Annotated in this window: 101 protein-coding genes, 1 tRNA gene and 2 pseudogenes (1 of these 104 only partly in view); 61 read left to right on the top strand and 43 right to left on the bottom strand. The window is 65.4% G+C overall.

The window, feature by feature from the left end; genetic code table 11:
- The 13 genes and pseudogenes from GPT34_RS04715 to GPT34_RS04655 all read left to right on the top strand — a co-directional run.
- Nucleotides 1-81, top strand: a pseudogene (locus tag GPT34_RS04715) (elongation factor Tu); the annotation flags it as partial.
- 11 nt (nucleotides 82-92) lie between these two features.
- On the top strand, nucleotides 93-407 hold the full coding sequence (gene rpsJ, locus GPT34_RS04710) for a 30S ribosomal protein S10 (RefSeq protein WP_291010095.1): 315 nt from the start codon (nucleotides 93-95) through the stop codon (nucleotides 405-407).
- A 229-nt stretch (nucleotides 408-636) separates the two neighbouring features.
- A complete protein-coding gene (gene rplC, locus GPT34_RS04705) occupies nucleotides 637-1,323 on the top strand; it encodes a 50S ribosomal protein L3 (RefSeq protein WP_291010101.1) in 687 nt (228 codons plus the stop codon).
- Nucleotides 1,323-1,943: a 50S ribosomal protein L4 gene (rplD, locus tag GPT34_RS04700; protein ID WP_291010094.1), complete on the top strand. Its 621-nt coding sequence runs from the start codon at nucleotides 1,323-1,325 to the stop codon at nucleotides 1,941-1,943. Before rplC ends, rplD begins: the two co-directional genes overlap by 1 nt.
- Complete coding sequence (gene rplW / locus GPT34_RS04695) at nucleotides 1,940-2,251, top strand: 50S ribosomal protein L23 (protein WP_291010093.1); 312 nt, start codon at nucleotides 1,940-1,942, stop codon at nucleotides 2,249-2,251. Before rplD ends, rplW begins: the two co-directional genes overlap by 4 nt.
- 2 nt (nucleotides 2,252-2,253) lie before the next feature.
- Nucleotides 2,254-3,078, top strand: coding sequence for a 50S ribosomal protein L2 (gene rplB / locus GPT34_RS04690; RefSeq protein ID WP_291010092.1), 825 nt, complete (start codon nucleotides 2,254-2,256; stop codon nucleotides 3,076-3,078).
- A gap of 12 nt (nucleotides 3,079-3,090) precedes the next feature.
- Nucleotides 3,091-3,366: a 30S ribosomal protein S19 gene (gene rpsS / locus GPT34_RS04685; RefSeq protein WP_291010091.1), complete on the top strand. Its 276-nt coding sequence runs from the start codon at nucleotides 3,091-3,093 to the stop codon at nucleotides 3,364-3,366.
- Nucleotides 3,367-3,375: 9 nt separating this feature from the next.
- Entirely contained in the window at nucleotides 3,376-3,711 is a 336-nt protein-coding gene (gene rplV, locus GPT34_RS04680) for a 50S ribosomal protein L22 (protein WP_291010090.1), read from the top strand.
- 14 nt (nucleotides 3,712-3,725) lie between these two features.
- Nucleotides 3,726-4,604, top strand: coding sequence for a 30S ribosomal protein S3 (gene rpsC, locus GPT34_RS04675; RefSeq protein ID WP_291010089.1), 879 nt, complete (start codon nucleotides 3,726-3,728; stop codon nucleotides 4,602-4,604).
- A gap of 2 nt (nucleotides 4,605-4,606) precedes the next feature.
- On the top strand, nucleotides 4,607-5,023 hold the full coding sequence (gene rplP / locus GPT34_RS04670; RefSeq protein WP_177137008.1) for a 50S ribosomal protein L16: 417 nt from the start codon (nucleotides 4,607-4,609) through the stop codon (nucleotides 5,021-5,023).
- Nucleotides 5,024-5,039: 16 nt separating this feature from the next.
- A complete protein-coding gene (gene rpmC, locus GPT34_RS04665; RefSeq protein ID WP_291010088.1) occupies nucleotides 5,040-5,246 on the top strand; it encodes a 50S ribosomal protein L29 in 207 nt (68 codons plus the stop codon).
- Between the two features lie 11 nt (nucleotides 5,247-5,257).
- Nucleotides 5,258-5,527 (top strand): 30S ribosomal protein S17, encoded by a 270-nt coding sequence (gene rpsQ, locus GPT34_RS04660; protein ID WP_291010087.1) that lies wholly within the window; start codon nucleotides 5,258-5,260, stop codon nucleotides 5,525-5,527.
- 159 nt (nucleotides 5,528-5,686) lie between these two features.
- The gene (locus tag GPT34_RS04655; RefSeq protein WP_291010086.1) at nucleotides 5,687-6,199 is read left to right on the top strand and encodes a peroxiredoxin; all 513 of its coding nucleotides are present in this window, start codon (nucleotides 5,687-5,689) and stop codon (nucleotides 6,197-6,199) included.
- A 90-nt stretch (nucleotides 6,200-6,289) separates the two neighbouring features.
- On the opposite strand, the gene GPT34_RS04650 is transcribed toward GPT34_RS04655, so the two are convergent.
- Both GPT34_RS04650 and GPT34_RS04645 read right to left on the bottom strand, forming a co-directional pair.
- A complete protein-coding gene (locus tag GPT34_RS04650; RefSeq protein WP_291010085.1) occupies nucleotides 6,290-6,787 on the bottom strand; it encodes a GNAT family N-acetyltransferase in 498 nt (165 codons plus the stop codon).
- Nucleotides 6,788-6,805: 18 nt separating this feature from the next.
- Nucleotides 6,806-7,480 (bottom strand): cytochrome b/b6 domain-containing protein, encoded by a 675-nt coding sequence (locus GPT34_RS04645; protein ID WP_291010084.1) that lies wholly within the window; start codon nucleotides 7,478-7,480, stop codon nucleotides 6,806-6,808.
- A gap of 165 nt (nucleotides 7,481-7,645) precedes the next feature.
- On the opposite strand from GPT34_RS04645, the gene GPT34_RS04640 reads away from it, so the two are divergent.
- On the top strand, nucleotides 7,646-8,098 hold the full coding sequence (locus GPT34_RS04640) for a cytochrome c (RefSeq protein WP_291010083.1): 453 nt from the start codon (nucleotides 7,646-7,648) through the stop codon (nucleotides 8,096-8,098).
- Between the two features lie 108 nt (nucleotides 8,099-8,206).
- On the opposite strand, the gene GPT34_RS04635 is transcribed toward GPT34_RS04640, so the two are convergent.
- Nucleotides 8,207-8,680, bottom strand: a complete 474-nt coding sequence (locus GPT34_RS04635) for a TlpA disulfide reductase family protein (protein WP_291010100.1) — start codon at nucleotides 8,678-8,680, stop codon at nucleotides 8,207-8,209.
- A gap of 133 nt (nucleotides 8,681-8,813) precedes the next feature.
- On the opposite strand from GPT34_RS04635, the gene GPT34_RS04630 reads away from it, so the two are divergent.
- On the top strand, nucleotides 8,814-9,518 hold the full coding sequence (locus tag GPT34_RS04630) for a DUF4197 domain-containing protein (protein ID WP_291010082.1): 705 nt from the start codon (nucleotides 8,814-8,816) through the stop codon (nucleotides 9,516-9,518).
- 38 nt (nucleotides 9,519-9,556) lie between these two features.
- Here the strand turns inward: GPT34_RS04630 and GPT34_RS04625 are convergent, their stop codons facing one another.
- Both GPT34_RS04625 and GPT34_RS04620 read right to left on the bottom strand, forming a co-directional pair.
- Nucleotides 9,557-9,976: a hypothetical protein gene (locus GPT34_RS04625; protein WP_291010081.1), complete on the bottom strand. Its 420-nt coding sequence runs from the start codon at nucleotides 9,974-9,976 to the stop codon at nucleotides 9,557-9,559.
- A 25-nt stretch (nucleotides 9,977-10,001) separates the two neighbouring features.
- A complete protein-coding gene (locus GPT34_RS04620) occupies nucleotides 10,002-11,267 on the bottom strand; it encodes a CaiB/BaiF CoA-transferase family protein (protein ID WP_291010080.1) in 1,266 nt (421 codons plus the stop codon).
- Between the two features lie 70 nt (nucleotides 11,268-11,337).
- Between GPT34_RS04620 and GPT34_RS04615 the strand changes: the two genes are divergently transcribed.
- The 5 genes from GPT34_RS04615 (at nucleotide 11,338) to ptsP (ending at nucleotide 15,729) form a co-directional block, all read left to right on the top strand.
- Complete coding sequence (locus GPT34_RS04615; protein ID WP_291010079.1) at nucleotides 11,338-11,883, top strand: hypothetical protein; 546 nt, start codon at nucleotides 11,338-11,340, stop codon at nucleotides 11,881-11,883.
- Nucleotides 11,880-13,139 (top strand): MFS transporter, encoded by a 1,260-nt coding sequence (locus GPT34_RS04610; RefSeq protein ID WP_291010078.1) that lies wholly within the window; start codon nucleotides 11,880-11,882, stop codon nucleotides 13,137-13,139. Before GPT34_RS04615 ends, GPT34_RS04610 begins: the two co-directional genes overlap by 4 nt.
- 9 nt (nucleotides 13,140-13,148) lie before the next feature.
- Nucleotides 13,149-13,595 carry a PTS fructose transporter subunit IIA gene (locus GPT34_RS04605; protein WP_291010077.1) on the top strand — a complete coding sequence of 149 codons (447 nt, stop codon included), beginning with the start codon at nucleotides 13,149-13,151 and terminating at the stop codon, nucleotides 13,593-13,595.
- Complete coding sequence (locus tag GPT34_RS04600; protein WP_291010076.1) at nucleotides 13,564-13,833, top strand: HPr family phosphocarrier protein; 270 nt, start codon at nucleotides 13,564-13,566, stop codon at nucleotides 13,831-13,833. Before GPT34_RS04605 ends, GPT34_RS04600 begins: the two co-directional genes overlap by 32 nt.
- 123 nt (nucleotides 13,834-13,956) lie before the next feature.
- Nucleotides 13,957-15,729 carry a phosphoenolpyruvate--protein phosphotransferase gene (ptsP, locus tag GPT34_RS04595; protein ID WP_291010075.1) on the top strand — a complete coding sequence of 591 codons (1,773 nt, stop codon included), beginning with the start codon at nucleotides 13,957-13,959 and terminating at the stop codon, nucleotides 15,727-15,729.
- 37 nt (nucleotides 15,730-15,766) lie between these two features.
- On the opposite strand, the gene GPT34_RS04590 is transcribed toward ptsP, so the two are convergent.
- The gene (locus GPT34_RS04590; RefSeq protein WP_291010074.1) at nucleotides 15,767-16,612 is read right to left on the bottom strand and encodes a DMT family transporter; all 846 of its coding nucleotides are present in this window, start codon (nucleotides 16,610-16,612) and stop codon (nucleotides 15,767-15,769) included.
- Between the two features lie 71 nt (nucleotides 16,613-16,683).
- Here GPT34_RS04590 and GPT34_RS04585 point away from each other — a divergent pair, with 71 nt between their 5' ends.
- The gene (locus GPT34_RS04585) at nucleotides 16,684-17,040 is read left to right on the top strand and encodes a carboxymuconolactone decarboxylase family protein (RefSeq protein ID WP_291010073.1); all 357 of its coding nucleotides are present in this window, start codon (nucleotides 16,684-16,686) and stop codon (nucleotides 17,038-17,040) included.
- Nucleotides 17,041-17,114: 74 nt separating this feature from the next.
- On the top strand, nucleotides 17,115-17,606 hold the full coding sequence (locus tag GPT34_RS04580; protein WP_291010072.1) for a DUF4124 domain-containing protein: 492 nt from the start codon (nucleotides 17,115-17,117) through the stop codon (nucleotides 17,604-17,606).
- A gap of 15 nt (nucleotides 17,607-17,621) precedes the next feature.
- Here GPT34_RS04580 and lipA read toward each other — a convergent pair whose 3' ends face one another.
- The 4 genes from lipA to GPT34_RS04560 form a co-directional block, all read right to left on the bottom strand.
- Nucleotides 17,622-18,641: a lipoyl synthase gene (gene lipA, locus GPT34_RS04575; RefSeq protein WP_291010071.1), complete on the bottom strand. Its 1,020-nt coding sequence runs from the start codon at nucleotides 18,639-18,641 to the stop codon at nucleotides 17,622-17,624.
- 27 nt (nucleotides 18,642-18,668) lie between these two features.
- Nucleotides 18,669-19,364, bottom strand: a complete 696-nt coding sequence (gene lipB, locus GPT34_RS04570) for a lipoyl(octanoyl) transferase LipB (RefSeq protein ID WP_291010070.1) — start codon at nucleotides 19,362-19,364, stop codon at nucleotides 18,669-18,671.
- A 169-nt stretch (nucleotides 19,365-19,533) separates the two neighbouring features.
- Entirely contained in the window at nucleotides 19,534-19,818 is a 285-nt protein-coding gene (locus GPT34_RS04565) for a DUF493 family protein (RefSeq protein ID WP_291010069.1), read from the bottom strand.
- A 10-nt stretch (nucleotides 19,819-19,828) separates the two neighbouring features.
- Entirely contained in the window at nucleotides 19,829-20,740 is a 912-nt protein-coding gene (locus tag GPT34_RS04560; protein WP_291010068.1) for a D-amino acid aminotransferase, read from the bottom strand.
- A 130-nt stretch (nucleotides 20,741-20,870) separates the two neighbouring features.
- Between GPT34_RS04560 and GPT34_RS04555 the strand changes: the two genes are divergently transcribed.
- The 10 genes from GPT34_RS04555 to GPT34_RS04510 all read left to right on the top strand — a co-directional run bounded on the left by GPT34_RS04555 (nucleotide 20,871) and on the right by GPT34_RS04510 (nucleotide 28,978).
- A complete protein-coding gene (locus GPT34_RS04555) occupies nucleotides 20,871-21,386 on the top strand; it encodes an ATP synthase subunit I (RefSeq protein WP_363356276.1) in 516 nt (171 codons plus the stop codon).
- A 15-nt stretch (nucleotides 21,387-21,401) separates the two neighbouring features.
- Nucleotides 21,402-22,271 carry a F0F1 ATP synthase subunit A gene (gene atpB / locus GPT34_RS04550; protein ID WP_291010067.1) on the top strand — a complete coding sequence of 290 codons (870 nt, stop codon included), beginning with the start codon at nucleotides 21,402-21,404 and terminating at the stop codon, nucleotides 22,269-22,271.
- 84 nt (nucleotides 22,272-22,355) lie between these two features.
- Nucleotides 22,356-22,601, top strand: coding sequence for a F0F1 ATP synthase subunit C (gene atpE, locus GPT34_RS04545; RefSeq protein WP_291010066.1), 246 nt, complete (start codon nucleotides 22,356-22,358; stop codon nucleotides 22,599-22,601).
- A 133-nt stretch (nucleotides 22,602-22,734) separates the two neighbouring features.
- Entirely contained in the window at nucleotides 22,735-23,205 is a 471-nt protein-coding gene (locus tag GPT34_RS04540) for a F0F1 ATP synthase subunit B (protein WP_291010065.1), read from the top strand.
- 46 nt (nucleotides 23,206-23,251) lie between these two features.
- On the top strand, nucleotides 23,252-23,782 hold the full coding sequence (locus GPT34_RS04535) for a F0F1 ATP synthase subunit delta (RefSeq protein WP_291010064.1): 531 nt from the start codon (nucleotides 23,252-23,254) through the stop codon (nucleotides 23,780-23,782).
- Between the two features lie 60 nt (nucleotides 23,783-23,842).
- The gene (gene atpA / locus GPT34_RS04530) at nucleotides 23,843-25,399 is read left to right on the top strand and encodes a F0F1 ATP synthase subunit alpha (RefSeq protein ID WP_291010063.1); all 1,557 of its coding nucleotides are present in this window, start codon (nucleotides 23,843-23,845) and stop codon (nucleotides 25,397-25,399) included.
- 26 nt (nucleotides 25,400-25,425) lie between these two features.
- Complete coding sequence (gene atpG / locus GPT34_RS04525; RefSeq protein ID WP_291010062.1) at nucleotides 25,426-26,292, top strand: F0F1 ATP synthase subunit gamma; 867 nt, start codon at nucleotides 25,426-25,428, stop codon at nucleotides 26,290-26,292.
- A 44-nt stretch (nucleotides 26,293-26,336) separates the two neighbouring features.
- Nucleotides 26,337-27,743, top strand: a complete 1,407-nt coding sequence (gene atpD, locus GPT34_RS04520; protein WP_291010061.1) for a F0F1 ATP synthase subunit beta — start codon at nucleotides 26,337-26,339, stop codon at nucleotides 27,741-27,743.
- A gap of 120 nt (nucleotides 27,744-27,863) precedes the next feature.
- A complete protein-coding gene (locus GPT34_RS04515) occupies nucleotides 27,864-28,280 on the top strand; it encodes a F0F1 ATP synthase subunit epsilon (RefSeq protein WP_291010060.1) in 417 nt (138 codons plus the stop codon).
- Between the two features lie 119 nt (nucleotides 28,281-28,399).
- A complete protein-coding gene (locus GPT34_RS04510) occupies nucleotides 28,400-28,978 on the top strand; it encodes a cyclic nucleotide-binding domain-containing protein (protein ID WP_291010059.1) in 579 nt (192 codons plus the stop codon).
- Between the two features lie 60 nt (nucleotides 28,979-29,038).
- Here the strand turns inward: GPT34_RS04510 and GPT34_RS04505 are convergent, their stop codons facing one another.
- Genes GPT34_RS04505 through GPT34_RS04495 form a run of 3 tightly spaced genes read right to left on the bottom strand, consistent with a single transcriptional unit; the run spans nucleotide 29,039 to nucleotide 31,093 of the window.
- Nucleotides 29,039-29,566, bottom strand: coding sequence for a TPM domain-containing protein (locus tag GPT34_RS04505; protein ID WP_291010058.1), 528 nt, complete (start codon nucleotides 29,564-29,566; stop codon nucleotides 29,039-29,041).
- Between the two features lie 13 nt (nucleotides 29,567-29,579).
- The gene (locus GPT34_RS04500) at nucleotides 29,580-30,488 is read right to left on the bottom strand and encodes a TPM domain-containing protein (protein ID WP_291010057.1); all 909 of its coding nucleotides are present in this window, start codon (nucleotides 30,486-30,488) and stop codon (nucleotides 29,580-29,582) included.
- Nucleotides 30,485-31,093, bottom strand: coding sequence for a LemA family protein (locus tag GPT34_RS04495; RefSeq protein ID WP_291010056.1), 609 nt, complete (start codon nucleotides 31,091-31,093; stop codon nucleotides 30,485-30,487). The genes GPT34_RS04500 and GPT34_RS04495 overlap by 4 nt, the downstream gene beginning before the upstream one ends.
- A 125-nt stretch (nucleotides 31,094-31,218) precedes the next feature.
- Between GPT34_RS04495 and GPT34_RS04490 the strand changes: the two genes are divergently transcribed.
- The 3 genes from GPT34_RS04490 to GPT34_RS04480 are packed head-to-tail and all read left to right on the top strand — an operon-like array spanning nucleotide 31,219 to nucleotide 33,286.
- Nucleotides 31,219-31,656, top strand: coding sequence for a nuclear transport factor 2 family protein (locus GPT34_RS04490; protein WP_291010055.1), 438 nt, complete (start codon nucleotides 31,219-31,221; stop codon nucleotides 31,654-31,656).
- Nucleotides 31,656-32,690 carry an alpha/beta fold hydrolase gene (locus GPT34_RS04485; RefSeq protein ID WP_291010054.1) on the top strand — a complete coding sequence of 345 codons (1,035 nt, stop codon included), beginning with the start codon at nucleotides 31,656-31,658 and terminating at the stop codon, nucleotides 32,688-32,690. Before GPT34_RS04490 ends, GPT34_RS04485 begins: the two co-directional genes overlap by 1 nt.
- Nucleotides 32,691-32,701: 11 nt before the next feature.
- A complete protein-coding gene (locus tag GPT34_RS04480) occupies nucleotides 32,702-33,286 on the top strand; it encodes a DUF2946 family protein (protein WP_291010053.1) in 585 nt (194 codons plus the stop codon).
- Between the two features lie 72 nt (nucleotides 33,287-33,358).
- Here GPT34_RS04480 and GPT34_RS04475 read toward each other — a convergent pair whose 3' ends face one another.
- Entirely contained in the window at nucleotides 33,359-34,231 is an 873-nt protein-coding gene (locus GPT34_RS04475) for a c-type cytochrome (protein WP_291010052.1), read from the bottom strand.
- Between the two features lie 334 nt (nucleotides 34,232-34,565).
- Between GPT34_RS04475 and GPT34_RS04470 the strand changes: the two genes are divergently transcribed.
- Nucleotides 34,566-34,641: transfer RNA gene (locus GPT34_RS04470), tRNA-Arg, on the top strand.
- Between the two features lie 210 nt (nucleotides 34,642-34,851).
- Nucleotides 34,852-35,862, top strand: coding sequence for a 3'-5' exonuclease (locus tag GPT34_RS04465; RefSeq protein ID WP_291010051.1), 1,011 nt, complete (start codon nucleotides 34,852-34,854; stop codon nucleotides 35,860-35,862).
- 27 nt (nucleotides 35,863-35,889) lie between these two features.
- Here the strand turns inward: GPT34_RS04465 and GPT34_RS04460 are convergent, their stop codons facing one another.
- Both GPT34_RS04460 and GPT34_RS04455 read right to left on the bottom strand, forming a co-directional pair.
- Nucleotides 35,890-36,765 carry a DUF6544 family protein gene (locus GPT34_RS04460; RefSeq protein WP_291010050.1) on the bottom strand — a complete coding sequence of 292 codons (876 nt, stop codon included), beginning with the start codon at nucleotides 36,763-36,765 and terminating at the stop codon, nucleotides 35,890-35,892.
- A 90-nt stretch (nucleotides 36,766-36,855) separates the two neighbouring features.
- Nucleotides 36,856-37,830: an alpha/beta hydrolase gene (locus GPT34_RS04455; RefSeq protein ID WP_291010049.1), complete on the bottom strand. Its 975-nt coding sequence runs from the start codon at nucleotides 37,828-37,830 to the stop codon at nucleotides 36,856-36,858.
- Nucleotides 37,831-38,311: 481 nt separating this feature from the next.
- Between GPT34_RS04455 and GPT34_RS04450 the strand changes: the two genes are divergently transcribed.
- Nucleotides 38,312-38,866 (top strand): DUF427 domain-containing protein, encoded by a 555-nt coding sequence (locus GPT34_RS04450; protein WP_291010048.1) that lies wholly within the window; start codon nucleotides 38,312-38,314, stop codon nucleotides 38,864-38,866.
- Here the strand turns inward: GPT34_RS04450 and GPT34_RS04445 are convergent.
- Complete coding sequence (locus GPT34_RS04445) at nucleotides 38,855-40,564, bottom strand: SulP family inorganic anion transporter (protein WP_291010047.1); 1,710 nt, start codon at nucleotides 40,562-40,564, stop codon at nucleotides 38,855-38,857. The genes GPT34_RS04450 and GPT34_RS04445 overlap by 12 nt on opposite strands.
- A 23-nt stretch (nucleotides 40,565-40,587) precedes the next feature.
- Nucleotides 40,588-41,547 carry a LysR family transcriptional regulator gene (locus tag GPT34_RS04440; protein ID WP_291010046.1) on the bottom strand — a complete coding sequence of 320 codons (960 nt, stop codon included), beginning with the start codon at nucleotides 41,545-41,547 and terminating at the stop codon, nucleotides 40,588-40,590.
- A 90-nt stretch (nucleotides 41,548-41,637) separates the two neighbouring features.
- Here GPT34_RS04440 and GPT34_RS04435 point away from each other — a divergent pair, with 90 nt between their 5' ends.
- From GPT34_RS04435 to GPT34_RS04415, 5 genes are all read left to right on the top strand, one after another.
- Entirely contained in the window at nucleotides 41,638-42,039 is a 402-nt protein-coding gene (locus tag GPT34_RS04435; protein WP_291010045.1) for a hypothetical protein, read from the top strand.
- The gene (locus tag GPT34_RS04430) at nucleotides 42,039-42,377 is read left to right on the top strand and encodes a hypothetical protein (protein ID WP_291010044.1); all 339 of its coding nucleotides are present in this window, start codon (nucleotides 42,039-42,041) and stop codon (nucleotides 42,375-42,377) included. The genes GPT34_RS04435 and GPT34_RS04430 overlap by 1 nt, the downstream gene beginning before the upstream one ends.
- Before the next feature lie 118 nt (nucleotides 42,378-42,495).
- On the top strand, nucleotides 42,496-44,427 hold the full coding sequence (locus GPT34_RS04425) for an SLC13 family permease (RefSeq protein ID WP_291010043.1): 1,932 nt from the start codon (nucleotides 42,496-42,498) through the stop codon (nucleotides 44,425-44,427).
- Nucleotides 44,424-46,076 carry a magnesium transporter gene (gene mgtE, locus GPT34_RS04420; RefSeq protein WP_291010042.1) on the top strand — a complete coding sequence of 551 codons (1,653 nt, stop codon included), beginning with the start codon at nucleotides 44,424-44,426 and terminating at the stop codon, nucleotides 46,074-46,076. Before GPT34_RS04425 ends, mgtE begins: the two co-directional genes overlap by 4 nt.
- Before the next feature lie 30 nt (nucleotides 46,077-46,106).
- A complete protein-coding gene (locus tag GPT34_RS04415) occupies nucleotides 46,107-46,994 on the top strand; it encodes a mechanosensitive ion channel domain-containing protein (protein WP_291010041.1) in 888 nt (295 codons plus the stop codon).
- Between the two features lie 5 nt (nucleotides 46,995-46,999).
- On the opposite strand, the gene GPT34_RS04410 is transcribed toward GPT34_RS04415, so the two are convergent.
- Both GPT34_RS04410 and GPT34_RS04405 read right to left on the bottom strand, forming a co-directional pair.
- Nucleotides 47,000-48,325, bottom strand: coding sequence for a sulfatase-like hydrolase/transferase (locus GPT34_RS04410; RefSeq protein ID WP_291010040.1), 1,326 nt, complete (start codon nucleotides 48,323-48,325; stop codon nucleotides 47,000-47,002).
- 14 nt (nucleotides 48,326-48,339) lie between these two features.
- The gene (locus GPT34_RS04405) at nucleotides 48,340-49,308 is read right to left on the bottom strand and encodes a tripartite tricarboxylate transporter substrate-binding protein (RefSeq protein ID WP_291010039.1); all 969 of its coding nucleotides are present in this window, start codon (nucleotides 49,306-49,308) and stop codon (nucleotides 48,340-48,342) included.
- Between the two features lie 113 nt (nucleotides 49,309-49,421).
- Here GPT34_RS04405 and GPT34_RS04400 point away from each other — a divergent pair, with 113 nt between their 5' ends.
- Nucleotides 49,422-49,898 (top strand): MarR family transcriptional regulator, encoded by a 477-nt coding sequence (locus GPT34_RS04400; protein ID WP_291010038.1) that lies wholly within the window; start codon nucleotides 49,422-49,424, stop codon nucleotides 49,896-49,898.
- Between the two features lie 13 nt (nucleotides 49,899-49,911).
- Here the strand turns inward: GPT34_RS04400 and GPT34_RS04395 are convergent, their stop codons facing one another.
- The 6 genes from GPT34_RS04395 to GPT34_RS04370 form a co-directional block, all read right to left on the bottom strand.
- A complete protein-coding gene (locus GPT34_RS04395) occupies nucleotides 49,912-50,988 on the bottom strand; it encodes a calcium/sodium antiporter (RefSeq protein WP_291010037.1) in 1,077 nt (358 codons plus the stop codon).
- A gap of 69 nt (nucleotides 50,989-51,057) precedes the next feature.
- On the bottom strand, nucleotides 51,058-52,029 hold the full coding sequence (locus tag GPT34_RS04390; protein ID WP_291010036.1) for an ornithine cyclodeaminase family protein: 972 nt from the start codon (nucleotides 52,027-52,029) through the stop codon (nucleotides 51,058-51,060).
- 35 nt (nucleotides 52,030-52,064) lie between these two features.
- Nucleotides 52,065-52,793: an ABC transporter ATP-binding protein gene (locus GPT34_RS04385; protein WP_291010035.1), complete on the bottom strand. Its 729-nt coding sequence runs from the start codon at nucleotides 52,791-52,793 to the stop codon at nucleotides 52,065-52,067.
- Between the two features lie 4 nt (nucleotides 52,794-52,797).
- Nucleotides 52,798-53,988: an ABC transporter permease gene (locus GPT34_RS04380; RefSeq protein ID WP_291010034.1), complete on the bottom strand. Its 1,191-nt coding sequence runs from the start codon at nucleotides 53,986-53,988 to the stop codon at nucleotides 52,798-52,800.
- Nucleotides 53,985-55,193: an efflux RND transporter periplasmic adaptor subunit gene (locus GPT34_RS04375; protein ID WP_291010033.1), complete on the bottom strand. Its 1,209-nt coding sequence runs from the start codon at nucleotides 55,191-55,193 to the stop codon at nucleotides 53,985-53,987. The genes GPT34_RS04380 and GPT34_RS04375 overlap by 4 nt, the downstream gene beginning before the upstream one ends.
- A 20-nt stretch (nucleotides 55,194-55,213) precedes the next feature.
- A complete protein-coding gene (locus tag GPT34_RS04370; protein ID WP_291010032.1) occupies nucleotides 55,214-55,822 on the bottom strand; it encodes a TetR/AcrR family transcriptional regulator in 609 nt (202 codons plus the stop codon).
- A gap of 253 nt (nucleotides 55,823-56,075) precedes the next feature.
- On the opposite strand from GPT34_RS04370, the gene GPT34_RS04365 reads away from it, so the two are divergent.
- The 3 genes from GPT34_RS04365 to GPT34_RS04355 all read left to right on the top strand — a co-directional run bounded on the left by GPT34_RS04365 (nucleotide 56,076) and on the right by GPT34_RS04355 (nucleotide 57,429).
- The gene (locus GPT34_RS04365) at nucleotides 56,076-56,219 is read left to right on the top strand and encodes a hypothetical protein (RefSeq protein WP_291010031.1); all 144 of its coding nucleotides are present in this window, start codon (nucleotides 56,076-56,078) and stop codon (nucleotides 56,217-56,219) included.
- A 196-nt stretch (nucleotides 56,220-56,415) separates the two neighbouring features.
- Nucleotides 56,416-56,796: a VOC family protein gene (locus GPT34_RS04360; protein WP_291010030.1), complete on the top strand. Its 381-nt coding sequence runs from the start codon at nucleotides 56,416-56,418 to the stop codon at nucleotides 56,794-56,796.
- Nucleotides 56,797-56,820: 24 nt separating this feature from the next.
- Nucleotides 56,821-57,429, top strand: a complete 609-nt coding sequence (locus GPT34_RS04355) for a class I SAM-dependent methyltransferase (RefSeq protein ID WP_291010029.1) — start codon at nucleotides 56,821-56,823, stop codon at nucleotides 57,427-57,429.
- Nucleotides 57,430-57,595: 166 nt separating this feature from the next.
- On the opposite strand, the gene GPT34_RS04350 is transcribed toward GPT34_RS04355, so the two are convergent.
- Nucleotides 57,596-58,864 (bottom strand): MFS transporter, encoded by a 1,269-nt coding sequence (locus tag GPT34_RS04350; protein ID WP_291010098.1) that lies wholly within the window; start codon nucleotides 58,862-58,864, stop codon nucleotides 57,596-57,598.
- Nucleotides 58,865-59,278: 414 nt separating this feature from the next.
- Between GPT34_RS04350 and GPT34_RS04345 the strand changes: the two genes are divergently transcribed.
- Both GPT34_RS04345 and GPT34_RS04340 read left to right on the top strand, forming a co-directional pair.
- Entirely contained in the window at nucleotides 59,279-59,662 is a 384-nt protein-coding gene (locus GPT34_RS04345) for a DUF4398 domain-containing protein (protein WP_291010028.1), read from the top strand.
- Nucleotides 59,663-59,790: 128 nt separating this feature from the next.
- The gene (locus GPT34_RS04340; protein ID WP_291010027.1) at nucleotides 59,791-60,726 is read left to right on the top strand and encodes an OmpA family protein; all 936 of its coding nucleotides are present in this window, start codon (nucleotides 59,791-59,793) and stop codon (nucleotides 60,724-60,726) included.
- Nucleotides 60,727-60,752: 26 nt separating this feature from the next.
- Here the strand turns inward: GPT34_RS04340 and GPT34_RS04335 are convergent, their stop codons facing one another.
- From GPT34_RS04335 to GPT34_RS04325, 3 genes are read right to left on the bottom strand one after another with little or no spacing between them, the layout of a single operon-like run.
- A complete protein-coding gene (locus tag GPT34_RS04335; protein WP_291010026.1) occupies nucleotides 60,753-61,685 on the bottom strand; it encodes an alpha/beta fold hydrolase in 933 nt (310 codons plus the stop codon).
- Nucleotides 61,685-63,133 (bottom strand): GntP family permease, encoded by a 1,449-nt coding sequence (locus GPT34_RS04330; protein ID WP_291010025.1) that lies wholly within the window; start codon nucleotides 63,131-63,133, stop codon nucleotides 61,685-61,687. The genes GPT34_RS04335 and GPT34_RS04330 overlap by 1 nt, the downstream gene beginning before the upstream one ends.
- The gene (locus tag GPT34_RS04325) at nucleotides 63,130-64,248 is read right to left on the bottom strand and encodes a patatin-like phospholipase family protein (RefSeq protein ID WP_291010024.1); all 1,119 of its coding nucleotides are present in this window, start codon (nucleotides 64,246-64,248) and stop codon (nucleotides 63,130-63,132) included. The genes GPT34_RS04330 and GPT34_RS04325 overlap by 4 nt, the downstream gene beginning before the upstream one ends.
- Before the next feature lie 121 nt (nucleotides 64,249-64,369).
- On the opposite strand from GPT34_RS04325, the gene dinG reads away from it, so the two are divergent.
- The 4 genes from dinG to GPT34_RS04305 all read left to right on the top strand — a co-directional run bounded on the left by dinG (nucleotide 64,370) and on the right by GPT34_RS04305 (nucleotide 69,123).
- A complete protein-coding gene (gene dinG, locus GPT34_RS04320) occupies nucleotides 64,370-66,724 on the top strand; it encodes an ATP-dependent DNA helicase DinG (protein ID WP_291010023.1) in 2,355 nt (784 codons plus the stop codon).
- A 100-nt stretch (nucleotides 66,725-66,824) separates the two neighbouring features.
- Nucleotides 66,825-67,295 carry a CopD family protein gene (locus GPT34_RS04315; protein ID WP_291010022.1) on the top strand — a complete coding sequence of 157 codons (471 nt, stop codon included), beginning with the start codon at nucleotides 66,825-66,827 and terminating at the stop codon, nucleotides 67,293-67,295.
- Between the two features lie 124 nt (nucleotides 67,296-67,419).
- Nucleotides 67,420-67,818: a response regulator gene (locus GPT34_RS04310; RefSeq protein ID WP_291010021.1), complete on the top strand. Its 399-nt coding sequence runs from the start codon at nucleotides 67,420-67,422 to the stop codon at nucleotides 67,816-67,818.
- Nucleotides 67,819-67,938: 120 nt separating this feature from the next.
- The gene (locus GPT34_RS04305; RefSeq protein WP_291010020.1) at nucleotides 67,939-69,123 is read left to right on the top strand and encodes an ATP-binding protein; all 1,185 of its coding nucleotides are present in this window, start codon (nucleotides 67,939-67,941) and stop codon (nucleotides 69,121-69,123) included.
- A 28-nt stretch (nucleotides 69,124-69,151) separates the two neighbouring features.
- On the opposite strand, the gene GPT34_RS04300 is transcribed toward GPT34_RS04305, so the two are convergent.
- The 6 genes from GPT34_RS04300 to GPT34_RS04275 form a co-directional block, all read right to left on the bottom strand.
- On the bottom strand, nucleotides 69,152-74,854 hold the full coding sequence (locus tag GPT34_RS04300) for a PAS domain S-box protein (protein WP_291010019.1): 5,703 nt from the start codon (nucleotides 74,852-74,854) through the stop codon (nucleotides 69,152-69,154).
- 268 nt (nucleotides 74,855-75,122) lie between these two features.
- Nucleotides 75,123-76,139 (bottom strand): metal-dependent hydrolase, encoded by a 1,017-nt coding sequence (locus GPT34_RS04295; protein ID WP_291010018.1) that lies wholly within the window; start codon nucleotides 76,137-76,139, stop codon nucleotides 75,123-75,125.
- Nucleotides 76,140-76,358: 219 nt separating this feature from the next.
- On the bottom strand, nucleotides 76,359-77,006 hold the full coding sequence (locus tag GPT34_RS04290) for a protocatechuate 3,4-dioxygenase (protein ID WP_291010017.1): 648 nt from the start codon (nucleotides 77,004-77,006) through the stop codon (nucleotides 76,359-76,361).
- Between the two features lie 34 nt (nucleotides 77,007-77,040).
- Nucleotides 77,041-79,713 carry a bifunctional acetate--CoA ligase family protein/GNAT family N-acetyltransferase gene (locus GPT34_RS04285; protein ID WP_291010016.1) on the bottom strand — a complete coding sequence of 891 codons (2,673 nt, stop codon included), beginning with the start codon at nucleotides 79,711-79,713 and terminating at the stop codon, nucleotides 77,041-77,043.
- Complete coding sequence (locus GPT34_RS04280; RefSeq protein WP_291010015.1) at nucleotides 79,710-80,309, bottom strand: DUF502 domain-containing protein; 600 nt, start codon at nucleotides 80,307-80,309, stop codon at nucleotides 79,710-79,712. The genes GPT34_RS04285 and GPT34_RS04280 overlap by 4 nt, the downstream gene beginning before the upstream one ends.
- A gap of 100 nt (nucleotides 80,310-80,409) precedes the next feature.
- A complete protein-coding gene (locus GPT34_RS04275; RefSeq protein WP_291010014.1) occupies nucleotides 80,410-81,069 on the bottom strand; it encodes a hypothetical protein in 660 nt (219 codons plus the stop codon).
- Between the two features lie 187 nt (nucleotides 81,070-81,256).
- Here GPT34_RS04275 and GPT34_RS04270 point away from each other — a divergent pair, with 187 nt between their 5' ends.
- Nucleotides 81,257-81,601 carry a hypothetical protein gene (locus GPT34_RS04270; RefSeq protein WP_291010013.1) on the top strand — a complete coding sequence of 115 codons (345 nt, stop codon included), beginning with the start codon at nucleotides 81,257-81,259 and terminating at the stop codon, nucleotides 81,599-81,601.
- 10 nt (nucleotides 81,602-81,611) lie between these two features.
- On the opposite strand, the gene rsmI is transcribed toward GPT34_RS04270, so the two are convergent.
- On the bottom strand, nucleotides 81,612-82,553 hold the full coding sequence (gene rsmI / locus GPT34_RS04265; RefSeq protein ID WP_291010012.1) for a 16S rRNA (cytidine(1402)-2'-O)-methyltransferase: 942 nt from the start codon (nucleotides 82,551-82,553) through the stop codon (nucleotides 81,612-81,614).
- A 128-nt stretch (nucleotides 82,554-82,681) separates the two neighbouring features.
- On the opposite strand from rsmI, the pseudogene GPT34_RS04260 reads away from it, so the two are divergent.
- The 3 genes and pseudogenes from GPT34_RS04260 to GPT34_RS04250 all read left to right on the top strand — a co-directional run.
- Nucleotides 82,682-82,903 (top strand): annotated as a pseudogene (locus GPT34_RS04260) (YraN family protein); the annotation flags it as partial.
- 138 nt (nucleotides 82,904-83,041) lie between these two features.
- The gene (locus GPT34_RS04255) at nucleotides 83,042-83,662 is read left to right on the top strand and encodes an SIS domain-containing protein (protein ID WP_291010097.1); all 621 of its coding nucleotides are present in this window, start codon (nucleotides 83,042-83,044) and stop codon (nucleotides 83,660-83,662) included.
- Nucleotides 83,659-84,360, top strand: a complete 702-nt coding sequence (locus tag GPT34_RS04250; protein ID WP_291010011.1) for a BON domain-containing protein — start codon at nucleotides 83,659-83,661, stop codon at nucleotides 84,358-84,360. The genes GPT34_RS04255 and GPT34_RS04250 overlap by 4 nt, the downstream gene beginning before the upstream one ends.
- Nucleotides 84,361-84,375: 15 nt before the next feature.
- On the opposite strand, the gene GPT34_RS04245 is transcribed toward GPT34_RS04250, so the two are convergent.
- From GPT34_RS04245 to GPT34_RS04235, 3 genes are all read right to left on the bottom strand, one after another.
- The gene (locus GPT34_RS04245; RefSeq protein ID WP_291010010.1) at nucleotides 84,376-85,278 is read right to left on the bottom strand and encodes an NAD(P)-dependent oxidoreductase; all 903 of its coding nucleotides are present in this window, start codon (nucleotides 85,276-85,278) and stop codon (nucleotides 84,376-84,378) included.
- 180 nt (nucleotides 85,279-85,458) lie between these two features.
- Nucleotides 85,459-86,595 (bottom strand): PilT/PilU family type 4a pilus ATPase, encoded by a 1,137-nt coding sequence (locus tag GPT34_RS04240; RefSeq protein WP_291010008.1) that lies wholly within the window; start codon nucleotides 86,593-86,595, stop codon nucleotides 85,459-85,461.
- Between the two features lie 141 nt (nucleotides 86,596-86,736).
- Nucleotides 86,737-87,780: a type IV pilus twitching motility protein PilT gene (locus GPT34_RS04235; protein WP_291010006.1), complete on the bottom strand. Its 1,044-nt coding sequence runs from the start codon at nucleotides 87,778-87,780 to the stop codon at nucleotides 86,737-86,739.
- Between the two features lie 39 nt (nucleotides 87,781-87,819).
- Here GPT34_RS04235 and GPT34_RS04230 point away from each other — a divergent pair, with 39 nt between their 5' ends.
- Nucleotides 87,820-88,527, top strand: a complete 708-nt coding sequence (locus GPT34_RS04230) for a YggS family pyridoxal phosphate-dependent enzyme (RefSeq protein ID WP_291010004.1) — start codon at nucleotides 87,820-87,822, stop codon at nucleotides 88,525-88,527.
- Nucleotides 88,528-88,531: 4 nt separating this feature from the next.
- Here GPT34_RS04230 and GPT34_RS04225 read toward each other — a convergent pair whose 3' ends face one another.
- Nucleotides 88,532-89,083: a DUF3617 domain-containing protein gene (locus tag GPT34_RS04225; RefSeq protein ID WP_291010002.1), complete on the bottom strand. Its 552-nt coding sequence runs from the start codon at nucleotides 89,081-89,083 to the stop codon at nucleotides 88,532-88,534.
- A gap of 103 nt (nucleotides 89,084-89,186) precedes the next feature.
- A complete protein-coding gene (locus GPT34_RS04220; protein WP_291010000.1) occupies nucleotides 89,187-89,660 on the bottom strand; it encodes an Lrp/AsnC ligand binding domain-containing protein in 474 nt (157 codons plus the stop codon).
- Between the two features lie 101 nt (nucleotides 89,661-89,761).
- Between GPT34_RS04220 and GPT34_RS04215 the strand changes: the two genes are divergently transcribed.
- Nucleotides 89,762-92,731: an L-glutamate gamma-semialdehyde dehydrogenase gene (locus GPT34_RS04215; protein WP_291009999.1), complete on the top strand. Its 2,970-nt coding sequence runs from the start codon at nucleotides 89,762-89,764 to the stop codon at nucleotides 92,729-92,731.
- A 126-nt stretch (nucleotides 92,732-92,857) separates the two neighbouring features.
- On the opposite strand, the gene GPT34_RS04210 is transcribed toward GPT34_RS04215, so the two are convergent.
- The gene (locus GPT34_RS04210; protein ID WP_291009997.1) at nucleotides 92,858-95,740 is read right to left on the bottom strand and encodes a bifunctional diguanylate cyclase/phosphodiesterase; all 2,883 of its coding nucleotides are present in this window, start codon (nucleotides 95,738-95,740) and stop codon (nucleotides 92,858-92,860) included.
- A 362-nt stretch (nucleotides 95,741-96,102) separates the two neighbouring features.
- Between GPT34_RS04210 and GPT34_RS04205 the strand changes: the two genes are divergently transcribed.
- Both GPT34_RS04205 and GPT34_RS04200 read left to right on the top strand, forming a co-directional pair.
- Nucleotides 96,103-96,408 carry an RNA-binding protein gene (locus GPT34_RS04205; RefSeq protein ID WP_291009995.1) on the top strand — a complete coding sequence of 102 codons (306 nt, stop codon included), beginning with the start codon at nucleotides 96,103-96,105 and terminating at the stop codon, nucleotides 96,406-96,408.
- Between the two features lie 85 nt (nucleotides 96,409-96,493).
- Nucleotides 96,494-97,736, top strand: the 5' portion of a protein-coding gene (locus GPT34_RS04200; RefSeq protein ID WP_363356298.1) for a carboxyl transferase domain-containing protein. It continues 596 nt past the right edge of the window; the window shows 1,243 of its 1,839 coding nt (coding positions 1-1,243); the start codon lies at nucleotides 96,494-96,496; its stop codon lies off the right edge, out of view.

Below are 97,736 nucleotides of genomic sequence, written 5' to 3'. Positions count from 1 at the left end.
ATGGAAGAAGGCCTGCGCTTTGCCATCCGCGAGGGCGGTCGCACCGTCGGCGCCGGCGTCGTGGCCAAGATCATTGCTTAAGGAGAAACCACATGTCTTCCAAGCAAAAGATCCGCATCCGCCTCAAGGCCTTTGACTACAAACTGATCGATACCTCGGCTGCCGAGATCGTCGAGACCGCCAAGCGCACCGGCGCGATCGTCAAGGGACCCGTGCCCCTGCCGACACGCATGAAGCGTTTTGACATCCTGCGCTCGCCGCACGTCAACAAGACCAGCCGCGACCAGCTCGAAATCCGCACGCACCAGCGCCTGATGGACATCGTGGATCCAACCGACAAGACGGTCGATGCCCTGATGAAGCTCGACCTGCCCGCGGGCGTGGACGTGGAAATCAAGCTGCAGTAAACCGCTGTGGCCCGGGTATCTCGCCCATTCAGGCGAGATGCTTGCAGAAAATCTGCCTGCTGGTTATACTGGCAGGCTTTTCTGGCTTCGGTCAGAAGGTTCGGCAATGCCGATGCGGCTCGCGAAAGCGGTGACCGTACCCCTAAACGCAGCGAACAAGCCTGGGCTTTCCAGGGAGAAGCGCTGCACCATCAGCCCCGGCCAATTGAAGTCGGGAACGGAGAAAACAATGAGTCTTAGCAACTCCCTCGGGTTGTTGGGTCGCAAGGTTGGCATGATGCGCTTGTTCACCGAAGATGGGGACGCAGTTCCTGTCACGGTGGTCGACGTGTCCAACAACCGTGTGACGCAAGTCAAAACTCAAGCCAACGATGGCTATGACGCGCTGCAGGTCACCTTCGGTGCCCGTCGCGCTTCCCGCGTCACCAAGCCCCAAGCGGGCCACCTGGCCAAGGCCGGTGTTGAAGCGGGTGAGATCATCCAAGAATTCCGCGTCGCCTCTGACGTTGCTGCCCAGTACCAGCCCGGTGCGATGGTGGCTGCCACTGCCGTGTTTGCAGCTGGCCAGAAGGTGGATGTGCAAGGTACCTCGATCGGTAAAGGCTTCGCCGGCACGATCAAGCGCCATAACTTTAAGTCCCAGCGCGCGTCTCACGGCAACAGCCGTTCGCACAACGTGCCGGGCTCGATCTCCATGGCCCAGGATCCGGGTCGCGTGTTTCCGGGCAAAAAAATGACCGGCCACATGGGCGATCAGACCAAGACCATCCAGAACCTGGACGTCTTCCGTATCGATGAAACCCGTCAGCTGCTGATGATCCGCGGTGCGGTGCCAGGCGCCAACGGCGGTTTCCTGACCGTGCGTCCCGCCGTCAAGGCCAAGTCTGCCGATGCAGCCACCCAGGGAGCAAACTGATGCAAGTTGAACTCCTGAATGACCAGGGCCAGGCAGCGTCCAATGTGGATGTGCCCGAGACCGTGTTTGGTCGCGACTACAACGAAGCGCTGATCCACCAGCTGGTGGTGGCCTACCAGGCCAATGCGCGCCAGGGTACGCGTGCTCAAAAAGACCGTCAGATGGTCAAGCACTCGACCAAGAAGCCCTTCAAGCAAAAAGGCACGGGCCGCGCCCGCGCCGGTATGACGTCTTCCCCCATCTGGCGTGGAGGCGGTCGCGCCTTCCCCAACAGCCCGGACGAAAACTTCACCCAGAAGATCAACAAGAAGATGTACCGCGCCGGCATGGCGTCGATCTTCTCGCAGCTGGTGCGTGAAGGCCGCTTGGCCGTGGTTGATTCGATCAAGGTCGATTCGCCGAAGACCAAGCAGTTGGCTGACAAGTTCAAGGCCATGAACCTGCAGTCCGTGCTGGTGATCGCCGAGGAAGTTGACGAGAACCTGTACCTGGCTTCGCGCAACCTGCCCAATGTGCTGGTGGTCGAGCCGCGTTACGCCGATCCGCTGTCGCTGGTGCACTACAAGAAGGTGATCGTCACCAAGGCGGCCATCGACCAGTTGAAGGAGATGTTCGCATGAGCGTCACAAAATACGACGAAGGTCGCCTGATGCAGGTCCTCGTGGCACCCATCGTGTCCGAGAAGGCCACACAGGCTGCCGAGCAGAGCAACGCTGTGCTGTTCAAGGTGCTGCGCGATGCGTCCAAGCCGGAGATCAAGGCCGCTGTTGAGCTGATGTTCAAGGTCCAGGTCAAAGGCGTGTCTGTGCTCAATCAGAAGGGCAAAGCCAAGCGCTTTGGCAAGACCATGGGTCGCCGTGACCACGTGCGCAAAGCGTACGTGACGCTGATGCCCGGTCAAGAACTGAACTTTGGCGGGGAGGCGTAATCATGGCAGTCATCAAGATGAAACCGACTTCACCAGGCCGTCGCGGCATGGTGAAGGTCACGCGTGATCACCTGCACAAGGGTGAGGGCTATGCACCGCTGCTGGAGCCCCAGTTCCAGAAAGCCGGCCGCAACAACAATGGCCACATCACCACCCGTCACAAGGGCGGTGGTCACAAGCATCACTACCGCGTGGTCGACTTCCTTCGCAACAAGGACAACATTCCGGCCAAAGTCGAGCGCATCGAGTACGACCCGAACCGCACGGCGCACATCGCGCTGCTGTGCTACGCCGACGGCGAGCGCCGCTACATCATTGCCCCGCGTGGCGTTGAAGCGGGTGCCACCCTGTTGTCTGGTTCGGAGTCGCCGATTCGCGTCGGCAATACCCTGCCGATCCGCAACATTCCGGTTGGTTCGACCATCCACTGTATCGAGCTGCAGGTCGGCAAAGGCGCACAAATCGCTCGCTCCGCCGGTGCCTCGGCTGTGCTGCTGGCCCGCGAAGGCATTTACGCCCAGGTCCGCATGCGCTCTGGCGAAGTGCGCAAGGTGCACGTGGATTGCCGCGCCACCATCGGCGAAGTGTCCAACCAGGAACACAGCCTGCGCCAGCTCGGCAAGGCCGGTGTCAAGCGCCACATGGGTATTCGCCCAACGGTTCGCGGTACCGCGATGAACCCGATCGACCACCCGCACGGTGGTGGTGAAGGCAAGACCGGCGAAGGCCGCGCTCCGGTGGATCCGTGGGGCAACCTGACCAAAGGCTACCGCACCCGCAACAACCGCCGCACGCAGTCGATGATCGTCTCGCGTCGCAAGAAGTAAAGGGTTGACAACATGACTCGTTCACTCAAAAAAGGCCCTTTCATTGACCATCACCTGATGGCCAAGGTGGAGAAGGCGCAGGCCAACAAGGACAAGAAGCCGGTCAAGACCTGGTCTCGCCGCTCCATGATCCTGCCCGAATTCATCGGACTGACGATCGCCGTGCACAACGGCAAGCAGCACGTGCCTGTCTACATCACCGATCAGATGGTGGGACACAAGCTCGGCGAGTTTTCGCTGACGCGCACGTTCAAAGGCCACCCGGCCGACAAAAAAGCGAAGAAGTAAGGACCCACCATGAGTACAGAAACCCGTGCTGTCGTCCGTGGCGTGCGCCTGTCGGTCGACAAGGGCCGCCTTGTGGCAGACCTGATTCGCGGCAAGAAGGTCGACCAGGCACTCAACATCCTGGCGTTTACCCAGAAAAAAGCCGCCGGTATCGTCAAGAAATGCCTGGAGTCGGCCATTGCCAACGCCGAGCACAACGACGGCGCCGACATCGACGAGCTGAAGGTCAAGACCATTTACGTCGAACAAGGCACCACGCTGAAGCGTTTCGCCGCCCGCGCCAAAGGGCGTGGCAACCGCATCAGCAAACCCACCTGTCACATCTACGTGACGGTTGGCAACTGAAGAAGGCTAGGACTATGGGACAAAAAATCAACCCCACCGGGTTCCGCCTTGCCATTTCGCGCAACTGGGCCAGCCGTTGGTACGCCAGCAACCGCGATTTCGCGGGCATGCTCGCCGAAGACATCAAGGTGCGTGAGTACCTCAAGGGCAAGCTGAAGAACGCCGCCGTATCGCGCGTTGTGATCGAGCGCCCCGCCAAGAACGCACGCATCACCATCTACTCGGCACGTCCGGGCGTGGTGATCGGCAAGAAGGGTGAGGACATCGAGCGCCTCAAGCGCGAATTGGCTACCAAGCTGGGCGTGCCGGTCGCAGTCAACATCGAAGAAGTGCGCAAGCCAGAAATCGATGCCAAGCTGATCGCCGACAGCATCACGCAGCAGCTCGAGAAGCGCATCATGTTCCGCCGTGCGATGAAGCGCGCCATGCAGAACGCCATGCGCTTGGGTGCCCAGGGCATCAAGATCATGTCGTCAGGCCGTCTGAACGGTATCGAGATCGCTCGTTGCGAGTGGTACCGCGAAGGTCGCGTGCCGCTTCACACCTTGCGCGCTGACATCGACTACGGCACGTCCGAAGCCAAGACCACCTACGGCGTTATCGGCGTCAAGGTCTGGGTCTACAAGGGCGACACGCTGGGCCGCAACGATGCACCCGTCGCCGAGACACCGCGCCCAGAAGAAGAGCGCCGTCCCCGCGGTCCGCGCCGTGAGCGTCCCGCTGGCCCGCCAGCGCGCGCCGCTGTACGCCGTCCTGGCGCCAACGCCGCACCGGCCGATGGCAGCGACAAGCCTGCTGAAGCCACCGCTGCAGCGACCGAACCCAAACCCGCCGTTAAGCGCGTTCGCAAAGACGCACCCGCAGGGGCACCTGCGGACGGCAAAGGAGAATAAACATGCTGCAACCTGCACGCCGCAAGTACCGTAAGGAGCAAAAAGGCCGCAACACGGGGGTCGCCACCAGTGGCGCTACCGTGGCCTTTGGCGACTTCGGTCTCAAGTCCACCGATCGCGGTCGCCTGACCGCACGCCAGATCGAGGCCGCACGCCGTGCGATCTCCCGCCACGTCAAGCGTGGCGGTCGTATCTGGATCCGCGTGTTCCCCGACAAGCCAATTTCCCAGAAGCCTGCCGAGGTCCGCATGGGCAACGGCAAAGGCTCGGTGGAGTACTACGTGGCTGAAATCCAGCCCGGCAAGGTGCTGTACGAAATCGTGGGTGTGCCTGAACAGCTCGCTCGCGAGGCGTTCACCCTGGCCGCCGCCAAACTTCCCCTGCGCACCACGTTCGTGACGCGCATGCTGGGTCAGTGATTCAGGAGAACACACAATGAAAACAACTGAATTGCGCCAGAAGGATGTTGCTGGTCTCGAAACCGAGGTGAAAGCGCTGCAGAAGGCCCATTTCGGCCTGCGCATGCAAAAAGCCACGCAACAACTCAACAACAACGCCACGCTGGGTGACACCCGTCGCGCCATTGCCCGCGCCAAGACCATCCTGGCCGAGAAGCAGCGCGCTGCGTCTGCGGCCAAATAAGGAGCGACCCCATGACGGAAGCCAAAACATCCCTCAAGCGCACCCTGGTCGGCAAGGTCGTCAGCGACAAGCGCACGAAAACCGTGACCGTGTTGGTCGAGCGCCGTGTCAAGCACGAGCTCTACGACAAGATCGTGGCCAAGTCAAGCAAGTACCACGCACATGACGAAAAGGGCGAATACAAGACGGGCGACGTGATCGAGATCACCGAAAGCCGTCCGCTGTCCAAGACCAAGAACTGGGTCGCTACGCGCCTGGTGCAAAAGGCCGCGCTGGTCTGATGCCATCAAAGGCCGCACTGGCCTGAGTTCTATGTGCGTGGTTTGCTGCGCGCCATCAGAAAGCGACCGACAATTCGGTCGCTTTTTTGTTTTTTCTTCCCCGGTGACGCCGGGGCCCATCCAAGGCCTGCGGGCCAATTCACGCGAGGAGCAAAACCCATGATCCAGATCGGCGACAAGATTCCGGCCACGACACTGATGGAGTACAGCGAGGTAGAAGGCAATGGCTGCAGCATCGGTCCCAACCCGGTTGATACCCACAAGGCCACCGCTGGCAAGACGGTTGTGATCTTCGCACTACCCGGCGCGTTCACCCCGACCTGCTCGGCCAAGCATGTTCCCGGCTTTGTGGAGCATGCCGAGGCCTTCAAGGCGGCCGGTGTCGATGAGATCTGGTGCCTCAGCGTGAACGACGCATTTGTCATGGGCGCCTGGGCGCGCGACCAGAAAACTGGCAACAAGGTACGAATGCTGGCCGACGGCGACGCCGCCTTTGCCAAGGCCACCGGCCTCACCCTGGATCTGAATGGCAAAGGCATGGGCCTGCGCAGCGCCCGCTATTCGATGCTGGTCCAGGACGGTGTGGTCAAGACGCTGAACATAGAAGGCCCCGGCAAGTTCGAAGTCAGCGACGCCGCCACCATCCTGGCGCAGGCCCAGAAAGCCGCCTAAGGCTGCCGGGGCGCTTGGCCCCAGCTCAAGGCCGCTGTGTGTTGGCACCGCGGCTTTTTCACGCCTGTTGCGGTCCTGATGGACCGCTGTTCAGAGTTGAGCCTTGAGGTAGTGCGCCCCCGGGATGGGATTGAGGTAATACGGCGCTACCTCGGAGAAACCCACCTCCTGATACAAGGCGCGTGCCGTTTCCATGTCGCTCAAGGTGTCGAGCAGCATGGTCGAGTAGCCCGCCATGCGCGCGCCGCTCATGAGGTGTTCGACCATTAGGCGCCCCAGGCCCATGCCTCGATAGGCCGGGCGCACAAAAAGCCGCTTCATCTCGCAGGCGTTGAGGTGATCACTGTGCGGCAGAGCCCGGAAAGCGCCGCAACCGGCCGGCGCACCATCCACCAGCGCGAGCAGTAGGTCACCACCCGGCTCGGTGTAGTCCCCTGGCAGCTCGGCCAGCTCGTCTGCAAAGCCCTGAAAGCAAAGATCAACCGTCAGGCTGGCCTGGTAGTCCAGAAACAAGCTGCGCACCAGCGTCAGAGCTTCGGCCTCGCTCGCTCGAAGCAGCTGGATCTGGGGCGGTGCAATGTGGCTCATGGCCAGCGGCGCAGGACCCTAATAGCCCGCAAAGGCGCCTAGGCTCACCACCCAGCGAACCACACCGGCGCAGATTCCCAACACGACCAGCGCCAGCAGACGCGAGCCTGTGCCGTCGCGCGCGCTCGGCGCCGCCACGCTCAGCTGCTTGTCGCCGACCACCATGGGCCGCACCAGGCTCTGCTTGCGCACCAGCTTGTAAAACAGGATGGCCAGCAGGTGCAGCACCACCAGCCCGATCACGATGAACTTGCCGACGTTCTTGTGGTAGGCGGTGGCGGACGAAATAGTGTCGCCGGAGACGAAGCGCACCAGCGGGCCCGTGAAGGCAATCTCATCGTCGCTGATCAGGCCGGTGCCCACCTGCAGCAGCATCACCGCCAGCAACGCAAACACCGACAAAGCACCCAATGGGTTGTGGCCCACGCCATGGGCGGCGTCACCCCGGCCCTTCAGGTACCGCCAGACCGTGCCCGGCGCATACAGAAAGCTGCCGAAGCGCGACCAGTGGCCGCCCACTAAGCCCCAGACCAGGCGGAACAGAAGCAGCGTCAGCACCGCGTAGCCCAAGCGCAGGTGCCAGTTCATCCAGTTGCCACCGATGTTGCCGGTAATGACAAGGCCGACGATGCAGGCGGCGAGTGTCCAGTGAAACAGACGGGTGGGCAGGTCCCAGACGCGGACGATGTGCATGGCTTGGGTGCGCAGGCGGTGAACAGGACAAAAATGTATCAGTCTTTGCCTGCGGCGTGGCCAGCGGAACCTCGCGACCGAAGATACACTGATCTCCAAGCGGCTGCGAGGTCGCTGGAAACGTTCCAAGTCTGTCCCAACCCGCTACCGTTCTGAGGAGTCCCCATGAAGTTGATCGCATCACTCGCTTTGGCCACCGCCTTCACCGCCGTCTCGGTTCCCGCCTTGGCCCAGTTCCAGAAACCGGAAGACGCGGTCAAGTACCGCAAGGCGGCGTTTTCCGTGATGGGCACACACTTTGGTCGCATCGGCGCCATGGCCAACGGCCGCGTGCCGTTTGACGCCAAGATGGTGGCGGAGAACGCCGCCATTGTCGAAACCATGAGCAAACTGCCCTGGGCCGGCTTTGGCGAAGGCACCGACAAGGGTGACACGCGCGCCAAGCCTGAAATCTGGACCGAGCAGGCCAAGTTCAAGGAAGGTTCCGACAAGATGCAGGCCGAGGTGGTCAAGCTCGCCGCCGCCGCCAAGACGGGCAATCTGGATAACGTAAAGGCCGCTTTTGGCGCCGTGGGCCAGACCTGCAAGGCCTGCCACGACGCTTACCGCAAAGAGTGAGTCATGGCCACCGGGCAGCGCGCGCTGGCTCTGAAACAAGCGACAGGGCTGTCCGGTTTGAGCCGCCAGCCCTGAGTCGTTTGGCCCAGCGGCCGGCGCCGAGCCTTGTCAGGCCTGGGCGAGTAGCTCTTCGATCAACTTGTGCAGAGCCGCCATGTCAGGCTCACCCACGTACCGTTTGACGATACGCCCCTGTTTGTCCACCAGGTAGGTGGTGGGCGTGAGCTTCACGTCGCCCCAGGCTTTGGCGATTTCGCCGGTGTTGTCGAGCGCAACCTTGAACGGCAACTGGCGCGTCTGCGCAAAATTCAGCACCCAGGCTGGCGGGTCGTACTCCATCGCCACTGCCAGGGTTTCGAAGCCTTGGGGTTGGTACTTCTTGTAGGTCGCCACGAGTGCCGGCATTTCCTTCACGCACGACACGCAGGTCGTTGCCCAGAAATTCACCAGCGTAACTTTGCCCTTGAGGTCGGCGGTGGTCGCCTTACTGCCATCAATGAGCACGAACGTGGACTGCGGCGCCGCTTCCCGCGCGCCACAGCCAGCCAGGGTGAGCGTGAACGCGACGCCCAGTGCGGCCATCGTGGAAAAGAGCACACGCCGGGCTGGCGAAGCGGGGGGGGCGGAGGGTGTCATTGTGCTTTCTCGGGGTCGGCCCTACAGTGGGCGATGCGGGTCAAAGGTTTCCGACCCATCGACTGCCCAGGAGTTCACCATGCAACGACGCCAGTTTAATCAATCCCTGACCAGCGCAGTGGCCTTGCTGGTTCTCGCCGCCCATCAGCAAGCGCTGGCCCTGTCGCTCGCCGACCTGACCGACCAGGACGCCAGCAGAGGGCTCAAAACCGCGCTGGAGAAGGGCGCGCTCGCTGCGGTGGCGCTCCTGGGCAGGCCCGATGGGTTTCTGGGCAATCCCAAGGTGCGCATCCCGCTGCCCGGTTTTCTGGAAGATGCCTCCCAGCTGCTGAAGCTGACCGGTCAGGGCAAGCGGGTCGACGAACTCATTACCAGCATGAACCGCGCGGCTGAAACCGCGGTGCCCATGGGCAAGGACTTGCTGGTGGGCGCGGTCAAAAGCATGTCGGTGACCGACGCCAAGAACATCCTCAGCGGCGGCGACAACTCGGTGACCCAGTTTTTTGCCGAAAAGACCCGTGCGCCGCTGGGGGAAAAGTTTTTGCCGGTGGTGACCAAGGCCACAGAAAAAGTGGGTCTGGCCGACAAGTACAACAGGGTCGCTGGAAAAATCGCCAACTTCGGACTGGTGAAAAAGGAAGAGGCCAACATCCAGCAGTACGTGACAGGCAAGTCGCTCGATGGCCTCTACACCATCATCGGTGAAGAAGAGCGCAAGATCCGACAGGACCCGGTGGGTACCGGCAGCGCCATCCTCAAAAAGGTGTTTGGTGCTCTGAAGTGAGTGATCGCCAACGCTGGTTGCGTTGGCTTCAGAGGCACTTACTTCAGCTTGGCACGCGACTGCACGAGCCGGGCTTCAAGGTATTCACCGTAGAAGTCGGGCACGGCCATGCCCACCAGGCGTTCGGCGAGCTCTTGCCCCTGCGGGCCAAAGAACAGCACCGTGGGAGCAAAGCGGGCCTTCCACAAGGCCACCTGATCGGCCGGGGTGGTGTTTTCGCCGGCAAACCCCTGCAGGTTGCTGCGGCGATCGCGGATGTCGAGCTCCACCGCGTGCACCAGACCATCGCGCAGCATGGGCAGGAGGTGATGGTCGCGCACCAGATCGCAGTACGGGCAACCAACCAGCGTGGTCATGACCACCAGCGGTTCACCGCGCGCCGCAGCGGCCTGCGCCGCACCTCTCAAAGAAGTCGGGCTGGGCAGGTGGCCTGCGGCAGGGGCTTTGGCGGCGTTCATGGGTGGGAATAGGACAGCAATTCGTTCAGACGATACCCCGCTCGCGCAGTTCGGACAAGCGCTCGGCGGGCATGGCCAACCAGTCGCTCAGCACGGCGGCGGTGTGTTCGCCCAGCAGGGGCGGGGGCAGGTCGTTGCGCACCGGCGTGGCGCTGAGTTTGAGCGGGCTGGCGACCAGATCGACCGCATCGGCCAGTGGATGTTGCCAGCGCTGCACCATGCCGCGCTGCTTCACGTGGGGGTCGGCGAACACCTCGGCGAGGTTGTTGATCGGGCCTCCCGGGACCTTGGCGGCTTCCAGGCTGGCCAGCCAGTCGGCCTTGCCGCGGGTCTTGAAGATGGCTTCCAGCATCGGCACCAGGGTGGCGCGGTGGCGCACGCGGTTCTGGTTGCGCGCAAAACGCTCGTCGGCTGCGATCTCCGGTCGGCCCGCCACCTCGCAGAACTTGGCGAACTGGCTGTCGTTGCCCACCGCGAGGATGATGTGTTGCGGCTGGCCGCTGGCGTCGGGCGCGACCTCGAACACCTGGTAGGGCACGATGTTCACATGGGCATTGCCGGCGCGGCCGGGGATCTTGTCTTCTTCGCGGCCGCGCACCAGGTAGTTGGCACCGAGATTGGCCAGCATGGCCACCTGGGTGTCGAGCAGCGCCATGTCGATGTGCTGGCCAAGGCCGGTGCGCTCGGCGTGGCGCAGCGCGGCCTGAATCGCCACCGTGGCGTACAGGCCGGTGAACAGGTCGGCCACGGCCACCCCCACCTTTTGCGGACCGCCGCCTGGCAGGTCGTCTCGCTCGCCGGTCACGCTCATCAGACCGCCCATGCCCTGGATGGCGTAGTCGTAGCCCGCCCGGTCCTTGTAGGGACCGGTCTGGCCAAAACCGGTGATGGAGCAATAGACCAGCTTGGGATTCAGGGCGTGCAGGCTGGCGAAATCCAGGCCGTAGCGCGCCATGTCGCCGACCTTGTAGTTCTCAACGAACACGTCTGCCTTGAGCGCCAGCTCGCGGATCAGCGCCTGCCCCTCGGGCTTGGCGATGTCGCAGGTCATGGAGCGCTTGTTGCGGTTGGCGCCCAGGTAGTAGGCGGCTTCAGCGGTGTCGGCGCCGTCGCGCCCGCGCAAAAACGGCGGGCCCCAGCCGCGGGTGTCGTCCCCGCCCGGGTGCTGAGGTCCGAGCGGCCGCTCCACCTTCACCACCTCGGCACCCAGATCGGCCAAGGTCTGGGTGCACCAAGGGCCGGCGAGTACGCGCGACAAATCGAGTATGCGGATACCATCCAGAGCGTTCATGCCGCGATTGTGCGCGACGCCCAGCCCGGCGCCTGTCGCCAGTTCATTTCGATTTCGCTTGGAGCCTTTTGTGCCGGTTTTTTTTCGCTGCGCCGGCGCTGCCTGGTTGCTGATGGCGCTGGGCTTGACCGCCTGCAGCCCCACCTTCAATTGGCGCGAAACGCGTGTCGAGGGCACGCCGCTGCAGGCACTCATGCCCTGCAAGCCCGATGCAGCGCAGCGCAGCGTGCCGCTGCTCGGCAACCCCACCGAACTGCATCTGCTCAGCTGCGAAGCTGGCGGCCTGCGTTTCGCGCTGGCCTGGGCCGAAGTGCGCCATGCCGACCAACTGCGGCCCGCCACGTTGGCGTGGCGCAGCGCGAGCCTGATGGCGATTCGCGTGAGCTCACCGCCTGACGACGAGGCTTCCACCGCCTGGCCGGTGAACGTTTCGGGCGCGGCGCAGGTGCTCGGGGTGAGCGCCCAGGGGCGGGGCCCGAGCGGTGATGCGGTGCAGACCCGCGCCGCCTATTTCGCCCAAGGCCAGCAGGTGTTTCAAGCCGCGGTCTACGGAGAACGCCTGCCGGCCGAAGCACTGGACACGTTTTTCGGCGGCCTGAGGCTACCGACTCCATGAGCGCCGGTGGCAGCGCCACGCCCCACCCCGACTGGCTGAGCCCGCGCACTGCGGTCTGGGTGTTTCTTGCGTTTGCGCTGGCGTACTTTCTCTCGGCCCTGGTGCGGGCGGTCACCGCCACTCTGGCGCCCACGCTGAGCGCCGAGCTGAGCCTCAGCGCCAGCGACCTGGGCCTGCTGGCGGGTGGCTATTTCCTGGGCTTTGCAACCACCCAGTTGCCGCTGGGCAACTGGCTGGACCGCTACGGCCCGCGGCGCGTCATCGTGGGCTTTCTGACGTTGGCGGTGCTGGGCTGTGCGGCGTTTGCGCTGGCCACCAGTTTTTCCGGCCTGCTGGCCGCCCGCGTGCTCACAGGCATGGGCGTGAGCGCCTGCCTGATGGCGCCTCTCACCGGGTTTCGCCGCTGGCTCTCGCCCGCTACGCTGCTCCGGGTGAACTCGTGGATGCTAATGACCGGCTCGCTGGGCATGGTGGCCGCGACCTTGCCGGTGCAGTGGCTGCTGCCGCTGACGGGCTGGCGCGGCCTGTTCTGGTCGCTGGCGGTGCTGCTGATCTTGTCCATGGTGGTGCTCTGGCGGCTGGTGCCTGGCTGGCCGAGCGCGAGCGCTGCGGATGCGGCGACGCCCACCATCGGCTATGGCCAGATCGTGCGCCACCCGTTCTTTCGCCAGATGGCACCGATCGGTTTCATCAACTACGGCGGCATGGTGGCGGTGCAGACGCTGTGGGCGGGGCCGTGGATGGTACGGGTGGCGGGCTACAGCGCAGAGCAGTCGGCATTTGGCCTTTTCGCGATCAATCTGTGCATGCTCACCACCTTCTGGTTGTGGGGCTTGTTGAACCCGCACCTGGTGCACCGCGACCTGATGCCCGAGCGGCTGATCGCCTGGGGGCTACCAGTCAGCCTGCTGGTATTGCTGAGCATCGTGTGGCTGGGCCCGCAAGCGGGCTGGGGGATGTGGGCGCTGTTTTGCGTCTGCAGCACCTTTGTCTCGCTGTCGCAACCAGCGGTGGCGCAGGCACTGCCGCCGCAGGCCGCCGGGCGCGCGCTGTCGGCCTACAACCTGGTGATTTTTGCGGGCGTGTTCTGCGTGCAGTGGGCGATCGGCCTCGCGGTCGATGGCTTCGGGCTGCTGGGCTGGAACACCGAAGCGAGCTTCCGCGGCGCGGTGGGGGTGTTTGGTCTGTGCTGTTTGTGGGCCTATGGAGCTTTTTTGCGGCGCTACCGTCAGCCTTCACACAGGGCGCAGGACTAAACTCCGAGCATGAACGGCATCTTCATCATTGCCCATGCCCCGCTGGCCTCGGCTTTGCGGCAGTGCGTGCTGCACGTGTTTCCTGACAGTGCGGCGGCGGTGACAGCGCTGGATGTGCAGCCCAATATGCCGCCCGAAGAAACGCTGGCCCAGGCCAGCGCCATCCTGCGCCAGGCTGGTTTGCCCAACACCCTGGTGCTCACCGATGTGTTTGGTGCCACGCCGTGCAACGTGGCGCAAAAGCTGGTGAACGATGGCAATGCCAAGCTCATCACCGGGGTCAACCTGCCCATGCTGTTGCGCACCGTGTCCTACCGGCATGAATCGCTCGACGCCCTGGTCTCGCGCGCCATGATCGGTGGCACCCAGGGCGTGATCCAGGTGGCGATCACCGCTCCTCAGAACCAGGCCAAACGAGCCCTCCATGATCAAGACCTCCGTGACCATCAGCAATAAGCTGGGTCTTCATGCACGCGCCTCGGCCAAGCTCACCAAGATCGCAGGAAACCACAGCTGCGAGGTCTGGATGTCGCGCGGCGAGCGCCGCATCAATGCCAAAAGCATCATGGGGGTGATGATGCTCGCCGCCGGCCTGGGCAGCGAGGTCGAGATCGAGACCAGTGGCGCCGATGAACAGCAGGCGATGGATGCCATCTTGGCGTTGATCCATGACAAGTTTGGTGAAGGTGAGTAAGGTGTCGCCTCCGAGCTCTGCCGCTGCACGGGTCGCTACCCCCCAAGGGGACTGGGCCTGCGTTGGGAGCGACCCGTCGGCTGGCCCGGTGCCTCCACACCCCACCGCCTTGAAAATCGCCTCATGACTTTTACCGTTCACGGTCTTGCTGTGTCCCGGGGCATTGCCATCGGGCGGGCGGTGATCGTGGCGTCCAGCCGCATCGACGTGGCGCACTACTTCGTCAAGCCGGAGCAGGTCGAAGCCGAGATCATGCGGCTGCGCGACGCGCGCAAGGCGGTGGTGGAGGAGGTTCACAAGGTGCAAAAAAACCTGCACGAGCTCGATCCTGCCGATGCCCACCCCGAGCTCAGCGCGCTGCTCGACGTGCACCTCATGCTGTTGCAGGACGAGCAGCTGCGCAGTGGCGTCAAGACCTGGATTGTTGACCGGCACTACAACGCCGAGTGGGCACTCACCACGCAGCTGGAGGTGATCGCGCGGCAGTTCGACGAGATGGAAGACCCCTACTTGCGCGAGCGCAAGGCCGACCTGGAGCAGGTGGTGGAGCGCATGCTGCGGGTGATGCGCGGCGCGGGCTCTCCGGTGGTCGAGCCCAGGGCCAACCCGACCAGGGGGGCGAGCGAAGCGCTGCTCGACCCGACGGTCGATGTCCCTCTGGTCCTGATCGCACACGACCTCTCGCCGGCCGACATGCTGCAGTTCAAGCAAAGTGTGTTTGCTGGCTTCGTGACCGACGTCGGCGGCAAGACCAGCCACACTGCCATCGTGGCGCGCAGCATGGACATCCCTGCGGTGGTTGGCGCGCGCACGGCCAGCCACCTCATCAACCAGGACGACTGGGTCATCATCGACGGCGATCAGGGCGTGGTGGTGATCGATCCTTCGCCGGTGCTGCTGGCCGAATACGGCGCCAAGCAGCGCCAGGGCGAGGTGGAGCGAGAACGCCTGTCGCGGCTGAAGAACACGCCAGCCGTGACACTGGACGGCCAGCGCATCGAGCTGCTGGCCAACATCGAGCAGCCTCAGGACACGGCCGCTGCGCTCAACGCTGGCGCCGTCGGCGTAGGCCTGTTTCGTACTGAGTTTCTGTTCATGGGGCGCAGCGGCAAGCTGCCCGACGAAGAAGAACAGTTCCAGGCCTACCGGCGCGCCGTCGAGGGCATGCAGGGCCTGCCGGTGACCATCCGCACGGTCGACGTGGGTGCCGACAAGCCGCTGGACCGCGCGGCGGTGCGCTCGGGTGAGGATCACCTCAACCCCTCGCTGGGCCTGCGCGCGATCCGCTGGAGCCTCTCGGAGCCGGCCATGTTTCTGGTGCAGCTGCGCGCCATCCTGCGTGCCGCGGCTTTTGGCCCTATCCACCTGCTGATCCCCATGCTGGCGCACGCCAGTGAAATTCGCCAGACGCTCGCCCTGATCGATCGGGCGCGCGAGCAGCTGAGCGCCAGTGGCACCGAGTATGGTCCGGTGCGCCTGGGCGCCATGATCGAGGTCCCAGCGGCTGCGCTCACCATCCCGATGTTTTTGCGCCATTTCGACTTTCTGTCCATCGGCACCAACGACCTGATCCAGTACACGCTGGCGATCGACCGCGCCGACGAGGCCGTGGCCCACCTCTACAACCCGGTGCACCCCGCTGTACTGCATCTTTTGGCCAGCACCATCGCGCAATGCCGCGCGCAAGGCAAAGGTGTGAGCGTGTGTGGGGAAATGGCCGGCGACGTAGCCATGACGCGCCTGCTCATCGGCTTGGGCCTGCGCAGCTTTTCCATGCACCCGGCACAAATCCTTGCGATCAAGCAGCAAATCCTGCGCTGCGACACGAGCAAGCTCGGCGCCTGGGCGCAAAGCGTGCTGGCCGCCGAGGACCCGGCGGCCTTGATGGCGGACTGATCAAGGGCGTGCCCGCGCCTCACTGTGGTGCGGATTCTTAACTCTGCTTGCGGGTCGCGATCACCGCCGCGCCCACGATCATCGTGGCGGCCAGGCCCACCGACAGGCTGGGCACTTCGCGCTGCATCGTCAGCAGCACCAGCGTGGACAGCAGAGGCGTGAGGAAGCTCAGCACGCCGATCTGGCGGGCGTCGCCGCGCTTGAGCGCGGCGTCCCACAAAAAGAAGGAGCCGCCCAGCGGCCCGATGCCCAGCAGCGCGATCAGCGCAAGGTCTTTCGCCGTCAACGAGACTGACGGCTCCAGCCAGGCGTGGCACAGCAGGGCGAGGGTGCCGGAGACCAGCGCAAACGTGCCGATGGCGGCGGTGGGAAAGGCACGCACGCGTTTGGTCAGCAAGGAGTAGCTGGCCCACATGAAGGCGGAAGCCAGCGCGGGCAGATAGCCCCAGGCCCACAGCGAGGCGCCGGGCTCCATCGGTCGGCCGCCGACAATGGCCAGCGCCGCGCCGCCAAAGCCGAGCAGGGCGGCAAAGACGTGCCGCGAGGTCAGCGACACGCCGGGCAGAAACAGCGGCGCCATCACCACAATGCCCAGCGGCCAGAGGTAGTTCACCAGGTTGGCCTGCACTGGCGGCGCATTCTGCAGCGCCATGAAGAGCAGGAAGTGGTAGCCGAACAGACCGTACACCCCCACCGCCAGCGTCATCGGCGGCACGCGCCACTGACGGAAATCAAAGCGCGACAGCGGCAATGCGATCAAACTGCCGACCAGCAGAGCCAACCCGGTCAACAGCAGGGGAGGCACATGCGTCAGAGCCACGCCCAGCGCCGCGAGCGAGGCCCATAGCACGATCGCGCCCAGGGCGAGCAGGTTGGCGCTCATGTCGGCGTGGCCTCGCGTGGAGCCCGGGCAGCGAGCGTGTTTCGGTTTTTAGTCATACAGGACAAGATGCAATGGCAACGTTTGATCACAGTGGTTTGATGCAGGACATCAACGACAGTCTGGCCCCGTTTCGCAAGGCCCAGCCCGAGGCTATGGCGGGCTTCGGCGCGCTGGCGAAAGCGGCGATCACCGATGGTGTGCTCAGCGCCAAGCAAAAAGAACTGATCGCGCTGGCGATCGGGGTCACGCAGCGCTGCTCAGGCTGCATCGGCTTTCACATCAAGGCCCTGCACCGCCTTCAGTGCACCCGTGCCGAGCTGGAGGAAATGCTCGCGGTGTGCGTCTACATGGGCGGCGGGCCGGCCCTGATGTACGCGGCCGAGGCGATCACGGCGTGGGAGAAGCTGCACCCTGTGGCGCAGGCGTGAATGTACATGGGAACACGTGGCAGCAAGACACGGTTTCGCCACCCAGTTGACGTTGGCTCACTCAGGAGGTGTGGATGTTCACGGCTCATCGAATGTGTCTCGCGGCGCTGCTGCTTTGCACCCTGGCGGGGGTGCAGGCTGGTGACATCTACCGCTGGGTAGATGACCAGGGCCGCACCCATTGGTCGGACGTGGTGCCTGAGAAGTACCGAAACAATGCTACCCGCGTCGATACCCGCCAGTATGAGCTGACCCCTGAGCAGCAGCGCGAAGCCGCAGAGCGAGCGGCACGCGAGAGGGCGCACGCACCCGAATTGCCCGAGCCGCCAGCGATGGCAGCGCCAACGCCCGCTGCGCCCCAAGCGCCAGCACCGTCTGTGGTCAAGCGCCCCGTCGAGCAGGTGACAGAGTCAACCGATTGCGCCACCTGGTGGCGCCTGTATCGCGAGAGTCAGGAATGCTTTGGTCCGTTTCATACCGTGGGCGGCGGGCTCAAGCCAGAGGCCTTTGATCACTGCAACGAGATTCCCAGCCCTGAACTCAAGTGCGGGCCCTACCGAGACTGAACGGCAGCGGACAGCTCAGGGTTTCGCGCCTGCGCTGAGCACGCCGCTGGCCTGCTCGTCAGCGTGGTAGCTGGAGCGCACCATGGCGCCCACGGCGGCGTGGGTGAAACCCATCTTGTAGGCCTCGGCTTCAAACATTTTGAAGGTGTCCGGGTGCACGTAGCGGCGTACCGGCAGGTGGTGACCGCTGGGTGCGAGGTACTGGCCGATGGTCAGCATGTTGATGTCGTGCGCGCGCATGTCGCGCATGACTTGCAGGATTTCCTCGTCGGTTTCGCCCAGGCCCACCATCAGGCCGCTCTTGGTCGGTACGTCGGGGAACAGCGCCTTGAATTTCTTGAGCAGGTTGAGGCTGAACGCATAATCCGAGCCCGGACGCGCCTCCTTGTACAGCCGCGGCGCGGTCTCCAGGTTGTGGTTCATCACGTCGGGAGGCGCGGCCTTCAGGATCTCCAGCGCGCGGTCGTCACGGCCGCGGAAGTCGGGCACCAGCACCTCGATCTGTGTGCCCGGCGACAGCGCGCGAACCTGGCGGATGCACTCCACAAAATGCCCGGCGCCGCCATCGCGCAGGTCGTCGCGGTCCACGCTGGTGATCACCACGTATTTCAGCTTCAGCTGGGCGATGGTCTTGGCCAGGTTGAGCGGCTCTTCGGTGTCCAGCGGATCGGGGCGGCCGTGGCCGACGTCGCAAAACGGGCAGCGGCGGGTGCACTTGTCGCCCATGATCATGAAGGTGGCTGTGCCTTTGCCGAAGCACTCGCCGATGTTGGGGCAGCTGGCCTCTTCACACACGGTGACCAGCTTGTTGGCACGCAACACGTCTTTGATCTCATAGAAGCGCGTGGTGGGAGAGCCCGCCTTCACACGAATCCAGTCGGGCTTTTTCAGTACTTCGGCCGGCACGATCTTGATCGGGATGCGAGCCGTCTTGGCCTGGCTCTTCTGTTTCGCGGTGGCGTCGTATCGATCGGCAGGCTGAGCTTCGCGGACGGTGTTGTCGACCGGTGCGGGGGAGGTGTCTGTGCGGGGCATGGCGTGGGCGAGCGTGGCGCGAAGGGTTCAGGGGGCAAGGGTGGCCGAGAGCTGGTGACCCAGGAATTGGGCCGCTTCATCGAATGACACGACCACTCCAATTGTAGAAAGGTCCACCGTTTGCAAACCCTGGTAGCCGCAGGGGTTGATGCGCTCAAAGGGTTGAAGGTCCATGGCCACGTTGAGTGCCACGCCGTGGTACGTGCAGTGCCGACTGACCTTGATGCCCAGCGCGGCGATCTTGCCCAGCCCGGTGAAGTCGGGCTCCGGGCTGGTGTGCCCGGCTTGTGTTTTTTGCGGCCGCTGCGGCAGCAGGGCATGACTGCCCGGATCGTCGAGCCGCACATAAATGCCTGGTGCACCGGCGACGCGGTGGCCCGTGACGCCGACGTGGGCGAGCGTGCGGATCACCGCTTCCTCGATGCGGTACACGTATTCCTTGACGTAATAGCCTGCGCGCTGCAAGTCGATCAGCGGATAGGCCACCACCTGGCCAGGTCCATGGTAGGTCACCTGCCCGCCCCGATTCGTCTGCACGACCGGGATCTCGCCCGTCGCCAGCAAATGGCCTCCCCGCCCGGCCAGACCCTGCGTGAACACGGGAGGGTGCTCACAGATCCAGAGTTCATCCGGCATGTCAGTACCGCGCTCGGCGGTGAAGGCCTGCATGGCGTCGTAGGTGGGCACGTAGTCCACGAGGCCCAGGGCGCGCAAGGTCAGCATGGGTGTTCGAGCCACGATCTCCGCTCAGCGATGCCGGAGAAATGGCTTCGCCGAGCGCGTGACGGCCGAGCAACGAAGGGTCGCCGTTCTAAAGATGCCGTGGAGCCGACTCCGCGAGGCCGCAGGCATCGACTCGCCCAGGCGGGTAGCGCGAAGCGACGCGGGGGGGTCAAAGAACGACTTTCACCATCGGATGCGTGGTCAGCGTGCGGTAAAGCTCGTCAAGCTGTTCGCGGCTGGTCACGTAGACCGAAAGCGTGAGGCCAAGGTAGTTGCCGGCCTTGCTTTGGCGCTGCTCGATGGTGCCCTCGTCAAAGCTCGAGTCGAACGAGCGCGCGATGTGCACCATGGCGGCCAGGAAGCCGTCCACCTGCGCCCCCATCACCTTGATCGGGAAATGGCAGGGGTACTCGATCAGCGAGCGCTCGGGCGGGATGTCGGGTGGCGTGAGCACGGGGGTGTCCTCAGATCGATTGCGAGGCCTTCGCCTGCTGATAGCCGGCGTACAGGCGTGCATACACCGGGCCGGGCCGGCCGCGGCCTTCGCCATGGCCCACCGGCTGGCCGTCGAGCTGGGTGATGGGCAGCACCTCCTTGGTCGCGGACGACAGCAGCAGCTCGTCGGCGTCCAGCACCTCGGCGCGGGTGATGCGCCGCAGCTCATAAGGAATGCCCTGTTCGCGGCAGATGTCTTCCAGCAGGCTGAACCGGATGCCTTCGAGCACCAGGTGGTCTTTGGGCGGACCCATGAGTCGGCCGTTCTTCACCACCCAGACGTTGCTGGCCGCGCCCTCGCTCAGCAGGCCGTCTCGGAACATCACCGTCTCCATTGCGCCGGCGTCGGCGCTGATCTGGCGCGAGAACACCGCGCCCAGCAGGCTGGTGCTCTTGATGTGGGCTTTCTGCCAGCGGAAGTCGTCGGCGGTGACGCAGGCCACGCCCTGCTCGCGCAGCGCGGGCGCGGGCAGCTTCATGTCGCTGACCATGACGAACACGGTGGGCGTCAGCCCGCGGGGCATGACGTGGTCGCGCACCGCCACGCCGCGCGTGATCTGGATGTAGACCAGCTGGTTGACCGAGCCACCGCCGTCGATCTGCGACTGGATCAGTCGCCGGGCAATCGCCAGCCACTCGGCACTGGCCAGCGGGTTGTCGATGCGCAGCTCGCCCAGCGAGCGTTGCAGCCGCGCCATGTGCTGCTCGAAACGGAAGATCTTGCCGTCGTAAACCGGCAGCACCTCGTACACCCCGTCTCCAAAGATGAAACCGCGGTCCAGCACGCTGACTTTGGCGTCGCGCACCGGGCCGTACTGGCCATTGAGGTAACAAGGGGTGCCCGGCAGGTGGGCCAGCGCTGTGTCCAGAGGGGTATTCATGACAGGATTATCCGACTGAGAGCGGCAAAGTCCTTTCCGGACGGAGCGCCTTGACGGCGGGCTGGGGTTTCTACGTATAATCGTTGGCTGTGCTTAGGCTCATGCGTCTGTAACCCGTCTGTAATTTCTCATGTCGACAATGCCCCCGGTCCAGTCGACAAAGCAAGCCTCAGGCACCTGGGAAGGTGAGGCAATCGAGTCCGAATTCAAGCCGCTGACGCCCGAAGAGGCAGCCCAGTGGCGAGCACGTCAGCCGGTGTTGTCGGTCTGGCGTCTGGTCGGGGCGCAGTTGCTGGTCGGTTTGTTGCTGGGTGGTTTGAGTTGGCTGCTGACGCAGCGCGTTCAAGTGGCTTGGTCTGTGCTTTACGGATCGGCTGCGGTGGTGGTTCCCTCTGCGCTGATGGCGTATGGGCTCACTGCCAGCGCTTGGTCGCGCTTGATGTCAGGCGTGGCGCAAGCTGCTTTTGTGGGCCTCCTCTTTTGGGAGGGGGTGAAGGTTTTGCTGGCTGTGGCGATGCTGTGGCTGGCGCCCCAAGTGGTGCCCGAGCTGAGTTGGCTGGGGCTTTTGTTGGGGCTGGTGGTCACGCTCAAGGTGTACTGGGCTGGGTTCTGGATCCAGTCCCGGCGCTCGGTAAAAAACGTTTGATTGGTGCGAACAAACATGTCTGCTGAAGGTCAAGGACCCACCCCCGGTGAGTACATCCGCCACCACCTCGTTCACCTGACGAACAAGAAGCAGGAGTCCATCGTGGACTTCTCGGTCATCAACGTCGACTCGGTGGTGGTGACCGTGGTGCTCGGCATCCTGATCAGCTTCGTGCTGTGGCGCGCGGCCAGCAAAGCGCATGCCGGCGTGCCTGGGCGTTTCCAGGCGGCCGTGGAGATGCTGGTCGAGATGGTCGACAACCAGGCCAAGGCCTTGATTCACAACGCGGCCAGCCGCAAGGTGATCGCGCCGATGGCGTTGACGGTGTTCCTCTGGATTTTCATGATGAACTTCATGGACCTACTCCCGGTCGACCTGTTGCCGGCGACCTGGCACGCGGTCGGTCCTGCCATGGGTTTCAAAGACTATCTGCGTGTGGTGCCCACCGCCGATCTGTCGACCACGCTGGGTCTGTCAGTGTCCGTGCTTCTGATGTGCCTGTTCTACAACGTGAAGATCAAAGGCCTGGGCGGCTGGGCGCACGAACTGGTGAGCGCACCGTTCGGCACCAGCAAGAACCCGCTGTGGGCGGTGTTGCTCGGCATCATCAACTTCGCCATGCAGATGATTGAGTTCGTCGCTAAAACCGTCTCGCACGGCATGCGGCTGTTTGGCAACATGTTTGCGGGCGAGCTGGTGTTCATGCTGATCGCATTGCTCGGTGGCTACGCGGCGCTGTCTTTCAGCGGCAGTCTGTTTTTTGTCGGCCATCTGATTGCCGGCACGGTGTGGGCCATTTTCCACATCCTCATCATTACGCTGCAAGCGTTCATCTTCATGATGTTGGCCCTGATTTATCTGGGGCAGGCGCATGACGCTCACTGAGTGAGCTGGAGTTTCTCCAGCCCTGAGTTTTCGGTTCTCGTTCTCACTGTTTCTTTCTCAACCTTGACCAATTAAGGAGTCATCATGGAAAACGTTCTGGGTCTTGTCGCACTGGCTTGCGGTCTTATCGTGGGTTTGGGCGCCATCGGCGCCTCGATTGGCATTGCTTTGATGGGCGGCAAGTTCCTCGAAGCGTCGGCTCGTCAGCCTGAGCTGATGAACGATCTGCAGACCAAGATGTTCGTCTTGGCCGGTCTGATCGACGCTGCCTTCCTGATCGGCGTGGCGATCGCGCTGCTGTTCGCCTTCGCCAACCCCTTCACGCTGTAATCGGGTCTGCTGTCGTGCTGGCTTGTTCGCTTGCCCGTTTCCCGGGGTCTCATGACCTTGGCGACACGGCGAGCGGGTCGCTCGCCGCAGCAGGTGCGTCTCCAGTCTTGTCAACACACAGAAAGGCGTTGCGATGAACATCAATGCAACCCTCTTCGCGCAGGCCATCGTCTTTGCGATCCTGGTGTGGTTCACGATGAAATTCGTGTGGCCACCCATTGCACAGGCGCTTGATGAGCGGGCGCTGAAGATTTCCGAAGGCCTGGCGTCAGCCGAGAAGGCCAAGTCCGAGCTGGCCGTGGCCAACAAGCGGGTGGAAGAAGAGTTGAGCAAATCGCGCAACGAATCCGCCACCCGGCTGGCCGATGCGGAGCGCCGTGCGCAAACCGTGATCGAAGAGGCCAAGGCCCGCGCCACCGAAGAGGCGGCCAAGATCATGGCCAACGCACGCCAGGATGCGGAGCAACAGATCGTCAAGGCGCGCGAGTCGCTGCGAGAAGAAGTGGCTGCGTTGGCGGTCAAGGGTGCGGAGCAAATCCTCAAGCGCGAAATCAACGCGGGCGTGCACGCCGAGTTGCTGGGTCGTCTGAAGACCGAGCTCTGATTCAACCTTGTTCTGATTGAACCTTCCAGGCATTCACAGGTAGACCATGGCCGAAATTGCAACCATTGCCCGACCGTACGCTGAAGCGCTGTACCAGGCCGTCCATGCTGACGTCGCCGCTGCTTCTTCCTGGCTGGACGAGCTGGCCGCTGTGGCGTCCAACGAGCAGCTGCGCCTGTTCGCCGACAACCCGAAGTCCACGCCCGAGCAGGTGATGGGCGTGATGGGCGGCGTGCTGAAAAGCAAGCTGCCGCCCATGGCGGAGAACTTCCTGCGCACGGTGATCGACAACGGTCGCCTGGCGGCGCTGCCTGAGATTGCTCAGCAGTTCCGCGCGCTCAAGAACGCGCAGCTGGGCGCCTCTGACGCCACTGTGTACAGTGCGTTCGAGATGGACGGCGAAGCACTGGCAGGTCTCTCGGGCGTGTTGGAAAAACGGTTTGGCCGCAAGCTCAACCTGCAGGTCAAGCTGCAGCCAGAGCTGATCGGTGGAATCCGCGTGGTGGTGGGCGACGAGGTGCTCGACACCTCGGTCAAGGCCCGCCTGGATCAAATGAAAGTGGCCCTCACGGCCTGACGGCCGGTCTGCCAATCACGGGCGCGCCCTCATCCCATTTAACGAAAGAAGGAAAGAGTCATGCAACTCAATCCCGCCGAAATCTCTGAATTGATCAAGTCCCGCATCGAGGGGCTGGGTGCATCGAGCGATGTGCGCAACCAGGGCACCGTGGTGTCGGTGACCGACGGTATCGTCCGCGTGCACGGCCTGTCCGATGTGATGCAGGGCGAAATGCTGGAATTCCCCGCCAACAAGGATGGGGTGCCTTCCTTCGGCCTGGCGCTGAACCTCGAGCGCGACTCGGTGGGGTCGGTGATTCTGGGTGAGTACGAACACATCTCTGAAGGCGATACCGTCAAGTGCACGGGCCGCATTCTGGAAGTGCCGGTCGGCCCCGAGCTGATCGGTCGTGTCGTCAACGCCCTGGGTCAGCCCATCGATGGCAAAGGCCCGGTCAATGCCAAGATGACGGACGTGATCGAAAAGGTCGCACCGGGCGTGATCGCCCGCAAATCGGTGGACCAGCCAGTCCAGACCGGTCTGAAGTCAATCGACTCGATGGTGCCCGTCGGCCGTGGCCAGCGCGAGCTGATCATCGGTGACCGCCAGACCGGCAAGACCGCCGTGGCGATTGACGCCATCATCAACCAGAAGGGTCAGAGCATGACCTGCGTGTACGTCGCCATCGGCCAGAAGGCGTCGTCGATCAAGAACGTGGTGCGCGCGCTGGAGCAGGCTGGCGCCATGGAGTACACCATTGTCGTGGCCGCCTCGGCTTCCGAATCTGCCGCCATGCAGTACCTGTCGGCTTACTCCGGCTGCACCATGGGCGAGTACTTCCGCGACCGCGGCCAGGACGCCCTGATCGTGTACGACGACCTGTCCAAGCAGGCCGTGGCCTACCGCCAGGTGTCGCTGCTGCTGCGCCGCCCACCAGGCCGCGAAGCCTATCCCGGTGACGTGTTCTATCTCCACAGCCGCCTGCTGGAGCGCGCAGCCCGCGTGAACGCCGACTACGTCGAAGCCTTCACCAAGGGTGAAGTCAAGGGCCAGACCGGCTCGCTGACCGCGCTGCCCATCATTGAAACGCAGGCCGGTGACGTGTCCGCTTTCGTGCCCACCAACGTGATCTCGATCACCGACGGCCAGATCTTCCTGGAAACCAGCCTGTTCAACGCCGGTATCCGTCCTGCCATCAACGCTGGTATCTCGGTGTCGCGCGTCGGCAGTTCGGCGCAGACGAAGCTGATCAAGAACCTGTCCGGTGGTATCCGTACCGACCTGGCGCAGTACCGGGAACTGGCCGCCTTCGCCCAGTTCGCCTCCGATCTGGACGAAGCCACCCGCAAGCAGCTCGACCGTGGTGCCCGCGTGACCGAACTGCTCAAGCAGGCCCAGTACAGCCCGCAGTCGATCGCACTGATGGCCTCCACGCTGTTCGCCGTCAACAAGGGTTACCTGGACGACATCGAAATCAAGCAGGTGCTGCCTTTCGAAGCCGGTATGCACGCCCACCTGAAAGACAAGCACGCAGCCTTGTTGACCAAGCTGGAAAAGGATCGTGCCATGGACAAGGACGCGGAAGCCCAGCTGGCCGCCGCGATTGCCGAATTCAAGAAAACCGGCACGTACTGAGCCACTGACCTTCACAAGGAGCAGCTATGGCAGCAGGCAAGGAAATACGCGGCAAGATCAAATCGGTGGAGAACACCAAGAAGATCACCAAAGCCATGGAGATGGTCGCCGCCTCCAAAATGCGCAAGGCGCAGGACCGCATGCGTGCGGCCCGACCTTATGCGGAGAAGGTGCGCCAGATCACCGGCAACCTGAGCCGTGCGAACCCGGAGTACACGCACCCGTTCATGCTGAAGAACGACGCCAAGGCCGCTGGCTTTGTGGTGGTGACGACCGACAAGGGCCTGTGTGGTGGCATGAACACCAACGTGTTGCGCGCGCTGACCACCCAGTTGAAGGACCTGCAGGCCAAAGGGCAGAGCGCCGAAGCCGTGGCCATTGGCAACAAGGGTCTGGGTTTCCTCAACCGCATCGGTGCCAAGGTGCTCTCCAGCGCCACGGGTCTGGGCGACACACCGCACCTCGACAAGCTGATCGGCCCGGTGAAAACCCTGCTCGACGCCTATACCGAAGGTCGTGTCAACGCTGTCTACGTCTGCTACACGCGTTTCATCAACACGATGAAGCAGGAAGCCGTCATTGAACAGCTGCTTCCGCTCAACGCCGGCGAATTGCAGGACGACGCAGGTGGTCGCGACTGGGACTATATCTACGAACCCGACGCCGCCGCGGTCATCGACGAACTGCTGCTGCGCTACGTCGAGGCCCAGGTCTATCAGGCTGTGGCAGAAAACATGGCGTCCGAGCAGTCGGCGCGCATGGTGGCCATGAAGGCTGCCACCGACAACGCCGGCAGCGTCATCAGTGAACTCAAGCTGGTCTACAACAAGACCCGTCAGGCCGCGATCACGAAAGAACTTTCGGAAATCGTGGCGGGCGCCGCAGCCGTTTGACGTTGTCGATCAACCGTATTTAGAGAAAAGAGAAGGTTTCAATCATGGCTCAGATTCAAGGCAAGATTGTTCAGTGCATTGGCGCTGTGGTGGACGTGGAGTTTCCGCGTGACAACATGCCCCACATTTACGATGCGCTGAAAATGGAAGGTTCCGCGTTGACGCTGGAAGTGCAGCAGCAGCTCGGCGACGGCGTGGTGCGCACGATTGCGCTGGGCTCGTCCGACGGTCTGCGCCGCGGCATGGTGGTCTCCAACACCAACAACCCCATCATGGTGCCCGTGGGCAAGGCCACACTGGGTCGGATCATGGACGTGCTGGGCACGCCGATCGACGAACGTGGCCCGGTCGACCAGGCGCTGACCGCGTCCATTCACCGCAAGGCCCCGGCCTACGACGAGCTGAGCCCTTCGCAGGAGCTGCTGGAAACCGGCATCAAGGTGATTGACTTGGTGTGCCCGTTCGCCAAAGGCGGCAAGGTGGGCCTGTTCGGTGGTGCCGGTGTGGGCAAGACCGTGAACATGATGGAGCTCATCAACAACATCGCCAAGGCGCACTCGGGTTTGTCCGTGTTCGCCGGTGTGGGTGAGCGAACCCGTGAAGGCAATGACTTCTATCACGAGATGGCCGATTCCGGCGTCGTGAACCTGGAGAAGCTCGAAGAGTCCAAAGTGGCCATGGTCTATGGCCAGATGAACGAGCCTCCGGGCAACCGTCTGCGCGTGGCGTTGACTGGCCTGACCATCGCTGAGTCGTTCCGTGACGAAGGCAAGGACGTGCTGTTCTTCGTGGACAACATCTACCGTTTCACGCTGGCCGGTACCGAAGTGTCCGCACTGCTGGGCCGCATGCCATCCGCTGTGGGTTACCAGCCCACGCTGGCCGAAGAAATGGGCCGCCTGCAGGAACGGATCACGTCCACCAAGGTGGGCTCGATCACCTCGATCCAGGCCGTGTACGTGCCAGCCGATGACCTGACCGACCCGTCGCCTGCCACTACCTTCGCCCACCTGGACTCCACCGTGGTGCTGTCGCGCGACATCGCCTCGCTGGGTATCTACCCGGCCGTGGACCCGCTGGACTCCACCAGCCGCCAGCTCGATCCGTTGGTCGTGGGCCAGGAGCACTACGAAACCGCCCGCACCGTGCAGAACACGCTGCAGCGCTACAAGGAACTGCGCGACATCATCGCCATCCTGGGCATGGACGAACTGGCGCCTGAAGACAAGCTGGCCGTGGCCCGCGCGCGCAAGATCCAGCGTTTCCTGAGCCAGCCGTTCCACGTGGCCGAGGTCTTCACCGGCTCGCCTGGTAAGTACGTGCCATTGTCCGAAACCATCCGTGGCTTCAAGATGATCACCAGTGGCGAGTGCGATCACCTGCCCGAGCAGGCGTTCTACATGGTCGGCACGATCGACGAAGCCTTCGAAAAGGCCAAAAAAGTCGCCTAAAGCGGCGTACTCGGGCGCCTGGCGTTGTTGTTGTGCTCCATGTGCAAGAGCACATTTCCGTGCACCGCCTAGCCAGTCTCCCGATTACTTGCTTTCCTTCGACTTTTTACAGGAGTACTTATGAGCACCATCCGCGTCGATGTGGTCAGCGCCGAAGCATCCATCTTCTCCGGCGATGCCAAGTTTGTTGCACTGCCGGGTGAGGCGGGCGAGCTGGGCATTCTGCCGGGCCACATTCCGTTGATCACCCGCATCAAGCCGGGTGCCGTGCGCATCGAAAAGGCCGATGGCGGCGAAGAGTTCGTGTTTGTGGCCGGTGGTATTCTGGAAGTACAGCCCAACCACATCACTGTGTTGTCCGACACCGCCATCCGCGGCCACGACCTCGACGAAGCCAAGGCCACCGAAGCCCGCCGTCAGGCAGAAGAAGCGGTGAAGAACGCCGCCAGCGACATCGACCTGGCCAAGGCCACTTCGGAGCTGGCCGTGATGGCGGCGCAGATCGCAGCCTTGCGCAAGTACCGTCAGAAAAAATGACTGGCTGGCGCGCCGCCAGGAGAAAGTCCGGCCTTGTGCCGGCTTTTTTCGTTGTGGTGGAACAAACGCTGCGCGCACAATGTCTTGCAACGCTCGAACGTTCTTGCTGACCCGCCGCCATGTCCTCCATCTTTGAAAGTCCCGATCTGGCGCCTGAAGAGGTGGCCGCCCGCCTGCTGGTCACGCCCAGCGCACTCGATGACCTCACCCTGGCCGATGCCTTCAAGGTTGTGGCCTACATGCGCCCCAAGCGCATCGCGGCCGGCACTGTCTTCATTCAGGAGGGTGAGGTCAGGCAGAACGACTACATGCTGCTGGTGCTCGAAGGCGACATCGCGGTGGAGAACGAGCTGCACGGCTACCAGGAAAGCATGGTGGTCAACATCATCGGGCCAGGCCACTTGATCGGTGAAATGGGTGTGCTCGACGGGTCACCGCGGTCTGCCACCTGCACCGCCACCACCCAGATCTACGCCGCCGTGCTTTCGCGCACCGCGCTGATGCGCCTGCTCAAAGACGAGCCGCGCGTCGGCTCGCGCCTGCTGCTGGCGATATCCAAGCGCATGGCCGACCGCCTGCGCGATACCACCCGCAAGCTCAGGAGCTTCGCCCAGATGAACAAGGCGCTTCAAGAGGAGCTGCAGGTGGTCATGAACAACCGCACCCCACCGCCCAAAAACGCGCGCAAATCGGGCTGACCCGGTCCAGGTTGATCCGCCGCGAACGGCCCCGGTTTTGTGCGGTGGCGCAGCGCCGTGTCAGGCCCGAACTACGCAGTCAGGCAGCTCGTTCCTTCTCACGGCGCCTGGCTCGGCCGGGAAGTGCTGCACCAGCAGGGCCGAGACCTCTTCCAGCGCCTGGGTCAAACCGTCTTCAAACGCACCCGCCCGCAGCTGCTCCCCGAGGCGGTTCACGATGGCCTGCCATTGCGCAGGTGGCACGCGTTCGGCGAGCGCCCGGTCGGCCACGAACTCGATCGCGTGCTCGGCCAGCAGCAGGTAAATGAGCACGCCGTTGTTGTGCTCGGTGTCCCACACACCCAGCCGGCCAAACCAGCCCAGCGCGCGGTCCCGAACCACCTGAGCCAGCGGGCGCTCTGCGCCCACCCCCCAAAGCTCGCCCGGCGGCAGGCTCGCTTCCACACACAGTCGCACTTCACCAGTATGGCGCCCTTCGCTGGCGGCGACGCGCTGAGTGAGGCGTTCGGCCAAGTCGTCGGGCACCGCCCGGCGGGTGTCGCCCAGATCGAGCCACAGGTGGCGAAGCCAGCGGGAGAGGTTTAACATGCTGCGTGTCTCCTCACCATCCACCCGAGGCGCCGCCGCCGCCGAAATTCCCGCCACCGCCCGAGCTGAAGCCGCCGCCACCGCCGAAACCACCTCCACGACCGCCAAAGCCGCCACTGCCGCCCCAGTGACCGCCGCCGCGCCCGGTGCCCGACTGCACCGGCATGTGTTGCATGAACAGTGCGGCGAGCATGCCCAGCAGCCCTGCACCGATCGCAATCCACAGCACGGCGGTGAGCGCAAACGCCAGCCCGCCCGCGCCCACACCGGTTAGCACCGTGCCCAGCTTGCTGCCGAAGATGCTGCGCAGCACCGCGGCGATCATGGGCACAGCAAAGGCCAGAAAAATCAGCAGATCGACCCAGCCCAGATCACCTGCCACCTTCTGAGAGCTGTCCCCGGGCAAGGGCAGTTCTTCGCCGCGGATGCGGGCCAGGATCTGGTCCACGCCGGCCTCGATGCCGCCGGCGTAATCGCCTTGACGAAAAGCCGGTGTCACTGCTTGGTCGAGGATGCGGCGCGCGAGCAGGTCGGGAATCGCGCCCTCAAGTGTTTTGGCCGTCGCGATGCGCAGACGCCGGTCATCCTTGGCGATCACGAACAGCACGCCGTCGCCGACCTCCTTTCGACCGATCTTCCAGGCGTCACCGAGGCGCTGGGTGTAGTCGGCAATGTCTTCTGGCGCCGTGGTGGCCACCATCAACACCACCACCTGAGCGCCGCGCTCCTGCTCGAATGCCGCAAGCTTCGCTTCCAGCGAGGCGACGGAGCTGGCGTCCAGCGTGCCCGTCTGATCCATCACCCGAGCGCGCAGCTCGGGCATGGGCTGCAAGCCCTGCTGAGCAAAGGCCGCGCCACCGAGACTGAGCAGCAGCGCCAGCGCGCCGAGCGCGCACCGGCGCCAGAGCGCGCACCAGTTCATTGTTTGTTGAAGTCCACCGCAGGCGGTGCAGAAATGGCAGCCTCGTTCTCGACCTGGAAACTGGCCTTGGCCGGATAGCTGAACACCATGGCCGTCAGGTTGGTCGGGAAGCTGCGTTGTAGCACGTTGTATTCCTGGATGGTCTGGATGTAGCGGTTGCGCGCCACGGTGATTCGGTTCTCCGTGCCTTCGAGCTGTACCCGCAGATCACTGAAGCCCTGGTTGGCCTTCAGATTGGGGTACTGCTCCACCACCACCATCAGGCGGCTGAGCGCGCTGCTCACCTCGCCCTGCGCGGCCTGAAACTTCTGCATCGCGGCCGGGTCGTTGACCATCTCGGGCGTCATCTGGATTGAGGTCGCCTTGGAGCGCGCCTCGATCACCTTGGTGAGCGTCTCCTGCTCAAAATTGGCTTCGCCCTTGACGGTGGCGACGATGTTGGGGATCAGGTCAGCGCGTCGCTGGTACTGGTTGAGCACTTCGGCCCACGCCGACTTGCTCTGCTCGTCAAGACGCTGGAAATCGTTGTAGCCGCATCCGCTGATGCTGGTGGCCAGCAACACAGCGCCGGCCCAGGCGAGCAAGCGGGGAAGGGGGTTGCGCATGGGGGGTCCTCCGTGGCCTTGGCGGCCGGTCTATCGGTTCAAACCGGTTGAGAAAGCAATCCTTTGGCACTATACCCGTCTGCGTTGGCACCAGGCCGGGAGCATCGCGCGGCAAAATAGCAGGCATGCACAAACCCAAGCTCCCACCGGGCACACCCGACGACACCGAAGCCGCGTTTTACGATGCCTTGCAACACGCCGACATCGACCGACTCATGTCCTGCTGGGCCGACGAAGACGATGTGCTCTGCGTTCATCCGGGCGGGCCGCGCCTGCTGGGCCACGCGGCCATCCGCTCCGCCTTCGAGGCCATGTTCGCCAATGGCAGCGTGCAGGCAGTCCCGGAAAAGGTGCGCCGGCTCGATGCCGGCGCCAGCAGCGTGCACAGCGTGGTTGAGCGGGTTGAGGTGCTGGGGGACGACGGCATGCAGCACGCCTGGGTGGTGGCGACCAACGTCTACGCCAAGACGCCGCAAGGCTGGCGCATGGTGGCGCACCACGCCAGCCCCGGCCTGCCCAGCGAACCGGCCGACGCGCCCTCGTCGCGTCCTGTGCTGCATTGATGGCCGGCTCGGCGGTGTTGTCCGTGCCGGACGGGGTGTCGCCTGGCATCGACTACCGGGCGCCGCGCTGGCTGCCCGGGGGCAACGCCCAGACCATCTGGGCCGCGCTGGCCGCCCGCCGCCACTTCGGTGCGCCGCCGAGGTGGCAGCGCAGCCGCTGGTCCACGCCCGATGGCGACTTCATCGATGTGGATCAGGCCCAGCATCCGAGCGATGCGAAGGCACCGCTGCTGGTGCTGTTTCACGGCCTGGAAGGCTCGTCGGGCAGCCACTACGCCATGGCCTTTGCTGACTTTGCCGCAGCCCATGGCCTGGCGTTTGCCGTGCCGCATTTTCGCGGCTGCTCGGGCGAGCTCAACCACGCGCCGCGCGCCTATCACTCAGGCGATTTTCACGAGATCGACTGGGTGCTGCGCCGCTTTGCCGCCGAGCACGCGGGCCGCCCGCTGATCGCGGTAGGCGTTTCGCTGGGTGGCAATGCGCTGCTGCGCTGGGCGGGCGAAATGGGGACCACGGCCGCCGACACCGTGCGCGCGGTGGCCGCCGTGTGTTCGCCGCTGGACCTTGCGGCCGGCGGTCACGCCATCGGGCGCGGCTTCAACCGGCTGGTGTATACGCGCATGTTTCTCGCCACCATGGTGCCCAAGGCGCTGCGAAAACTGGATCAGCACCCCGGCCTGTTCGACCGCGAAGCGCTGCTCGCCGCACGCGATCTCTATGCTTTTGACAACCTGTTCACCGCACCCCTGCACGGCTTTCGCGACACCGACGACTACTGGGCGCGCGCCTCCGCCAAGCCGGTGATGGGCGACATCCGTGTGCCGGCGTTGGCCCTCAATGCCCTCAATGATCCGTTTGTGCCCGCAGCGTCTCTGCCCACGGCGCGCGAGGTCAGTGCCAACGTCACCCTCTGGCACCCGGCGCAGGGTGGCCACGTGGGCTTTCCCACCGCCAGTCGAGGTGTGCTGGGTTTGCCCGGGCATGTGCGCACCATGCCTGAAGCCGTAGGGCAATGGCTGCTGGCGCATGCGTGATACAAGAGTCCATGGACGATCTGGTCAAAGCCGCTCTCGCCAAATGGCCCAACGTGCCGCACTGCTTCGGCTGGCTGGGGCTCGATGCCCGCGGTAACTGGTACATGCGCGATGACAGCACCCAGGCGGCCGGCCCCTTTGCGCTGGAGCCAGGCGAAACCGGCCAGGCCAGCAAAGGCTCGCTGCTGCGACACGACAAGCTGATCGATTTCATCCACCGCAATTGCGCCGCCGACGAGCAAGGCCAATGGTTTTTCCAGAACGGACCCCAGCGGGTGTACCTGGAGCTGGAAGCCACGCCTTTTGTCTGGCGCCTGCAGCCCGATGGGCGGGTGCTCGCCCACACCGGCGCGGACGCGGGCCCGGTGCAGCGCTGCCTGCTCGACGAACTGGGGCGGCTGTACCTGGTGACCGCGCTCGGCCTGGGTCTGGTGCACACCAGCGACATGGCGCTCGCCGCCGATGCGGTGGAGCGCGGCAACTGGGCGCCGCAAGACGTGTGGTCGAAGCAGCTGCCTGCCGAGTTCGGCTTTGTGCGCAGCCCGCAGCGCCTGCACACGGCGCGGCAGCCCAGTCCGTCGGCGAAGCCTCACTGATCGCCCCTGTTTCAAGCGGGCAGATAAAAAAGCCGGTCATTGACCGGCTTGTTCGTGCGCGAGGCGCCTGGCTTACTTGAGCTGGGCCAGCATGTATTCCACGGCGGCCCTGATCTCGGCGTCCGAGGCGGCCGAGCCACCGCGGGGAGGCATCGCACCCTTGCCTTTGAGCACGCTGGCGGTCAGCGCTTCCACGCCATTGCCCACGCGCGGTCCCCAGGCAGCTTTGTCCCCCGACTTCGGTGCCCCAGCGATCCCGGCAGCGTGGCACACGGTACAGGCTTGCTTGTACAGCGCTTCACCAGCGCCAGCGGCCACGGTCATGGGGGCTGCAGCCGGTGCAGCGGCTGCAGCAGGCGCAGCGGCCACCACCTCGGCAGCAACCGTCGGAGCAGGTGCAGGTGCTGCCGCCACTTCAGCGGCAGGTGCTGGCGCGGCGGCGCCTTCGGCTGCGGGTGCAGCCGGCACTTCGAACTTGGCACCGGCGGCATTGGCCATGTGCACCACCGCACGACCGATCTCCACGTCGCTGTAGGCGCCACCACCCTGAGCACCCATGGCGCCCTTGCCCTTGAGGGCAGAGTTCAGGAGGGCTTCGTATCCGGTAGCGATGCGAGGCGCCCAGGCGGCGGCGTCACCCGACTTGGGCGCACCCACCAGTCCGGCAGCGTGGCAGGCCGTGCATTGAGCGGCGTAGACGGCTTCGCCAGAGGCCAGCGGCCGGTTGGCGTCGCGCAACTCCACGGTGCCGATGCGCTGGATGCGCTGCGCCGTGGCCAGCTCGACATCCACCGCGCCAGCGGCGGGCTTGTTGCCGGAGGTCACGAAATACACCAAGCCGATGATGATGAAAATCGGCGCCACGAAGAAAAAGAACGACGTCCAGAGCAACTGGGCAGGCGTCTTGATGGGGCCGGTGTGGTCTTCGTGCGCGTGGTCGCTCATGGTTTCCTCAAAGATAGCGGAATAGGGCCCTCAGGGCCACAGTGGCCGGCCGCGAATTCACACACGCGGCGGGCAGCCGCTGATTATACCGAGCGCCCTCTTGCAGGCGGCTTGCAAGACCCCTGACTGTTAGAATTCGGCCGTTCGCGCCCACGCTCGGTGGGCAGCGCAGAAGTCTCCAAGGGCTATAGTCGCCCGGGGCACATCGCCACTTTTTGACGATGGGTCTTCTTACAGCATGCGGCTGTAGCTCAGTGGATAGAGTATTGGCCTCCGAAGGTTGTCGTCATTGGCCAGGCGACCTCCAGATAGACTATTGGTCTCCAGACAGCATGCGGCTGTAGCTCAGTGGATAGAGTATCGGCCTCCGAAGCCGAGGGTCGTGGGTTCGATCCCCGCCAGCCGCACCAACATCAACGACTTGCGTGGGTTTCCCGTGGCCCGCACCACAGTCCAGTCCTTTCCCCAGCAGCCACATCAGTGTGACGTTTGGGCCGCACCAGGTCCAAGACCAATGATCCGTGGAGAGGCTGACCGTCTGGCGCACGCGTGGCCCATCTGATCTCCTTGCCTGTTGCTGGACGGCGCTCGCCAGGTGTCAGGGCTGGTAGCCTTGACGCATGACGCAGTTCAGTTTGGAATTCGATTCCCCCCAGCCGGTAGAGCCGCCGACCCCAGCGAAAGAAGAGGCCGCTCCCCAAGCGCCGAACTGGGATCAAATGGCGCGCCTGCTGGCGCAACACGCCGACTACCGGGTCCTTCGACGACTGGTGCCTTGTCTGGACTACGGCCCTAAGTCGCACATTCCGGAAACAGGCGAGGATGACAGCCGTGTGCAGCATGTGCTGGTCCTTGACACCGAAACCACCGGGCTCTCGCACCAGGCAGACAAGATCATCGAGCTGGCGATGCTGCTGGTGGCGGTGGACTCGGCAACCGGGCTGCCCTTCGGGCCGGTCGACATCTTTGAAGGATTCGAAGACCCTGGTATGCCCATTCCGCCCGTGGCGCAGGAGATCACAGGCATCAGCGATGAGATGGTCCGAGGTCAGCGCCTAGATGACGCCACGGTGGCAGCCATGGTGGCGAGAGCCAATCTGATCGTCGCGCACAACGCCGGGTTTGACCGGCCCTTTGTGGAGGCGCGCTTTCCCGGCTTTGCGGCCAAACCATGGGCTTGCTCATTTGCGGATATCGACTGGAAGGCCGCCGGCGCAGGCTCGTCCAAGCTGAGTGCGCTGGCCAACGATCAAGGCTGGTTTTACGACGCGCACCGCGCACAGGTGGATTGCCACGCCTTGCTGCAGGTCTTGACGCAGCCTGTGGGTGACAGCGGCACCACCGGCCTGAGCCAGTTGATCCATGCCGCAGCCCAGCCCAGCTACCAGGTTCGCGCGACCGGTTCACCGTTTGAGACCAAAGACAAGCTCAAGGCCCGGGGCTACCGCTGGGATGCCGACGCCAAGGTCTGGTCTTGCCGCGTGGTCAGCGAGCCCTTGCTGGATGAAGAACTCGCCTGGCTCAAGGAAGCGGTTTATGGGAATCGTCGAGCGCAAGCCGAGGTGGAGGCACTCGATGGCCTCACACGCTATTCCCTCAGGGGCGGCACCGCACGGGTCGCAAACGCTTAGTGTCGATCCTCGTTCCGCAAGAATCCGCTACGGCCTGCTCGCCAGCTCGTAGCGCAGCGAGGTGATCATGCCGCGCCAGTAGGGCTTGCGCCCTCCCAGCTCGGCTGGCAGCAGCCAGGCCACCTCCCCGCGCATGGGCACGCGCATGCCGCCCGATTCCTGAAAGTCGAACCAGCGTCCTTCCCAGGGTCGCATGACGATCTGGCCGCTTTCGGTGCGGCCCCGTGCCTCGGCGCGCACCGACTCCATCAGGCCGTCCTCGGTGAAGGCAAAGCTCAGCGTCAACGTCAGCGGGCCGTCGCTCATCGTGGCCTTGGCCGAGCGGTCATCGACCGCTGTCCATTGAACGCCCTGGCTGGGCAGCAGGGCGGTGGGGTACCAGGCGGCTTCAGCGAAGAAGCGCATGAGCTCGCCTTGCGCCACGTCGCCACCTCCGCGCAACTCCATGAGGGTGAACGCGCCGAGTAGGGATGGGCGCAGCAGGCCTTCGCCGGCCACATAGGCATCGTGCACCCGCATGCTCAGGCCGGGCAGCAGGCGCATGTCGCCATCCCACACGAAGCCAGGTCGCTGCGTCACCACGCGCTGGCGCGAGGTGAAGGGAATCCAGCGGTCGGTGGTCTCGCCCATGTTGAAGTGACCCGCGTGGTCGACCGACACCGCGGCAACGATGGGCGCGCCGTCGCGCAGCACGGTGCGGAAGTAGCGCTGCACCACCGGCGGCAGGCCATCGAGCTCGCGCGCATCAAAGGTGATGGTCTTGTGTTCAGCGCGCGCGGCCTCCAGGCGCGCGAACACGTCTTGCGTCAGACCGTCCCAGCGCCAGCGCCCGAAGGCGACCAGCGCGGCCAGTGCCAGCGCGAGCAGCAGCACGATCACCAGGGCCGTCTTCATCAGCGTCATGGGTCGACCTCCTTGGGATGATTCGCAGCGCTATTCCGAACAAGCACGGCACCGCGCAGCCTTTGCGGAAAACCGTGTGCGAAGGGAAAGTCAGTTGGTGTCACGCGAAAGTTCGCCGTTCAACAGGTCCAAGATGGCGGTGCGCACCGTCTCTTCTTGCCCCACCAGCAGGTGGCCACCTTGATCGAAGCCGAGAAAGCGCGCGCCGTTGATGTGCCGGGCGGTGTATTCGGCGGCGGCGTAGGTACCGAAGCCATCGTCGCTCGCACTCACCACCAGCGTGGGCGCCTGGATGGCGGCGAGCTCATAGGGTCCCAGGCTTTTGCCCAGGCGGGTATCGTCGCGCAACCCTGCGGCGCGAAGCGACACCGGAAGAATGCGGTCGGCCAGGTCGTTGACCCGCGCCTGCTCCTTGGGGCTGGCTGCGGCAATCAGTTCGGGTGGCGTGGCCAGGACATGCCGAAACAGCTGATCGCGGGCCAGTTGCAGCCCGGTCCAGAACAGGAAGTCCGAACCCAGCAGCCGCAGCAGCCATGCGTCCTTCGCGTCTGACACTGGCGGCGCGGAGTCGGTCACCGTGCCGGGCTTCCAGGCGATGGGCACCACCAGCACCAGCCCGCTGATCCGGTCCGGGTGTCGGATGGCGGTTTGCATCGCCGACGGACCGCCGGCCGAGACGCCCATCACCGCCGCGCGCGCGATGCCCAGCGCGTCCATCAGGCAGACGTGTGCATCGGCCTGTGCCTCGGGCGAGGCATCGGCAGGCCGGGGCGTGCGGAGATAGCCGAAGCGCGACATCGCAATCACCCGCACACCCTCTTGTGCCAGCGGCCGCGCCCACGCCATGCCCTGGTCATGTCCACCGCCGCTGCCATGGATGATCAGCAAAGGAACGCCTTGCCCCGCAGCCTGAAACTCGATCGGCCCGCAGTCGGTGTCCACCACCTGGCCTCCAACCGAAGAATACGCGGTGGCGCGTTTGATGTCTTGCTGGAAATGCCAGCCTATCCACCGGCAAGCAACCAGCAGGCCCAAAGCAACGGAGGCCCAAGCGGGCGTTTTCATTGAATGGTTCCCCGCGCGACGATGCGGTCATCCCGCAACTTGAAGCAGCCGTTCAGGCGCACGGTGCTGCTCACCTCCACGCGCACCAACCCCTGTCGAAAGAGAGCCAGTGCAATGTCGGCGCCGGGTGCGGAAGTGGGCTGCGCGACAACGTGTTCATGAGTGGCCTTTCGTGTGGTTCTGGCCGGTCAGCCAGTGGCCGCGCGTCTCGACACGCTTTGTAGGCCTGACGCGCGGCACTGCAGACAGCGCAGAACTATTGTTGACGCTCGCCTGCGTTCATCGCTTGATCCGTGTCAAACCGACCCGGAGCCGAGGTTAAAGGGCGCGCGTCTGAGGCTGTACCAGTCGGCCGTATGGCGCAGACAACGGGGCTTTGACCCGCAGGCCTTCCCAGATCGCCGATCCGGGGCAACATGCGAAGACCGAGCATCAGGGCGTGTCCGCACAGCCCGCATGTGCCACCAGGACGAACACCACCATGAACCCTTCAGCGCAAGACATTGCCCGCGCCCGTAGCCAGTGGGTCTGGCGCGGCCAGGCGCGGCCACCGTTTGCCGTGGTGCCTGCACCGGGACAAACCTCCGTGTGGGACTTCCCGCGCCCGCCAGCCCTGGAGGCCGATGCGCGCGAAGTGGTGGTGCACTGGAACGGCGTGCTGCTGGCGCGCACGTGCGGCGCGATCCGCCTGCTCGAAACGGCGCACCCGCCGTGTTTTTACTTGCCCTGGACCGATGTGGACCGCTCGCTGCTGCAACCCGCCGGCGGTGGCTCGTTCTGCGAATGGAAGGGACCCGCTTGCTACTGGTCGCTGGTGCGCGGCGAGCATCGCCTGGAGCGCATTGGCTGGAGCTACCCTGAACCTCTGACCGGGGCGCAGGCCATCGCCGACTGCGTGGCGTTCTACGCCCAGGGGCTGGACTGCACCGTGGGCGGCGAGCCCGTCACGCCGCAGCCCGGCGGCTTCTATGGCGGCTGGGTCACGCCCGAACTGGTCGGGCCGTTCAAGGGCGGCCCTGGCAGCTCAGGCTGGTGAGGCGGAGGACGCAGGTTCAGGCTGGCCACCCGGCTCTGCGCTGGCTTCTTCCCACGCGGTCTGCAGCGCCTCGGCTTCGGTCCGGTACAGCCGCAGCCGCGGGTCTTCTGCCAGGTGCCCGGCCGCCTTGAGCAGGCGCTCAACCGGCAGCTTCAGGCCCACCAGGTGCAGCGTGATGTCTTGCGCCAGCAGCTGGGCGCGAAGCGTGCCGAAGACTTCGACGCCGGTGGCGTCGATCCAGTTGATGGGGTGGGCGATCAGCAGCACGTGACGGGTGTCGGGGTGGCGAACAATGTGCAGCGTGATGGTGCGCTCCAGGTCGTTGGCGGTGGCGAAGTCGAGGGCGGCATCCATGCGCACGGCGTAGGTGTGAGGCCCAAGCAACGGCAGGTTCCACAGGTGGCGGTCGCGCAGGCTGCCGTCCGGGTGCAGGCCCACTTCGATGATGCGCGGGTGCAGTCGCATGAACAAAAAGTGGCTGAGTGCCATGACGACGCCGGTGAGCACGCCCCAGTACAGGCGCGGCGCCGACAGCACTGTCACCGCCAGCGTGACCACGGCGATGCCGGCCTCCACCCGCGAGACCTTCCACACCCGAACAAAGTCGCGCGGCGCGATCAGGCCCTGCACGGCCACCACCACGATTGCCGCCAGCACCGCCATGGGCACATGGTGCAGCGCGGGCGTGAACATCAGCGCCAGGCCTACCAGGGCGACCGAGAACACCACCGACCAGCCGGTGCGCGCACCGGCGAAGCGGTTGAGCGCCGAGCGGGAAAACGAGGTGCTGGTGGGAAAGGCGCCACTGAGGCCGGCGGCGATTTTGCCCAGGCCGTGGCCGATCAGATCTTGTTCGCGGTCCCAGCGCTGGCCTTGCTCGCGGGTGTCGATCCGCGCGCTGGACGCGGTTTCCAGAAAACTTACCAGGGTGATGACCAGCGTGGGCAGGATCAGCTGGCCCAGCGTGTCCCAGCCGGGCCAGGCGGGCAGTGCCAGCCCGGGCAGGCCCTGGGGCAGGTCACCAATGACGGCGCCGCCGCCAGCCTCGAAACCGATCACGGCACTGAGTGCCGAACTCGCCACCACCAGCACCAGCACCATCGGAAAGCCCTTGGGCAGCAGGCGCGCCAGCAGCAGCGCGGCGGTGGCGCCCAGACCAAACGCCAGCGTCGGCGCGTGGATGCTGGGTTGCGCGATGAAGCCGGCCCAGCCGTCCGGCAGGCCAAGCAGCGCGGGCAGCTGTGAGCCGATGATGAGCAGCGCAGCACCCTGGGTGAAGGCCATGAGCACCGGCGCGTTCACCAGGCTGAGCAGCCAGCCTGAGCGCAGGTAGCCCAGCGCGATCTGCAGCAGCCCGGACAGCAGCGCCAGCCACATCGCCAGCTCGATCCAGCGCGCGCTCCCCGGCTCGGCCAGCCCGGTGAGCGAGGCACTCACCAGCAGGCAGGTCAGCGCAGTGGGGCCGACCGACAGGCGCGGCGAGGCGCTGAACAGCACCGCGATCAGTGCCGGCAGCATGGACGCGTAGATGCCGGTGATCAGCGGCATGCCGGCCAGGCTGGCGTAGGCAATGCCTTGCGGCACCACCATCAGGCCGACCGTCACGCCGGCCATGGCCTCGCTGCGCAGCAGCGGCAGGTCGGGCCGTGGCCAGCTCAGGAACGGCAACCAGCGCTGCAGGCGATCAGATCGGGACATGGCGCGATGCTAACCCTGCGGCTTCACGCCTTGCTCACCGGCGCCTTGACCGCGTGCGCCAGCGCGGGCCCTATGGCCTGCATCACCACCTTGATGCGCATGGTCTGGCTCAGCTCCTTGTGGGTGATGACCCACAGCGGCGTGCGCAGCTCGGGAATGGCGGCAGACAACGGCTGCAGCTCAGGGCAGCTGTGTTCCAGAAAGGCGGGCAAGAGTGCAATGCCCAGCCCGGCGCGCAGCATCGCCAGCGCGTGCTCGAAGCTGTCGACCCGCAAGGTCACCGAGCTGTCGGGCACGTGGTCGAGCAGCCATCGGTCGAACTTGAGCTCGCGCGCGTCGCTCTCGAAGGCGATCCAGCGCTTCTGTCTGGCCAGCGCCTGGTGGGTCTGCAGTCTCGGCTTGAGGCCATCGCGCCGGAGGCCGTAGACCTTGAAGTCGAGCTGGGCTAGCTGGCGGCCGACCAGCCAGTCGGGCACGCGGTCGCTGATGCGAAACGCCACGTCGGCCTCGCGCCGCGTCAGGCTGACCAGGTTGCGGGTGGATAGCAGCTCCAGCGTGACCTCGGGAAACGCGGTCGAAAACTGACCCAGTACCGGCGGCAGCGCATGCCCCACCAGCACGCCCGCGGCGGTGATGCGCACATGGCCGCTGGGCCGCAGGTCCTGGCCGATCACCTTCATCTCGGCCTGGCGCGCCAGCGGCGCCATGCTGCGCGCCGCGCCAATGAGCTCGTCGCCAGCCGCGGTGGGCGTGTAGTGGCCGCGAGCTCGGTCAAACAGGCGCGCCTTGAGGCGCGATTCGATGGCCGCCAGCTTGCGCAGCAGGGTCACATGGGACATCGCCAGCGCTTCGGCTGCGCGCGACAGCTGGCCCACCTGTGCCACCACCATCACGACCTCAAAGTCGCTCCAGCCCAGCAGGCTTCGTGCACCGGTCGCCGTGTCGCGCGAGCCGGGGGGGTGGTCAGGGGTTTTGGATTTCATTTCTGAAAATTTGATTTCGCGATAGTGTTATTGGATTATCAGAGATGAAGTTTTACCATGACCTGATTCATTCACCATTGAGGAGTTGCCATGGAACGCATCAGCCATTGGCTGGCTTGGGGTGCCGTCGCCGTTACGGTGCTGTTTGCCGGGCTGAACTGGTCGGCCTTGCTGGCCGACACCCGCATCAATCTGTTGGTGGCCGACATTCAGGCGCCCATGGGGCTGATCCTGCTCGGCCTAACCGGCATCTTCGTGGCCTTGTTTTTCATCGCCACGCTGTACAGCCGCATCACCGGCTTGATTGAAGCCCGCTGGCTGCACAAGGAGTTGCGGGACGCCAAGGCCCTGGCCGAGAAGGCCGAAGGCTCGCGCCTGGATGGACTGCAACACACCCTGCTGACGGAGTTCCGCCTGCTGCACGAGCGCCTCAACAAGATGGAGCAGGCGCGGGTGGACCAGGCGCCGCTGGTCAAGCTGGACCAGACCTGATGGCGGCATTCCAGCAGCGTCCTCGCACTCCCACACCGCCTCCCGGCGCTCGCAGCGGCCATCTGATGGTGTCCGAGACCGATACCCGCCACGAACGCGAGCTCGACAGCCGGGATCTGGACTTGCTAGACGAGATGGCCCGCCGCATCACCGAGATCGACAACAGCTACCGTGCCGTGGCCGAAAAAGTGGGGCAGCTCTACATGCGCGCCGATGAAGCGGGCCTGGAGCAGCTGACGGAGATGCTGGACAAGCCGATGCGCAATGCCTCGGACAACCAGCAGTCTTTCGCCGCACTGTTGCTTGAAGTCCGGCAGGCAGGCCAGGGCAGCCGCTGAGCGCGCGCACGCTCGCCTCTGGCCCCGCCCGTTTGTGGCAAGCTCCCGGGCACGCCCGCTTCGCCTTCGCGGCGCAACCCCCCACCGGTCTGATACGACCCCTTGCCTTGCGCACCTCATGCAGAACGATCAGCTCCTCATCCTGACCATCCTGGCCGTCACGGTCGGGATGTTCCTCTGGGGGCGCTGGCGGCACGACATGGTGGCGATTGGCGCTTTGCTGGCCTGCGTGGTCACGGGCCTGCTGCCGGCGAGCGAGGCGTTTCAGGGTTTGGGTCATCCCGCGGTGGTGTCGGTGGCCTGTGTGCTGGTGCTCAGCCGTGGGCTGCAGCTCTCGGGGGCGGTCGATGTGCTGGCGCGCCACGCGCTGCCCAAGAACGCCGGCACCACCTTCAGCCTGCTGGCGCTGGTGGGGTTGGGCGCGCTGCTCTCGGGCTTCATGAACAACGTGGGCGCCATGGCGCTCCTGATGCCGCTGGCGATCCAGCTTGCGCGCCGGCTGGACATCGCGCCCGGCCAGGTGCTGATGCCGCTGGCCTTCGGCACCATCCTGGGCGGCATGACGACGCTGATCGGCACCCCGCCCAACCTCATCGTCTCGGCTTTTCGGGCTCAGAGCGGGTCCGGTAGCTTTGCCATGTTCGACTTCACGCCGGTGGGTCTGGCCGTGGCCGTGGCCGGGGTCGCCTTCGTGGCGCTGATCGGCTGGCGGCTGGTGCCGGTGCGCAAGGAAGCGGGGCTGGAGGGTTTCGAGACCGGCGCCTACCTGACCGAAGCGCGGGTCGTCGCCGAGAGCAAGTCGCTGGGCAAGACCTTGCGCGAGCTCGACCCGGTGCTCGACGAGGTGGGGGCGCAGGTGGTGGGCATGGCGCGCGACCACATGCGTGTGATCGCGCCGAATCCGGGGCGGCGCTTGCGCGAGGGCGATATTCTGGTGTTGGAGGCCGAGGCGGAGTCGCTGTCCAAGCTGCTGTCCGAGCTCGGACTCAAGCTGGAAGAGGCGGTGCGCCCATCCGAGCCTGCTGACGAGGGGCAGGATGGCAAGGCCAACGAGACCGAGGGCGCCGCTCCGAAGGCGCAGCCGGCGCGAAAAGGCGGTGACGCCTTGCAGCAGATTCATATTGGCAAGAACGGCCAAGAGGCCACCGACAGCGAGAAAGACAAGGACAAGGACAAGGATGACGGCGCCTCGCGCGACATCGTGCTGATGGAGCTCGCCGTGCGCCCCGGCTCGATGCTGGAGGGCCGTTCTGCCACCGACATCCAGCTGCGCAGCCGCTTCGGCCTGAACCTGCTGGCGGTGTCGCGCCATGGCACGCGCTCGCTCAAGCGCCTGCGACTGATGACGCTCAGGCCTGGCGATCTGTTGTTGATGCAGGGTCCGCCCGATGCCATCAACGATTTCGCCGCCGACATGGGCTGTGTGCCACTGGCGCCCCGCGCCTTGCAGATCCCCAGCGTGCGCAAGGCTTGGATCGCCGGCGCCATCATGGTCGGCTCGGTCGGCGCGGCGGCGTTTGCGCTGCTGCCCACGGCGATCGCGTTTGCGCTCGGTGTGCTGGCCTCGATGGCGCTGCGCACTGTGCCGCTGCGCTCGGTGTACGACGCCATCGACTGGCCGGTGATCATGCTGCTGGGCGCGCTGATCCCGGTGGCCTCGGTGATGGAGACCACCGGCACCGCGGATCTGATCGCGCGCGCGTTGCTGGAGAGCGTGGCGCAGGGCAGCCCGGTGGGTGCGCTGGTGCTGGTGTTGCTGGTCACGATGTTCCTCTCAGACTTGATCAACAACGCCGCCACCGCCGCCGTGATGTGTCCGATCGCCATCGGCACCGCGGCTGCGCTCGGGGTGAGCGCCGACGCGTTCCTGATGGCGGTGGCCATCGGCGCGTCCTGCGCCTTCCTGACCCCGATTGGCCACCAGAACAACACGCTGATCCTCGGCCCCGGCGGTTTTCGGTTTGGTGACTACTGGCGCCTGGGCCTGGTGGTCGAGGTGATTGTGGTGGCCATCAGCGTGCCGCTGCTCTTATGGGTTTGGCCGCTATGAACAGCGAACACACCACCCACCAGCCGCGCGCTGTCACCGACAGCGAGCACATCATCCAGGCGCTGGCTGAGGGCAAGAACAAGCGCGTGCGCAAGCTGCTCGCCCGCCTGCACCCGGCCAAGATCGCGGCCCTGATCGAGCGGCTGGATGGAGAGCGGCGCGACGCCCTCTGGCAGCAGGTCGATGGCGCGCTGGAGCAGCGCATTCTGCCGCACCTGCGCGCCGAGCCACGCAAGCAGCTGCGCGAGCTCGACCTGGAAGACGCCGAGCCGGTCGGGCTGGTCGATGGCGATGCGCTGCCGGTCCAGCCGCACAACGTGCAAGGCCACCTGCAGGCGGTGCGCGAGGCGCTGGCCGAAGGGCGGCTCAAGCGGGTGGGCAAGCTGCTGCACCGCACCCACCCGGCCAAGGTGGCCGGTCTGCTCGAAGCCCTGCCGCCCGATGAGCGCCGCGCGGTCTGGAGCATGGTCGAGACCGAGCGCGCGGGCAAGGTGCTGACCTTTCTGCACGAAGAAATCTGCGCGGCGCTGGCGCAAGACCTTGACCCCGATGACCTCGCCGCCTCCGTGCAGACGCTGGCGCTCGACGACCTGGTCGACCTGATCCAGAGCCTGCCCAGTGAGATCGGCGCGCGCCTGATGGCCGCCACCGGCGGCAGCCGGCGCCAGCAGCTCGAAGCCCTGCTGTCTCACCCGGAAGATTCGGCTGGTGGCCTGATGAACGCCGACCCGATCGAGGTGCGTGCCGATGTGCGCGTGGGCACGGTACTGCGCTATCTGCGCCTGCTTGACGAGCTGCCGCCGCAGACCGACATGCTGATGGTGGTGAATCGCGAGGGCATTTACCAGGGGGGATTGCGCCTGAGCTCGCTGGTCACAGCCGACATCCACACGCGCGTGTCGGACCTGATGCACACTGATGTGACCGGTATTCCGGTGGACATGCCCGCGGCTGAGGTCGCGCAGCTCTTTGAGGACCTGGACCTGCTCTCGGCGCCAGTGGTCGATGCCGACCATCGCCTCGTAGGCCGCATCACGGTGGACGACGTGGTCGACCGCATCCGCGAAGAAGCCGACCGCTCGGTGATGCAGATGGCCGGCCTGAATCAGGAGGCCGACATGTTCGGCCCGGTGTGGGCCGGCTCGCGCAGCCGCGCGCTGTGGCTGGGCATCAACCTCCTGACCGCGTTGCTGGCCGCCGCCGTCATCAGCCGCTTCGAGGCCACGCTGGAGCAGCTGGTGGCGCTTGCTGTCCTCATGCCCATCGTGGCCAGCATGGGTGGCATCGCCGGCAGCCAGACGCTTACCCTGGTGATCCGTGGCCTGGCGCTGGGTCAGGTGCAGAAAGGCAACCTGCGGCTGCTGTTCTCGCGCGAGATGGGCATTTCGGCCATCAACGGCTTGCTCTGGGCGGTGGTGATCGGCGCGCTGGTGTTCGCCTGGTTCGGCAGTCCCATGCTGGGCGGCATCATCGGGGCGGCCATCCTGATCAACCTGCTGAGCGCTGCGCTGGCTGGCGTGGGCATTCCGCTACTGCTGCACCGCATGGGCATCGACCCGGCGCTGGCCGGTAGTGTCATCCTCACCACGGTCACCGATGTCATGGGCTTCTTCGCCTTCCTCGGCCTCGCCACGCTCTGGCTGCTCTGAGCAGCCGCCGAATCATTGGGAGAACAGACCATGGACATGCTCTCCGATACCTGGGCCTGGCTGCAAAACGCCATGGCCTGGCCCATCATCCAGACCACCGAATTCCGCATCAGTGCCGGCTCTCTGGCTGCGCTGGTGGTGCTGGTCCTGCTGCTGTTCTGGACCAGCAAGCGCCTGCAGCACTGGCTCAGCGAAGGCCCAGTGCTGCGCAAGCGCCTCGACCCTGGCGCGCGCCTGGCGGTGGCGGCGGTGGTGCGCTACACCGTGTTGCTGGTCGGCCTTCTGGCGATCGTGCAGACCGTGGGCATCGACCTCACCACCTTCAATGTCATGGCCGGCGCCATCGGGATCGGTGTCGGTTTTGGCCTGCAGAACGTGGTCAGCAACTTCATCGCCGGCCTCATCATCATGTTCGAGCGCCCGGTGAAGATCGGCGACCGCATCGTGGTCGGCGGCGTGGAGGGCAATGTGGTCGACATCGGCGCGCGCAGCACCACGGTGCTGGACAACGACAACATCGCCGTCATCGTTCCCAACTCCAAGTTCATCACCGAGGACGTGATCAACTGGAAGTACAACGACGACAGTGTGCGCTTCCATGTGCCGGTGAGCGTGGCCTACGGCACCGACGCGCAGCTGGTCAAGCGCGTGCTGCTGGAAGTGGCCCAGATCGATCCCGACGTGCTGGACACCCCTGAGCCCAACGTATGGCTCAAGGAATTCGGCGACAACGGCGTGGTCTTCGAGCTCATGGTCTGGTCGGCCAGTCTGGTTGACCGCAAGGGCCGGCTCATCAGCCAGCTCAACTACGCGATCTACGAGCGCTTCAACGCTGAAGGCATCGAGTTCCCGTTCCCGCAGCGCGACCTGCACATCAAGGGCGGGGTGCTCGGCATCCGGCAGGTACCAGCCGAATAGCGTCCTCAGCGCTGCGGCATGTCTTTCGCGCCGTAGCCTAAACTGATCGTCGCGTCCTCGGGAATCGGCGGCAGGCCGGCATCCCAGGCCAGCCAGCGCTCGCGCATGGCTGCCAGGCGCTCGGGCTCGCGCCGTGCGAGATTGGCGCGCTCGCGCTCGTCGGCCGGGATGTTGAACAGGTATTCAAAGCCGTCGACCATCAGGTACTTCCAGTCGCCCTCGCGCAGCGCGCGCTGGCCGCGGTGGTTCATGCGCCAGTACAGCGGGCGTTCGAAGTGGTGGGTCGGGTCGCGCAGCAAGGCACTGAGCGACACGCCGTCGAGCGGGTAGTCTGGGTGGGGCTGGCCAGCACCCTCGGCCAGCAGGGTGGTCGACCAGTCCATGGTCATGCAGTGCTGGGCGCTGACGCCACCGGGGGGGATGACTGCGGACCAGTGCGCAATCCATGGCACGCGGATGCCGCCCTCGGTCAGGTCCATCTTGCCGCCCACCAGTGGCCAGTTGTCGGAAAAACGCTCACCGCCGTTGTCGCTGGTGAAGACGATCAGCGTGTTTTCCAGCAGGCATTCGCTGCGCAGCGCGTCCACGATCCAGCCGATGCCTTCGTCCATGTGGTGGATCATCTTGCGGTAGCTGTGCAGGTTGCCGCCGTCGAGATGGAACAGGTTTTTCGCCACCTCGGGCGCAATGTGGGCGTCGTCACGCGTCTCCCACGGCCAGTGTGGCGCCGTGTAGTGCAGGCTGAGGAAAAAAGGCTGGCCCGCTCTCGCATCGGCCGCGCGTTGGTGCACATGGTCGACCGCTCGCTTCGAGAACACATCGGTCAGGTAGCCCACTTCCTTGTGCGTCTCTTCACCGATGTAGAGGTCGTGGTCGCCGGCGGAGGAGCAATGGGTGAAGTAGTCCACGCCGCCGGCCATGATGCCGAAGAACGTGTCGTAGCCCGAGCGCTGCGGACCGAAGTGTGGCGGATAGCCCAGATGCCACTTGCCGATCAGCGCGGTGTGGTAACCCGCGCCTTGCAGCAGGGACGGCAGCGTCGGGATCTCGGGCGGCAGGCCCAGCGTATCGCTGCCCTTGCTGCGGCTGTTGATGGGCTCTTCCAGCGCACCGCGCAAGCGGTACTGGTAGCGCATGGTCATGAGCGCAAAACGCGTGGGCGAACACACGGGCGAGTTGGCGTAGCCCTCGGTCAGCCGAAGACCGCCGGCGGCCAGCGCGTCGATGTGGGGCGACACCGGCCCTTCAGGCCGCGGCCGCGCACCGTAGCACCCCAGGTCGGCAAAGCCCAGGTCGTCGGAGACGATGAAGACGATGTTGGGGCGATGCATGGCCGCCGGCATGCTCAGGGCTTGAATCCTGACTTTTGCACCACCGGCGCCCACTGGGCGCGGTAGGCGGTGAGCATGGCGCGGGTCTGTGCGGCGGTGCTGGCCACCGGGTCGAGCTTGGCTTCGGTGAAGCGGCGTTGCGTTTCAGGGTCCTTCATCACCTCGGCAATGGCGGCCGACAACTGGGCCACGCTCGCGGCCGGCATGGCGGCCGGTGCAAAAAACGCGTTCCAGCCATCGGCGGCCAGTTTCAGGCCGGCTTCGTTGAAGGTGGGCGTGTTGGGTGCAAACGGCGAGCGCTGCTTGCCCGATGACGCCAGGATGCGCAGCTTGCCGCCGTCCTGCTGCGGCAGCAAGGTGTCCAGCGTGTCGAATGCGACGGGGATCTGGCCGCCGAGCAAATCGTTGAGCAGCGGGCCCGAGCCCCGGTATCCCACCACCTGGCCTTTCACGTTGGCCTGCTCGGACACCATCAGCGCAAAAAAGTGCGGCAGGCTGCCGGTGGCGGGCACGCCGAAATTGGCCTTCTCCGGGTTGGCCCGCAGCCACGCCAACAGGTGGTTGAGTTCGCGCACCGGCACCGCGCTGCTAACCGCCACCGCAAACTCGTACTGGCTCACATGCGAGACCGGCTGGTAGTCTTTTTCGGGGTCGTAGCCGACATCTTGGTAGATCAGCGGCGCCACCACCATGATGGCGGGGTTCGCCAGCATCAGCACGTTCTGGTCGGCCGGTGTGCTGCGCAGCTGTTGTGCAGCGAGCCGCCCGCCGGCGCCGGCCTTGTTCTCCACGATCACCGGCACGCCCAGTTTAGGCGTGAGCTTTTCGGCCACGATGCGGGCCACGCGATCGGACGAGCCGCCCGGCGCATAGGGCACGACCAGGCGCAGATTGCCTTGCAGGGGTTGGGCGGCGGCGGGCAGGCTCGCGATGGCGCTGAGGGAGGCCAGGGCGGCGGCGAGCAGGGTGCGGCGAATGATCATGATGGGTCTCCAGGTTGGGGCAAGTCCTAGGCAGGTGACCCATGCTAGGCACTCACAATCAATTGCGGAAATCAATTGATCTGGGTGTTTTCCCGAGCTCTTTCCACCAGCCTATGCCCCAAGCGACCGATGACCGCCTGAGCGACCCATTGCAGCTGGCCGATCTGCTGCTCTACCGCCTCTACCGCTTACAGGCGACGGCCAGTGGACGGGTGGTGCGCCTTTGCGAAGCCGAATATGGCCTCACCCGGCGAGAGTGGCGGGTGCTGTCATTCTTGTCGGCTCACGAGGGCGCGCTCTCCAGTGAGCTGGCCGACCACGCCATGCTGGATCGGACACGCACCTCTCGCACGCTGACCCGGCTGGACGAAAAAGGCCTGATCCGCCGCCAGCCCAGGCCGTCCGACCGGCGCGAAGTTCATGTCTCGTTGACTGAGGAGGGCCGCCGCATCGCCACCGAGCTCTTTCCCAGGGTGGTCGAGATCAACCGCGCGCTGATGGCCGGTCTGAGCGCCACCGAGCGCCGGCAGCTTGATGCGCTGCTCGTCCGCCTGCAGGCGCAGGCCGACTCAGCGACCTCGTCAACCTGAGTGACCGCAGGCCTCAGGCCTTGCCGGTGCTCCGCACCATGGCCACCACCATGGCGATCACGGTCAGCGGCAGCACGAAGCTGGTCATCGCGGTCGCATACAGCGGCAACGAAGCGCTTTGTTGCGCCAGCAGCACCAGGTAGCTCACATAGGCCACGTAATAGAACAGGAACACGCCGCCTTCCCAGCGCGCGATTTCGCGCCCGGTCATGAACACCGGCAGGCAGGCTAGGGCCACCGCCACCATGACCCACATGTCAAAAGCCATCACCGAAGCCGGAATCACCAGCCCCGCACTGCCCGCCGCCATGCCCGACAGGCCCACGCAGCCCAGGATGTTGAAGGTGCTGCTGCCCACCACGTTGCCCACCGCGATGTCGCGCTCGCCCTTGATGGCGGCCATCACCGAGGTGGCGACCTCGGGCATGGAGGTGCCGGCGGCCACGATGGTGAGTGCGATCACCACATCGCTCACGCCCAGCGCCTTGGCAAAGATCACCGACGCCGTCACCAGCCAGTTCGAACCCAGCACCAGAAAGGCCAGACCGATCACGATCAGGCCGATCTGCACCGGCAGGCGCTCGTCCCAGCCGCCTTTTTCCGCCGGCTTGAACTCCGCCGCGTACTCTTCGTTGGCTGCCCGAGTCTCGCCGCGCGACTGCACGATGAGGAACACGGTGTAGGCCAGCAGCAGGGCAAACAGCATGGCGCCGTCGAGCAGGCCGACGTTGCCGTCGAGGGCGAACACCAGCAGCAGCAGCGAAGCGCCCAGCATGATGGGCACTTCCTGGCGGATCAGCTGGATGTTGACCACCAGGGGCGTGATCAGTGCGGACAGGCCCAGGATGAACAGAACGTTGAAGATGTTGCTGCCCACCACGTTGCCAATGGCGATGTCGGTCTTGCCTTCAAGCACAGCGCCCACCGAGACCGCCATCTCCGGCGCGCTCGTGCCAAAGGCGACGATGGTCAGGCCCACCACCAGCGGCGAAATACCGAACGAAAGCGCCAGCTTGGACGCGCCGCGCACCAGCAGCTCGGCGCCACCCACCAGCGCCGCCAGGCCTCCGAGAAACATCAGAATGGTCATGAAAATCCCGGGAAAGAGCGAGCGCGTTACCGCGCCAAAAGATCTGGGAGATGTACCGGCCGGATCGGTTCAGGCCGGCTCGCCGCGGCGTGAATCGTAAATCAGAACCGCTGCTGCCAGATCTTCCAAGGCCGTGCCCACCGCCTTGAACACGGTGCGCTCGGCGGCGCTGCGCCGGCCGGTGGCCACGCCCTTGCACAGCGTGGTCAGCGTACCGCGCACATCGGTCTCGCTCAGCACGCCGTGGGCGATCGCCACCAGCAGCTCGCCGCTTTTCTTGAGCGCTTCGTCGGTGTCCACGAACACGCGCGCCTGCTCGAAACACGCATCGTCGGCCTCGCGCATGGCCGGCGTGAAGCTGCCGATCAGGTCCAGGTGCGAGCCTGGCGCCAGCCAGGCACCGCGCACCACCGGCTCCGTGGCGAGCGTGGCGCAGCTCACGACGTGGGCCTCGGCGCAGGCGGCCTGCAGGTCGGTCGCCGCTTCGGCCTGGAAGCCCTCGGTCTTCAACAGGCGGGCGAGCTTTTGCGCTTCTTCCGGGCGCCGCGCCCACACCGTCACCTGTTCGATCTTGCGCACCGTGCGCCAGGCCGCTGGCAGCAGCCGCGCCACCTGGCCTGCACCCACCAGCAGCAGGTGGCTGGCGTCTTCGCGTGCCAAGTAGGAGCCGCCCAGGGCGGACGCGGCGGCGGTGCGCCGCGCGGTGATCTGGTCGCCGTCCATGTGGGCCAGCGGCACGCCGGTGCGTGCGTCAAACAGCAGGTAGCTGCCGTGCAGGCCCGGCAGGCCACGCTTGGCGTTACCCGGCGCGATGTTGACGATCTTCACACCGTAATACCGCCCCGGGATCCAGGCCGGCATGATGAGCGAGGTCATGCGCCGGCTGGCGATGTCGCCGCCGGCATCGCTGAGCGGGCTGGTGATTTCATGCACATGACGCGCCGGCGTTTCCACGCCGCTGGCGAAGCGCTCCCGGATGGCGGGGATCAGGCGATCAAAGGGCAGGGCGGTCCGGGTGGCATCGGCGTCAAAAAAGTGCATGGGAGGATGGTAGCCGCCCGGCGTGACCGTTCCACTCAGGCAACCGGCTCCAAAGCCCGCCCTTCCCCGACTTCTTCCACGGTTTGCCCGTCTCGGATGTGGTAGATGCGCTTGAAAGTGGGGATGATTTTTTCGTCGTGCGTGACCACGATGATGGCCGTGTTCGCCTGGCGCGCCATCTGGTTGAGGATGCGCATCACGCCCAGCGCGCGTTCACTGTCCAGCGGCGCCGTGGGTTCGTCGGCCAGGATCACCGGCGGGCGGTTGGCGAGGGCACGTGCGATCGACACCCGCTGCTGCTCGCCGCCCGAGAGCTGCGAGGGTTCGGCCTTGGCGCGGTGCTGCACGTCGAGCGCGGTGAGCAGTTCCAGCGCCCGCGCGCGGGCTTTGGCGTTGGGCATCCCGGCCAGCATCGGCAGTAGCGCCACGTTGTCCGTGACGTCCAGGAACGGGATCAGGTAGGGCGCCTGGAACACGAAGCCAATGCGGTCGCGCCGCAGCTCGCGCAGGTCTTTCACCTTCCAGCCGTTGTCGTAGATCAGGTCTTGGCCCAGCGTCATGCGCCCGCTGGTGGGCTCGATGATGGCGCCCAGGCATTTGAGCAGCGTGCTCTTGCCCGAGCCGGACGGACCCACCAGGCCGACCACCTCGCCGGGGCCGACCCGCATGTTCACGTGTTTCAGCGCTTCCACCGCCGTGTCGCCGCTGCCGTAGACCTTGCGCAGGCCTTCGATCAGGATGCCGCCTGAGAGGGAGGTGCTCATACCGTCATCCGATCGCCGCACCGGGGTCGACCTTGAGCGCGACCCGGATCGCCAGCGTGCTGGCCAGGGCGCAGATCACCAGCGTGGCCACCAGCCCGGTGATGGCATCGCTTGGCATCAGCAGCACGTATTTGGGGAATGCCGGTCCCCAGGTCGTGGCCGCCACCTTGCCCACCGCAAAGCCGATCAGACCCAGGCCCAGCGCCTGCTGCAGGATCATGCCGGCGATGGTGCGGTCGCGCGTGCCGATGAGTTTCAACACCGCGATCTCGCGCAGCTTGCCCATGGTCATGGTGTAGATGATGAAGGCGACGATGGCCGCGCTCACGATGGCCAAGATCACCAGAAACATGCCGATCTGTTTCGCCGAGTTGGCGATCAGCTTGACCACCAGGATGTCTTCCATACCGGCGCGGGTGTAGACGCTCAAGTGCTTCCAGCGCCGGATCGGCTCGGCCACGCGCTCCGGCGCCATGCCCGGCTCGGTCTGCACCAGCACCGCGTTCACGCTGCGGCTGCTGGTCTGCAGACCCTGTACAGCCTCCAGCAGGCCGGGGCTGCCGGGTTTGTTGAACACAGGGTTGGCGGCGGTGCGCGCGCGGTCGTTTCGGATGGCGTCGTTGTCTTTCAGAAACTGCGTTTCCTGCGCGTCTTTCAGCGGCACGAACAGCATCGGATCGCCTCCGGAGGAGACCATGCGCCGCGTCAGTCCGACCACGGTGTAGTCGTGCCGGCGGATGCGCACCCGGTCGCCAAGTGCAAACCCGGTCTTGATGTCGGCCACCGCCTCGTAATGGCTGCGCGTGAGGTGGCGTCCGGCGAGCAGGTAGCCTGGCGCGCCCGGCTGGTCGGGCTCGATGCCGACCACCATCACGCGGCTCTCCACTCCACGGTGCTGCACCTGCATCGTCAGGTAGGTCACGTTCGCCGCCGCGGCCACGCCGGGCATGCCGCGCACGCTCTTCACCACGTCGTCCTTGATGCTGGAGGCCTCGGCGTACGGTCCCTGCGTGTCTTTCTGCACCACCCACAGGTCGGCACGGCTGTTGGCCAGCAACGCGTGGGCGTCGTCCACCATGCCGCGGTACACGCCGGCCATGGTCAGCGTGACGCCGATCAACAGCCCCAGCCCCAGCCCCGTCAGCACGTACTTGCTCCACCCATGCAGGATGTCGCGCCCGGCCAGGCTGATCACTTTGCCGCTCCCGTGGAGTGCAGCGTGTCCACCACCGTGATGCGCGTGTTCGCCTGGATCGCCTTTTCGCTGTACAGGACCACCTGGTCACCCGCCCGCAAGGCATCGGGTTCAACCGGCGCCACCAGCACCCGGCCGTCGGGGCTTGCCGCGCCCAGCCGCACCGCCACAAAACCCAGCGCGCCGTCCTGCAGCCGCCACACGCCGCTGCCGCCGGCCTGGCTGTGCAGGGCTGCGTTGGGCAGCACCAGGCCCTCGTTGCTGGCGGGCAACTGCAGGCTCACTTCCGCCATCTCGCCGACCGAGATGCCTGCCGGCACTTCGTCAAACGCCACCTGCGCCAGCCGCTCTTCGGTCACCGCATCGGCCACCGGTTCCACCCGTGCCACCCGTCCCGCGAAGGTTTCGCCAGGCCGTGAACGCAGCGCGATGCGCGCTACCAGCCCCGGTGCCAGGCCCGCCGAGCGCCCCTGATCCACCCGCAGCGCCACCCACAGGCTGGCCGGGTCGATCAGCCTGATCACCGCCTGCCCCGCCACCACCGTGCTGCCGGCTTCGGCATCGCGGCTGGACACCATTGCGACGGCGGGTGCCACCAGCTTCAGGCTGTTGCGTTGTTCGCCCAGCGCCGCGCGCTCGGCGCGCAGGCGGTTGAGGTCTTGGGCGGTGGCTTCCAGGTTGGCCTGCGCGCTCTGCAGGCCCGCATTGGCCGACGCCATTTCCTGTGTGCGTGCCTCCAGCGCACCGGCGCTGATGAAGTTTTGCCGCGCCAGATCCTGGTTGCGAGCCAGATTGGCCTGTGCCAGCGCGCGCCGCGCCTGGGAGTCTGCCAGCTGCGCCTGCGCCGCGGCCCGGTTGCTCTGGCCGCGGGCCAGCGAGGCGTCCAGCGCCGCCAACCGCTGATCCAGATCCACCGCGTCCATCTCCGCCAGCGCCTGGCCGGCCTGCACCTGTTCGCCCACATCCACCCGCACCGCCAGTACCCGCCCCGGCGTGGTCGGCCCCACCATCCAGCTGCGGCGCGCCTCGATCTGGCCGATGCCAAACACCTCGGGCGCGACCGTGCCCGTGGTCACCGCCACCGTCTGCACCTTCACCGGCGCCAGCGGCCCGGTGCGCAAGGCCACCCAGGCCAGCGCGGCGATCAATCCCAGCGCCAGGGTGCCCAGCAACAGGCGGCGGATGGTGTCGGCAGAGGTCTTCATGAGGGAGCTTTCTTCCGCACTCAGGCACTCAGCCCGGCGCGCAACACTTGAAACACCGGCGGCGCTTGCGCCCGCATCGCGGCCACATCGCCGCTCACCAGCGCCTGCATCACCAAGCCCTGAATCGCGCCCATGAACAGCACCGTGGCCGAAGCCAGATCGGTGCTCGGCGCGAGCCGCCCCTGCTCTTTCGTGCGCTTCAACAGGCCGAGCAGCAGCAGGCGGTAGTCGTGCATCAGCCGGCGCACATGCGACTTCAGCAGCGTGTCCTGCGGCCGCTGCAACTCCTGAAACACCAGGCGCGGCAGGCCCGGGTGTTCAATCACAAACGCCACATGCGCGGCAAACACCGCCTCCAGCGCTTTCAAGCCATCGACAGCGTGCGACTCTGCGGCTAGGGCCAGGCTCGCGAGCAAGCGCTCACTTGAATCGTCCAGCACCGCCAGCCAGATCGCCTCTTTGCTCTCGAAATGGCGAAACACTGCGCCCTGCGTCACGCCGATGGCCTGCGCCAATTGCGCCGTGGTCACCTCCGCCGGGCTGCGCTCGGCAGCCAGCGCCAGCGCCGCCGCGATCAGGCTAGCCTGTCGCAATTCGGTGGGCTGTTTGATGGTGGAGGGCGTGGACATAGTGATTAATGTAATTCAGTAATTACTGATATTCAAGTGATGCCATGCCACCTATTTGGGAGACAGCGCCCGCCGCCCGCCCAGCCGACAAGTCGAGCGCGGTCGAGGTCCGCCTTGACCAGCTGTGAGATTTCGCCGGCGCACCGCCACGGCCGGCCCTTCATGCCCGAAGCGCGGGCCGAGCGGACTGAGCTGGACGGCTCGGTGCGCGCGCCACTCAAGAGGCTGCTCGCCAAACGGCTGGACAATCCCGATGCGCCCGGCGGCGCTACCGCTGCCGGCGATCGAAGCCGCGCTCAAAGGCAAAGGCCCCAGAAAAAAAGGCCTGCCCCGCATCCTCGACACGCTGGAAACGCTGGTACGGGCGCGGCTTGAAGCCGAAGGCTGGCGGGACTGAGCGGGTTGGCAGCGCCATCCAGCTTGAAGCGAGGCTTCACGCCAGCCCTCCCGCGAACCGCCCCGCCAGCTGGGTGGCGATGCAGCGGCAAAGGCCGTGTCCCTGAGCACAAGTGACCGGCCGGTGAGTGACCGCCCGGTAACATCGAGCCCGTGTTCACACCGCCCCCTGTGGGGCAACCAAAGGAGATAGACCCTTGTTCAGCCATGTCATGGTCGGCGCAGCCGACCTCGAAAAATCCCGTCGGTTTTACGACGCCGTGTTAGGCACGCTGGGCATCGGCCCCGGGGTGGCCAACGCCAGCCGCTATTTCTACCGCAGCCCCACCGGCACCTTCGGCATCACCACGCCAATCAACGGCGAGAGCGCATGCCACGGCAATGGCAGCACGATCGGATTTCAGGTCGATTCACCCGAGCAGGCCGATGCCTTTCATGCTGCCGGCATGGCCCACGGCGGCACCACCTGCGAAGACCCGCCGGGCCTGCGCGGCACCCTCGGCGCGCAGATGTACCTGGCCTATCTGCGCGACCCCGATGGCAACAAGATCTGTGCGCTGCACCGCGTGCCGCGCTGACGTGCACCACCCAGGCATCCGTCCTTGAAATCGACCAGCGCGGCCACCTTCGACGAGGCGTATTACCAGCGTTTCTATTTCGACAAGAAGACCAGCGTGGTCGACCCCCAGCACATGGAGCGGCTGGGAGCTTTTGTCTGCAGCTACCTGCAGTACCTGCGCCTGCCGGTGCACCGGGTGCTCGATGTGGGTTGCGGCATCGGGCTTTGGAAAACCATCGTGGCGCGGCATTTCCCGCTGGCCACGTACCACGGCGTTGAGTTCAGCCCTTACCTGTGCGAGCGCTATGGCTGGGAACCCGGTTCGGTTGTCGATTACCGCGCCGAGGCACCGTTCGACCTGGTGATCTGCCAGGGTGTGCTGGCTTATCTGAACCCGGGTGATCTGAAGCGCGCTTTGCACAACCTGGGACAGCTCTCGCACGGCGCGCTGTACTTGGAGGCCTTGTCGCGGGAAGACTGGGAACAAGGCATTCTGGACGAAGACCTGACCGACCCAGGCCTGTTCCGGCACCGAGCCGCGCTCTACCGGCGCGGGCTGGACGAAGGCTTCACGCCTCAGGGTGGCGGCCTGTGGCTCAGCCGCCAGGCCGAAGTGCCGCTGTTTGCGCTGGAGACGCTGAGCCAGGGTTGAAGCCTCGCCCGCGCACGCCGTTTCTGCCTACCGGCCCGGTGCGCCAGCCCGGCTGGAAGTTCATCGGTCTGTTGGTGCCCGCCCCGATGAATTCGAGCTTGGCGAGGTGGTCGAAAATCGCGGCGACCTCTGCATTTTCCGCTGCGGTGAGCTGGAACAACCCATTTCAGCGCGTTTCTTGTACCCGTTGCGGTCCCTCCGCCAGCAGCAGCAGCGGCGAGCGGGGCAGCCAGCGAAACGCGGTGGAGCCCAGCGCCAGCAGCGCACCGATGGTGATCATGACCGCGCGGTAGGGCTCGATGCCCTGGCCCTGCGCCCAGTTCGCCACCTGGCCGGTGAGCCACTGCACCAGGCCGACGCCGAGAAACATCGCCATGGTGAACACGGATAGCGCGCGCCCGGTCAGGTCGGGCGGGTAGGACGAGCGCACGTCAGAGTACTGCAGCACCGCATAGCCCGAGAGCACCGAGACGCCCAGCACCAGCGCGATGTTGAGCGCGGCGTGGTGCACCAGCCCCACGCCGAGGTAGAGCGCGGCGACCAGCAGGGAGAAGTTCACGATCCAGGTGCGCCGGCGCGTTGGGCCGGGGTCGAAGCGGCCAAATATGGCCGGGGCAAACAGCGAGATGAGCGACATCACCAGCGCCATGTGGCCGCTCTCGACCAACGTGAACGCGTAACGGTCGATCAGCATGGGCGCGATCCATAGGCCGCGCAGCGCTAGGAACGAGGCGTAGGCGACCATGCCGAGCAACAGGATGCCCAGCGTGTGCGGCAGCAGAAACAGCGCGCCGAAGCGGCGCACCGCGACGCCCCAGCGCTCGCGTTCGGGCGCAGCACCCGCCATGGCGGGCTCGTGCACCCGGCGCCAGATCAGCAGCCACGCCAGCACAGACAAGCTGGCGAGCAGCGCAAAGCCGCTGCGCCAGCCCCAGCGCTCCACCAGCCAGGCCAGGGGGGTGCCGGTGAGCAGCAGACCCGTGCCCCCAATGCCCAGGCCAATGCCCGAGACAAATGCAAAACGCGAGCTCGGGAAGTGCCGGGAAATGAACACGGTGCAGGCCAGAAAGGCCGGCGCGCAGCCCACGCCAATCAGCAGCTGCCCTATCAGCAGCCAGCGGTAGCTGGGGGCCGCAGCCGACAGGGCCGCACCCGCGACGGCCAGCGGGAAGGCCGTGAGCACCGTGCGCCGCAGGCCATACAGGTCCATGCCGATGCCCATGAAAAACTGTGTGACGCCAAATGACAGGCCGAACAGCCCGGCAAACGCACCCAGCGAGGCAGGCGTCAACCCAAAGTCGCCCTGCAGGCTGGGCGCCATGATGGCGGTGACGGTGCGGTAGGCCTGGCTGAGTGCAAACGCCGACAACAGCGCCAGCAGCATGGCCCACAGGGTGGATTGGGATGGCGTTGGGGCGGGTGTGGCGCTGCCCAGGTGGGCGTTCGCGGGGGCGAACTCGGCGTTGGGAGTTGTCACGGGCGTGAGGCAATCGGGTGGGGAGCCGGCGTGGCAGACACTTGGCGAAGCGCTGAGCCTACATGTTGCCTGGCGCGAGGCTTGTCGCGCCAGCAGCTTGGACCGATTGTGTCGATGGCTTGCGCGCGGCCCGCGCTGATGCTGGTCATGGCAGTGCAGGGCACAGCGCACCAAGGCGTTGGCTCGGGCTGGCTAAACTTTGCAAATATGAGCATCTAAATGGGCATAAATAGACTTGGGTTGTCGAAGATGAAGTCGTAGAGTTGATTCACTCATCCAGTGGGGATGGCCAGCGAACTGCTGTGCCTCGCCTTGTGCCCGCCTCCGGCCTGCTCTGCTCGATGGTCCTTTCACCCACGGAGCCTTCGCAACATGACCCAGAACAACAACACCCCTTTCCGCCGCCGCGCCACCGCCGTGCTGGCATTGTCCAGCGCGCTGTTTCTCGGCGCCTGCGCCACCAACGCCGTGACGCCGACGGCCGAATTGTCGATGGCGCGCGCCTCCATTACCCGGGCCGAGGCGGCCGGTGCTGGTCAGCTGGCGCCGGTGGAGCTGCTGGCTGCGCGCGAAAAACTGGTGCGTGCCGAGGCTGCCATCCGGGCCGAGCAGTTCGGTGAGGCGCGCCGCCTCAGCGAGCAGGCCGCGGCCGACGCCGATCTGGCCGAGCGAAAGTCGCGTGCCGACAAGGCGCGTCGCATGGCTGCCGAGCTGGGCCGTTCCAACGATACGCTGCAGCAAGAAATCAAGAAGTGATGGCCGGAGGCTGCCCTCGGGTTGCCGTCCCGCCGTTCATTGCGGCTACCGCCATGTCGCCACAGCCCCTACGAATCTCCAGCGCGCGCCACGCCCGCGCCGGCCACCGTCTCCACAAGGAAATCCTCATGATCCGTAACCGTTTCACCTCCGTCGCCGCCCTGGCTGCACTCCCCCGTGTGCGCCTGGCTCTGGTGCCTTCCGCCGCCCTGCTGCTGTTCGCCTGCGCCTCGACGCCGCCACCCAACAACCCTACGCTCAATGAAGCGCGTGCGCTGTACAACCAGGCGGTGAACGACGAGAGCACGGCCCGATCGGCTCCGCTGGAGCTGCGTAAGGCCCAGCAGGCCTTGCAGCAAGCTGAAGCAGCGCTCAAGGCGGGTAAGGACCCCAGTGCGGTGGATCACTATGCTTACCTGGCCCGCCAGCGCGCCGCCACCGCCATGCAGTCCGGTGTGATCGCTCGCGCCGAGGCTTCGGCCACGGAGTCCACCGCCGACCGCGGACGCATCCTGATGGAAGCCCGGGCGCGGGAAGCCGAAGCGAGTACCGCTGCAGCGATCAAGGCGCGCGAGGAAGCCCAGCGCGCGCTGGCTCAGGCAGAACAGGCGCGCATGGACGCCGAGAAGCAGCTGGCCCTGACCGAGACTGCCCGCGCCCGGGCCGCCAAGCTTCAACAGGAACTGGCCGACCTGCAAGCCAAACAGACCGACCGCGGCATGGTGCTGACGCTGGGCGATGTGCTGTTCGACACCGGCCGCGCCGAGCTCAAGTCGGGGGCGTTCAGCACGGTGGATCGCCTGGCGAACTTCCTGCGCGAGAACCCGGAGCGCATGGTGGCGATCGAGGGCCATACCGACACGGTGGGCAGCGAAAGCTACAACCTCGCCCTGTCCGAGAAGCGAGCCGAGGCGGTGCGCACCGCGCTGTTGAGCCGCGGCATCGCAGGCATACGGGTCACTTCCAAAGGCATCGGTGAGTCGACGCCTGTGGCCAGCAACGCTACGGCCGAAGGCCGCCAGCGAAACCGCCGCGTGGAAATCATCATCGCTGACGCAAAGTAAGCGATCACTGGGTCTGAGAGGCCACGTCACCCGCTGAGGGTGACGTGGCCTTTTTCCTGCTGAGTCGGCTCAGGTGCAGGTCGTCCATGCGGTGAGGTCGCGCCGAGCAGGAATTCGAGCACCGCCTGCTCGGCCTGCGCCGGATCGGCAAAACCTTCGTGGGTGCCGGTGAGCTCGAGCAGGCTGGCTCGGGCCGGGCCTTTATGTTGCATCAGGGCGCGGGCGTCAGCCACTGGCACGGTGCTGTCTTGTCGCCCGTGCAGCAGCAGCACCGGGCAGCGCGCCTGAGGCAGCGTGGTCAGTGGCGCGATGAAGTCGAAACGGGTGCCGATCACGGCTTCCACATAACGGTTGATGCCCCAGCCCAGCGGCCAGTAGGGCACGCTCACGGCAGCTAGCCAGCGCCTCATCACCTGCTCCGGGTGGGCAAAGGCCGATACGCTCACCGCAGCGGCCAGCCCTGGCCGGCGCGAGGCCACCAGCAGCACCGCCGCCGCGCCGACCGAGTGGCCGATGGCGGCCAGGCGCTGTGCATCCACGCCGGGCTGCTGGCCCAGCCAGTCGAGCGCGGCGTCGAGGTCTTCGGCGAAAGCCGGCAGGGAACTGTGGCCGCCCCGGTCGCTGCGGCCGTGGTTGCGCGATTCGGGCAGTAACACGCCAAAACCCGTGCGGGTTATCGCCTGCGCGGCGGGCAGCAGTGTGCTGGCGTTGCCGCCCCAGCCGTGCAACAGCACCGCCGCGGGGGCGGGCGGCGAGGCGGCTTCGGGCGGCGGCAGGTACCAGGCAAAGAGATGCAGGCCGCCCTGCGTCGGGATGCGCACCGCCTGCGCGGTCAGCCCGAGGTCGGCGGGTTGCGTGCCTTCGATGCTGGCTCGCGGCGCCAGCCCGCGGTGCAGGGCGTAGCGCGCGCCCACCAGACCCACCCCCACCAGCCCCAGGCCGATCCACAGCGCCTGCATCAGAAACTGCCGAAGGCGCTGCCCAGCACCACGACCAACACCAGCGCCAGCACCGGGATGGCCACCGCGACCATGAAGATGTCGCCGTAGGACTGGCGGTGCGACAGGCCACAGATGCCCAGCAGGGTGATGACCGCGCCGTTGTGCGGCAGAGCGTCCAGGCCGCCGGTGGCGATGGCGGTGACGCGGTGCAGCAGATCGGGGGCAATCCCGGCGGCTTGCCCCATGGCGAGCCAGGTCTCGCCCAGGGTTTGCAGCGCGATGCTCATGCCGCCGGAGGCTGAGCCAGTGATGCCCGCCAGGATGTTGACCGCGATCGACAAGCTGACCAATGGGTTGTCGGGCGCTATGCCCAGTACCGCATCGCGGATGAGGGCGAAGCCCGCCAGCGACGCAATCACCGCGCCAAAGCCCACCTGCGATGCGGTGTTGAGCAGCGGCAGCACCGAGCCGGTGGCCCCGGCTTCCAGGGTGTGCCGCAACCGGGGTAGGCGCGCCCGCTGCAGCAGCACCAGCAGCACGATGGCGGCGGCCAGCGCGGTGATGACGGCCCAGATGCCGCGCAGGGTGTCGATGCGGGTGGCGCCAAAGCGCGCCTCGATCAGGTAGCCGGTGTCCAGTCGCGGCAACAGCCAGGTGGCCAGCAGGTAGTTCAGCACGATGACGAGAACAATCGGCGAGAGGGACAGCCCCAGGCTGGGAGGCTCTGGTGGCGCGGCGAATGGCGCGTTGGCGGCAGTCGCAGCGCCCTGGGGTGCGCGGCTGGCCGGGTCCTGCAAGACTGTTGTGCCGGCTGATTCATGCTGGCCATAGCCTTCGCCGCGCCCGCGGGCGCTGGCGGCCCGGCGCACTAGCCAAGCAGTGCCCAGTACCAGCATCACGGCACCCCCGATCAGACCCAGACCGGGCGCGGCAAAGGGCGTGGTGCCGAAAAAGGGCATCGGGATGGCGTTTTGAATCGCGGGCGTGCCCGGCAGTGCCGTCATGGTGAAGGTGAAGGCACCGAGCGCGATGGTGCCGGGGATCAGGCGCTTGGGGATGTCGGCCTGGTGAAACAGGGCGGCCGCAATCGGGTAGACCGCAAACGCCACGACGAACAGGGAGACGCCGCCGTAGGTGAGCACGGCGCAGGCCAGCACGATCGCCAGGATGGCGCGCTGCGGCCCGAGCGCGCGCGTGATGCCCTTGGCGATGGCCTGGGCAGCGCCGGAGTCTTCCATCAGCTTGCCGAATACCGCGCCCAGCAGGAACAGCGGAAAGAACGCGATCACGAAGCCGCCCAGTGCCGGCATGAACACCTGCGTGTAACTGGCCAGCAGCGGCGTGTCGGGGCTCAGGGCTGCGGCGAGCAAGGCCATCAGCGGCGCCAGTAGCAGCACGCCCACGCCCCGGTAAGCCAGCGCCATGAGCAGCACCAGCGCCAGCGCGATGCCCAGGATGCTGCTCATGGGCGCTTGGGTGTGAGCATGTGCTCGATTTCGTGGCTGGTGCGCACACCGATGTCGCGCCGGTGGCGGTGCCACCACTGGTCGGCAGCGGCGTAGCCCATGTCGTGCAGTTCGTTCAGGAAGCTGGCACTGGTCTGGGTCTTGCTACCAGCACCCAGCGGCGCGAGCAGGGTACCGCCGTCGATCAGGTGCAGGCGCAGCGCTTCCACGCGCCCGAACAGCGGGTTGCGGTAGTGATGAGCAGGCCGGTCTTCGTCGGCAATTAGCTGGCGCAGCAGGGCGATGGAGCGCAGCTCTTTGAGCAGGCTGGCGTTGAAGGTGATTTCGTTGATGCGCTCAAGGATGTCGGAGGCCTGGGTCGGCAGCTCGGTGCGCTCTCGCGGGTTGATCTGCACCAGCAGCAGATCGTCGGCATCGGTCTCGCCGATCAGCGGCATGAGCACCGGGTTACCGGCGTAGCCACCGTCCCAGTAGGCCTGTCCCTCGATTTCCACGGCCTGGAACAGCAGCGGCAGACTGGCCGAGGCGAGCACCATGTCAGCGGTGAGCTCACCCTGGCGGAAGATGCGCAGCTCGCCTGTGGCCACCTGCGTCGCGGCGATGAAGAGCTGGGTGCGGTCGCAGGCGCGCACCGCCTCAAAGTCCACCGTGTGGGCCAGGATGTCGCGCAGCGGGTTGAGGTTGAGCGGGTTGAGCTGGTAGGGCGAGAGCTGGCTGCCCAGGTACTGGCCGAACTGCTGCAGTGGCGCGATCCACGGTTTGATCCAAGGGTTGTTGGGGCCGAAGATCGCGCCCAGCGGCCCGTCGTCCAGCCGGTTGAACGGGGATGCATCGGCCACCCGGGTCCAGAAGCGGCGCAGTGCGACCCGCGCGCCCTCGCGCCCGCCCTCCATCAGGCCAGCGGCCAGTGCCACCGCGTTCATCGCGCCCGCGCTGGCGCCGCTGATGCCGGCAATCTCCAGCCGCTCGTCTTCCAGCAGCCGGTCGAGCACGCCCCAGGTGAAAGCGCCGTGGGAGCCGCCGCCCTGCAAGGCGAGGTCGATGCGCAGTCGGCCTTTTTTGGCGGGACGCGATGAGCGGGCGGGGCGGGAAGCGGGTGGGGTGGTGCGTGGCATGCAGGACTCCGGGGAACAGGACGTTGCCATTGTGCAGCGCAGCAGCGGCGCGGAGGCCAACACCCTGGCGGTCATACCCGGAACATCCGTCTGGGACAATGCTGGGTTGACCCGCCCGAACATGACCGACCCAACCGTTGTTTCCTCCGCCCACGACGCCGTGGCGCCCGCCAGCCCGCCACGTGGCCCGCTGGCGCGCGAGGCCCTGGCGCTGGCCGCGTTTGACCACCTGGTGGACAACTCGCCCGGCTTTCGTGCACGCGCTGGCCAGCGCGAGATGGCGGCGCACATCGCCGAGACCCTGAGTCTGGTCGACTGGCCCAGCGGGGAGGACAAGGCGTCGAACAACGCGGCGGATGCACAGCCGGGCGAGCGCGCCATTGCGGTGGTGCAGGCTGGCACCGGTGTGGGCAAGTCGGCGGCTTACGCGGCCACCGTCATCCCGCTGGCGCTGGCGCACCAGAAGCGCGTGATCCTGTCGACCGCCACGGTGGCGCTGCAGGAGCAGCTCATGGTCAAGGACTTGCCGGCGCTCTCGGCCGCCTTGCCGCAGCCCTTCAGTTATGCGCTGGCCAAAGGGCGCGGCCGCTATGTGTGCCGCCTCAAGCTGGACCAGCTGAGCGGCGGCGACGCCGCCAGCGCCGACCTGTTCGAAGGCGACGACGCGCCCGACAGCGCCAGCCAGACACCGGACGCATTGGCAGCCCACACCGTGGCCAGCGCCGCAGCCAGCGCACGCGCGGCCGAGCGCTGGACCGAGCGGGCACAGCAATACTCGCAGTGGACCGCGTCGCTGGACAGCGGCGCCTGGGACGGCGACCGCGATCAGCTGGCCGACCCACCCGAGGCCGAGCTCTGGAGCCCGGTGGCCGCCGAGCGCCACACCTGCACCGCGCGCCACTGCCCCAGCTACAACAGCTGCAGCTACTACCAGGCGCGGGCGCGTCTGGCGCAGGCGCAAGTGATCGTGGTCAATCACGACCTGCTGCTATCCACCCTGGGCCTGCACGCTTTGCCGGCGCCGGAAGACTGCTACATCGTGTTCGACGAAGCGCATCATCTGGGCGCCGTTGCGCAAGGCCAGTTCACCGAAAGCATGGATCTGATGCGCAGCCAGTGGCTGGACCGTCTGCCGCGCGCGGTGGAGGAAGTGGCCAGCGCTTTGCAGCACACGCCGGGTGTGGATGTGTCGGCCTTTGCCAGCGAACTCAAACGCGCCCAGGCCGAGCTGGCGCGCCTGGCCATGGCCCGCGTGGGCGCATTGCCTGCCTGGGACCAGCTGACCGGCCGCGCCTCCCGCGCCCCGGTTTCGCGCGGAGGATTTGACAGCGCCAGCGCGCCGGTGATCGAGCGCTTCGAAGGCGGTGCGCTACCGCCCGAATGGACCGAGACCGTGGCGCAGCTGCACACGCGATCCAGCGCCTTGCTCAAGGTGATGGAGGCGCTGGCCACGCAGCTCAAGGCGATGGCGCGCGAGAACCCGGGCGATGCGGCGCGCTGCGCCAAGCTCTACAGCCGCCTGGGCGTGCTCGCGCCGCGCCTGCAACACCTGCAGGCCACGGCCGAGCTCTGGCTGCAGGAGCCTCTGGCTGGCCAGCCGCCGCTGGCCAAGTGGTTGGAAGCGGGCATTCAGGGCGGTCTGGTCACGCTCACCGCCCACGCCTGCCCATTGCAGCCGGGTAGCCTGCTGCGCAACCACCTCTGGCGCCACGTGCGCGCGGCGGTGGCCACTTCCGCCTCGCTCACCACCTGCGGCAGCTTCGACCATTTCCTGCACGAGTCGGGTCTGGCGTTTGACGACGCGGCCAAAGCGCGCGAGGTGCAAAGTCCGTTTGACCACGCGCGCCAGGGTCGACTGGTGGTGGTGCAGACACGCGCCGACCCGAAAGATGTGGAGGCGTATTCGCGCGAAATGCTCGACGCGCTGATGGACGACCTGGGCCAGGTGCAGCGCGGCGCGCTGGTGCTGTTCACCTCGCGCGCGCTGATGCGCCGCGCGCAGGAGCTGCTGGAGCGCGGCCTGCACGGCGCGCTGCGAGATCGGGTGCTGGTGCAAGGCGAAGCCTCGCGCACGCTGCTCATCCGGCGCCACGCCGAACGCGTGGCCGAGGGCCGGGCGTCCATCCTATTCGGCCTGCAGTCGTTTGGCGAAGGGCTGGATTTGCCGGGCGAGCTGTGTGAATGGGTGTTCATCACCAAGCTGCCCTTTGCTTCGCCCAGCGACCCGGTAGGCCAGGCGCGCGCCGACTGGCTCAAGGAGCAGGGCCGCGACCCGTTCAGCGAGCTGGTGGTGCCGGCGACCGGCGCGCGGCTATTGCAGTGGACGGGTAGGGCCTTGCGCACCGAGGCCGACGAGGCGGTGGTCGTTTGCTACGATGCGCGGCTGCTGCGCCAATCCTATGGACGGCGCATGTTGCAGGGACTGCCGCCCTACCGGCTGCAGCGCCGGCAGGACGGTGTGCTGAGCGACGTCTGAGGTTGAAACCCGCGCACCTGCGCGGGTCGCCTCCCTTTCCCGGTGGGGCGGCTTCGGCTTGAGGCGCCCGGTGCCAAAACTTCTTCATCCAAGGAAACCCATGATCTACGCCGCCCTCAAGCTTGCCCACCTGCTCGCCATCATTGTCTGGATTGGCGGCATGGTGTTCGCCCATTTCTTTCTGCGACCGGCCACGCTCGCGCTGGAGCTACCGGTGCGGGTGCGACTGATGCACGATGCGCTCGGCCGCTTTTTCAAGGCGGTGCTGGTCGCCGCTGTGATCGTGCTGGCCAGTGGCCTTTGGATGATTGGCAGGGTGGCCAAGGAATCTGTGCAGGCCGGGCTGGGCTTCAACATGCCGCTGAACTGGACCATCATGGCCGCGCTGGGCATCCTCATGATCGCGATCTTCGGCCATATCCGCTTTTCGCTGTTCAAGCGCCTGGGCAAAGCGGTGGCGGCTAGCGACTGGGCCGCTGGCGGCACCGTGCTCGCCAGCATCCGCACCTGGGTGAGCATCAACCTTGCGATCGGGGTGGCCATTGTCGCGATCACACTGTTGATGTATTGAATCGATTAGGTCTGGGCCCGGCAATGGGTTCACCCGCCGTCCAGCACGTGGTCCACCTGGTCGGGCATCTCCGGCAGATCGATCCCCTGTTACCGGCTTCTCTAGATTCACAGAGGTAGAGTCAGTGAGCAAAACCGTCATCGTCATTGACGACAACGAAGACGATCTTCTCTTTGCCCAGATCAGCGTTCAGCGCTGCGGGCACCCGGCAGATATCAAACAGTTTTTTCGGGCGCAAGACGCGCTGGCGTTTCTGGCCTCTGGCGAGCTGGTCGAGCCGGCTCTGGTGTTGCTGGACATCAACATGCCCGTCATGAACGGCTTCGACTTTCTCGATGCTTACGAGCAACTGCCGATCGCCAGTCGGGCCAACGTGATGGTGGTGATGCTGACCTCATCCATCGACCAACGCGACCGTCAACGCGCATTTTTCTACGCTTCAGTCAAGGACTACTTGCGCAAACCGATCGAACGCAGCCAGGTGGCCAATCTGCTTCAAAGGCTGGATACCCTGGGGTCATGAAACCTCGCCTTTGTTCGCGCGGAGGCGCCTTTCCCAGCTCTCGGACCCCGCTTTCTTTTTGTATGAAGGATCGGTTGGATGACTGAAAAAGAGCTTCTCCCGGCAAACGCCGACGCTGTAATGGGAAGTCCTGACATCCTGGTCGTGGACGACGATGTGGTGGTGATCCAGGCGATGGCCAGTCATCTGAAGACCATCGGACGACTGCGCTTTGCAACCGATGGCTTGAATGCCTTGCGGCTCATGCGTGAGTCCGTGCCCGACCTGATTCTGCTCGACGCTCAGATGCCTGGCCTCACGGGTTTTCAGCTCCTGGACGAAAAGCGTGCCGATCCCCGGCTGGCCGATGTGCCCGTGATCATGATCACCAATCTCTCGGGCGAGGAGCATGAGCAAATGGGCCTGGAGAAAGGCGCGGCCGACTTCCTTGCCAAGCCCGTCAACCCGTCCATTCTGAGGGCCAGGGTCTTGACACAGTTGCGGCTTGCCCACGCAAACAGTGTGCTCAAGCGGCTCTCCGTGATGGACCGGCTCAATCTAGCCGCTGCCATGGAAGAGCTGCGTGCAAGCAACGCAAACTTGCAGAAAACCGTGGACGAACTCGCGGCCACGAACGGGCGGCTGTCTCAGTTTGTCCGGATCGCTTCTCACGACCTGCGCGAGCCGCTGAACACCGTCGATCAGTTCGCCGGCCTGATTGAGGAAGATGATGGCCCCAACCTGTCAGACAGCGGCAGGCAGTACCTTCGCCTGGTGCGAAAGGCCGGTGCGCGTATGCGTACCCTGCTCGATGATGTGGTGAACTACGCCCAGCTCGATGTGGACCTCGACGAGAGCATGACCACGGTGTCCTTGCAGACGCTGATGGAGGACTTGAGAGATGCCTTGGCCGCCCGGCTGGATCAAACGCGGGCGGTGCTGGTGGTGGAGCCGCTGCCAGAAGTCGTGGGGCATGGCAGCCTGCTCGCCGTGGTGTTCCAGAACTTGCTGACCAACGGCTTGAAGTTTGTGGGGAAGGATCAACCGCCCAGCATCCATGTGTCGTCGACGCAGTCCGATGAGGATGTGGTAATCGAGTTCCGGGACAACGGCATCGGCATCCATCCCGAGGATCAGGCCAGGATCTTCGAACCTTTTGTTCGCCTGAGCCGCAAGCAGGAGTTCGATGGGACCGGCCTGGGCCTGACTCAGGCCCGCAAGATCATCGAGGCGCACGGGGGCACGCTGAGTGTGTCGTCTCGTCCAGCCGTCGGACCGGGGACCACCTTCAAAGTGGTGTTGCCCAAGCGGCCCCTGAGCCGCTGAGCAAGGGCCGAGGCCGGGTCGCCGGCCATCAAGGCTGGGCCAGCACCTGCAGCAGCTTGAATGCCCGGGCAAAGTCCAGTGCCTGCATGGACCTCTCCAGTTCACCCGCGGCATCCGCACCCATGGCTGCGCCGAGCGACGCCTTCAGCTCGGTGTACAGGCTCAGCGCCGCCAGGTCCTGTGCGTTCAACAGGTGCGCCAAGCGCGCCACCGCGGCCTGTTCGACCGGTGCTGCTGAGCTGTCGGCAGACGCTGGCGCGCTGAAAGCCTGCTGTGTCGCCAGCATGTCTTGAATGCCCTGCACCAGGTGGCTGAGCGCTGCATTCAGTTCCAGCACGCGCTGCACCGCATCGTCGGTGCCATCCAGAAGCGCTCGCTCGGCCGCTGTCGCGCTGTTGAGCACCTCGCGCGCGCGCACCGAGCCCGCGCTGCCCCTGAGTTTGTGTATCCGTTCGGTGAGCGTCTTCCTGGCCTCGGGCGCTAACAGCCAGGGCCCCACATCGGCCGCCGTTCGCAGCTGAAGCAGATCGCCAAAATCGTTGGCGATCCACCCCAGCACCCGGATGAACAGGTCCAGGTCGTGGTTCAGCCGGACGGCCGTGCCCTCCGCCTCGATTCCCGCCACGCGAGGAAACCTCACAGGCGCAGGCTCAGCCTCGGTCTTCGAGCCCTTCGTGGCGCTGTCATGCGCTGCGGCAGGGGACTTTTGACCCCGGATCCACTGCAGCAGGGTGGCGACCAGGCGATCAAGATCGAAGGGCTTGCCCACGTGGTCGTTCATGCCAGCCTCCAGGCATGCTGCGCGGTCGCTGGTCATGGCGTTTGCGGTCATGGCGATGATGGGCAGCTCCGCCGCGCTCACCCGGCCCCGGATTTCGCGCGTCGCCATCAGGCCGTCCATCACCGGCATCTGCATGTCCATCAGCACCGCGTGGTACGGCTGGCCGGCGGTCATGGCGGCCTGCACCGCCTCCACCCCGAGCAGACCGTTGTCGGCAATGTCCACCGCGGCGCCCTGGGCGCTGAGCAGTGCCTCGGCCACCTCCTGGTTGATGGCGTTATCCTCCACCACCAGCAGGCGAATGCCGGCCAGTGGACGTGCCACCTCGGACGGCGAGGGTTTGCCATGCGCCACTTCGACCGTCCCGCTCGGCGGCCTGGCGTTTTGCATGGCATCGAACAGCATGGACGCGGTCACGGGCTTGACCAGGTAGCTGTCAATCAGGTTCTGGACCTCGGCGGTTTGCTGCGCCAGCATTTCGCGACCGTGGGCGGTGACCATCATGATCACTGGCGAGGTCGCAGCCGTTGACACATTGGCAGGCTGCGAGCGTATGCGCGCACTGGCCTGCCAGCCGTCCATGCCGGGCATCTGCCAGTCCATGAACACGGCCTGGTAGGGCTCGCCTCGCCGGGCGCGCTCGTCGACCAGCGCCAGCGCGGCCTCACCGCCGTCGGCCGTCTCCACCGTCCAGCCCAGCGACTGGCCCATGGTCAGCATCAGCTCACGGGCCACCGGGTTGTCGTCCACCACCAGCACGGGCATACCGGCTGTGTTTTGCGGCGCCAGAGCATCCGACTGCTCAGGCGCTGGCAGCCGCGCGACATGGCCCGGCTTGGCGTCGAGGACGGGTAGCAGCAAGGTGAACGAGAAGGTGCTGCCCTGGCCCAGGGCACTGTGCAGCTCCAGCTGGCCGCCCATCATCTCGACGAGCCGGCGGCAGATGGACAAGCCCAGCCCGCTGCCCCCAAAGCGCCGGGTGGTGGAGGCTTCGGCCTGGGAAAAGCCGGTGAAGATCTTCTGCTGGTTCTCCGGCGCGATGCCGATGCCACTGTCTTTCACGGCGAAATGCACCCGGGCGCGCTGCTCTGGTCCTTCGCCCTCGATGGCCTCCAGCCGCACACCCAGCACCACCTCACCGCGCGAGGTGAACTTGATGGCGTTGCCGCCCAGGTTGATCAGGATTTGCTGCAGCCGCAGGCTGTCGCCCAGGAGCTCGCGCGGCACGCGCGGGTCGATGTCGAACAGCACCTCCACTGGCTTGTTGCCCAGGCTGGCCGAGAAAATCACCGACAGGTCACGCAGCAGGCGGTCGAGACCGAAGGGCTGGACGTCCAGCGTCATCTTGCCGGCCTCGACCTTGGAGAAGTCCAGGATGTCGTTGAGCAGCCCGAGCAGCGACTTGGCCGCGCCCTCGGTCTTGCTCACATAGTCCATCTGGCGCGGCTGCAGCTCGGTGGTTTGCAGCAGCTTGAGCATGCCCAGGATGGCGTTCATGGGCGTTCGAATTTCGTGGCTCATGTTGGCCAGGAAGTCCCCTTTGGCGCGTGAAGCTTCCTGCGCCTGCTCCTTGGCCGTTACCAGGTCGGTGATGTCGATGCGAAAACCCACCGTGTGACCATCGGGCATGCGGCGTTCGACGATGCGCAGGGTGCGGCCGTTACGGTGCTTTTGCAGCATCTCGCTGTTACTGGCCCGGTGACGCTCCAGCCGCTCAGCCACCCAGGCGTCGACACGGCCGATTGCCTCCTCATAGTGCCCCAACTCGGCACCAGCGCGCACCAGCGACTCGAAGGGTACGCCTGGCTCCATCAGATGGGCCACGTCCGCGTACACCTCACGGTACCTCTCGTTGCAGAAGACCAGCCGGTCCTGCGGGTCGTACAGCACAAAGGCCTCGCCCACCGCACCGATGGCGCCGCGCAATAAAGCCTCGCTTTGGGCTACTTTTTCCTGCGCCTGTTTGCCAGCTGTGATGTCCACATAGGCTATGACCACGCCAAAGTCGTCGTGCGCTACCGGCATGGCGCTGACCGAAAGCCACACGCTGTGCCGGTCGGTGACGACTTGCATCACCTCGTCGTGCACCGCGGTACCTTGTGTCAGCGCGCGCACGCTGGGAAATTCTTCCACCGGCATGGGGCTGCCGTCTTCGCGGTTGATCTGCCATTCCTTGCCGTCGTAGTCGCGCGCCAGGTGCTCGGCTTTGCTGATGCCCAGCAGCCGCTCCGAGGCCGGGTTGCAGTCCACGATGTGCCCCTGGGGGTCGGTCAACGAGATGCCCACGGGCAGGATGTCGTAAATCGCTCGCAGGCGCACTTCTTCCGCAGCGATCCTGCGTTCTCGTTGGCGTTGCTCGGTGACGTCGAAATTGACACCGACCATGCGCAAAGCCTGGCCCTGGTTGTCGCGCTGCACCCTTGCGGTGCCATGCAGGTGGTGCACCGAGCCATCGGGCCAGACGGTGCGGAACTCGACGTCGAATTCCCGCTCTCCCGCCAAAGCGTCTTCCAACGCCTTGACCGAATCGGCCATGTCATCGGGGTGCAGGCTGCTGATCCACAGCTCGAATGGAACCAGTGCGTCGTTCGCCTGGCGACCGTAGAGCTGGTACATGCGATCGTCCCATTGCAGGGTGTTGTTGGGGACGTCAAAAATCCACACGCCAATGCCGCCCGACTGGGTGGCCAGTTCAATGCGGTCGCGCGCGGTTTGCAGCTCCAGTTGCTGGCGCATTTGCTCGGTGCTGTCGCGGGTGGTGCCACGATAGCCCTTGAAAACCCCGAAGGAGTCGATAACGGGAGAGCCGCTGATCGCGTAGTAGCGAACTTCGCCACTGGGCAGCACGCGCCGGTACTCGAAGTTGCGAAAGCTCTCGCGCCGTTCGTGCACCGCGATGTGGGCTTCCCAGTCCCCGCTTACGGGTGTGACACCCACCATTTCCCAGCGCCGTTTGCCCAAGTTGGATTGGCTGAGTGCGCGGTAATTTTCGGTGTCGCGGGTGGCCACGAAGTTGGAAAAGCGGTTGTGCTCGTCGGTTTCCCAATACCAGTCGGAGGCCACATTCAGCAGCTCCTTGAAAAGATTTTGACTCTCCATCAGGCTGTTTTCGGCTTCTTTGCGCTGGGTGATGTCGCTTTCAATGGTCATGAAGCCGGTGTGCTGTCCGGCGGTGTCGAACAAGGGCTGTACTTCCACCTCTAGCCAGTGAAACCGGCCCTGTTTGGAGCGGTTGAGAATTTCGACGTGACAGGACCTTGCGTCCGCCAGAGCGGCGTCGATCTCGGCCATCGTGGCCTGGTCCGTCTCGGGGCACCGGACTCTGCTGCCCAGCTTTTCGCCTGCGACGTCCGCCAAGGTGTAACCGGTCATGCGGGTGAAGCCTGCATTGACCCACTCGATGTGGCCCTGTGCATTGGTCACCACGACCGCGTTGCTGGTGGCGCGCACCACCCGGGCCAGCAAATCGAGCTCTTGCTGCTGCCGGTTGGATTCCAGCACCGCCTGCACCAGGCGCTCATTGGTCTCGCGCTCCTGGGTGATGTCCAGTGCAATCTCGATAAAGCCGGTGATTCGACCGGCCCCGTCGCGGATCGGCTGAACCTCGGTGTCGACCCAGTATTCCCGGCCGTCCTTGGCCCTGTTGAGGATTTCGACGCGGCAGCCCACGCCGCGCTCGGCACAGTCTCGCAGCGTATTCAGCGTCTGTGCGGCAGCCTTGCCGCTGCCGAGCAACTCGCTGGGGGTTTTTCCTTGTGCCTCTTCAGGGGTGTAGCCAGTCACTCGGGTGAAGCCGCCGTTGACCCAGGTGATGCGAAGCTGGGCGTCGGTCATCAGCACCGAGTTGGCGGTGCGCTGAGCTACAAGGGCCAGCTTCTCCAAGTCTGCCATCATGCCCTGGGCTCTCCCCTCGGCCCTGGCGCGGCCGGTCGCCTGCAGCCACAGAACCCAGGCCAGCAGGCTGCTGAGGACCAGGCCCGAGAGGCCTATTCCATAGACCAGCCCACGGTTGGCGGTGGCCTCGAAGGCGGGTGTGGTGTGCGCTTGCAGGACCAGCCCGGACGAACCGGTGACCAAGGGTCGTTCTGCGCGAAGCCAGGCGCTTTCGTTCGCCGTTCCGACGCTGAAGAGCGGCTCGCTGACTTTACCGGCGGTTTTGTCGACGATGCTGATATGCAAGTCGGTCCCGAGCAGTAGGGCCTCAGAGGGTTGCAGCAGCTCTTGCAGCACGATGGGCGAATAGGTCATGCCGCGCAGGGCGGCCAGGCGCTGCTCCGGGGTGTCCAGCGGCAGGCCGGTGCGGTACACCGGCATGTAGAGCAGGAAACCCGGGCGCGACAACTGGTCCTGAACCAGCTGAATCACGCCAGTGAGCGCCGGCTGGCCGTTGCGGGCGGCGCGCTCGGCGCCCTCGCGCCGCACGGCCTCGGAGCCGATGTCCAGTCCCAGCGCGCTGCGGTTGCGCTCCAGGGGCTCGATGTACTTGATGACGTACAGATCCGGTTGCTCGGCCTGGGCCAGGCTGCGTATCTGGAAGTCGGGCGCGTCATCGGAGCGCTCGCGTTCGACAAACGCGTCCAGCTCAGTGCGGGGCACGCGCTCAATGAAGCCCATGCCGCGCACACCCGGAAACTCACTCTCCATGTTGCGCGAGTCCACATACTGCCGGAACTCGGCGCGGCTGACTTCTTCGCTGGCGGCATACACGCCGCGTGCACCCATCAGCCCATGGACGGGCAGCTTGAAGCGCCGTTCGATGTCATCCGACACCCGAAGCACTTCGTTGTTGAAGCGGGCCTGCAGCCGTTCACTCTGGTAGTTGTGCACAGCCAGCGTCAGCAAGGCGGTGAGGATCAGGCCCAGCAGCCACAGCGCGAACACCCAGACTTGAGGCGGGCCGTTTTCTTCGCTTGCGGGGGTGAGCGTGCGGCTCTGATGGGGAAACGGCATGTGCTTCAGGTTTTTTGCCCAGGCGATGTCACTCTGAACCCTTGCCCTGATGCATGGAGGCTGGAGGGTCGGCGGCAGGCCATGGTCTTGGCCCGACTGATGAGATATCGACGCCAGTTTGCCTCAACTTGAGCGGACGGCATGTGGGCGATGGGGCCGGGCAGCCTGTGAGGCTTGTACCAAGACGCCTGTTGCTGCCTGTCCAGATCCCCACCGGGGACGAACGCCACCCTAGCATGGTCCGCAGGACGCAGGCGTCGCGCCGCGATCAGCTCGGCGCTTTTGCTACTGGCACGGGGGCGTCCACCCCCCAGATGCGATCCCAGAGCCAGGGGAGGCCGCGTCCGAGATCGGGGCGCATGGACAGCTGCACCGGTGCCTCGGCACCCACGGCATTGAGCGCACCGACGTCGAACCGGAACACATAGGCCGGCTCCTGACCCATGCGCAGGTCGGTCAGCATCAGCCGGCCGTCAACGGCCTGCAGGCTGAAAAAGCCATGGCTGAAGGCAGCGATGCGCGCCACCGAATCGTCTTCCCCATGCTCGGCGATCAGCTCGGCGCCGCGCGGGTAGGCGGTCCAGCGAACGGTGGGCTGGTTGTCGAGCAATGAGTAGTAGCCCTCGAAGTACTGCTCGGGCGTGGTGGCCACCAGGCGCCAGAGCACTGTGTTGAACGGTGCCGGCGTGACGAGCAGGCTTTGCGCATCGATACCCTCCGAGGCCAACGAAGCACGGGCGATGCGGTCGACGTGTTGCTGGGCCATGACGCTCCAGCCCAGGTAGAGCGTGGTGAGCACCAACGCAGCGGCGTTCCAGCGCAGGCCGCGCCCGTTGTTGAGGCGAATCGCCACGACCACGCCCACGATCAGTGGCAGGGTGTAGGCCGGGTCGATAATGAAAACGCTGCCCACGCCAAACGGGTGGTCGGAGAACGGCATGAGCAGCTGTGTGCCGTAGACCGTCATGGTGTCGAGCAGGGTGTGGGTGATCAGCACCAGCCACAGCGCCAGCCACCACTGTCTGAACAATTCGCGCTCGCCATGGATGCGCGACACGACCCAGGCGAGCAGCGGCGAGGCCAGCGTGAGGTAGAAAAACGAATGGCTCTCCGCGCGGTGGCGCACCATGTTGAGCACAGCGTCTCCGTAGTCCACCACCACATCGAGGTCGGGCAGGGTGCCGGCAATGCCACCCCAGAGCGCGGCCTTCCACACCGCGGTGCGCCGGCTCATCACGGCCACGCCTACGGCAGCACCCAAAGTGATTTGTGTCAATGAATCCATTCGCGGAGCTTAGAGGTTGACGGCCAACCGCCTGTCCTGAGGGGATTTGTCACGAGGTCAAAAGACGCGATGGACGTGCGCGCACGGGCCGTGAAGACACCAGAGGGGCCGCCTACTCGGAGCGCCGCCGATCTGGCTCCACCAGTCGGCCAGTGCCGCCCCCTGTGGGGTGACGCCGAAGGCGGCGCTGGCCGGTACAGTTCGCGCTGCGCGCGGAGCTCAGACCTGCACCACGATGGGGAAGTTCGCGCGCAGGCCTTCGATTCCGTTCACAAATGGCACGGTAATCGCTGCCTGGGCACGCTCATCAAGCCGGCGCCAGAGAAAGTCGCGCGCGTTGCCCGGGTCTCCCGCCACGTAAAGCTGGGTCGTGAGCAAATCGGCGCCGTCCAGTTTCAGCTTCACATGGATGTGCGGTGTGCGCCCGCCGTAGGGCGCGGGGCGCAGGGTGCGAAAGCGGTAGCGGCCGTCGCGGCCGACGGCCACACGGCCAAAACCTTGAAACGCCGGGTCGGCTCGCCCGCCGTCGCCGGGGTGGTGGTAGTGGCCGGCCTGGTCACACTGCCAGATCTCCACCACTGCACCGGCCACCGGTACGCCACGCGTGTCGGTCACTAGGCCTTCGACCCAGGCCGGCTGGCCAGCTCGGTAGTCGACGCGGCCGTTGCGCAGCAGATCGAAGTCGCTGTCGGCCGGCAAGGCGACCGGGTAGAACGGACCTTCGCTCTGGCTGGGCGTGGGGCGCAGTGACCCGCCTTGTGCCAAGGCGGGCGTGAGCCAGGCCGGGGCGGCGGTGGCGGCGAGCAGGCCAGTGCCGCGCAGCAGCAGCGAGCGGCGCAGGACGGAGGGGGCGTTGGTGTGGCGCATGGCGGGCTCCGGTGGGCGGGCGACGCGCCTGGAGTCAGGCGTCGCGTTGGAGGTCGAGCCGGACGAAGCGTGTGCCGCGGTCGTCCGGATCGCCGGGGTTGGCGCTCTCTTGGAAGCCCAGGCTCTGCGCGAGTTCCAGCATGCCCTGGTTTTCTCGCAACACGGTTCCCACCAGGCACTGGGTGCCGCGCGCGCGCAAGTGTTCGATCATCTTGCTCATCAGCCGGTGGCCCAGGCCGCTGCCTTTGAGGTCGGAGCGCACGATGACGCCAAACTCGGCGGTGTGGTTGTCCGGGTCGACCGCCGCGCGCACGGTACCCAGGGTTTCTTCACCGTCGTCTGGCAGGGGCCGGGTGGCAATGAAAGCCATTTCGCGCGCGTAGTCGATCTGCGTCAGGCGCGCGAGCTCGCTGTGTTCGATGCTGCGCCGGCTGTAGAACACGCGCAAGCGGATGTCTTCGGGATCGAGCTGCTCCAGAAAACGGCGATGCTGGGCCTCGTCTTCCGGGCGGATCGGGCGCAGCGTGATCGCCTCGCCCTGCCAGGCCCAGCTCTCCACCAGCGACTGAGGGTAGGGCTGGATGGCAAAGTGGGCAGCGCCAGCCGGCCTCTGGGCCGAGACACGCACCCGCGCATCGAGCGCCACCGCGCCCTCGTGGTTGACCAGCAGCGGGTTGATGTCGAGCTCGGCCAGCTCGGGCAGGTCGACCAGCAGCTGCGACACGCTCACCAGCACCTGCGCGATGGCGTCGAGGTCGGCCGCGGGTTCGTCGCGGTAGCCGTGCAGCAGTTTGGCGACCCGGGTGCGCCCGATCTGCGCCAGCGCCAGTGGCAAGTTGAGCGGCGGCAGGGCGAGCGCGCGGTCGGCCAGCACCTCGACCGCGGTGCCGCCCTGGCCAAACAGGATCACCGGTCCGAACACCCGGTCCACGCTGGCGCCGATGATGAGTTCGTGGGCATGCTTGAGCTTGACCATGCGCTGCACGGTGAAGCCTTGCACATCGGCGTCGGGCCGCAGCTCGCGCACCCGCGCCAGCATGGCGGTGCAAGCTTCGCCGAGCTCGGCGCCGCTGGCAATGTTCAGCCGAACCCCGCCCACATCGGACTTGTGGCTGATGGTGTGCGACAGGATCTTGAGCGCCACCGGGTAGCCCAGCTCGGCGGCCGCTGCCTGGGCTGCCGCAGGGTCGGGATCGACTACGCGGGTGGCCACCACCGGCAGGCCGGCGGCGTCCAGCAGATCTTTGGCCTCGGGCTCGGTCAGCAGATCACGCCCGCTGGCCAATACACCGTCGACGATGGCGCGGATGCGCGGCAGGTCCATGGCGCGCGTCGCGCTGCGCGCCGGTGGCGTCTGCAGCAGCTCTTCCTGGTGCTGGCGGTAGGTGCGCAGGAAGGAGAACGCGCGCACCGCATCTTCCGGCGTGTCGAAATCGGGCACGCCGGCATTGCGGAAGATCTGGCGCGCTTCCTTGACCGCGCCGTCGCCCAGCCAGCAGCCCAGCACTCGCCGCGGCGCTTTCGTCGCCTGGGGCAGCAGGGTTTGCGCGATCTCGGTGCTGGGCACGATGGCGGTGGGCGCCTGGATGAAGAGCACCGCACTGCTCTGCTCAGCCGACAGCGCTTGCAGCGCATCCACATAGCGCTGGCCGGGTGCGTCGCCAATGATGTCGACCGGGTTGGCGTGGGACCAGTTGGGCGGCAGCACCGCATTGAGGCGCGCCAGTATCTCGTCGCTGAGCGGCGTCAGTGGAACATTCTCGGCGGCAGCGGCGTCTGCCGCCATCACGCCGGCGCCACCGCCGTTGGTGAGCACGATCAGGCCGCCCGATGGACCATCGCGAAAGCGCGCCAGGGTCTCGGCCGCGAGGAACAGGTCTTGCAGCGAGTTCACGCGCAGCATGCCGGCGCGAGCGATGGCGGCATCGAACACCGCATCAGACCCAGCCAATGCGCCGGTGTGCGACGCCGCAGCGGCCTGCCCAGCCGCCGAGCGCCCGGCCTTGACTACGATTACCGGCTTGTTGCGCGCCGCCGCGCGCGCGGCCGACATGAACTTCGGGCTTTCTTCCACGCTTTCGATGTAGAGCAGGATAGCGCGCGTCTTGGCGTCGCTGCCGAGGAAATCGAGCATGTCACCAAAGTCGATGTCGGCGTGTTCGCCGAGCGAGACGAAATGCGAAAAGCCGATGCCGCGCGAGCCGGCCCAGTCGAGCATGGCAGTGACCAGCGCGCCCGATTGCGACACGAAGGCCAGCTCGCCCGGGATGGCGCCGATGTGGGAGAAGCTGGCGTTGAGTCCGAGATGTGGCGCCAGCATGCCGATGCAGTTGGGCCCCAGGATGCGCAGGGTGTTGACCCGCGCGGCGTCGAGCATGGCCTGCTTCTGCGCCTTGTCCAGCCCGGCGGTGACGACGATGGCCGCGCGCGTGCCCCGCGCGCCGAGATCGGCGATCAGCGGTGCCACGGTGGGCGCGGGCGTGCAGATCACGGCAAGATCGGGCGCCTCGGGCAGCGTGGCCACGTCGGCATAGGCCTTCACGCCGCCCAGCTCGGGATGTTTGGGGTTGACCGCATATAGCCGGCCGCCAAACACGCCGTTCAGGTTGCGCCAGACAGTGCCACCCACGCTCGCTGGCCGCAGCGATGCACCGAACACCGCTACCGATTCAGGGGCAAACAGGGCGTCAAGGTTGCGAATGCTCATGATCGGGATTCCACTTTGCTGGACGCCATGAAGGCGATCAGGGCCGAGCGCATGGCTTCTTCCACCGACATGTTGATCGGCGAGGTCCAGCTGCGCGGGACAAATACGGTGTAGCCGCCGATCATGTAGCCCATGGGCAGGTAAACGGCGACGCGGTCATCCAGGTCACCCAGGCCCTTGGGCAGGCCCCGCAGCGACTGGCGCGTGACCAGACCCACGATGGCTAGCTCGTGCCCGGGCATGCTGAGCAGAACCACCTGCTGCGCGTCTTTTTCGTGCGGCGAGAAGTAGTCGGCGAAGTTCTTGAGCGAGGAGTAGATGCTTTTGACCACCGGCAGGTTGGTGAATGGCAGCTCCACCCAGGAAAGAAGCCGCGCGGTGATGGGCAGCGAGATCAGGATGCCCAGGGCCAGGATCAGCGCGGCGCCCAGGGCGATGCCCAGGCCGGGCAGGTAGAAGTCGCCTAGGATGGGCCGGATCATGCCCATCGCGGTGCGCTCGACCCAGGCGACAAAGAGGAACAGCACGTAGACCGTGAGGGCCAGCGGCAGAAAGGTGATCAGGCCGCGGAAGAAGTATTGGGACAGGCGTTTCATGGCGGTGCAGCAACATGCCAAGGCGGCATCTTTTCAGCATAGCAGCCGACCGCGAGGTTGCCATGACGCCGCGCAAGAGATCTGTCCCTGGGTGCCGAGCCTAAGGAGGCCCGCGCTTCAGATCCACTGTGGCGCGCATGCGCCCAGCAAATACCAGGTCGAGGTCGGCACCGGTAGCGCTGGAGGCAATGCGTACCCCGGGCTGATTGCCCGGTAGGGTGGTCTTGAGCTCCAGAAGGCCCTCAGGCCAGCGGAAGGCCAGGTGGGCCTGCATCGGCAGGTAGCCGTCGAGGTAGCGGCGCATGAGCGGGCCGGCGTGCAGCCGCCAGGTGCCTTCGTCCACGCGGTCCAGGGCGCGCGAGCTCAGGTTGATGCAGACGCTGCCGCCACGTCTCACGTTGGCCAGCTCCACCAGGTGGCCTTGCACCTCGGAACGGCCCACACCTTCGGTCGAGACCACGGTGATGTCGCGCACCCGCTCGGGGTTGAAGGCGATCACGATTTTCTGGTTCGGATCGAGCGCGCGGTGGCATGTGCTGAGCTGCACCACGCCGGTCTGCAGGCTGGCTTCGCTGATCTGCACGCGTGACTCGTACCAGTAGGCGCCGGGGTCAGGGCGCACCGCCAGGAAACGCAACTCACCCTCAAGCGCCACATCGGCCAAGTCCAGCGCGTGCGCGCTCAGCGGAGCGCTGAGGAGCAGGCTGGTGAGCAGCCACGCGACCAGCTGCGTACGGGTTCGAGGGTTGGGATGCATCATGGGTCTCTCCTGCCGGGATTGCAAATGTGCACAATGGCCTCAAATGCCCCATAGGGCATCGTCGCTGAGCGACCTGTCATTGTGTCGCGCTTGGCCCGAAAGGGCTGGGCCGATGGGCTAAATAACCTGTGATTCCGCTTTCCTGGAACTCCCCGCCTTGACGGGCGCTCTCTCAACCATGCAGACCTTGACCGACCTCCTGGGCCGCCTGATCGCCGGCGCGATCAAGCTGGTGCTTGTGCTCGCGGCCACCGTGTTCGTGGTCAGCTTTCTGCTGGCCGCATTGGTGGTGGTGGTGCTGGTGTCGCTGTGGTCGCTGATTACCGGCCGCAAGCCCGCGCCGGTGGTGATGTTCACCCGCATGCGCGAGCAATCTCAGCGCTACACGCAGGGCGTGTGGCCAGGCACCGCGCGCGGTGAACCGCCGGGTGAGGTGGTGGATGTGCAGGCCACCGAGCTCAAGGACCGTCCGGACGGCGCAGTCGACGATGTGGTCGACGTCACCGCGACCCCTAGCCGTCCGCGCCATTGAGTCGCCCGACCTAGCAGTCCTCAGCTGGAGGTTCGCTGCCCGCGTCCTGTTCGTGGCGCAGCGCCAGTGCGGCGTCGTAAAGCGCGTTGCGGGCTTCGCCGGTGATGTCCGCGCACAGGCGCACCGCGCGCTTGAGCGGGAGCTCCGCCAGCAACAAGGATAGTGTGCGCAGCACGCTCGCGGAAAGCGTGTCGTCGCCAGCGGCCACTGCCTGGGGATGCAGCAGCAGCACAAACTCGCCACGCAGGCGGTGGCTGCCAGCCTTCAGCCAGGCGCCGAGCCCGTCTGCCGGCAGCTCGGCCACTTCTTCATACTGCTTGGTGAGCTCCCGACCCACCGTGATACGCCGCCCGCCCAGTGAGGCTAGGGCCTGCGCCAAGGCCTCCATGCGGTGCGGCGCTTCCAACAACAGGCAAGCCCTCGCGTCATCGGCCATGGCCTGCACTTCACGCTGGCGTTCTGTGGTCTTGGGCGACAGAAAGCCGGCGAATACAAAGCGCCCCGAAGCGCCGCCCAAGCCGGCCACGCTGAGCAGTGCAGTCAGGCTGCTTGCCCCGGGAATGGGCAGGCAACGCAAGCCCAACGCCTGGACCGCCGAGACCAGCCGAGCCCCAGGGTCGCTCACGCCTGGTGTGCCGGCATCGCTCACATACGCCACCCGCTGCCCGGCCCGCAGGCGCTGCACCACGGTTTGCGCTGCCTCGGCTTCGTTGTGCTCGTGCAGCGCGAGCAGCGGTTTGTGCAGGCCGTAGCCTTGTAGCAGGCCAGCGGTATGTCGGGTGTCTTCGCAGGCCACGGTGTCTGCCAGCGACAGCACCTGCAGCGCCCGCAGGGTGACGTCGGCCAGATTGCCGATTGGCGTGGCGACCATGTAGAGCGCACCCTGCGGATAATGCTGGTGCCCTGCGGCGTCTTGCGCGGCGGTCAACAGGGAGGGGGAGCTTGCAGACAATGGGATCCGGCCAGAAAGGTGGGTTTTTTCGCCCGCCGCCAGCAGCGCCCGCCCGCTCTGCCAAGAGCACCAAGCAGCGCGGCGATGCCGCCGAGGACGCGGCACTTGCGTTTCTGTAGCGACAAGGGCTGCGCCTGCTGGAGTGCAACTTCAGCACGCCTGGGTGTGCCGGTGGCGAAATCCATTCAATTATGCGCGAGGCCGACGGCACGCTGGTGTTTGTCGAGCTTCGCCAGCGCGCAGGCTCGGCGCAAGTCGGTGCCGCCGGTAGCGTCACCGCAATCAAGCAGCGCCGCATCCTGCTTGCGGCGCGGCACTTTTTGCAACGGCTGGGATCAGAGCAACCATGCCGTTTTGATGTGGGGTTGATCCAGGGTGGCGCTGCAGAGCCGCTCAACCACACGGGGGGCCTGCCCATTGAATGGCTGCGCGTAGGTTTCGACGCGCCAGCAACTTTTTTACACCTGGCCCAGGACTATGATCACGCCATGCTTGTGCAACGTATTCAGCAGCAATTCATCGACAGCGCCGACCTGAAGTACCAGTGCGCGCAAGCGCTGGCCCCGACGGTAGAGGCCGCGGTGACCGCGGTACTGGCCAGCGTGACCGGGGGTGGCAAGGTGTTGGCCTGCGGCAATGGGGCGTCGGCCGCTGGAGCACAACACTTTGCGGCGAGCTTCATGGGACGCTACGAACGCGAGCGCCCCGAGCTGGCGGCGATTTCGCTCTGTGCTGACGCCTCAGTCATCACCGGCATTGCCACCGACTTCGAAACTCGCGCCGTTTTTTCCCGCCAGGTGCGGGCCCTCGGTCAGGCCGGTGATGTGTTGCTGGTGTTGTCGACCACCGGCAACTCCGCCAACGTGGTCGCGGCGGTGGAAGCGGCCCATGATCGCGACATGGTGGTGCTGGCAATGACCGGCGCCAAAGGCGGCCAGTTGGCGCAGCGATTGCGCGACACCGACGTGCACGTGTGTGTGCCGCACGACCAAGCCGCCCGGATTCTGGAAGTGCACCATCTGGTGTTGCACTGCATTTGTGACGGTGTCGACGCTCAGTTGCTGGGTTTGCCCGACGCCTTGGAAAACGAACAGGAGAACATTACATGACGAAACCTTTTGCTCCCGCGTGGTCACGCTGGGCCGCCCTCTCCCTGGGTGCTGCCGTGCTCGGCGGGGCGCTCACCGCCTGCGCGCCCCTGGTCATCGGCGGTGCCCTGACCGGCGCGATGGTAGCGGTCGATCGCCGCACTTCTGGCATTCAGCTGGAAGACCAGGGTATTGAGTTGCGCGCGGCCAATCGCTTGCGAGATACCGTTGGCGACCGGGTCAACGTTTCGGTCACCAGCTATAACCGCCAGGTGCTGCTGACCGGCGAAGTGGGCAACGAGCGCGACAAGGCGCTGGTGGAGCAGACCGTGGCGGGCGTGGAGAACGTGCGCAGCATCGTGAATGAGCTCGCAGTGCTGGGCTCGCCCTCACTGACCCAGCGCTCGGCCGACACGATCATCACAGGCCGGGTCAAGGCTTCCATGCTGGACGCCAACGATGTCACTGGCACAGCCTTCAAGGTGATCACCAACCGCGGTACCGTGTACCTGATGGGCCGCGTGACCCAGCGGGAAGCCGACCGCGCGACCGAAATTTCCCGCAACACCTCGGGCGTTCAGCGCGTGGTACGGGTGCTGGAGATCATTTCAGAAGAGGAATTGGCGCGCTTGCAGCCGCAGCCTGGGACGGCCGCGCCGGCTGCGGCGCCTGCTGCCCCCGTGACAAGCCCACAGGCGCCAGCGGCGCCCACGCAATGATGGGTGGTCGGCGCCTCAGCGCAGGCGCTTGATCAGGCTGGAGGTGTCGAGGCGGTTGCCGCCCATGGCCTGCACGTCGGCGTAGAACTGATCGACCAGCGCGGTCACTGGTAGGCGGGCACCGTTGCGCTTGGCCTCGTCCAGCACCAGCCCCAGGTCCTTGCGCATCCAGTCCACGGCAAAGCCGAAGTTGAACTGGTCGGCCACCATGGTCTTGCCGCGGTTGTCGAGCTGCCAGCTTTGCGCCGCACCCTTGCCGATTACGTCCAGCACCTGGTTCACGTCCAGCCCCGCCTTCTGACCAAATGCGACCGCTTCCGACAAACCCTGGATAAGGCCGGCGATGCAGATCTGGTTGACCATCTTGGTCAATTGGCCCGCGCCGCTGGGGCCCATGAGCGTGAAGGCGCGCGAAAACGCCAGTGCCACGGGCCGCACGGCCTCGAATGCCGTCAGCTCACCGCCACACATCACCGTTAGTGAACCGTTTTGCGCGCCCGCCTGACCGCCTGACACAGGGGCGTCGACGAAACGCAGGCCCAGCGCTTTGGCCGCCTCGGCAAGCTCGCGCGCGACATCAGCCGACGCGGTGGTGTGATCGATCAGCACCGCCCCAGGCGCCATGCCCGCAAACGCGCCGTCTGCGCCCAGCGTCACCGCACGCAGGTCATCGTCGTTGCCGACGCAGACGAAGACCACGTCTGCGCCCTTGGCTGCTTGTCGGGGTGTGGGTTGGGCGGCACCGCCAAACTCATCTATCCAGGCTTGCGCCTTGGCTGCATTGCGGTTGTAGACCGTGACGGCATGCCCGGCGCGCGCCAGGTGTCCCGCCATGGGGGCGCCCATCACGCCCAGCCCGATGAAGGCGACACGTTGGGATTTGATGGGCTCGTAGCTTCGTTCAGCGATGGTGTTCATGCAACGGATTTTCCACCAGAACGCCGACAAGCATGAATGCCTTTGAACAAATTGCGCTGCATGGAGGCAAAGTGGGCAGCGCCGCGAGCGTGCCTGAAGCCCAGAATGCCGGGGAACCGGCTTCGCTGGACCAAAGGCATTGCCCCTCGAGGGGCGCGCGCGCAGCGCGGCGGGTGTGGGTCAAACGATCGTGAGGTGCTCGGTGCCCGCGGCCAGATCCTGCGTCTTGGCGCGCTGGCTGTTGAGCTTGATCTGCAGGCGCAGGTCATTGAGCGAGTCGGCATTGCGCAGGGCATCCTCAATCGAAATGATGTGCTCTTCGAAGGCATTGAAAAGTGCCTGGTCGAAGGTCTGCATGCCGATGTTGGTGCTCTTCTTCATGATCTCCTTGATCTCGGCGACGTCGCCCTTGAAGATCAGGTCGGAAATCAGCGGCGAGTTGAGCATGATCTCCACCGCCGCGAAGCGCCCTTTGTTGTCCTGTTTGGGGATCAAGCGCTGCGAGACGAGCGCGCGCAGGTTGAGCGAAAGGTCCATCAGCAGCTGGGCCCTACGTTCCTCTGGGAAGAAGTTGATGATGCGGTCCAGCGCCTGGTTGGCGCTGTTGGCGTGCAGCGTGGCCAGACAGAGGTGGCCAGTTTCGGAGAACTGGATAGCGTGCTCCATGGTTTCGCGGTCTCGGATCTCGCCCATCAGGATCACGTCGGGCGCCTGCCGCAGCGTATTTTTCAGGGCGGCCGCCCAGCTGTCGGTATCCAGGCCCACTTCGCGCTGCGTGATCACGCAATTCTTGTGCGGGTGCACAAACTCCACCGGGTCTTCGATGGTGATGATGTGGCCAAAGGTGTGCTCATTGCGCCAGTCGACCATGGCCGCCAGCGAGGTGGACTTGCCCGAGCCGGTGGCGCCGACCAGGATGCATAGGCCTCGCTTGGACAGCACCACGTCCTTGAGCACCTGGGGCAGCCCCAGCTTGTCAATCGTGGGCAAGACGGCGGGGATGGTCCGTAGCACCATGCCGACCTTGCCTTGCTGGATGAAAGCGCTGACGCGGAAGCGGCCGATGTTGGGCGGCGAGATCGCGAAGTTGCACTCTTTGGTGCGCTCAAACTCGGCGGCCTGCTTGTCGCTCATGATGGAGCGCGCGAGCGACAAAGTGTGGATGCCGTTGAGGGGCTGCGGCGATACCTTGGTCACCTTGCCGTCGACCTTGATGGCGGGCGGGAAATCGGCGGTCAGGAACAGGTCACTGCCCGAGCGGCTGATCATCAGCTTGAGCAGATCGTTGATGAACTTGGATGCCTGGTCGCGTTCCATGAAATCTCACTTTCTCAAATCAGTCGAATCACCCAGCAGCTTCCCAGCTCAGAACAACGCAGCCGGCCTTGCCGGGTTGCAGGTGTTGCCCCCTGGGGGGTGACAGGCCGCGAGGCAGACCTGGCGCGGGGCTGGGCACATCTAGCCCGGGAAGTTCTCAGGGATCTTGGCCTTGCTGCGCGCCTCGGCCGGGCTGATCACATTGCGCTTGACCAGCTCACTCAGGTTCTGGTCCAGCGTCTGCATGCCCACGCTGTTGCCGGTCTGGATGGCGGAATACATCTGCGCCACCTTGGCCTCGCGGATCAGGTTTCGGATCGCGCTGGTGCCGAGCATGATCTCGTGCGCCGCCACGCGACCGCTGCCGTCCTTGTTCTTGCACAGCGTCTGCGAAATGACGGCCACCAGCGATTCCGACAACATGGCGCGAACCATGTCTTTTTCTTCGGCCGGAAAGACGTCAATGATCCGGTCTATGGTCTTGGCGGCGCTGGATGTGTGCAACGTGCCGAACACAAGGTGACCGGTTTCGGCCGCCGTCATTGCCAGGCGGATGGTTTCCAGATCGCGCATCTCGCCGACCAGAATCGCGTCTGGGTCTTCGCGCAACGCCGAGCGCAGGGCGTTGGCAAAACTCAGCGTGTGCGGACCTACCTCGCGCTGGTTGACTAGGCATTTCTTGGACTCGTGCACGAACTCCACCGGGTCTTCCACGGTGAGGATGTGTCCGTATTCGGTTTCGTTGAGGTGGTTGACCATGCCGGCCAGCGTGGTCGACTTGCCCGAACCGGTCGGGCCAGTCACCAGCACCAGGCCGCGCGGACGCAGCGCGAGGTCACCGAAGATCTTGGGTGCGTTGAGCTGCTCCAGCGTGAGGATCTTGCTGGGAATGGTGCGGAACACCGCGCCGGCGCCGCGGTTGTGGTTGAACGCGTTGACGCGAAAGCGCGACAGGCCTTCGATCTCGAATGAGAAGTCGCATTCGAGGAACTCTTCGTATTGCTTGCGTTGGCTGTCGTTCATGATGTCGTACACCATGCCGTGGACCTGCTTGTGGTCCAACGGTTCGACGTTGATGCGCCTCACGTCGCCATGCACCCGTATCATCGGTGGAAGCCCCGCGGAGAGGTGCAGATCCGAGGCCTTGTTTTTGGCGCTGAAGGCCAGCAATTGGGTGATGTCCATCCCGGGTCCCGTGGGCTGTTGTTGGTATGACGACCGATTATGACGACCATTGAAGCCAATCTCCAAACCGTTCACCAGCGGATTGACCACGCCTGTAAGCTCGCTGGCCGCGATGTGACGCAGGTCACGCTGCTGGCCGTTTCCAAAACCTTTGGCCCTGAGTCGGTTTGGGCCGCTGTGTCCGCGGGACAGCGTGTGTTCGGCGAGAACTACGTGCAGGAGGCCGTGGAGAAGATCCTGGCGTTGCGCGAGCTCGCACCGGATGCGGCTTTGAGCTGGCATTGCATTGGCCCTCTGCAGAGCAACAAGACCCGGCTGGTGGCCGAGCATTTCGACTGGGTGCAATCGGTGGACCGGCTCAAGATTGCTCAGCGGCTGAGCGAGCAGCGGCCTGAGAGCCTGGGTCCGTTGCAGGTGTGTCTGCAGGTCAATGTAGACGGTGGGGCCAACAAATCGGGTGTGGCGCCCGCTGAATTGCCCGCGCTGGCCGCAGCGGTGGCGCAACTGCCCCGGCTGCGTTTGCGTGGCTTGATGTGCATTCCCGAGCCGGCAGAAGGCCTGCCGGCACAGCGCGTGGCCTTCGACCGGGCGCGGGACTTATACGATGCGCTCAATCGGTCTGGCCTGGCGGTGGACACCCTGTCCATGGGCATGAGCGATGACCTGGATGCGGCCATCGCTTCGGGCTCGACCTTGGTACGAGTGGGCCGGGCGATTTTCGGCAGCCGTCCACCGGCGCCCAGCTGAAGCCTTACTTTTTCGACGGTAACGGCAATGGCTTGACCTGGCCACAGTCGGTGCCGAGCCAGCGGCCCGAGCCTGCGATGGTCGTGCTCATCGGCTTGCCATCCTGTTGCGACTTGACGAGCATGGTCATGTCATACGCCGTGTCGCCTCGGAAGGTGTAGGTGCCCTCGCCGGTAGACGGCGGGTTGGTGCACACAAAGCTCATCTTCAGGGTGTTGGCAGAGCGGGACGTCACCTGGGTGGTGCAGTCGCCCTCAGTCTGAGTGGGCAAGGCCTGGCGCGCAGCCATTTCGGGGGTTATGCAGACCTTCACCACCATGGCGCCCCCCGAGCCGGGGCCCATGCTCACCCCCTGGCGCGCCATCATGTCTTCCATCATCTTGCGCTGCGCGGGAGACATGGCTGCCATTTGCTGCTGCATCTGCGCCATGGCCTGGTCTACCTGCGGGTTGCCCCCCATCTTGCTCTGTATTTCCCAGAGTCCGGGTTTGGCCGATTGCGCCTGAGCGCCGGTGGCCACCAGCAACATCGCCACACAGGCAGAAGGCAAGGTCATTCGCATGGTTTCGTCTCCCAATGGGTCATCACCACATTGTGCGTGCGGGCCGCTGCGTTGCCTATCCCTCGCCACGGGGACGCCGCGTGTCAGGCCTTGCCGCTCACAGCGGCAAGCGCGTGCTGCACTTCACTTCGTCAATGACGGCGTAGGTGCGGGTCTCGCGCACGCCGGGCAGCTGCCACAGCACGCTGCCAGCGAATTCCCGGTAGGCAACCATGTCGGCCATGCGGGTCTTGAGCAGGTAGTCAAAGCCGCCCGCCACCATGTGACATTCCAGGATTTCGTCGCGCACCTGCACCGCTGCCTTGAACTCCTCGAACATGTTGGTCGTGGTGCGGTCCAGGTAGACCTCCACGAACACAGTCATGCCGCGCCCGAGCTTGAGCGGGTTGAGCCGCGCTTCGTAGCCCAAGATGTAGCCCTCTCTCTGCAGCCGCTGGGTGCGCGCCAACACCGCCGTAGGCGAAAGGCCCACGGTGTCGGCGAGCTTGAGGTTGGACAGCCGACCATCCAGCTGCAAGGCCTGCAGAATGCGCACGTCGATCCGGTCGATCTCATGGGTGGAGTGGGTCATGGGTAGTGAATTATGTGGTCAATGCTCCAAACTTAGCGAAAAATTCTGGATCTGGCACCGCATCATGCCGCATCTGCATTTTTGCTGCCTCGGAGTTCACCATGTTGCTGCGCCAGACTGATCGCCTGCCCCATCCTTACCGCCCGGAGCCGGGCATGGTCCAGCAACGACTGGCCGCCCTGGAAGGTAAGCTGGACTGGGCGGCGGCGGCCCAGCTGGCCATGCCCTGGGTGCGCGCGGTTCGCGAAAACCCGCCGCCGTTCTGGGCCATGGAAAGCCTGCTCAAGGAGTACCCGATCTCCAGCGCCGAGGGCCTGGCCCTGATGCGTCTGGCCGAAGCCCTTCTGCGCGTGCCTGACGCCGAAACAGCCATCGCGTTGACCGCCGACCAGCTGGGGCGTGCCGACTTTGAAGGCGCTGCCGACTCGGCGTTGGCGCGCCTTTCGTCCTCGGCGATTGCCATGTCCAAGAAGTTTTTGCCGGAGTCCAGCGGCCAGTCGGGACTGATGACCAAGCTCGGCGCACGCACGGTGGTGGCGGCGACGCTGCGCGCGGTGCAGTTGCTGGGCCGGCAGTTTGTGCTGGGCCAGACGATTGAAGAGGGCATGAAAGAGGCGACGTCGGCGCGCAAGCGGCAGAACCAGCTGAGCTTCAGCTTCGACATGCTGGGCGAAGGCGCTCGCACCGATGCCGACGCGCGCCGCTACCTGGCGAGCTACCAGAACGCCATCGCCGCCATCGCGCGCACAGCCGATCCCGAGCGCTTACCGATGCAGAACGACGGCATTTCCATCAAGCTCAGCGCCTTGCACCCGCGGTACGAAGACCTGCAATACGGTCGCGTGATGGAGGAGCTGGTGCCGCGGGTCTGGAGCCTATGCGCGGCCGCCGCGGCGGCCAACCTCAACCTTACGATCGACGCCGAAGAAGTGGACCGGCTGGAGCTCTCGCTCGACGTGTTCGAGGAAATCGCCCAGCTGGTGGCCCAGCATTGCCCGAAATGGACTGGCCTGGGGCTGGCTTTGCAGTCTTACCAGACCCGCGCGGTGGAGCTGATCGAGCACGTGGCCGAGCTGGCGCGTCGCCACCAGTTGCGCTTCATGTGCCGTCTGGTCAAGGGCGCCTACTGGGATGCCGAGATCAAGCGCGCGCAGGAGCTGGGCCTGGAGGGTTATCCGGTGTTCACGCACAAGCATCACACCGATGTGAGTTACCTCGCCTGCGCTCAGGCGCTGCTCGCAGCGCCCGACGCCATCTTTCCGCAATTCGCCACGCACAACGCGGGCACGATTGCCGCCATTCTGCAAATGGCGGGAAAGACGGCCGCACCGTTTGAATTGCAGCGTCTGCATGGCATGGGCGAAGGCATCTTCCGCGAAGTGCTCAAGAACCCGGCGGTGAGCTGCCGCGTGTATGCCCCGGTGGGCGCGCACCGCGATCTGCTCGCCTATCTGGTGCGGCGTTTGCTGGAGAACGGCGCGAACTCTTCGTTTGTGAACCAGCTGGCCGACGAATCGGTGGGCATGGACGAGCTGCTGATATCGCCGCTGCGGCTGGAACCGCGGCAGGTCCTGCCGATGCCGGCTCAACTGTTAGGCGCCACGCGGCCCAACAGCACCGGCCTGGACCTGGCCGTGGTGGCACACCGCGCGCCGCTGATTGCTGCGCTGGCCATCGCGGGCGTGCCGACTGTGCCTGAGGCCAGCGCTGAGGCGGTACAAGCGGCCTGCGCAAGGTCGAAAAAGGCATTTGATGCCTGGAACCACCAGGCGGTGGATAAGCGAGCCGCCATGCTGAACCAGGCGGCCGACGCCTTGCAGGCGCAATTACCGAATTTCTGTGCGCTGCTGGTGAAGGAAGCGCACAAGACCTGGGGCGATGCGGTGTCCGAGGTTCGCGAGGCGATCGACTTTCTGCGCTACTACGCACTCGAAGCGCAGCGCATCCAGACCCCCACCGAGCTGCCAGGACCCACTGGCGAGACCAACACGTTGAGGCTCGAAGGGCGCGGCGCCTGGGTCTGCATCAGCCCTTGGAACTTTCCGCTCGCGATTTTTATGGGCCAGGTCGCCGCGGCGCTGGCCACCGGCAACACCGTGTTGGCCAAGCCGGCCGAGCAGACGCCGGGAGTGGCTTGGGCGGCGGTGCAACTCCTGCACAAATGCGGTGTGCCAGCCGACGCGCTGCAGTTGCTGCACGGTGCGGGTGAAACCGTGGGCGCGACCCTGGTAGCCCAACCAGGCATTGCCGGCGTGGTGTTCACCGGCTCGACCCAGGTGGCCAAGATCATCCAGCGCGCGCTGGCGGCCAAAGACGGCGCCATCGTGCCGCTGATTGCCGAAACCGGCGGCATCAACGCCATGCTGGTCGACAGCACCGCCTTGCCCGAACAGGTGGCCGACGCGGTGATGCAGAGCGCCTTTCGCAGCGCGGGCCAGCGCTGTTCGGCCTTGCGCCTGCTGTGTGTGCACGAAGGCATCGCCGATGGCGTGATCGAGATGATCGAAGGTGCGGCGCGCGAGCTCCAGGCGGGCCCAACCGTTGATTTCGCGACCGACCTGGGGCCGGTGATCGATGCGGAGGCGTTCGAAGGCATCGGACAGCATGTGAAGCGCCTATACCGCGAGGCGAAGGGGCTTTTGCCACCGGTCCAATCCGGCGCCATGCCCAACCTGATCCCGCCGCAGATGTTCGAGGTGGCTTCGATTGCGGGCGTGAAGCAGGAGATCTTTGGCCCGGTGCTGCAGGTCGTGCGCTGGGGTGGCGACCCGATGGCGGTGATGCGGCAGATCAACGCTCTCGGGTATGGCCTCACGCTGGGCATTCAGACCCGCATCGACAGCCGCGCCCGACAGCTGGCCGCGGCGGCGCGCGTGGGCAACGTCTACGTGAATCGCAACATGATCGGCGCCGTGGTCGGCGTGCAGCCGTTTGGCGGTGAGGGCTTGTCCGGCACCGGCCCTAAGGCCGGCGGCCCGCACTATCTGACACGTTTCTGTTCCGAGCAGACCGTCAGCATCAACACCACCGCGGCCGGCGGCAACGTCGCCCTGTTCACGTCATTGGGTTGATGCTGGCCAGCGCCTTGCGAAACGCAGCCCGGCGCGCGTGACCGAAGCCCAGAATACCGCGGAACCGGTTTTGCCGGGCCGCAGGTGTTGCCCCTTGAGGGGCGGAGCGAAGCGACGGGGGCGGGCCTAGACCAACACCATCATGCCTGACGAAGGGTTGCGAAGGTGCGCATCCAGCGTCTTGATCGGCAGCGGCGGTGCAAACAGGTAGCCCTGGAACTGGTCACAACCCTGGTAGGCCAGGAAGTCTCGCTGCTCCAGGGTTTCCACGCCCTCGGCCACCACCTGCAGGCTCAGGCTCTGCGCCAGCGCAATGATGGCGCGCGAAATCGCTGCGTCGTTGGGATCGGTGAGCACATCGGCCACGAACCCTTTGTCGATTTTGAGTTGGTCCAAGGGCAGGCGTTTGAGCACAGACAGCGATGAATAGCCGACCCCGAAGTCGTCCAGCGACAGGGTCACGCCGAGTGCCTTGAGCATGCCCATCTTCTCGATCGTCACTTCCATGCGATCGGCCAGCAGGCTTTCGGTGAGTTCGAGCTTGAGCCGTTGCGGTGATATGCCGGCGTGACGAATCGCACCAATCACCATGTCGACAAAATCAGGGTGCCGGAACTGGTGCACGCTCACGTTCACCGCCACGCTCAAGCCCGCGGTCTGGGGCCAGTCGGCCCACGCCGCGAGCTGGGCGCACGCGGTCTCCAGCACCCACTGACCCAGCTGCAGGATCATGCCGGAGTCCTCAGCCACGGGTATGAAGTCGCCTGGCAGGACCAGTCCCTGCGTGGGATGCTGCCAGCGCACCAGCGCCTCGACGCCGGTGATCACGCCCTGGCGGTCCACTTGGGGCTGGTAGTAGACGACGAACTGCTCTTCCCTCAAGGCCACCCGCAGGTCGGCACTGATGGCGGCATTGGCACCCATGCGTGACTGCAGCACCGGATCGAAAAAGCACACGTTGTTGCGGCCCAGCGATTTGGCCTGGTACATGGCCAGATCGGCCTGTTTGAGCAACTCACCCACATCGTCCCGCTGGCCGATGAAGGCGGTCACGCCGATGCTGGGCGTGGCGTAGTGCTGGTGACCGGCAATCTGGAACGGCTCGCGCAGCATGGAAAGCACTTTGTCGGCCAGGGTCTGCGCCTTTCGGGCCGCCGCTTCGACGTCGGTGCTCAGGTCGTCGACCATCACCACGAACTCGTCACCCCCCAGGCGCGCCACGGTGTCGGTCTTGCGCACGCTCTGGTTCAGGCGGATGGCCACCAGCTTGAGCAATTGGTCACCCACGTGGTGGCCCAGTGTGTCGTTGATGATCTTGAAGTTGTCCAGGTCGATGAACATCAGTGCGCCGTGCTGGCCTGATCGAGCGCTCTGGAACAGCGCTTTTTGCAGCCGCTCCATCAGCAGCTGGCGGTTGGGCAGGTCGGTCAGCGGGTCGTAGAGCGCGAGGTGCCGGATCATGTCTTCGGCGGTCTTGCGCTGGGTAATGTCGCGGCCCACCGCCACCCAGTGTGTCACGGCCTGGGCGTCTGCTTGCACCGTCACAACTTCCAGCTCGACCCAGAACGAGGTCTGATTCTTTCGCGTTACCTGGAGCTCGGTTCGCGCCTTGCGGGTCTGCTGCAGTGCCGAGGCCATTTCGCGAAGCTTGGCGATGGCCGGGTCCAGCCCGAGCAACAGCCTCGGCGTCTGCCCCATGACTTCATCGCGCGTATAGCCGGTTTGCTCTTCGAAGGCGTTGTTGGCGAAGACGATGCGTGCCTCATGTTCGGTGGCAGCACCAGTCTCGACAATGACCACGATGTCGTTGAGCTGTGCGACGCTGGTCTCCAGCAGCATGAGCTGCTCCTGCGATCGGCGCCGCTCGGTCACGTCGCGAAAGTAGACCGCGAGGCCCTCTGCAAACGGGTAGGCCCGGACCTCCAGCCACTTGCCCAACTGCGGAAAATACTCTTCTAACTCCACCCGTCGGTTGATGGTCAGGGCGCGCGTGAACTGCTCACGCAACCGCTCTGCCTGTGGTCCGGCAAAGTCCTGCCAGACCGCCTGGCCCAGCAGATCGGCGGTGGATTTCTGCAGCAGCCGCTCGCTTTCCTGGTTCAGGTAGGTGAAGCAGCACTGTCGGTCCAGTGTCACAAAGGCTTCGGTGATGCTGGCGAGGGTGGTGGTCAGGCGCATTGCCAGGCGCAGCGTTTCTTCCTGCGCCTGCTTCTGGGCCGAGATGTCCTGCACCGCACCCTGAATGCGCATGACCTGGCCCCTTGTATCGAGCACCGCCTCGCCCACGGTGCGCACCCATTTGAATCCCAGCGAGGGCAGCACGGCCTGGATCTCTTCGTCAAAGCCTTCGCCCAACGCAGCGCAGCGCTCCAGCCGCTGACGGATACCGCTGCGCCACTCGGGCGCGTAGCGAGAAACCATGACGTCCAGGTCGCAAACGGTGTCCAGTTCGCGCAGGCCCAGGATGTTGGCGCACTCGACCGAATAGTGCATGTGGTTTGTGGCCACATCGATGGACCAACTGCCCACGCCTGCAGTGCGCTCGGTAAGGGCCAGGCGGCTTTCGGACTCGGCGACAGAGGATCCTGGAAGGAGGTGCCCCGGCGCTGACGCCGTCGGCAGACGGGCGACCCTGTGCAGGAGGACTCGTTGTTCGGCGATTACATCGGCCAAGATGCGAAGCAGGGGGTTGGCAGTGGCGGACGGGCTGGCGAGTTGGGAGGCGATCCAGACCAAGGCCGCTGGGTGTGCAGCTTGCGCCTCAGGCAGACCCATGGTCTGCACCGTGCCGGTGCGCTCGGGCAGGGCGGGCCACTCGGGCCCCAAAGCGTCAAGCTCCTTCACCGCTCCGGGTGTCGGCGGCCCCGACTGCGCCCAGTGCTGCTCCAGGGCCAGGGCCATCGCCTTGGCCTCTTCGTCCGACAGGCCGCTCCAGCCCAAGGGCTTCCAGCCGGCGCCGTACCGCTCTAGCACCAGGGCGGCGGGGGACGCGGTCAGCTGGGCGGCCAAGGCCACTGTCCGGCCAAGGGGATTGGTGTCTTGACCTGGCGCTGAAATTGCACCGACCAAGGCCATCTGGGCAGGCGATAGGTCGTCGGGTGACGGGCGCATGGTTGGGGTGCTTCCAGTCAAAATGTCACAGCAGCATAACCAGTGGTCTCCATGATCGGGTCCGTGGGTGCGTTTCAGGTGTGACATTCGCCTCATCTGAGGGATGCAAGGCGCCTAGCTGGATGCAATTTGTAACAAATATGTGTTTTTGTGTTGCATCTGCCCTACCATTGTAAAAACGATCAGAGAATCATTTTCCACCACCAAGCCAAGCCGGGTTAGACCGATATATGGCCACACCCATTGGGAGCAGCAAAGAAGTGAGCGCATTGGCAGAATTGAGGCGACACGGCGATGTCGCCAGCCTAAAGTCTGCGTTGCACCAGTTGTGCAGCGAGTTCGGCTGTATCACGCGGCTGGACATTCTCACGGCCATGCACGAAGGTACCAAACAGGCGATCTGCTTTTTGCGCATGGAGCGCCCGGAACAGGAACAGCAGCTGATGAAGACGCTGGGTGTGGGCCGTTTCGGCGGTGAGGTGGTCTTTGTGCTCAATCTCAATGCACCGGTGACCACCGAAGACGCTGGTCCTTCGTCGCAATGGGCCGACTCCGATCTCTACTGACAGCTTGAGGCGAGCGGTCCGGCTGCTGTCGCTTGCTTGACCGCAGCGCCATGCGGCGTTACTCCAGAATGGAGCCATGAAATCCTTGGTTTCGCCCATGCAGGCGCAGGTCTTGCAGTGGTTGGTTGCGCCCGGCGAGTGGGTGAGAGAAGGTACGCCCCTGCTGCTGCTGGAAGCCATGAAGATGGAACATGAACTGCCAGCGCCATGCGATGGCCTTTTGCTCACGCGTCTGGCTGAGGCCGGTGCGCTGGTGCGGGCGGGTGAGCCACTGGGCGACATGGACGATGCCGCCAGCCAGCTGCCCGATGCGCCCAACCCCTCAGCCAAGGGAGCGGAAGTACCCGCGGCAGGTGAAGTCCGTGTTGATCTGGAGCGCGTGCGAGCGCGTCACACCCACACGCTGGATGAGGCCAGACCTGAGGCGGTCGCCAAACGACATGCCCGTGGCCAGCGCATGGCTCGCGAGAACATCGCCGACCTGTGTGACGAAGGCAGTTTCAATGAGTACGGCGCGCTCGCGGTGGCGGCGCAGCGCGGCCGGCGCAGCGATCAAGACCTGATCGCGAACACCCCGGCCGACGGCCTGGTCGCTGGCATCGGCTCGGTCAACCGTGGCTGGTTTCCGGTGGCGCCCGGGGAGCAGGATCGGTCCCGAACCGTCGTCATGGCTTACGACGCCACGGTGCTCGCGGGCACCCAGGGTGCGCGCAACCACGCCAAAACCGACCGACTGCTGGGCATTGCGCTGGCTCAGAGGCTGCCAGTGGTGCTGTTCGCTGAAGGCGGTGGCGGCCGACCGGGTGACACCGACATGCCGGTGGTTGCCGGTCTGCACATCGACACCTTCGCCGCCTACGCGCGCCTGTCGGGGCGGGTTCCACTGGTGGGCATTGTGAGCGGTCGTTGTTTTGCCGGGAACGCCGCCCTGCTAGGTTGCAGCGATGTGGTGATCGCAACCCGCAACAGTCAGATCGGCATGGGCGGCCCCGCCATGGTGGAGGGCGGCGGTCTTGGTATCTTCCAGCCAGAAGACATCGGCCCCAGCGACAGCCAGCATGCCAGCGGCGTCATCGACGTGTTGGTGGATGATGAAGCGCAAGCGGTCGCGTTCGCACGGCGCTACCTGGCGATGTTCCAGGGCGCGTTGCGCGACTGGATCGCGCCCGATGCGTTGGCCTTGCGCGAAGTGGTGCCGGAAAACAGGGTGAGAGCCTACGACAGCCTGCATGCGGTGCGCGGTCTGGTGGACAAAGACAGTTTGCTGCTGCTGCGCCCCGGATTTGGTGCCGGCGTGCACACCGCGCTGGCACGCATCGAGGGCCGCC

It is taken from the genome of Hydrogenophaga sp. (assembly GCF_011390835.1).
GTDB lineage: Bacteria > Pseudomonadota > Gammaproteobacteria > Burkholderiales > Burkholderiaceae_C > Hydrogenophaga.
This window is presented reverse-complemented; position numbering and strand designations above follow the sequence as displayed.

Bases quoted from the DNA above. Each gene is read 5' to 3' on its own strand.
- GPT34_RS04285 (WP_291010016.1), bottom strand. From the start codon at position 79,713: ATGAGCATTCGCAACCTTGACGCCCTGTTTGCCCCTGAATCGGTAGCG.
- rpsQ (WP_291010087.1), top strand. From the start codon at position 5,258: ATGACGGAAGCCAAAACATCCCTCAAGCGCACCCTGGTCGGCAAGGTC.
- GPT34_RS04640 (WP_291010083.1), top strand. From the start codon at position 7,646: ATGAAGTTGATCGCATCACTCGCTTTGGCCACCGCCTTCACCGCCGTC.
- lipB (WP_291010070.1), bottom strand. From the start codon at position 19,364: ATGCTGACCTTGCGCGCCCTGGGCCTCGTGGACTACGTGCCCACCTAC.
- GPT34_RS04390 (WP_291010036.1), bottom strand. From the start codon at position 52,029: ATGCACTTTTTTGACGCCGATGCCACCCGGACCGCCCTGCCCTTTGAT.
- GPT34_RS04605 (WP_291010077.1), top strand. From the start codon at position 13,149: ATGAACGGCATCTTCATCATTGCCCATGCCCCGCTGGCCTCGGCTTTG.
- GPT34_RS04435 (WP_291010045.1), top strand. From the start codon at position 41,638: ATGGAACGCATCAGCCATTGGCTGGCTTGGGGTGCCGTCGCCGTTACG.
- GPT34_RS04410 (WP_291010040.1), bottom strand. From the start codon at position 48,325: ATGCATCGCCCCAACATCGTCTTCATCGTCTCCGACGACCTGGGCTTT.
- rplD (WP_291010094.1), top strand. From the start codon at position 1,323: ATGCAAGTTGAACTCCTGAATGACCAGGGCCAGGCAGCGTCCAATGTG.
- GPT34_RS04475 (WP_291010052.1), bottom strand. From the start codon at position 34,231: ATGAGCGACCACGCGCACGAAGACCACACCGGCCCCATCAAGACGCCT.
- GPT34_RS04480 (WP_291010053.1), top strand. From the start codon at position 32,702: ATGGACGATCTGGTCAAAGCCGCTCTCGCCAAATGGCCCAACGTGCCG.
- GPT34_RS04245 (WP_291010010.1), bottom strand. From the start codon at position 85,278: ATGAACACCATCGCTGAACGAAGCTACGAGCCCATCAAATCCCAACGT.
- atpB (WP_291010067.1), top strand. From the start codon at position 21,402: ATGTCTGCTGAAGGTCAAGGACCCACCCCCGGTGAGTACATCCGCCAC.
- GPT34_RS04620 (WP_291010080.1), bottom strand. From the start codon at position 11,267: ATGAACGCTCTGGATGGTATCCGCATACTCGATTTGTCGCGCGTACTC.
- GPT34_RS04365 (WP_291010031.1), top strand. From the start codon at position 56,076: ATGCGCCCGGCGGCGCTACCGCTGCCGGCGATCGAAGCCGCGCTCAAA.
- GPT34_RS04635 (WP_291010100.1), bottom strand. From the start codon at position 8,680: ATGGCCGCACTGGGCGTCGCGTTCACGCTCACCCTGGCTGGCTGTGGC.
- GPT34_RS04580 (WP_291010072.1), top strand. From the start codon at position 17,115: ATGTTCACGGCTCATCGAATGTGTCTCGCGGCGCTGCTGCTTTGCACC.
- GPT34_RS04300 (WP_291010019.1), bottom strand. From the start codon at position 74,854: ATGCCGTTTCCCCATCAGAGCCGCACGCTCACCCCCGCAAGCGAAGAA.
- GPT34_RS04385 (WP_291010035.1), bottom strand. From the start codon at position 52,793: ATGAGCACCTCCCTCTCAGGCGGCATCCTGATCGAAGGCCTGCGCAAG.
- GPT34_RS04485 (WP_291010054.1), top strand. From the start codon at position 31,656: ATGGCCGGCTCGGCGGTGTTGTCCGTGCCGGACGGGGTGTCGCCTGGC.
- rpmC (WP_291010088.1), top strand. From the start codon at position 5,040: ATGAAAACAACTGAATTGCGCCAGAAGGATGTTGCTGGTCTCGAAACC.
- rpsC (WP_291010089.1), top strand. From the start codon at position 3,726: ATGGGACAAAAAATCAACCCCACCGGGTTCCGCCTTGCCATTTCGCGC.
- GPT34_RS04255 (WP_291010097.1), top strand. From the start codon at position 83,042: ATGCTTGTGCAACGTATTCAGCAGCAATTCATCGACAGCGCCGACCTG.
- GPT34_RS04425 (WP_291010043.1), top strand. From the start codon at position 42,496: ATGCAGAACGATCAGCTCCTCATCCTGACCATCCTGGCCGTCACGGTC.
- GPT34_RS04650 (WP_291010085.1), bottom strand. From the start codon at position 6,787: ATGAGCCACATTGCACCGCCCCAGATCCAGCTGCTTCGAGCGAGCGAG.
- GPT34_RS04405 (WP_291010039.1), bottom strand. From the start codon at position 49,308: ATGATCATTCGCCGCACCCTGCTCGCCGCCGCCCTGGCCTCCCTCAGC.
- GPT34_RS04460 (WP_291010050.1), bottom strand. From the start codon at position 36,765: ATGACGCTGATGAAGACGGCCCTGGTGATCGTGCTGCTGCTCGCGCTG.
- GPT34_RS04280 (WP_291010015.1), bottom strand. From the start codon at position 80,309: ATGAAACGCCTGTCCCAATACTTCTTCCGCGGCCTGATCACCTTTCTG.
- GPT34_RS04630 (WP_291010082.1), top strand. From the start codon at position 8,814: ATGCAACGACGCCAGTTTAATCAATCCCTGACCAGCGCAGTGGCCTTG.
- GPT34_RS04315 (WP_291010022.1), top strand. From the start codon at position 66,825: ATGATCTACGCCGCCCTCAAGCTTGCCCACCTGCTCGCCATCATTGTC.
- GPT34_RS04440 (WP_291010046.1), bottom strand. From the start codon at position 41,547: ATGAAATCCAAAACCCCTGACCACCCCCCCGGCTCGCGCGACACGGCG.
- GPT34_RS04560 (WP_291010068.1), bottom strand. From the start codon at position 20,740: ATGAATACCCCTCTGGACACAGCGCTGGCCCACCTGCCGGGCACCCCT.
- GPT34_RS04235 (WP_291010006.1), bottom strand. From the start codon at position 87,780: ATGGACATCACCCAATTGCTGGCCTTCAGCGCCAAAAACAAGGCCTCG.
- ptsP (WP_291010075.1), top strand. From the start codon at position 13,957: ATGACTTTTACCGTTCACGGTCTTGCTGTGTCCCGGGGCATTGCCATC.
- atpG (WP_291010062.1), top strand. From the start codon at position 25,426: ATGGCAGCAGGCAAGGAAATACGCGGCAAGATCAAATCGGTGGAGAAC.
- GPT34_RS04610 (WP_291010078.1), top strand. From the start codon at position 11,880: ATGAGCGCCGGTGGCAGCGCCACGCCCCACCCCGACTGGCTGAGCCCG.
- mgtE (WP_291010042.1), top strand. From the start codon at position 44,424: ATGAACAGCGAACACACCACCCACCAGCCGCGCGCTGTCACCGACAGC.
- GPT34_RS04225 (WP_291010002.1), bottom strand. From the start codon at position 89,083: ATGACCTTGCCTTCTGCCTGTGTGGCGATGTTGCTGGTGGCCACCGGC.
- GPT34_RS04515 (WP_291010060.1), top strand. From the start codon at position 27,864: ATGAGCACCATCCGCGTCGATGTGGTCAGCGCCGAAGCATCCATCTTC.
- GPT34_RS04495 (WP_291010056.1), bottom strand. From the start codon at position 31,093: ATGCGCAACCCCCTTCCCCGCTTGCTCGCCTGGGCCGGCGCTGTGTTG.
- dinG (WP_291010023.1), top strand. From the start codon at position 64,370: ATGACCGACCCAACCGTTGTTTCCTCCGCCCACGACGCCGTGGCGCCC.
- GPT34_RS04240 (WP_291010008.1), bottom strand. From the start codon at position 86,595: ATGGAACGCGACCAGGCATCCAAGTTCATCAACGATCTGCTCAAGCTG.
- GPT34_RS04430 (WP_291010044.1), top strand. From the start codon at position 42,039: ATGGCGGCATTCCAGCAGCGTCCTCGCACTCCCACACCGCCTCCCGGC.
- GPT34_RS04340 (WP_291010027.1), top strand. From the start codon at position 59,791: ATGATCCGTAACCGTTTCACCTCCGTCGCCGCCCTGGCTGCACTCCCC.
- GPT34_RS04375 (WP_291010033.1), bottom strand. From the start codon at position 55,193: ATGAAGACCTCTGCCGACACCATCCGCCGCCTGTTGCTGGGCACCCTG.
- GPT34_RS04250 (WP_291010011.1), top strand. From the start codon at position 83,659: ATGACGAAACCTTTTGCTCCCGCGTGGTCACGCTGGGCCGCCCTCTCC.
- GPT34_RS04345 (WP_291010028.1), top strand. From the start codon at position 59,279: ATGACCCAGAACAACAACACCCCTTTCCGCCGCCGCGCCACCGCCGTG.
- rplW (WP_291010093.1), top strand. From the start codon at position 1,940: ATGAGCGTCACAAAATACGACGAAGGTCGCCTGATGCAGGTCCTCGTG.
- GPT34_RS04415 (WP_291010041.1), top strand. From the start codon at position 46,107: ATGGACATGCTCTCCGATACCTGGGCCTGGCTGCAAAACGCCATGGCC.
- GPT34_RS04465 (WP_291010051.1), top strand. From the start codon at position 34,852: ATGACGCAGTTCAGTTTGGAATTCGATTCCCCCCAGCCGGTAGAGCCG.
- GPT34_RS04370 (WP_291010032.1), bottom strand. From the start codon at position 55,822: ATGTCCACGCCCTCCACCATCAAACAGCCCACCGAATTGCGACAGGCT.
- GPT34_RS04500 (WP_291010057.1), bottom strand. From the start codon at position 30,488: ATGAACTGGTGCGCGCTCTGGCGCCGGTGCGCGCTCGGCGCGCTGGCG.
- GPT34_RS04645 (WP_291010084.1), bottom strand. From the start codon at position 7,480: ATGCACATCGTCCGCGTCTGGGACCTGCCCACCCGTCTGTTTCACTGG.
- GPT34_RS04230 (WP_291010004.1), top strand. From the start codon at position 87,820: ATGACGACCATTGAAGCCAATCTCCAAACCGTTCACCAGCGGATTGAC.
- GPT34_RS04510 (WP_291010059.1), top strand. From the start codon at position 28,400: ATGTCCTCCATCTTTGAAAGTCCCGATCTGGCGCCTGAAGAGGTGGCC.
- GPT34_RS04295 (WP_291010018.1), bottom strand. From the start codon at position 76,139: ATGGATTCATTGACACAAATCACTTTGGGTGCTGCCGTAGGCGTGGCC.
- GPT34_RS04395 (WP_291010037.1), bottom strand. From the start codon at position 50,988: ATGACCATTCTGATGTTTCTCGGAGGCCTGGCGGCGCTGGTGGGTGGC.
- GPT34_RS04555 (WP_363356276.1), top strand. From the start codon at position 20,871: ATGTCGACAATGCCCCCGGTCCAGTCGACAAAGCAAGCCTCAGGCACC.
- GPT34_RS04400 (WP_291010038.1), top strand. From the start codon at position 49,422: ATGCCCCAAGCGACCGATGACCGCCTGAGCGACCCATTGCAGCTGGCC.
- rplC (WP_291010101.1), top strand. From the start codon at position 637: ATGAGTCTTAGCAACTCCCTCGGGTTGTTGGGTCGCAAGGTTGGCATG.
- atpA (WP_291010063.1), top strand. From the start codon at position 23,843: ATGCAACTCAATCCCGCCGAAATCTCTGAATTGATCAAGTCCCGCATC.
- rplV (WP_291010090.1), top strand. From the start codon at position 3,376: ATGAGTACAGAAACCCGTGCTGTCGTCCGTGGCGTGCGCCTGTCGGTC.
- GPT34_RS04590 (WP_291010074.1), bottom strand. From the start codon at position 16,612: ATGAGCGCCAACCTGCTCGCCCTGGGCGCGATCGTGCTATGGGCCTCG.
- GPT34_RS04335 (WP_291010026.1), bottom strand. From the start codon at position 61,685: ATGCAGGCGCTGTGGATCGGCCTGGGGCTGGTGGGGGTGGGTCTGGTG.
- GPT34_RS04445 (WP_291010047.1), bottom strand. From the start codon at position 40,564: ATGTCCCGATCTGATCGCCTGCAGCGCTGGTTGCCGTTCCTGAGCTGG.
- GPT34_RS04625 (WP_291010081.1), bottom strand. From the start codon at position 9,976: ATGAACGCCGCCAAAGCCCCTGCCGCAGGCCACCTGCCCAGCCCGACT.
- GPT34_RS04600 (WP_291010076.1), top strand. From the start codon at position 13,564: ATGATCAAGACCTCCGTGACCATCAGCAATAAGCTGGGTCTTCATGCA.
- rplB (WP_291010092.1), top strand. From the start codon at position 2,254: ATGGCAGTCATCAAGATGAAACCGACTTCACCAGGCCGTCGCGGCATG.
- GPT34_RS04490 (WP_291010055.1), top strand. From the start codon at position 31,219: ATGCACAAACCCAAGCTCCCACCGGGCACACCCGACGACACCGAAGCC.
- GPT34_RS04535 (WP_291010064.1), top strand. From the start codon at position 23,252: ATGGCCGAAATTGCAACCATTGCCCGACCGTACGCTGAAGCGCTGTAC.
- GPT34_RS04450 (WP_291010048.1), top strand. From the start codon at position 38,312: ATGAACCCTTCAGCGCAAGACATTGCCCGCGCCCGTAGCCAGTGGGTC.
- GPT34_RS04585 (WP_291010073.1), top strand. From the start codon at position 16,684: ATGGCAACGTTTGATCACAGTGGTTTGATGCAGGACATCAACGACAGT.
- rpsJ (WP_291010095.1), top strand. From the start codon at position 93: ATGTCTTCCAAGCAAAAGATCCGCATCCGCCTCAAGGCCTTTGACTAC.
- GPT34_RS04220 (WP_291010000.1), bottom strand. From the start codon at position 89,660: ATGACCCACTCCACCCATGAGATCGACCGGATCGACGTGCGCATTCTG.
- atpD (WP_291010061.1), top strand. From the start codon at position 26,337: ATGGCTCAGATTCAAGGCAAGATTGTTCAGTGCATTGGCGCTGTGGTG.
- GPT34_RS04655 (WP_291010086.1), top strand. From the start codon at position 5,687: ATGATCCAGATCGGCGACAAGATTCCGGCCACGACACTGATGGAGTAC.
- GPT34_RS04290 (WP_291010017.1), bottom strand. From the start codon at position 77,006: ATGCGCCACACCAACGCCCCCTCCGTCCTGCGCCGCTCGCTGCTGCTG.
- atpE (WP_291010066.1), top strand. From the start codon at position 22,356: ATGGAAAACGTTCTGGGTCTTGTCGCACTGGCTTGCGGTCTTATCGTG.
- GPT34_RS04330 (WP_291010025.1), bottom strand. From the start codon at position 63,133: ATGAGCAGCATCCTGGGCATCGCGCTGGCGCTGGTGCTGCTCATGGCG.
- GPT34_RS04325 (WP_291010024.1), bottom strand. From the start codon at position 64,248: ATGCCACGCACCACCCCACCCGCTTCCCGCCCCGCCCGCTCATCGCGT.
- GPT34_RS04305 (WP_291010020.1), top strand. From the start codon at position 67,939: ATGGGAAGTCCTGACATCCTGGTCGTGGACGACGATGTGGTGGTGATC.
- lipA (WP_291010071.1), bottom strand. From the start codon at position 18,641: ATGCCCCGCACAGACACCTCCCCCGCACCGGTCGACAACACCGTCCGC.
- GPT34_RS04505 (WP_291010058.1), bottom strand. From the start codon at position 29,566: ATGTTAAACCTCTCCCGCTGGCTTCGCCACCTGTGGCTCGATCTGGGC.
- GPT34_RS04275 (WP_291010014.1), bottom strand. From the start codon at position 81,069: ATGATGCATCCCAACCCTCGAACCCGTACGCAGCTGGTCGCGTGGCTG.
- GPT34_RS04455 (WP_291010049.1), bottom strand. From the start codon at position 37,830: ATGAAAACGCCCGCTTGGGCCTCCGTTGCTTTGGGCCTGCTGGTTGCT.
- rpsS (WP_291010091.1), top strand. From the start codon at position 3,091: ATGACTCGTTCACTCAAAAAAGGCCCTTTCATTGACCATCACCTGATG.
- GPT34_RS04215 (WP_291009999.1), top strand. From the start codon at position 89,762: ATGTTGCTGCGCCAGACTGATCGCCTGCCCCATCCTTACCGCCCGGAG.
- rplP (WP_177137008.1), top strand. From the start codon at position 4,607: ATGCTGCAACCTGCACGCCGCAAGTACCGTAAGGAGCAAAAAGGCCGC.
- GPT34_RS04540 (WP_291010065.1), top strand. From the start codon at position 22,735: ATGAACATCAATGCAACCCTCTTCGCGCAGGCCATCGTCTTTGCGATC.